Source organism: Paenibacillus sp. FSL H7-0331 (assembly GCF_001956045.1).
In genome coordinates this window covers 57672-142965 of sequence record NZ_MRTH01000021.1, presented here as the reverse complement: position 1 = coordinate 142965, position 85294 = coordinate 57672, and the positions used below count along the sequence as shown (strand labels likewise).

Annotated in this window: 70 protein-coding genes and 2 pseudogenes (1 of these 72 running past the window's edge); 52 read left to right on the top strand and 20 right to left on the bottom strand. The window is 44.6% G+C overall.

Annotated elements, in window-relative coordinates:
- The first annotated feature begins 349 nt into the window (after positions 1-349).
- Complete coding sequence (locus tag BK127_RS26665; RefSeq protein ID WP_076234664.1) at positions 350-703, top strand: hypothetical protein; 354 nt, start codon at positions 350-352, stop codon at positions 701-703.
- A 190-nt stretch (positions 704-893) separates the two neighbouring features.
- Here the strand turns inward: BK127_RS26665 and BK127_RS26660 are convergent, their stop codons facing one another.
- Positions 894-1250: a hypothetical protein gene (locus BK127_RS26660; protein ID WP_076234661.1), complete on the bottom strand. Its 357-nt coding sequence runs from the start codon at positions 1248-1250 to the stop codon at positions 894-896.
- Positions 1251-1655: 405 nt separating this feature from the next.
- Between BK127_RS26660 and BK127_RS26655 the strand changes: the two genes are divergently transcribed.
- The 8 genes and pseudogenes from BK127_RS26655 to BK127_RS26610 all read left to right on the top strand — a co-directional run bounded on the left by BK127_RS26655 (position 1656) and on the right by BK127_RS26610 (position 9114).
- Complete coding sequence (locus BK127_RS26655) at positions 1656-1967, top strand: helix-turn-helix domain-containing protein (protein ID WP_076234659.1); 312 nt, start codon at positions 1656-1658, stop codon at positions 1965-1967.
- Between the two features lie 577 nt (positions 1968-2544).
- The gene (locus BK127_RS26645; RefSeq protein ID WP_076234653.1) at positions 2545-4377 is read left to right on the top strand and encodes a hypothetical protein; all 1833 of its coding nucleotides are present in this window, start codon (positions 2545-2547) and stop codon (positions 4375-4377) included.
- 458 nt (positions 4378-4835) lie between these two features.
- Positions 4836-5528 carry a stalk domain-containing protein gene (locus BK127_RS26635; protein WP_076234648.1) on the top strand — a complete coding sequence of 231 codons (693 nt, stop codon included), beginning with the start codon at positions 4836-4838 and terminating at the stop codon, positions 5526-5528.
- A gap of 323 nt (positions 5529-5851) precedes the next feature.
- Positions 5852-6496 (top strand): restriction endonuclease, encoded by a 645-nt coding sequence (locus BK127_RS26630; RefSeq protein WP_256711459.1) that lies wholly within the window; start codon positions 5852-5854, stop codon positions 6494-6496.
- Positions 6497-7492 (top strand): HNH endonuclease, encoded by a 996-nt coding sequence (locus BK127_RS26625; protein WP_076234645.1) that lies wholly within the window; start codon positions 6497-6499, stop codon positions 7490-7492.
- A 14-nt stretch (positions 7493-7506) separates the two neighbouring features.
- Positions 7507-7779, top strand: a complete 273-nt coding sequence (locus tag BK127_RS26620) for a DUF4359 domain-containing protein (RefSeq protein ID WP_179097609.1) — start codon at positions 7507-7509, stop codon at positions 7777-7779.
- Between the two features lie 30 nt (positions 7780-7809).
- A pseudogene (locus BK127_RS44950) lies at positions 7810-8130 on the top strand (pyrophosphohydrolase domain-containing protein); the annotation flags it as partial.
- A 429-nt stretch (positions 8131-8559) separates the two neighbouring features.
- Positions 8560-9114: a hypothetical protein gene (locus BK127_RS26610; RefSeq protein WP_076234636.1), complete on the top strand. Its 555-nt coding sequence runs from the start codon at positions 8560-8562 to the stop codon at positions 9112-9114.
- Between the two features lie 133 nt (positions 9115-9247).
- Here BK127_RS26610 and BK127_RS26605 read toward each other — a convergent pair whose 3' ends face one another.
- Entirely contained in the window at positions 9248-9493 is a 246-nt protein-coding gene (locus tag BK127_RS26605) for a helix-turn-helix domain-containing protein (protein ID WP_076234633.1), read from the bottom strand.
- 177 nt (positions 9494-9670) lie between these two features.
- Here BK127_RS26605 and BK127_RS26600 point away from each other — a divergent pair, with 177 nt between their 5' ends.
- Positions 9671-10261 carry a hypothetical protein gene (locus BK127_RS26600; RefSeq protein WP_076234631.1) on the top strand — a complete coding sequence of 197 codons (591 nt, stop codon included), beginning with the start codon at positions 9671-9673 and terminating at the stop codon, positions 10259-10261.
- Between the two features lie 409 nt (positions 10262-10670).
- Positions 10671-10838 (top strand): annotated as a pseudogene (locus BK127_RS44945) (dehypoxanthine futalosine cyclase); the annotation flags it as partial.
- 683 nt (positions 10839-11521) lie between these two features.
- Here the strand turns inward: BK127_RS44945 and BK127_RS26595 are convergent.
- A complete protein-coding gene (locus BK127_RS26595; protein ID WP_076234628.1) occupies positions 11522-12628 on the bottom strand; it encodes a GGDEF domain-containing protein in 1107 nt (368 codons plus the stop codon).
- A 132-nt stretch (positions 12629-12760) separates the two neighbouring features.
- On the opposite strand from BK127_RS26595, the gene ytxC reads away from it, so the two are divergent.
- A complete protein-coding gene (ytxC, locus tag BK127_RS26590; protein WP_076234625.1) occupies positions 12761-13672 on the top strand; it encodes a putative sporulation protein YtxC in 912 nt (303 codons plus the stop codon).
- A 390-nt stretch (positions 13673-14062) separates the two neighbouring features.
- The gene (thrS, locus tag BK127_RS26585; RefSeq protein ID WP_076234622.1) at positions 14063-16003 is read left to right on the top strand and encodes a threonine--tRNA ligase; all 1941 of its coding nucleotides are present in this window, start codon (positions 14063-14065) and stop codon (positions 16001-16003) included.
- A 69-nt stretch (positions 16004-16072) separates the two neighbouring features.
- Here thrS and BK127_RS26580 read toward each other — a convergent pair whose 3' ends face one another.
- Positions 16073-16825, bottom strand: a complete 753-nt coding sequence (locus BK127_RS26580) for an MBL fold metallo-hydrolase (RefSeq protein WP_076234619.1) — start codon at positions 16823-16825, stop codon at positions 16073-16075.
- A gap of 35 nt (positions 16826-16860) precedes the next feature.
- Positions 16861-17520 carry an Imm50 family immunity protein gene (locus BK127_RS26575; RefSeq protein WP_076234616.1) on the bottom strand — a complete coding sequence of 220 codons (660 nt, stop codon included), beginning with the start codon at positions 17518-17520 and terminating at the stop codon, positions 16861-16863.
- A gap of 315 nt (positions 17521-17835) precedes the next feature.
- Between BK127_RS26575 and BK127_RS26570 the strand changes: the two genes are divergently transcribed.
- The 3 genes from BK127_RS26570 to BK127_RS26565 all read left to right on the top strand — a co-directional run bounded on the left by BK127_RS26570 (position 17836) and on the right by BK127_RS26565 (position 19200).
- Complete coding sequence (locus tag BK127_RS26570; RefSeq protein WP_256711458.1) at positions 17836-18423, top strand: 3D domain-containing protein; 588 nt, start codon at positions 17836-17838, stop codon at positions 18421-18423.
- A gap of 71 nt (positions 18424-18494) precedes the next feature.
- A complete protein-coding gene (locus BK127_RS43900; protein ID WP_179097608.1) occupies positions 18495-18635 on the top strand; it encodes a hypothetical protein in 141 nt (46 codons plus the stop codon).
- Positions 18636-18858: 223 nt separating this feature from the next.
- Complete coding sequence (locus tag BK127_RS26565) at positions 18859-19200, top strand: hypothetical protein (RefSeq protein ID WP_076234698.1); 342 nt, start codon at positions 18859-18861, stop codon at positions 19198-19200.
- Positions 19201-19291: 91 nt separating this feature from the next.
- Here BK127_RS26565 and BK127_RS26560 read toward each other — a convergent pair whose 3' ends face one another.
- Positions 19292-20590, bottom strand: coding sequence for an ammonium transporter (locus BK127_RS26560; RefSeq protein WP_076234610.1), 1299 nt, complete (start codon positions 20588-20590; stop codon positions 19292-19294).
- A gap of 227 nt (positions 20591-20817) precedes the next feature.
- Here BK127_RS26560 and BK127_RS26555 point away from each other — a divergent pair, with 227 nt between their 5' ends.
- The 12 genes from BK127_RS26555 to serC all read left to right on the top strand — a co-directional run bounded on the left by BK127_RS26555 (position 20818) and on the right by serC (position 35017).
- A complete protein-coding gene (locus tag BK127_RS26555) occupies positions 20818-21234 on the top strand; it encodes a YugN family protein (protein ID WP_076234607.1) in 417 nt (138 codons plus the stop codon).
- Between the two features lie 240 nt (positions 21235-21474).
- Positions 21475-23046 (top strand): S1C family serine protease, encoded by a 1572-nt coding sequence (locus BK127_RS26550; protein WP_076234605.1) that lies wholly within the window; start codon positions 21475-21477, stop codon positions 23044-23046.
- 147 nt (positions 23047-23193) lie between these two features.
- On the top strand, positions 23194-23886 hold the full coding sequence (locus BK127_RS26545) for a response regulator transcription factor (protein ID WP_076234602.1): 693 nt from the start codon (positions 23194-23196) through the stop codon (positions 23884-23886).
- A gap of 1 nt (position 23887) precedes the next feature.
- Positions 23888-25414 carry a sensor histidine kinase gene (locus BK127_RS26540; RefSeq protein WP_076234599.1) on the top strand — a complete coding sequence of 509 codons (1527 nt, stop codon included), beginning with the start codon at positions 23888-23890 and terminating at the stop codon, positions 25412-25414.
- A gap of 23 nt (positions 25415-25437) precedes the next feature.
- Positions 25438-26400, top strand: a complete 963-nt coding sequence (locus tag BK127_RS26535; RefSeq protein WP_076234596.1) for a 4-hydroxy-3-methylbut-2-enyl diphosphate reductase — start codon at positions 25438-25440, stop codon at positions 26398-26400.
- Positions 26401-26413: 13 nt separating this feature from the next.
- On the top strand, positions 26414-26941 hold the full coding sequence (locus tag BK127_RS26530) for a DUF2062 domain-containing protein (RefSeq protein WP_076234593.1): 528 nt from the start codon (positions 26414-26416) through the stop codon (positions 26939-26941).
- A 179-nt stretch (positions 26942-27120) separates the two neighbouring features.
- Positions 27121-28164, top strand: a complete 1044-nt coding sequence (gene aroF / locus BK127_RS26525) for a 3-deoxy-7-phosphoheptulonate synthase (RefSeq protein WP_076234590.1) — start codon at positions 27121-27123, stop codon at positions 28162-28164.
- Positions 28165-28414: 250 nt separating this feature from the next.
- A complete protein-coding gene (glnA, locus tag BK127_RS26520) occupies positions 28415-29839 on the top strand; it encodes a type I glutamate--ammonia ligase (RefSeq protein ID WP_076234587.1) in 1425 nt (474 codons plus the stop codon).
- Between the two features lie 236 nt (positions 29840-30075).
- Complete coding sequence (locus BK127_RS26515) at positions 30076-31392, top strand: DUF1800 domain-containing protein (protein WP_076234584.1); 1317 nt, start codon at positions 30076-30078, stop codon at positions 31390-31392.
- Between the two features lie 16 nt (positions 31393-31408).
- Positions 31409-32650, top strand: a complete 1242-nt coding sequence (locus tag BK127_RS26510) for a DUF1501 domain-containing protein (protein ID WP_076234581.1) — start codon at positions 31409-31411, stop codon at positions 32648-32650.
- A 141-nt stretch (positions 32651-32791) separates the two neighbouring features.
- A complete protein-coding gene (locus BK127_RS26505) occupies positions 32792-33715 on the top strand; it encodes an ABC transporter substrate-binding protein (protein WP_076234579.1) in 924 nt (307 codons plus the stop codon).
- Between the two features lie 213 nt (positions 33716-33928).
- Positions 33929-35017, top strand: coding sequence for a 3-phosphoserine/phosphohydroxythreonine transaminase (gene serC, locus BK127_RS26500; RefSeq protein WP_076234577.1), 1089 nt, complete (start codon positions 33929-33931; stop codon positions 35015-35017).
- A gap of 101 nt (positions 35018-35118) precedes the next feature.
- On the opposite strand, the gene BK127_RS26495 is transcribed toward serC, so the two are convergent.
- Positions 35119-35832, bottom strand: coding sequence for a response regulator transcription factor (locus tag BK127_RS26495; RefSeq protein ID WP_076234575.1), 714 nt, complete (start codon positions 35830-35832; stop codon positions 35119-35121).
- A 145-nt stretch (positions 35833-35977) separates the two neighbouring features.
- Here BK127_RS26495 and trmL point away from each other — a divergent pair, with 145 nt between their 5' ends.
- Together trmL and BK127_RS26485 are read left to right on the top strand one after the other, a co-directional pair.
- Positions 35978-36442 (top strand): tRNA (uridine(34)/cytosine(34)/5-carboxymethylaminomethyluridine(34)-2'-O)-methyltransferase TrmL, encoded by a 465-nt coding sequence (gene trmL / locus BK127_RS26490; RefSeq protein ID WP_076234572.1) that lies wholly within the window; start codon positions 35978-35980, stop codon positions 36440-36442.
- Positions 36443-36574: 132 nt separating this feature from the next.
- The gene (locus BK127_RS26485) at positions 36575-36829 is read left to right on the top strand and encodes an AbrB/MazE/SpoVT family DNA-binding domain-containing protein (RefSeq protein WP_091167444.1); all 255 of its coding nucleotides are present in this window, start codon (positions 36575-36577) and stop codon (positions 36827-36829) included.
- A 337-nt stretch (positions 36830-37166) separates the two neighbouring features.
- Here BK127_RS26485 and BK127_RS26480 read toward each other — a convergent pair whose 3' ends face one another.
- From BK127_RS26480 to BK127_RS26465, 4 genes are read right to left on the bottom strand one after another with little or no spacing between them, the layout of a single operon-like run.
- The gene (locus BK127_RS26480) at positions 37167-38237 is read right to left on the bottom strand and encodes a phosphodiester glycosidase family protein (protein WP_076234566.1); all 1071 of its coding nucleotides are present in this window, start codon (positions 38235-38237) and stop codon (positions 37167-37169) included.
- Positions 38238-38261: 24 nt separating this feature from the next.
- Entirely contained in the window at positions 38262-38729 is a 468-nt protein-coding gene (locus tag BK127_RS26475) for a hypothetical protein (protein ID WP_076234563.1), read from the bottom strand.
- Positions 38726-40342 (bottom strand): response regulator, encoded by a 1617-nt coding sequence (locus BK127_RS26470; RefSeq protein WP_076234561.1) that lies wholly within the window; start codon positions 40340-40342, stop codon positions 38726-38728. The genes BK127_RS26475 and BK127_RS26470 overlap by 4 nt, the downstream gene beginning before the upstream one ends.
- 14 nt (positions 40343-40356) lie before the next feature.
- Positions 40357-42147 carry a sensor histidine kinase gene (locus BK127_RS26465; protein ID WP_076234558.1) on the bottom strand — a complete coding sequence of 597 codons (1791 nt, stop codon included), beginning with the start codon at positions 42145-42147 and terminating at the stop codon, positions 40357-40359.
- 196 nt (positions 42148-42343) lie between these two features.
- Between BK127_RS26465 and BK127_RS26460 the strand changes: the two genes are divergently transcribed.
- From BK127_RS26460 to BK127_RS26445, 4 genes are all read left to right on the top strand, one after another.
- On the top strand, positions 42344-43228 hold the full coding sequence (locus BK127_RS26460; protein WP_076234556.1) for a carbohydrate ABC transporter permease: 885 nt from the start codon (positions 42344-42346) through the stop codon (positions 43226-43228).
- Positions 43228-44064, top strand: a complete 837-nt coding sequence (locus BK127_RS26455; RefSeq protein WP_076234554.1) for a carbohydrate ABC transporter permease — start codon at positions 43228-43230, stop codon at positions 44062-44064. Before BK127_RS26460 ends, BK127_RS26455 begins: the two co-directional genes overlap by 1 nt.
- Before the next feature lie 116 nt (positions 44065-44180).
- Positions 44181-45485, top strand: a complete 1305-nt coding sequence (locus BK127_RS26450; protein ID WP_372237379.1) for an ABC transporter substrate-binding protein — start codon at positions 44181-44183, stop codon at positions 45483-45485.
- A gap of 303 nt (positions 45486-45788) precedes the next feature.
- Positions 45789-47060: an MFS transporter gene (locus BK127_RS26445; protein WP_076234550.1), complete on the top strand. Its 1272-nt coding sequence runs from the start codon at positions 45789-45791 to the stop codon at positions 47058-47060.
- Between the two features lie 22 nt (positions 47061-47082).
- Here the strand turns inward: BK127_RS26445 and BK127_RS26440 are convergent, their stop codons facing one another.
- From BK127_RS26440 to BK127_RS44540, 5 genes are all read right to left on the bottom strand, one after another.
- Positions 47083-48174 carry a GerAB/ArcD/ProY family transporter gene (locus BK127_RS26440; protein WP_076234549.1) on the bottom strand — a complete coding sequence of 364 codons (1092 nt, stop codon included), beginning with the start codon at positions 48172-48174 and terminating at the stop codon, positions 47083-47085.
- Between the two features lie 294 nt (positions 48175-48468).
- The gene (locus BK127_RS26430) at positions 48469-49701 is read right to left on the bottom strand and encodes a Ger(x)C family spore germination protein (protein ID WP_083689599.1); all 1233 of its coding nucleotides are present in this window, start codon (positions 49699-49701) and stop codon (positions 48469-48471) included.
- A gap of 1 nt (position 49702) precedes the next feature.
- Positions 49703-51247 (bottom strand): spore germination protein, encoded by a 1545-nt coding sequence (locus BK127_RS26425; protein ID WP_076234544.1) that lies wholly within the window; start codon positions 51245-51247, stop codon positions 49703-49705.
- A gap of 86 nt (positions 51248-51333) precedes the next feature.
- Positions 51334-52362, bottom strand: a complete 1029-nt coding sequence (locus BK127_RS26420) for a polysaccharide deacetylase family protein (RefSeq protein WP_256711457.1) — start codon at positions 52360-52362, stop codon at positions 51334-51336.
- A 72-nt stretch (positions 52363-52434) separates the two neighbouring features.
- Positions 52435-53343, bottom strand: a complete 909-nt coding sequence (locus BK127_RS44540) for a DUF2161 family putative PD-(D/E)XK-type phosphodiesterase (RefSeq protein ID WP_256711456.1) — start codon at positions 53341-53343, stop codon at positions 52435-52437.
- A gap of 339 nt (positions 53344-53682) precedes the next feature.
- On the opposite strand from BK127_RS44540, the gene BK127_RS26405 reads away from it, so the two are divergent.
- Together BK127_RS26405 and BK127_RS26400 are read left to right on the top strand one after the other, a co-directional pair.
- Positions 53683-55578, top strand: a complete 1896-nt coding sequence (locus tag BK127_RS26405) for a PrkA family serine protein kinase (protein ID WP_076234541.1) — start codon at positions 53683-53685, stop codon at positions 55576-55578.
- A gap of 369 nt (positions 55579-55947) precedes the next feature.
- On the top strand, positions 55948-56352 hold the full coding sequence (locus BK127_RS26400; RefSeq protein WP_179097607.1) for a hypothetical protein: 405 nt from the start codon (positions 55948-55950) through the stop codon (positions 56350-56352).
- Positions 56353-56359: 7 nt separating this feature from the next.
- On the opposite strand, the gene BK127_RS26395 is transcribed toward BK127_RS26400, so the two are convergent.
- Positions 56360-57898, bottom strand: coding sequence for an ATP-binding protein (locus tag BK127_RS26395; protein ID WP_076234538.1), 1539 nt, complete (start codon positions 57896-57898; stop codon positions 56360-56362).
- A gap of 379 nt (positions 57899-58277) precedes the next feature.
- Here BK127_RS26395 and BK127_RS26390 point away from each other — a divergent pair, with 379 nt between their 5' ends.
- Positions 58278-59051 (top strand): class I SAM-dependent methyltransferase, encoded by a 774-nt coding sequence (locus tag BK127_RS26390; RefSeq protein WP_076234535.1) that lies wholly within the window; start codon positions 58278-58280, stop codon positions 59049-59051.
- A gap of 33 nt (positions 59052-59084) precedes the next feature.
- Here BK127_RS26390 and BK127_RS26385 read toward each other — a convergent pair whose 3' ends face one another.
- Positions 59085-60224: a LacI family DNA-binding transcriptional regulator gene (locus tag BK127_RS26385; protein WP_076234686.1), complete on the bottom strand. Its 1140-nt coding sequence runs from the start codon at positions 60222-60224 to the stop codon at positions 59085-59087.
- Between the two features lie 105 nt (positions 60225-60329).
- On the opposite strand from BK127_RS26385, the gene BK127_RS26380 reads away from it, so the two are divergent.
- The 7 genes from BK127_RS26380 to BK127_RS26350 all read left to right on the top strand — a co-directional run bounded on the left by BK127_RS26380 (position 60330) and on the right by BK127_RS26350 (position 73398).
- On the top strand, positions 60330-63539 hold the full coding sequence (locus tag BK127_RS26380; RefSeq protein WP_076234532.1) for a beta-galactosidase: 3210 nt from the start codon (positions 60330-60332) through the stop codon (positions 63537-63539).
- 240 nt (positions 63540-63779) lie between these two features.
- Positions 63780-65711 (top strand): DUF2334 domain-containing protein, encoded by a 1932-nt coding sequence (locus tag BK127_RS26375; protein ID WP_076234527.1) that lies wholly within the window; start codon positions 63780-63782, stop codon positions 65709-65711.
- A gap of 158 nt (positions 65712-65869) precedes the next feature.
- Positions 65870-67231 (top strand): MATE family efflux transporter, encoded by a 1362-nt coding sequence (locus BK127_RS26370; RefSeq protein WP_076234524.1) that lies wholly within the window; start codon positions 65870-65872, stop codon positions 67229-67231.
- Between the two features lie 44 nt (positions 67232-67275).
- Complete coding sequence (locus tag BK127_RS26365; RefSeq protein ID WP_083689597.1) at positions 67276-68190, top strand: N-acetylmuramoyl-L-alanine amidase family protein; 915 nt, start codon at positions 67276-67278, stop codon at positions 68188-68190.
- Between the two features lie 172 nt (positions 68191-68362).
- Entirely contained in the window at positions 68363-69058 is a 696-nt protein-coding gene (locus BK127_RS26360; RefSeq protein WP_076234521.1) for a response regulator transcription factor, read from the top strand.
- 90 nt (positions 69059-69148) lie between these two features.
- Complete coding sequence (locus tag BK127_RS26355; protein ID WP_076234518.1) at positions 69149-70309, top strand: exonuclease SbcCD subunit D; 1161 nt, start codon at positions 69149-69151, stop codon at positions 70307-70309.
- Complete coding sequence (locus BK127_RS26350; protein WP_076234515.1) at positions 70306-73398, top strand: SbcC/MukB-like Walker B domain-containing protein; 3093 nt, start codon at positions 70306-70308, stop codon at positions 73396-73398. The genes BK127_RS26355 and BK127_RS26350 overlap by 4 nt, the downstream gene beginning before the upstream one ends.
- Before the next feature lie 167 nt (positions 73399-73565).
- On the opposite strand, the gene BK127_RS26345 is transcribed toward BK127_RS26350, so the two are convergent.
- On the bottom strand, positions 73566-73916 hold the full coding sequence (locus tag BK127_RS26345) for a hypothetical protein (protein WP_076234512.1): 351 nt from the start codon (positions 73914-73916) through the stop codon (positions 73566-73568).
- A 35-nt stretch (positions 73917-73951) separates the two neighbouring features.
- Complete coding sequence (locus BK127_RS26340; protein ID WP_076234510.1) at positions 73952-74650, bottom strand: pirin family protein; 699 nt, start codon at positions 74648-74650, stop codon at positions 73952-73954.
- A gap of 385 nt (positions 74651-75035) precedes the next feature.
- On the opposite strand from BK127_RS26340, the gene BK127_RS26335 reads away from it, so the two are divergent.
- The 8 genes from BK127_RS26335 to BK127_RS26300 form a co-directional block, all read left to right on the top strand.
- Positions 75036-75614 carry a TetR/AcrR family transcriptional regulator gene (locus BK127_RS26335; RefSeq protein ID WP_076234508.1) on the top strand — a complete coding sequence of 193 codons (579 nt, stop codon included), beginning with the start codon at positions 75036-75038 and terminating at the stop codon, positions 75612-75614.
- Positions 75615-75662: 48 nt separating this feature from the next.
- Positions 75663-76316 (top strand): VC0807 family protein, encoded by a 654-nt coding sequence (locus BK127_RS26330; RefSeq protein WP_076234506.1) that lies wholly within the window; start codon positions 75663-75665, stop codon positions 76314-76316.
- A gap of 13 nt (positions 76317-76329) precedes the next feature.
- Positions 76330-76650: a GNAT family N-acetyltransferase gene (locus BK127_RS26325; protein WP_076234505.1), complete on the top strand. Its 321-nt coding sequence runs from the start codon at positions 76330-76332 to the stop codon at positions 76648-76650.
- Positions 76651-76767: 117 nt separating this feature from the next.
- On the top strand, positions 76768-79179 hold the full coding sequence (locus BK127_RS26320) for an alpha-glucuronidase family glycosyl hydrolase (protein WP_179097606.1): 2412 nt from the start codon (positions 76768-76770) through the stop codon (positions 79177-79179).
- Positions 79180-79495: 316 nt separating this feature from the next.
- Complete coding sequence (locus tag BK127_RS26315; RefSeq protein WP_144026562.1) at positions 79496-80446, top strand: ABC transporter permease; 951 nt, start codon at positions 79496-79498, stop codon at positions 80444-80446.
- 38 nt (positions 80447-80484) lie between these two features.
- Positions 80485-81354 carry a carbohydrate ABC transporter permease gene (locus BK127_RS26310; protein WP_083689595.1) on the top strand — a complete coding sequence of 290 codons (870 nt, stop codon included), beginning with the start codon at positions 80485-80487 and terminating at the stop codon, positions 81352-81354.
- Between the two features lie 30 nt (positions 81355-81384).
- On the top strand, positions 81385-82959 hold the full coding sequence (locus BK127_RS26305; RefSeq protein WP_076234502.1) for an extracellular solute-binding protein: 1575 nt from the start codon (positions 81385-81387) through the stop codon (positions 82957-82959).
- A 206-nt stretch (positions 82960-83165) separates the two neighbouring features.
- Positions 83166-85294, top strand: partial view of a helix-turn-helix domain-containing protein gene (locus BK127_RS26300; protein ID WP_076234501.1) — the 5' portion only. The gene runs 190 nt beyond the window's last position; 2129 of the gene's 2319 nt are visible here — the first part of the coding sequence; the start codon lies at positions 83166-83168; its stop codon lies off the right edge, out of view.

Genomic DNA, 85294 nt, shown 5'->3' with positions numbered 1-85294 from the left:
CTGTTATACAGGACAACGAAATCCTGCGAATGAGTGAGTATATGTGAGATAAACCCTTAAAACCGAGGGACGGGCAGTTAACGTTAAAAGGGGACCTTCGTGATACAATCCTTCAATCCCATTCATAGGATTTGATGGGATACCTGTTCGCCATGAAATTGAATTTGAAATAATGTTAGGTCAATAAAATTTGTGTATTGAACTAACGGCTACAATAGTTGAGGGACTTGCTTCACGGCAGCTCTTCTTTTGTTAATTTAAGTAACGGGCAGCTATCTTCAATTACAAAAGAAGGAAATTGTTATCTACTAGTTGAATAACTCTAAGGTGAAAAATAGGGGGTATTTATGTGGGGTATGAATTAAATATTACGAGGGCTAAGTACACGTTCGAAGCGAAAGAAAATCCAATAACTTTAGAAGAATGGAAAAACTATATTTCCAATGACGTTGATTTAAAGTTGCAGGTAGAGGATGACATATCACAAACACTTCCTAATGGGAATGTACTATCAATGAAAAGTGGTGAAGGAATGGCATCTTGGGATTACAATGGAGAAACAGTTTTTCTCCGTTATTCAAGGGGGCTTATTTTGGCTCCTTTTCATCCTTACGGCGATGAACCTCAATACATAGAAAAGTTAAAGTCTATATCAAATAAATTAAATGCTCGACTCCTTGGAGATGAGCAAGAGGAATACTGATTTTAATCGACACGTCCATTGAGCTAACGGAGAACGATAGTTAAATAAAAGATATGTTTTATTTAAAAGAGCGGGCTATCTTTTCGATAACCTGCTCTCTTTTTGATTTTTGATCCTGCACCTTAACTTAATGACATTGTTCCAAAGGATGCTCCGTTTTCTGCATGAAACTTGCTCGTATTTGATGAACTCAACTTGAATGCTTATCAAGAATAATTTTTGTAAATCCGCAAGAATAATCCTCAAATCCATCCTCATCGGTTGACCAAATTTCATTCCATAAATATAGACCATCAATACATTCAATAATTTCATTTTTGGGTACGTATTCTGATGTGTATGACCACCACATTAATTCATTACCTTTAGCCAAACGATATGTTGGTTGTTTTGAAGCCTCTGCTTCATCATATGTTATAGTCAATCGTATAGCATCAATCAATTCTCCCTTACGAATAATGTGACTTACATTGCCTGTGTAGTACGCATATGCTTTTCTTGTGTTATTAATTGGTTTTGAATTTAATACTAATCCGTTTGTAATCATGATCATTCTCCTTAAAATAATGTATTTTGGCAAAATAGATTAAGTTAGTATTATAATGTCGGAATTAGATATTGATTTAACTGAATAACGTAAATTTTACGATATATTAATTTCAGTAACAAATTGCAGTGAAGCATTGAGACATAAGCTAGTTAGTAACCGAGAAATTATTTCTTTTAATTCATTGTTCCCCCCTTGTAAAGTATTTATTTTGTAAATCGGCTTGTTAAATATATACCATAAAAACAAAAATGATGTCAACAATAATATTAAATATATTTAATAATAATTTAATATTTATTCAAAAATAGACATTTTAAAAGAAATTAATTAAATATAATATTCATTTGACATTTCGTTGTGTATATTTTATTTTATATTTATAACTTTGGGCGGAGTGATAGAATGGGTTACATTATTGGAGATAGAGTAAAACTTAAAAGAGAAGAGTTAGGGATTACAGCCAGAAGATTAGCGGAATTAGCTAATTGCACTCCTTCAGCAATTGGTCAATTAGAAAGTGGAAAGTCTGATAATCCAACAATGAAGTTATTATCAAAGCTAAGTGAAGTCTTTAATGTTTCAATTGACTGGCTAGTTAACGGAGAACAGGAAATTTTAAACAAGCAAGAATATTACAAACTTGATGAATTTGAAAGGAGATTTATCTTAGAGTACATCGACTTTTGCTTGAAGCGAAAAAATGAAGAGATTTAAATATGTACTAATATCCCTCATTAAGTGAACGGACCACGGTTGCATTGGAGATAAAGGACATTTCTATATTAATGCAATTTGAAGAAGATGGGCTCGTGGGTTGAACTGACACTCATAAATAAGGTTTAGGAACCGACTATGATGGATTAAGCCATAACTACAAATAATTTTCTCGGAGTGTTGGTAAATCAATATAATGAGGTAATAGTTTAAGACAAGAAAAGTCTTTAACTATATATAAAATGTAAATATTTGACAAAATGTAGTCGAAATGGTATACTAGTATAGTAGGTAAATGAACTGCAAATATAATTTATTAAGAGAAGGGTCAAATTGACTTTCTCTTATTTTTGCGTTCTAAAATTAATGGGGGTTGCTTTTACGTGGATAATATTAGAGAAATTTACAGAGCAAAAAGACTGAAAAGCAGGATCAAACTTATAGAAATAGCGAATATCCTTGGCTGTACGAAGGGTTTAATTAGTAATTGGGAAAATGCTAGAAGTAGTATGGTCGAAGAGAAGGTAATAGCATATATGGAATACATTGATTCGAAGGAAAGCGTTGGTGAAACAATATGTCATCATGTTTAATATTACAAACGCTTAGAACAATTCTGATTGGATCAGATACAGCGATTTCTACTAGTCTTAATGACCAGATATATAGATTGAGTGATGATGGGGAAAAACTATGGAGTATAGACGGAAGTGTCATATTCTGTTCTGGCGATATGGATACAGCATATAAGATTATGGGAGCATATTTGCAGTTGCAACACAGAAAAGTTAAAGATATTAGTCGTATAGCACGTATCCTATGTAAGGATATCATAAATAAGAAAATAGCTATAGTGGTGTGTTCAGTGCTATCAAATTGTTCCATAGTTTATGATATTTCATCAGAAACCAATTTTGAAATTATCGAAAAAAGAATGGGTATAAATCAATCTAATGATGTTGCAATTTGGGCAGCAGGTATTAAAACAAAAGAAGCTGGAGAACTAGCGGAGAAATTCCTTGGACAAGGAAATGATGCATTAACTACATATAAGAAGGTATTCAATGAAATTTCTTATGAAGGTGTTGGAGGTTCTTTGGTTCTTAAACAGGTCACACAAGAACAAGTCAAAGACTTAATGATAGAAACGATTACGGAGAAACCAGATATGAAGATTCTGACTGAGGAATTATATTGGAAACTGCAACTTCAATTAATCATAGCGGAAAGGGTATACGGAAAATTAATAGCAGGTGTAAATTTACAAATAGATGCATCTGATGAAACTGGAATGAAGACTTTTACCGTAGATGGTAATGGAGTAACCATATCAGGAACGCGTCTGACAATCACTGGTGGTCTTCCACCAAGCCAGCTAGACCCTACCTTTAAAGATAGTCTAGTTAATTTGGGAAGGGCTTATAATGGTGTTGTAATTGATGCAGCTAATGGTCTTGTAATCACTAAAAGCGATAACGCAATTAGAACTGTTCTTAATGCAACTGATGGATTTAAGTTCCAAAAGAATGTCAGTGGAACATGGACAGATAGACTTTCATATGATGCTATTACTGGAAATTTGGTTATCGATGGTTCAATTAATGCAAGAGAGCTTAAAATCAATGGAGTTAATGTACTAGTTGGAGCTAGTACAATTGGTGGACAATTTATTGACAAGATCAAGGTTGAACAATTGGATGCCACAACCGCTAAGATTGGATCAGCAATGATTGGTAGTATTTATGCTAATCAAATTGTTGTTGGGAATGGGACTATTCCAGATGATTTACTTTCTGGAAGCTCAAGATGGAATGGTAGAACTACATTGATCAATGATAGCGGTATATACACTGGTACATTAACGGCTAATCAAATCAATGTAATTCAAGGTATTAGCTTAGGTGCAAATGCTACTATTGATTGGAACACCATGAATAAGCCAACAGCGGCACAAGTAGGAGCATTGCCAAGTAATACATTCATACCTACAGTTCCAGCTTATATAACAGCAACAAAGATTACACAAACGTCTATTGAGAGTCCTAATATCACAGGTGGAACAATCGTAGGAACATCATTTAAAACAGCTTCGAGCGGTGCAAGGCTACAGATGGATACAAGTGGCATAAAATCATATAACTCTTCTGATCAATATCATGGTATCAATATTTCTAGTGGGAATTTTTCATATCTGGATTTTTTTTATCAAGGTGAAGATCGTGGAGGAATGTATCAAGCTGGTGGAGTTTTACATATTGAACCAAGAAATGGAGCGGATTTAGTTATTTCATCTAATTATGCATATGGAAACATAACTATTCAAGCAGGCTCTAGTGCATTAACTAAAGCAAAAGGAAATTGGGATTTTACTGAAGCCAGTGTTACTGGAAATTACGCTAGATTTGCGTAATTTGTTTGTTTAGAATTACATTTTGTTTTGAATAGGGTTGAGGAATCCAAATAAAAAGAGGATCATCTACTATGGATGATCCTCTTTTTGTCTGGATTTAATACGCCACTCTAAATTGACAATTTTCCTTGATGAAATATCCATCATTAACAACTACGCATTCATCTGTATGCTTACTTATCCTTCCATAATCAATTTTCTCTCCTTCCTGATACACGTGTACGGGAACTGCAAAGAACCTGGCATTGTCAAAATCGAATGGTGATAGTAATTCTTGATTTGCTTGGAACATAATCAGACCTTCTTTCTTGTTAATTTAGGGTGTTGTTTTGATACTACTTCGACAAAATATCCATAAATCCTTTTAATTAGGTAAATATAACCATGTAAAAAGAAGGATAAAATAGTAATTTATCGAATTGTATAGATTGTAGTTGAGAATGAGAGGGGAATTGTATATGCAAAAAAGATTATTGGCAGGGGTAATTGGAACTACGTTGTTGTTGGGATTAGGAACAGGGGCATTAGCAGCATCTTCTTTAGAAGAAATCAAAGCATATTTAAATGGAGAGATTAAATTCAAAGTGAATGGGGCTGACTGGCGTCCAAGTGATGAAAAGGGCAATGAAATGATGCCTATTACTTACAATGGAAATACATACGTACCACTACGTTCTGTTTCAACAGCGTTGAATACACCAATCGATTACGATGGTGAGAGCAAAACGGTTACATTAGGCGAGAAAGTAGATGGTGTAACTCTTTTTTCCAAAACAATTAAATTGCTCAACCCAACGGATTCGGATGTTGCTGATCTAATAGATAAAGAACAATTAGTGATTAGTGGAAAGCAGTATGAAGGGGCATTTAGATTAAGAACAATGTACCAAAACATTAGGGTAATGGACATTGATCTTGGTAAAGCATACACCAAAATGCATTTAGTTGTTGGCGCGAAGGGATCAGATGTGAATGTGAAGTTCTCCAATAAAGACCAAGTTGTTCTTAAAGAATTTACTTTAAAAAAGGATGAAGTTAAGGAAATAGATATTGAATTGAATAATTCGCAAAACTTAAAGATTTACTCAAAGGGTACTGAACAGGGAAAAGAAGGAAATGTCTTTATTTTGAAGGAATCAACTGTAAAATAAATGACGATTTAGATAAGTGTGGGGTAATATAAAAACAACAGAACAGACGTTTAAGATTTTTTTAAGCGTCTGTTCTGTTGTTTAAGGGGATACTGGGTTTCGTTTAAGCGGTAAGTTTAGAGGATCTGTGAACTTTCAAACGTGCAAGTTTATTCATAATAATGTATAGCATTGTCAGAATGGTTATCTTATAATTCAAATAATGTAATAAATATTTATAAAAAGTTTTGAATTATTGCATGGAAAGACCTGATAAATTTAATAATCAGGTATTTTGCTACGAACATCAAAGAGAATCTGGATTTCCTCTGGAGGGTAAGTTTGTGCTAGGTATTATCATTATTTCAGTAGTATTAATTATTATTGTAATTGGCATTGTTGGTTACAAAATCAACAGTAAAACGAAAGAACGAAATCAACCATTACCTTTCGATTATGATCTAAAGAAAATTAACATTACAGATATAGATAGAATGAGTGATGGCTCAGAATTTGAAATGTACTTGTACAGATTACTATTAGAACTTGGCTATTCTGGCGTGTATAAAACAGTAGGAAGTCGAGATTTTGGGGCAGATTTAATCTTTACAGATCGTGAAGGGGTAAGAAATGTAGTCCAGGCAAAGAGATATGGAATCGATAATTTAGTTGGTATTTATGCAGTTCAAGAGGTTTATACATCAATGAGGTACTACAAGGCTAAAAAATCCATTGTTATAGCAACATCCAAGTTCACAGAGCCATGTGAAAAATTGGCAGGATTCAATCATGTTAAACTACTAGATCGTGATGATCTAATAAGAATTATTGATGCTTTTAAGCAGGAGGATAATCTAAAAGCAATGGAGATTATTGAATCCGAACCAAGAGTTATTTTGGAGTCTTGGAATGAAATGAATAACGAGTTACCAGTGATAAAGAAAGATCATAAAGCTGAGAAGTTTGTGAAATCAATACAATCAAAATAAATGAAAGTTGATGGAGAAATGACATTCTTGAATAATTGGCTTTATATCATCCGTAATTGCTCATTTGATAATACTTATAAGGTGGCTTGGGCAAAGGCTATAACCGAAATTTCGCATGAATATAGTTATGGAAATCAGGAACAAGAAGTAATTGAGATTACATTAACAGTAATAGCTGAAAAGGTGGTTCGCTATTACTGGGATCAAACAGTATTTTTTGATCTTAAACAGAGTGGCAATCCAGTTAAACCTCCAGTTATAGTTTCTATTGTGAAAGGTCTTATTGCTTCGTATCAAGCAAAGTCAGGCTCATTAAAGCCTATTAAATGGTTTAAAGCGAATGTGGAGAATCTATGCAAACAAGAATATGACAAGGCAATAAAGGATATTGTGAAGGCTCTAAAAGCAGATGTGAGTTATCGTTTTCTACGAATTGAAGGCAAAGAAATAGTAGGTATCTACGAATATCAAATAAAAGCTGATAGTTTGTTTATCGCGGCAGAGAGCTTGAAGCTGCTAAAAGAAAATAGTTTAATAGTTTTCGATGCAATAAATTACCGCTGGACTCAAATGCTAGAGAACTTTAATCATTCGCCACGAATAAGCAAAAAGGTCAAGATCATAGATGAAGAAAACGTTAGGCGTAAACCGCTGACTAAGTTTTCATCGTACATCAACGTTGAGAATCCAAAACATGTTTGTTTCTTGTGTGGTTATGTGATTGTTGATGAAACACCTGCACTAGATCACGTTATCCCTTGGTCGTACTTGTATTCAGACGACTTGTGGAACTTAGTGTATGCTCACCAGACTTGCAATAGTAGTAAATCAAACGTAATACCAAGTGAAGATATGATTATGCGATTAGAAGAAAGAAATAGTAATTTATATAGTTTACTTCAAACGACTGGTATAAAAGACAAGCACGTTTCGGATTTAGATTTAGCAATCAATAATAATTATGTCAGGAAGTTTTGGATAACTTGTCAAGGATAATGAAAGGGGGGAAAATGAAGAAAATAATTATATTAGCGATTATAGTGTTTTTACTGGCAATAACAAACCCCAGTAAAAGCGAATTTACTGAATGGGCTTTAAGCAAATTACAAGATAAGGGGAACACTCTATCTAATTTTGGAGTATCTTTAATAGGTAAGCCAATTATTGAAAACTCTACAACAGTTCATAATTATATAATCTTTTCAACTTTCGAAACGATGGTACTTAATAAAAAGGTAACAACTTTAGGAGTTTTGAAGAATTTTATCTCATTAAAAGAATGAATTTTACTAATAATGTTGGAGGTATGTGGTGTGATTACATATAACAAGCTTGTACGTGATAAAATTCCTCAAATCATTGAAACGAAAGGCAAGAAAGCCAAAGTGAGGGTACTTGATGAACTAGAATATAAGAAAATGCTTGATGCAAAGCTTCAAGAGGAACTAGACGAATACATAGCTGCAGACGAGAAAGATCAAGTTGAGGAATTAGCAGATCTTGTAGAACTTGTGTACGCTACTTTGGAGCATAGAGGAATCACTGTTGAACAGTTTGAGAAGATACGGATTGCGAAGCAAGAAAAGCGCGGAAGATTTAAGGAAAGGTTATTTCTAATTAGCGTTGAAGAAAATGATAAAGAAATAATATTTAAGGAATTTAACTCAAAAGAAGAACAAGTAGCTAGGGAAATTGATAAATATATAACTGGGAATTTAGATGGGATAACTATTAAGTCATCAATAACGGATTGTATTGGTTATAAAATTGGCGAAAGTAAAAAATTTGCAAGTATTACGATTCAGGACAAACATAGTTTGATTTTGCATATAGGACTGAAAAGAGAGGGGTTAGGAATTAAGTTACAAGAAGATATCAATACATTAATTGGAACAAAATTCCAAAGAACCAAAACTGATAATCAGAAATACCCACATCAAGCTTATATTAAGTTGGAATGGGTGAAGGATATAGAACAAATCAAGCCTTTTATTATAATGGCATATGAGTGTAGAAGTGGGAAAAACAGTAGTAAAGGTCATTAAACGAAAAGAGGATATTGAATGAGTTCGGAGATAATGACACCACTTATTACAAACAAAACAAAAACTATTCTGAAAATAATTATTGTGGCTTTGATAACTATTGCTATTGCAACATGGGTTTACTACTCATTTTATCATCCCTATGGCATAACAAAGAAAGTAGTATCTAATTACATAGGAGCTATTCAAAAAATGGAAAGTACGTATTCATTTAAGGATTCAAATATTGAGGACTTTGAAAATGTTTTGGAATATAAATTTGTGAGCTACCATGACTTTACCTTAGAATATAAACGCATTACATATGACCGTAAAATGTATGATATTCTTGAAAAAAATTCAGGTAAATCATTCAGCGAATTTTTAACAGACGTTCAGAAAAAGAATCCTGGGAGAATCGAAAAAGTAAATACTAATGAGGTAGTAGTTTGGTTAGACCAGAGATTCGATGAGGTTAAGCTTGTTTATGATCTTGTTGTAACAAATAAGCTTGGTCAAAAAATTTACAAGAAAGTATTGTTTACGGTAAATAACTCTGAGGGGACATTTAAGATTAGGAACATTTATTATTAATCTATACCTACACGTTTTGGAGCGCTTTAGATAGAAGAAGTATTTATGTAAACGAAGTTAAATGAATATCAATCAAAACAAAAACAGACGCTACAGGTTTGCTCCTGAGGGTCTGTTTTTGTATGTCGAAGTGTTACTGGTTCTCATATTCTAACTCAACCAGACGAATGAACTGTGAAGGTTTGACGCTCAAGCCCGCACAAATTTCGAAAATTTTACTTATTGAAGGTTCATGTAGACCGCGCTCAACCATCGAAATGTAAGACCTATCAACATCACATGAGAAAGCTAAGTCCTCTTGACTCAAACTTTTCTTTATTCGTAGGGACTTTATTACTTTTCCGATGATACCTTTAATAGCTGCATTCTTATTGCTCATGTTTCTAATTCCTTTTAGAACCATTGTCAATTTGAACAATAATATTAAACAGATAAAGTATTCAACTAAATGGTTTTAATTAACAATTAAATATGTTAATATTATTTTGGATTATTCGACAATTGCTATAAGAGTTGAAAGTTCCAAAATAAATTTGAGGGTAGTGTGGTTGTCACAATGAAAATTAGAAAAAAATTAATAATAACGCTATCCGTATCGGTATCACTTTGTTTTGTTGTCGGATGTGGAAGCAATGTAAAGCCAAACCAACCGATCGCAGCTAGTACGCAAGTCAGTTTGCCAGAAACTAGTACATACAACATTGCATTAAACAAAATCAAAGAAAGCAAGCTTGATGAAGCAGATGCTTTGTTATGGAAAGAGATAGGTGGAGTATACTCAGTAAGGCTAGGTGACTTGCCGCAAGAGAAACAGGACTTAATAAACTTGTATTATTATGTGAAGGCTCAAAAGAAGATGATGGGGAACGATTACATTAATGTAATTAACTATTTAAATCAACTAAAACCGATTGACGATTTAATTTCAATAAATCAAAGAGATAGTTTGTTGAATAAGTATCAACCGTTGGCTGATCGTCAGTGGGAATTAACAAAGTCACAAGTAACCCTTGAAAAGGATTTGAAAGCGCCGTCTAAAAATCCAGCGGATTATGACGCAAACGGAAACTATAAACCAGTGGAGAAAATGACACAAGAGGAAAAGCGGAAAGAACTGGAGGAAATGCTTAAGAAGGCGATTAAGTGATCAAGTTGAAGCAGCGACATATTGATACTCTTATATATAGATGAATGTCGTTACTTGCAAGGGAAGCATTTTTGTATTTAAGGGGAAAGTGACGAGGGATAGCAAATTGCTATTCCTTTTTTATTTTGAAATGGGAAAGTATGGTGTATCACTTATAAATAGAAGGAGGGAGTGGCAATAAAGACGGAGTGAAAAATCGTGATTGAGATAGGAAAAAGGAGTCGGTTCGGATGTTGGTTGAAAAGGCAAAGTGAAAACTGGTCAACCGATATCTTGATATGTATAATTTAAGGTAGATAAGCGTGTAGTTACTACACTTTGAAGAATTTACCTTACATTCACGAATAGTGTTTCCCTAAAAACCCTTGCCCGTCATGACTTTCTCCAACTTGGCAAGAAATTATCTAAAGTAAGTGCCGCTGCAGGCACCACACACAAGGTTAATATCGGATCGACACTTGACCTTATTCGTCAGGCAGGCAAAATCCCTGCGCAGCGCAATACGAAATATGAGATTCTGCGTATGTTCGATGATGTCAACGAAAAGATCGATTTTGATTTTGTGATGCAGAACTAGAGGCTTGATAAGGGAAGTACGGACGCAATAGGGTAGAAACTTCATCACGTGAAATACGTGTTTAAATTAGAACGCTTATCTATATGAATCCACTGGAGGGATGGTATATGGATAAGCGTTCTTTGTCGTTTGGCCAGAGGTATACGCGGCGACAATCCAGATGATACAATAGGAAGAACTCAAGGAAAAGCTGTCTATAATATATAAGACGGACAAATTGGCATATGCGGATGCAAAATCAGGCTTCGTTCATTGTATGATGCAGAAACTTGGATTTGAAAGCTGAACAAGTGAATAATGTGTAACACTTGTTAAACTGGAATTTATTAACTAAAGTTATTTAAATTTACGTCAAATTGCAGGGATATCACTTATTGTGTAGAATCTTGTAAAAAATAGCATACATATATTGTAGACAGGATTCATGGTTGCTATTACAGGGTTAGTCAAGGAGATTAGTCAAGGAGACGAGATAAAAATGATTGTTCTGTATTTCATTTTTGCACTTATCTCATTCTACATATGTTATCGTTGCTACGAGACTATGCAAGTCGCGTTATTTTTATTTGGTTTTTATTCATGTGTCGCATGGCTGGTTGCTGTTACTAATGAGGTTGTTCAGTATTATAGATGATATAAGCTGGCCTGTAGTGAACAAAAAAGTAGGCAACGATCTCCAGCGATTACTGGACCGTTGCCTTTTTGTGACCTGTACAAATAATTGTTTGATTGCGACCGCTTCTTTTGGCTTCATACAGGGCTTCGTCCGTGCCCTTGAACAGCATTTCTTTCGTAATTCCCCTTTGAAAATCATAGACACCGATACTAATCGTTACAGCTTGTCCATTCAGCTCCTCATGAGGCTGCGCGGCGATTTGTTTGCGAATATTCTCTAAGTTTAGAGTAGCCTCCTGCAGATCCATATCGGTAAAAATAATAGCGAATTCCTCACCACCATAGCGGGCAGGAAAATCGTTTAGGGAAACCATCGTTTTTATGGTGAGTGCTACCTTTTTTAACACGGCATCTCCTGCCCGGTGACCAAAGGTATCATTTACTTTTTTAAAGTGATCAATATCTAACAAGGCTAGCTGAAAGGAAAAATTATACCGTTCTCCCTGTTCGATCAGTTTGTCCAGATATTCATGAAACGACATATGATTATACAAATCAGTCAGTGCATCGGTTTTGGCCAGCTTGTCCATAATCACGTTGCGAACTAGCAGGTCTTGGCCTGATTCCAATGATGATTGAAGATGCTTCAGTAGTTCCTTGCCGCGGCTCATAATCCCAAGTGCTACTACTAGGCCCCCCAATAATACTCCTGTAACCGCGATTATATCCGATATGATCCATGTGGTTTGTTTATCCAATACTCCATATAGCACATAAAAGCATGACAAACTGAGCAAATAAGAAAACACCACTTTGCTGGTTTGGAAATAAAAGATGGATACGAGAATGGGAAGAAACAAGGTAGTCAATAAGGTATTGACGTGGGGAAATGAGTAGATCAGTCCGCTGGAAATAAAGGCAGCTCCGATAATAACGATGTAGTCTTTACCTCTCTTTGCCCATTTGTGAATGGCTTCAATGACTAGCAAGCCAAGGCACAGCCATAAAGTATTCAAGGTTATTATGGGGACGATAGCGAGGGAGGTGGAAAACCAGGCAATAACATCATATACACATGTAGAGAAGATAGCTAAAGCGATAATTAGCCAAAATCCGGTTAATAATTTTCGATTCCATCGTGGTAGATCAATTAATTGGAATAAATCAAAACCCATGTTTTCCAGTCACTCCATTAATTACACTTTTCTGATTTCTTAACTATACCATGGGAAATTGTTGTTTGTATATATGCCTGCGAGGGACCATATACTTTAACATGAGAAGTGTGAAAGAAAGGAGTGGATGAGATGAAGCTATTCGCCTTTACTCTTATGCAAACCCCCGATTCATCCATAAATCAGATAGAAAATCGGTTAGCGGCGGCTTTGAGAAAAACATACAAGGAGGATGCTTCGGTTAAGCTTTCGAGCTATCGTGAGTATACAGTAATCGAAGCAGCTGGGAACAGGACTCGTTTTTCCACAAAGCAACAAATAGATGCGTTGTACCAATTAGCTGCGGAGACCGCGGCGGATTGGGTCATTCAGGATGTGGAAGAGAAACGGATTCGACAGCTTATTATCGATGAATTCCATTACGGAAAAGAAGAGGATATCAGGGATATTCTGAGTTATCTGAAGCCAGAGCTCAGTGAAGATAATCCGGAGCAGCAGGAAATGCGGACACGCCGTAAGCTTAAGGTTAGTCAGCAGCTATTCTCCTTGCTGAAGGATTGCAGCGATTTGAATCTGGATGGATTTATGCGATTTCGCTTCAATGACTATATGCAGGAGTTACGTGAAATTGTGGAATATGCCGTAGATGAGTTTTTGATGGATCGGCAGTACAAGGAGTTTATTTCACTGCTGCAATATTTTGTATACATCCAGGAAGCAAAAATTCCATTTGCACACCTGATACATAAAGGCGGCAATGAATTTGAACTGCTTAATGACCATATGGAAGCCATAGACACCAGTGATACGAATGCTACCTTGACAATGGAGTTGCTGGAGAAAGATGTTAATTTTGAAGATTTGATCGTAAGTACGCTCATTTCCGTATCACCGCAATTGATCTACATCCATACGAGAGAACCGGACCTGCAAATTATTCAAACGATTTCGCAGATTTTTGAAAATCGTGTTGAACTGTGCGAATATTGCGGATTATGTCATAATCTTGACCGTTTTGCGGTATCGGATTATAATAAGAGCTAAGACTAGAATCAAAGACAACGATGTATGGCGTGCTGTACAGAGATAGGAGACATTGGCTGCAAGCTCCTTCGGTTAACGACATTCATTTACCCCTTTGTAGTTGCTATATGGAACACGGATTGAACGATTAATGGACGATTCGTAAGTAAATATGGTCGGCTCATTCCCGTTATTGGATGCTTATGAGGATTCGTTCGGTTGGGTTTATACCTATGGACGAATTGAACTAGGGTGGAACCACGAGACCAAGCGCTCTCGTCCCTTACGGGATATGATGCGCTTTTTTTGTTGTCTAAAAACGGTAGATGCTTACGAAGTAAGTTTTCTACGAAAACAGAGCAGATGCTTACGAAGTGAGTTTTCTGCGAAAACTTTTAGGAGGTCAAATCAATGGCGGTAAAGGTTACATTTCCTGACGGAGCGGTTAGAGAGTATGAGCAAGGGACTACGATTGAAGAGGTAGCCGGCTCGATCAGCTCGGGTTTGAAGAAAAATGCAGTGATTGGTAAGATTGATGGCAAATCGGTTGACTTGAACACACCAATTACGCAGGATGCTGCATTGGAAATTATCGTATTGGACAGCGAGAGCGGTCTAGAGGTATACCGGCATAGTACAGCGCATCTGATGGCGCAGGCGATCAAACGTATTTATGGAGAAAAGGCTGTTAAACTGGGTATTGGTCCTGTAATTGAGGATGGCTTTTACTATGATATTGATTTGGAAACGCCACTTACCCCAGAGGATCTGACTAAGATCGAAAAGGAAATGGAAAAGGTAGCTCAGGAGAACTTCCCGATTCGTCGTCGCGAAGTCAGTCGTGAGGAAGCCATTCGTATATTTACTGAAATGGAAGATCCTTTAAAGCTGGAATTGATCCGTGATTTGCCTGAGGACTCTGTGCTGACTATTTATGATCAAGGTGAGTTTTTTGACTTGTGCCGCGGCCCACATTTGCCTTCAACTGGACGTATTAAAGCGTTCAAGCTGCTTAGCGTTGCTGGTGCTTACTGGCGTGGTGATGCAAAGAATAAAATGCTGCAACGTATTTACGGAACAGCCTTTTTGAAAAAATCCGATCTGGACGAGCATTTGCATTTGCTGGAGGAAGCCAAGAAACGTGATCATCGTAAGCTGGGCAAAGAGCTGAAAATGTTTACCTTCTCCCGTGAGGTTGGACAAGGCTTGCCATTATGGCTGCCTCATGGAGCCAAACTGCGTCGCACTATGGAACGCTATATCGTCGATCTGGAAGAGCGTCTTGGCTACCAGCACGTATACACGCCAGTACTAGCCAATGTAGAGCTGTACAAAACCTCCGGACACTGGGAGCATTACCAGGAAGACATGTTCCCCAAAATGATTATGGACAATGAAGAGCTGGTTCTTCGTCCGATGAACTGTCCGCATCATATGATGATCTATAAGAGCGATATGCGCAGCTATCGCGACCTGCCGGTTCGTGTGGCCGAGCTTGGGATGATGCATCGTTATGAGATGTCGGGGGCTCTGACAGGCTTGCACCGTGTGCGTGCAATGAATTTGAATGATGCTCACATTTTCTGTCGTCCCGACCAGATCAAGGAAGAGTTCAGCAGGGTTATTACTTTGATCCGTCAGGTGTATGAGGATTTTGGTATTAAGGAATATCGTTTCCGCTTGTCCTATCGTGATCCTAAAGATACCGAAAAATATTTTAACGATGATGCCATGTGGGAAATGTCTCAGCGTATGCTGAAAGAGGTTGTTGAGGAGTTGAATATTCCTTATTTTGAAGCAGAAGGCGAAGCGGCTTTCTACGGACCGAAAGTGGATGTGCAGATCAAGACTGCATTGAAAAAAGAAGAAACGCTCGGAACCGTTCAGCTTGACTTCCTGCTGCCTGAGCGCTTCCAGCTCGAATATGTAGGTGAGGATGGTCAAAAGCATCGTCCAGTCGTTATCCACCGTGGCGTAATTTCCACTATGGAGCGGATGACAGCATTCCTGCTTGAGAACTTTGCAGGTGCACTGCCGACTTGGCTTTCTCCGGTTCAGGCTAAGGTTATTCCTGTTTCAACTGCATTTGAAGATTATGCCAAGAAAGTCGAAGAAAAGCTTCAACTGGCTGGTGTTCGGGTTGAATCTGATTTGCGTAATGAAAAGCTGGGTTATAAGATCCGCGAGGCGCAGCTGGAGAAAATCCCTTATATGCTCGTTGTAGGTGAAAATGAAATGAACAACTCCAGTGTATCTGTCCGTAAACGCGGCGAAGGTGATCTGGGTGTTCAGAGCTTGGATAGTGTAGTAGCGATGATCGAGGAAGCTATTCGTAACAAGGTGATTGATTAATAAAGCTAAACGGACCAATCCTTCAGGGAACTGGTCCGTTTTGTATTTCTGTTGGTGCTTGTATATGCTTTAGGCGTTTGCTAATTGCTTTATTCGCTGATTGATATGGTTTCCTTGATGTAGCCCGCCGTGGTAGCAAATGATGTTCTGAATATCAAATGATTCCAGCTTCTGCAGCGATTGTATGGCTAGCCTGATATCCAGAGCATGCTCAGGAGTCGGTCCCTGCAATTGTCCATCAATAACGACCAGCGCATCGGCTGCAATTAAGGTTTTACTTGCTTTGTGATACAGGCTAATATGTCCCGGGGTGTGGCCGGGAGTATCGATAACGATAATACCCTCACAGTAAGGCAGCTCCTGCTCATTTTGAATGATGTTATCGACCTGAGCTTTTGGTGGATTTTCAAGAGCTGATCTGAATGCTTTGCGCCATTCCAAGGGTACCTCCGCTGGTAAGGATGCGACAGCAAGCTCGATAGCTTCCGGTGTAATCTTTAATAATTGCTTTTCGCCTTGGATGTACGGCTGTTCCAGCTTGTTGGCTGAGACTGTAATGGTTTGAGGGCTGTCTGCTAATATATTGGCTAAACTGCCGATATGATCTATGTCCTGATGCGTAATAATAATGTGATTGAGCCGATCCCAGGACACATCCTCTTGTTCCAAAGCTTCACGAAATTTGGGCAGCTGTCCCGGATAACCTGTATCAACCAATATGGCTGATTGATGGTCCCATAATAGTGTCGGATATATGGTGTCGAGCTTCCCCATTACAACTGCTGAAATTTCGAGCATCGCTATTCCTGCTGCTATTTTCATAGTATCCCTCCAACCATTTAATGAAGAACTAAGAACTATGTGTCTTGTAATTGTACAGCAATTTTGTGGCATAGAAACGATGCTGCGAACCCGGACACGGAATCCAGTTGGACGCGAATATGTTCGCCCTCGTATGCGAAGCTCAGCTGCAAACAAATATTGCATTCCACGGCGGGGGATATGTTCTCCTGCTGGATGTCTTCGAAATAAAGATCGATATGCTGTTCCAGCCCGCCTGTGGATGTATGCCTGATCGTCACGGACAGATTCTTCGGTATGTTACGCCGTTCCTCGGCTTCCATACATACCTTCGTAATTTCAGCGTAATGAAACGAGGGGAATAAGCCAAACCTATCGATAACATTCTGAGCTCCTTTTATGGACATGAGCGGTGAGAACGTGCGTTCAAACCGACGTGCGCTCAATAGATGGGACTCATATTGGGGGCTCGTATACAGCAGGATGGAATCAGGACCGCACGCTACTGCCGTTCCGATAAAAGCTGCCCAGTTGGGCTTATCCCATTCACCAACGGTTATCATAATCTGATCTTGAGCACGTAGATTTGGCAGATCCGTGTTGAAATGTAGACGGAAGCCTTGTGCCTGCACCTGCCAATCGGTGTTTGGGGCAAAACAGATTTCTTCCCGTTCCACGGATCGAACGCTAACGTTCCACACCCATTCATTTCTCATTCGTTCACCTCCAAGTTGTGTCGCAAAGACCATGAACTCTATTTATCATAATAGTGAACTGAATGAGAGTAGTCAACAATAAAATATTAAATTATAACATAAAAATAATTATTTGTCAATAAGTAAAAATGCTTATTTGTGGAAGTTTTGAGTCGATTTGACGAAATGGTATATTTTTTTTCCATTTTGGAGAACCTCCTGTAGTAAGGGGTGGTATATCCAAGTATGTTACCTAAAGCGGTAAATCATGCAAAATGGATCTGCGTAGCAACGATTATGATGCTACTAATCATGATTTTTGAGAAGGAAGAACAAATGACAGTTTCAAGTTGGAGTGTTATGGAGTCTGCTGTCATGCAACAGCCGCATTCGGAGCCTGCCAGTGTTGCAGCTGTTGAGGTAAAAGATTCGGGGCCTGTGAAGGCGAAGCCGGAACCAGCCGAGATTCAAACGTCTGAGATTAATTACTCACGTACGAACAACTATAGCAAATTGCCTAACTTGAATCAGGATTTGTCCAAATACACAGCGACAGAGGTTATTGCTACAGGCTATTTTGCGGGGAAGGAATCGACCGGGAAAAATCCGGGACATCCCGAATACGGGGTCACGTTCTCTGGCCTAAAGGTGCAGCGCAACAAAAATTCACTCTCAACCATCGCGGCCGATCCGACCGTATTCCCGATAGGTTCTGTGCTCTACATACCTGGTTACGGATATGGAGTTGTTGCGGATACGGGGAGTGCGATCAAAGGAAACCGGATCGATCTTTATTTTGAAACAAAGGATCAGGTTTATAAAGAATGGGGTAAAAAAACGCTGCATGTATTTGTTGTGAAAAAAGGTGAGGGCAAAATAACGACAGTGATGTGGAATCAATTAGAGGACGAATTATTGCTATGAGTTACCAAAAAATGATAACATAAAAAATTACCTCGCTACCCATACTATGTTTGTACGGGAGGTGATCATCCATGGCAAAAAACAAAAATAAGAAGCAACAAAATGATACCGAGTTTTCTCAAGAAATTCTAGCCAAAAACGGCAATAGTACAGCTGCAGGTTCTCAGAACGGAACCACTAATACGAAGCCAAATATGAATAGTAGTAAGTAAAGTTTACAGGAATAGCGGAATAACAAGGAGTCGGCAGGGAAAGCTTGCCGGCTTTTTTGTTGTTTTTAGATGATAAGGGCTATTTTCCGAGGATGGATTTCAAAAAAAGAGGTTTTCAAAGCTGAAAATTTAGTGTAAAATAACAATATTGTAATGAAAGTTCACATGGAAAGATAGGTGATGTTCCATGATTAATGCTATATTAACAGGGAGTTCGATTCCAGTGATTCAACGAAAAGCAGCCGAAGTATACCCCTTTTTAGAGTCATATATCGCTCGTAAGGAAACTCAAATTGCCGAGATCGAACAAATCATTGATCGATATGAGAAAAAAAGGCTAATGGAAGAAAGGAGCTATCAGTCTATGTCATCTTTACGCCGGATGTTTACGGGGAAAAAGCCTGATCATCATGCGGCGGTAGAGTATATCCATTACGTAAAAAGACCGATGGCTCAGATCCGACAGCTGCGTGTAGAGTTAGAACAAGCAAAAGCGATTATGACAGGCAGTAATCCGGGTGACTTGATTGCGATCAGTTATGATCTGGACAAGGAATTGCAATAGGTTATTATACTTGCATTCATATCGTTTGTTATAGTTAAGGGGATTTCCCAAAGTCACTTGGGAAATCCCCTTTTTATGATGATAGATTCTGTTATCCGCGGCTGTTTTTCAGCTTGGTTAGCTCGATGAAGTCGTCATCCTGGCTGTAGGCGGGAACGCCATGAATACCGACATCCAAACCTACTAGCTCTTCATCGCGGCTGACGCGCACCGGAACAATCTTTTTGATCAGTTTGAAAGCAAGCCAGGTGAGGCCGAAGCCCCATACGGAGACCGTAATAAGGCCGAGAGTCTGGACACCGAGCAGGCTCCATCCGCCTCCGTAAAATAAACCACTATAGCCTTGTCCGTATCCTGCTGTTAGCTCAGGCTTGGCGAAGAGTCCGATTGCAAGTGTTCCAATGCTGCCACTGACTCCGTGGACGGCAAAAGCGCCAACAGGATCATCGATTCGCTTGGACTCCAAGAATTCGGTTGCGAATACCATGGCAATGCCGCATACAGCACCAATCAGAATTGCAACGATGTCGCTGACGAACGCACAGCCAGCCGTGATTCCGACGAGACCTGCTAACGAACCGTTAATGACCATAGGTGGATCTGCTTTGCGATAACGGAACATAGTGAACAGAATGCAGGTTGCGCCACCGGCTGCAGCCGATAACATGGTTGTCACAGCGATGTGACCTATCGTTGCGTTTGTGGCGCTTAGTGTGCTCCCTGAGTTGAAGCCGAACCAACCGAACCAAAGAATGAATGCGCCAACGGAGGCCAACGGTAAGTTGGAGGGTGGAACAATATTGGGAGTTCCATTATCGGCAAACTTGCCAATACGCGGTCCTATGAACAATGCCGCAGCTAAAGCAGCGAAGCCGCCGAGCGCATGAATGACGGCCGAGCCGGCAAAATCGATCATTCCGAGCTTCCCGAGCCATCCGCCAGTGCTCCATATCCAGTGTCCGGCGATTGGATAAATCAGTCCGGTCATCGCAATCGTGTATAATATATAGGCGTGGAAGTTGATACGTTCCGCTACAGCTCCAGATACAATAGAGATAACTGCGATAACGAAAGCGCATTGGAATAACCAAAACGTATCATGTGAGATTGTGAGATCAATGTGAGAAAGATCACCGCCTAGCATAAAACCGCTAGTTCCGATAAGTCCGGATATATCCTTGCCGTGCATGAAAGCGAAGCCAATAAAGAAAAATACAAGGGCGCCAAAAGCGATGTCGACAAATACCTTCATGATGATGCTGACTGCATTTTTTTGTCTGACAAATCCGGCTTCCAGCAAGGCGAAACCGCCTTCCATCAGCAAAATCATTGCAGCGGTAAGAACAACCCAAATGGTGTCCAATCCACTGGCTAAAGTGGATAAATCCATATCGTTTCATCTCCTTATTACGTACATTCTAACCGTTCATCGCCCATAATTATACGTTTCTAATGATAGTTATGTCAACGGATTACGTAAGATAAAATGACATGTATAAGTGATTATTCGATGTTATGTAAGAAGGCTGCAGAGCGTACATATTTTGTCGGATTATTGCGTACTCTAACATAAAATGCGTCTGGACTATAATTACGACTACTACTAGGAGTGAGTAGATGATACCGATAAAATCCGTTCTGACCAATTATGAGGAACCCTTTGATGAAGTAAGCCGACAATTACACCAATTTGAGTTCACGCTTGGTGGAAACTGGGATTATGATCATGGTTATTTTGACCGTTATTTGGATGACGCACATCAAGTATGGCTTCGAATCCCTTTTGAAGTCACCCACGGTACTCTAGATGGTGACACAGGTGCAACAGATGCGATCATTTGCATGGGTACACCTTTCGTATTGAAGCATATCTATAATGATGGTTTGGATAAGGAAGCGCATCTGAATGTATCCGGAGCATTAATTGATCAATTTCAGGAGCCAATCGATAAGGATGCTCCTGTCGAGGATAAGTGGGTAGCGGCAGCCAAGGATATGCTGGGTAAGGTGGAACGGGTCTGGAAGGTACATTAGAACAACTAGACTGGTAAGCTACTGAGAACTTGAAAGTAGACTTTCAGAGTGCTTGCAATCATTTGTAAAGAAGATTGGCTGTGCCTCCTATCCGAAATCACGGATCAGGAGGTTTTTTTGCGATTTCATTTAGGCTCTTTTTATTTTTCCTTAAGGTTTCTTTAAGGTTTCGGGTCCAATATAAGAGCAAGAGAAGCAAACACATAACAATCTTAGAACCTTACCAAGGAGGGTTTTACAATGGAAGATAACAACAACAATAATGAATTTTTGCGCCGCCCCAGTGGCGAGTCCACGAATGCTTCATCCAATGATGGAGTTGAAGCGGACCAAGCAGGTTCAAACAAAATAAAGCAAGACCGTCCTTCCCACTACTATTCTTACGGGCCTTATAAATCAACTATGGGACATGACGAAATAGCTGCATCTGATACAACTGCCAATTCGAACGAAGGAACGACGCCAGTCGAAGTGACACCACCGCGTCCGGTTCGCCCTTTTTCCTACAATGGCTTCGAACCAAGCCAGGAGCATCCGAGTAACAATTGGCAGCATGATAACAGAAAGAAAGGTTCTTCTGTTAAAGCCGTCTTTTCCGCTTTTATGGCGGGTGCCGTATTGGTGGGCGGATTAATGTTCGCTTCCGATAAAATGAATTGGTTTACAAGTGGTCCAAGCGCATCGAGTAGTGCTTCCGCTCCAGTGGCAAGCAAAGCTGCCGCGGCTCCCGCAACTGGTAATGGGGGTGTTAAGGAAGCAGCCATCGATCTGGGCAGACCCACCAACATCGCTCAAATTGCTGAGCAATCGGGACCGGCAGTCGTTAAGATAGAAACGAAGGTAAAGGCCAAGAGCTCCCGTGGTGGCAGCTCCCTGATGGATGATCCGTTCTTCCGTCAATTCTTTGGCAATAATGGCGGGGGTTCACAATCACAGCCGAAAAGTGGTGCGGACCAGCTTCAGCCTGCGGGGATGGGAACCGGATTTATTTTTGAAAAATCAGGCTACATCTTGACCAATGAGCACGTTATCGACGGTGCCGATGAAATTTGGGTAACGGTTGAAGGCTACGAAAAGCCATTTAAGGCGACGCTGTTGGGTAACAGCTACGATCTGGATTTGGCAGCTCTGAAAATTGAAGGCACCAAAGATTTCTCATCGCTGACACTGGGCAAAGCAGAAAATACCGCTGTAGGTGATTGGGTAGTTGCCATTGGTAATCCATATGGCTTCGATCATACCGTAACGGTGGGTGTGCTGAGTGCCAAAGAACGCCCGATTTCGATTCCGGATTCACAAGGTACTCGCAACTACCAGCATTTGCTGCAAACTGATGCTTCGATCAATCCGGGTAACTCGGGTGGTCCCTTGTTGAATTTGAATGGTGAAGTCATTGGGATTAACACTGCTGTTAGTGCGCAAGCCCAAGGTATTGGTTTTGCAATTCCGACAAGTACAATCTCTTCTGTACTCGATAACCTGAAAAATAATGTGAAAATCCCGAAAGAGCCAGCACCTTATATTGGTGTGAAGCTGTCGGATATCGATAAAGATTGGCTGACTGAGCTGAAGCTTTCCAACAATGAAGGTGCCATCGTATCCGAAGTGGAGCGTAAGAGCCCTGGGTTTGTAGCAGGTCTAAGACCTTATGATGTCATTACCGAGGTTAATGGAGCCAAAGTTAAAACATCACAGGAACTGGTTGACGCGATCAAGAAGCTTAAAGTAAAGGATCAGGCTACGTTAACGGTAATGCGTGACGGCAAGAAAGAAGCTATCACAGTGACCATTGGCGACCGTAACGCGGAGTAAGGTTAGCAATTAGGTAAGATCGTAATAAGGTTTGCGGTAGATAGTGGTACAAGAAGCAGAGCGGAGCATACTTGCGGGTTGCTCCGCTTCTTTTTGTATCGAGTACATTTCTGCTACAATGTTAAGCATGGGGGGGACTGTTATTGCATGAGGGAAAAAATACTAATTATTGATGATGACGAAAAAATCACTTCCATGCTGAAGCGTTCACTGGCATTTGAAGGTTATACAGTGTTTACCGCTCATCATGGGATGGACGGGCTCAAACAAATATTGGAGAACGACCCGGATACGGTTATTTTGGATGTTATGATGCCCCAATTGGATGGGTGGGAAGTCGTCCGCCGTATACGTGAGGGTGGGGCCTCTGTGCCCGTTCTGATGTTAACAGCGAAGGACGAGATCGGCGACCGTGTAAAAGGGTTGGATATGGGTGCTGATGATTATTTGGTCAAGCCGTTTGCGTTAGAGGAACTGCTGGCGCGGGTAAGGGTTCTACTGCGAAGAAGAAGCGCGGAGAAATCCGAACAGCCAACCAACAGGCTGCAGTATCAGGATGTATTTATGGATATGGACACACGCGAGGTATTTCGTGGAAGCCAGTTAATCGAGCTGACCACCAAGGAGTTTGACCTGCTGCACCTGTTTTTGCAAAACCCGAAGCGGGTATTATCTCGTGATGTCATTATGGAAAAAATATGGGGCTACGATTATAGTGGTGAATCTAACGTGCTGGAAGTGTATATTGCACTCTTACGTCAAAAAACGGAGGAGTACGGTCACAAACGGATGATTCAAACCGTTCGTGGAGCCGGGTACGTGTTGAGAGGAGAGAGCTGACGTGTCAATTCGTCTGCGACTGACATTATGGTACTCAGGCATTTTGTCTGTTGTGTTACTTATATTTGGTTTAGGCTTATATGGCTTGGTCTACCATTACTATTTTCAAACGGTGGAAGATGATCTTCAGGAGCAAGCCGAGAAGGTATTCTCTCGCATAGAACCCCGGATGACGATGACCCTGCGTGGTGGAATTACCCCTGATTTTGTTTTACAGGGGCGAGACATTATTAATAATACAGGGAAATATTACCAGGTTGCCAACTTTGAAAATGGGAATATAAGCCGGTCTGAAAATTTGAGCCAGCTTAATCTGTCCTTGCCTGAATTGACGAGCGCCAAGAAACAGCGGTTAGTGAATGAAGGCTATTTTATTGAGCACACACGAATCGAAAATCTGAATGTGTTCATCTACAACAGAGCGGTTCCGCTTGTACTGAATGGTCAGCCACAGCTGGCAGGTGTTTTTCAAGCTGCAGTATTTTTGACGGCAGATGAGAAGCTATTTACCTTGCTTCGGAATATACTGCTCATAACGGCACTCGTAACGGTGATGCTGGCTGCCTCACTGGGATGGTACCTGGCACGAAAAGCTCTGAGGCCTATTGAGCAGGTTATAGCTGCGACCAATTCGATTGAAAAAGGTACAGATCTGCACAATCGAATCAATTATTACGGTCCCAACGATGAAATTGGACGGTTAACGGCTACGATTAATGGCATGCTGGGTCGGTTGCAGCATACGTATTCGGAGTTGGAGGAAGTGAACCATACACAACGCCGATTTGTATCCGATGCTTCGCATGAGCTTCGAACTCCATTAACGACGATTCGCGGCAATGTTGATTTATTGGAAAAAATGTGGAAGCGAATGGCAGATAGCGGTATGCAGCAGGATTCGGAACAGATCGAGATGTCTTTGGAAGCTATGCATGATATTGCAAGTGAGGCGGCGCGAATGTCTCGGCTTGTTAACGACTTGCTGTCGCTAGCCCGTGCAGATGCAGGCTTTCAAATCGCCAAAATCGAACAGGATATTTTACCGATTGTCGAGGATGTTGTCCGCAAGGCGCAGCTGCTTCCGAGGACGGTGGAATGGTCATCAGGTGATTTAAGTGCGCTGAATGGTGTTCAGGTTTATGGAAGCCGGGATTACTTGCAGCAGCTGCTGTTTATTTTTATCGAAAATGCCTTCAAATACACGGAAGTTGGTTTTGTTAAGCTCGATTCCCTGCGCACGGATAACCAAATCGGGATTCGGATTGAAGATAGCGGATTAGGTATGGATAAAGAGGAAGTACCTTTGATTTTTGAGAGGTTCTACCGAGCTGATCTGTCACGCGGCAAAACGGCTGGAACCGGACTGGGCTTATCGATTGCCAAATGGATTATTGATGAGCACCAAGGCTCTATTGAGGTCAAGACAACACAGGGTGAGGGTAGTATCTTTATCATTTGGCTTCCTATTACAGTCCCTTCGGATTCATCTGATTTGGGCATTTCCATCCCAACGGATAATCAAGTATAATATAGGGGAAGGTGGGTGCCAATATGGACGTTATTAAAATTACGCCCCGCGGATATTGCTATGGAGTTGTAGACGCAATGGGGCTTGCTATGCAGACAGCCAAAAATTTGAATTTACCAAGACCGGTGTATATATTGGGGATGATTGTGCATAATGCACATGTCACCGAATTTTTTGATAATGAAGGTGTCATTACACTTGATGGGCCGAACAGGCTGGAGATTCTGGAAACCATTGAAAAGGGTACAGTCATTTTTACGGCTCATGGTGTTTCACCAGAGGTTCGTAAACGGGCCCGAGACAAAGGATTGACAGTAGTCGACGCGACTTGTCCAGACGTAACCAAGACCCATGATTTGATAAAAGAAAAAACTGCTGAAGGCTATCATATAATTTATATCGGCAAGAAGGATCATCCAGAGCCTGAGGGGGCTTTGGGCGTTGCTCCTGAATATGTGCATCTGATTGAACGGATCGAGGAGATCGAGCATTTGGAGCTGCCTACGGATCGGATCACGATTACGAATCAAACGACAATGAGCCAATGGGATATTAAACACATTATGAATCGATTATTGGAAAAGTTCCCGACCGCTGAAATTCATAATGAGATTTGTCTGGCTACCCAAGTGCGTCAAGAGGCAGTATCCGAACAGGCGATGGATGCCGATCTGGTTATTGTGGTGGGAGATCCGCGCAGTAACAATTCGAATCGACTGGCACAGGTATCCGAAGAGATCGCAGGTGTCAAAGCTTATCGGATCTCCGATGTTTCCGAGATTCAGACGGAATGGCTGAAATCGGTTCGTCGTGTTGGTTTGACCTCGGGAGCCTCTACACCGACACCGATCACCAAGGAAGTATTGACCTTTCTGGAAAATTACGATCCACAGGATGCAGCTACGTGGGAGATCAAGCGTACTGTGAATATGAGCAAATTAATACCGTACACCAAAGAACGAGTGGTTGCCAAATCGAGTACGTAAGGGATGAAGGCATATGCAGCGAAAATTAGCTACTACCAAGAAGCCTTTTCAATTGCGGAATGTGAAGCGATGGTTTAAGTACAAATACTTGATGCTGACACGTGCTGAAGGAGGCCCTGGCCTTGTTGCCATGGGATATTCAATTGGGTTGGCGGTTGAAATGTTTACACTTCCCACTGCAGGTCTTGCTTTCTTTCTGATTTTTCCTTTGATCTATATATTCCGTGCGAGTATGGCGGCTGCTCTAATCGGGTTTGTTTTTGGCAAAATCATCTATCTACCTATGACCTACTTCCATTTAAAGGTAGGTAACTGGTTATTGCCTCACGGGACTCGAAAGCAGTTGTGGGCTTTTTTACCGGATTGGATGGATTTCTTTGTGAAATCAAATTTGAAGCTGCTGGTTGGCGGGGTTGTCGATGGGATTATACTCGGTATTCTGTTCTATTTCCCGATCAAATGGCTGCTGATGCTCTATACGGCCAAGCGTAAGCAAAGACGTGAAGCGAAAAGAGCAAACCTTGTTAATGATAGTAACTAAGTTGACTTCAAGGGCTTCTTTATTTCGATAGATGTTTCTATTGACGAGAAGCCCCTCTCGTTGTACAATTGCTTTAGTGATTAAAAGCTTTGAAGCGTATAAGCGTTGAAGCGTGTTAGTGCTTGGACTTCATTAATTAAATTATTCAGGTTTATAATATATAATAGGAGTGATTAGTCATGATCGTAATTATATCCAACAAAACCTCGGAAGAGCGTATTCATGAAATTGTCGCACAAATTGAGAAAAATGATGTTCAGGCTCATGTGTCCAAAGGTGTAGATCGCACAGTGATTGGAATTATCGGCAAAGCTCATCCCAAGCTGAGCGAACAAATTCAACAAATGTCAGGTGTTGAGCAGGTAGTAAAAATCTCGAAGTCTTACAAACTGGCCAGCCGCGACTTTCATCCGGCAGATACCATTATCAAGATCAAGGACGTGGAAATCGGTGGTGAGCAGCTGGTTATAATGGGCGGCCCCTGTGCGGTCGAAAATGCAGAGCAAATTGATGAAATTGCCCGTTTGGTCAAAGCGGCAGGAGCTCAAGTGCTGCGTGGCGGAGCATTCAAACCAAGAACCGGTCCGTACAGCTTTCAGGGCGTAGGTGTTGAAGGTCTGGTGATGATGGCTGAAGCCGGCAGGAAACACGGACTACTGACGATTACGGAAGTTATGACTCCCGAATATGTAGATGTATGTGCTGAACATGCCGATATTCTACAGGTAGGTACCCGGAATATGCAAAATTTTGATTTGCTTCGAAAGCTGGGGACGATCAAGACCCCTGTACTGCTCAAGCGCGGATTCAGCTCTACCTATGATGAGTTCCTGAATGCAGCTGAATACATACTGGCTGGCGGCAATCCGAACGTCATGCTGTGTGAGCGGGGCATTCGGACCTTTGAAACCTACACACGGAATACGCTTGACCTGGCTGCGATTCCTGCTCTTCAAACGCTTAGCCATTTACCGGTTATTTCCGACCCAAGCCATGGAACTGGACGCCGTGAACTGGTGGAGCCAATGTGCAAAGCATCTGTAGCTGCCGGGGCTAATGGATTAATCGTTGAAATGCATACCGATCCGGACAACTCGATGACGGGTGATGGGGTGCAGTCCCTCTTCCCTGAACAGTTTGCCAAGCTAATGGTTGATTTGGAGAAGCTGGCACCTTTATGTGGTAGACGGTTCGATACCGTTAAAGAACCTTTTCAAGCTTAAGTTCATAGTCACTGTGACAACATTCGACTTGGTCTCCCGATTCTTGGGGGACCAAGTTTGTTTTTGTCGAAAATGTGAACAGAAGACAGGTCGGGTGTAAGCATACCTTACACCTAAACAAAAATACCTGACATAAGTATTGACGATTAGCGAGGGAAAGTTTTATAATATGAAAATGAATTAATAAAAAACTTGAACAATGTTCGAACAAACGATGTGAAATGTTCGGATTTTAGGAGGTCAATAGTCAATGTCAGCTCAAAATGTATTGAACATCATCGCAGAAAAAGGCATCGAGTGGGTGGATTTTCGTTTTGTGGATCTTTCCGGTAGAGCGCATCACATTTCCTTACCAGCTTCTGAAGTAGAAGAGGAAACGTTTGTAAATGGGGTAGCATTCGACGGTTCTTCCATCCCGGGCTTCAAAGGTATTGAAGAGTCCGACATGGTTATGCTTCCTGAAACAGATTCCGTGTACGTGGACCCTTTTACCGCACATCCTACTTTGATTGTAATCTGTAACATCGTTAATCCTGATGGCACATCTTATGATCGCGATCCTCGTGGAATTGCTGTAAGAGCAGAGGAATACCTGAAAACTGCAGGCGTTGGCACAACGGCTTACTTCGCTCCTGAATCCGAATTTTTCATTTTTGATGAAGTTCGTTTCAAAAGCGGACAAAATGAATCTTCTTACTTTGTAGATTCCGAAGAAGCACACTGGAATTCCAACCGTAAAGACGAAGGTGGCAATCTTGGCTTTAAAGTGGGTCACAAAGGCGGCTATGTTCCTGTAGGTCCAACGGATTCCCAACAAGATATTCGTAGCGAAATGTGTCGTTTGTTAATGGAAGCGGGACTTCGTATCGAGCGTCATCATCATGAAGTTGCAACTGCCGGACAAGGCGAAATCAACTTCCGTTTTGACACTTTAACTAAAACAGCTGATAACTTGATGAAATATAAATATATCGTGCAAAATACAGCTAGACAATATGGTAAAGTAGCAACTTTCATGCCAAAACCATTGTTCGGCGATAACGGCAGCGGTATGCACGTTCACCAATCCATTTTTGATGGTGGCAATCCCCTTTTCTACGAAAAAGGCGGCTATGGTAACTTAAGTGAAATGGCTTTGAACTATATCGGTGGTATCCTGTACCATGCACCAGCTTTGATCGCTTTGACCAATCCTTCAACCAACTCGTTTAAACGTCTGGTTCCTGGATACGAAGCACCGGTTAATCTGGTATTCTCCAAAGGTAACCGTTCGGCTGCAGTTCGTATTCCGATTGCTGCTGTTACACCTAAGGGCTGTCGTATCGAATTCCGTACACCTGACTCCACGGCTAACCCGTACCTGGCATTCTCCGCAATGCTGATGGCTGGTCTGGATGGAATCAAGAAGAAAATCGATCCTCGTGCTCTGGGCTATGGTCCACTGGACAAGAACATCTACGATCTGACAGATGCTGAAAAAGGCGAGATTCGCAGCGTACCAGGTACGTTGGATGAAGCTCTGAATGCTCTTGAAGCTGACTATGAGTTCCTTGTAGAAGGCGGCGTATTCACAAAAGACTTTATCGACAACTACATCGGCTTGAAACGTGAAGAAGCAAAAGCAGTATCCATTCGCATTCATCCGCATGAATATTCCTTATACTTTGATCTGTAAGATTTCGCAATTATATGATGTTGAAAACCCCGGAGTTTCTCCGGGGTTTTTTGTGTTAGCTTTTCTTCCTAAATAGCCCTGATACATATGCTATTAGCCCTATTTCAGCGAATTTGCTAAAACCGAAGGAATTCTTTACCGATATTATATATCAATAGCCGGACTCGTCACTTTTTTGTAATAAATCACCAGTATAATGAAGACTAACAAACATCAGCGGGATGGTGGTACGGAGTATGGGAGCAGCCTGGACAGAAAAAGAAGTGGTCCATCTATTAAACCGCACTGGATTTTATACGAGTAAAACGGATATAGAAGCTTGCTTGTCTCTGGGGCAGGCAGAAACCGTAAGACGGCTTGTAGCCGGGGAATCGTTGACAGGCAAGACGGTTTCACTACAATCCATCACTGAATTAACGGCTGATGGCAAAGAAATGAAGGCGGACTCCATTGGTGATCAGCAAACCTATTGGCTGTACCGAATCTTGAATACAGAGGCGCCGTTGATCGAGAAGATGACGCTCTTCTGGCATGGGCATTTTTCCACCTCCTTTTCCAAGGTTAACGATATTCCACTTATGTTAAGGCAAAATGAGCTGTTCCGTAATTATGCATTGGGTAATTTTCATGAGCTTGTCCTTCAGATCGGCAAAGATCCTGCGATGATGATCTATCTCGATGTGAACAGCAACCGCAAAGGTAAACCGAATGAAAACTATGCGCGAGAAGTTATGGAGCTATTTACGCTCGGCATTGGCAATTACACGGAGCAGGATATTAAAGAAACCGCACGTTCGCTGACAGGCTGGTCCTATGACCGTAAGGAAGGTCAAATTAAATTTAACAAGGGTCAATACGATGCCGCCAACAAAACGGTTCTAGGAGAAACCGGTGCTTTTAACGAGACCACTGTAGTCGATGTTTTTTTCAAGCAGGAGGCATTGCCGCAATTTATAGCCAAAAAGCTGTTGAAGTGGTTTGCAACGGATGAGCCATCACAGGAATGGGTAGATCTGGTTGCGGGTGATGTGTCCAAGGATCGGACCATCGGAGAGGTACTGACGAAGCTGTTTATGTCAGACGCCTTTTATAATCCGGATATACAGGGTGCCCTGATCAAGACACCGATCGAATATGTTGCCGGAATTTTGAAGGCTTTTAATATTCCATTATCGAAGGGCTTTACACAATCGGCGCGCAAGATGGGGATGGAGCTGTTTCTTCCTCCTGATGTAGCGGGGTGGAGAGGGGGGACGACCTGGCTCATGACGACCAATCTGCTCTCTCGCTTCCAATTTGCCGAATCGATAGCGAAGCGTTTGAACAACAATCTGCTGACGAGTAAGGAATATGCGTTGGACCCATTGTCCAAGCCGGAGGATTATGTACGCCAGTATGCGCAAAATGCGGGTGTGTGGAATATGGGAGAGCTCTCCGCGAAGACGCTGGCCAAATATGCGAACGATACCTTTGTATATGCCAAGCAAAAGAACAACGGAATGAAGGGGCTGCTGCAGCTTATTATGATCAGTCCTGAAGCCCAAATGAAATAAGAGGGAGTGAAATCGCTTGAAGCTAACGAGAAGAGATTTTTTGATCAAAGGGACTGCGCTTCTGGCTTCATTGGGTTTACGGGGGCCGATGATTTTTGCTGAAGATGGCTCTGCTCTGCCAAGCACTTCTATCGATGATGCGAACGTAGAGTCTCCTGTTCTTGTCGTCATCCAGCTGTCCGGAGGTAATGACGGGATTAATACATTGATTCCTTATGGAATGGGCGGATATTTTGACGCTCGTCCAACATTGAAAATTACCCAGAATGAAGTGCTGGCCATCAACAATGAAGTTGGCTTCCATCCGAGTCTCCTTCAGCTCAATGAGCTGTATAAAAGCGGCAAGGTGGCAGTCGTCCAGGGCGTAGGTTATCCAAACCCGGATCACTCCCATTTTCGTTCCATGGAAATATGGCAAACGGCTGAACCGGAGAAAATGATCCGTTCCGGCTGGCTGGCGCGATATGTCGAGTCCTCCCTTTCCCAATCAGTCAATCCTCTAAAGGTGCTGAAAATCGGCAACAACGCCAACAAAGCCTTTATCTCAGATACGGTCAATGTGCCTGTTATTCAATCCATTGAGAGCTTTAATATATTTGATCCCAAAACACCGAAGCCGGACCAAAATCGCTTGGCAGCGGCCTTTCTCGATATGTATGACCCGTTTCGTCAAGGGACTCAGGTAAAGGTTACCTGTGAGCAGGGAAAGGATGCGTTTCAAAGTGTGGAGGCGCTGCACAATTTATCGAACACGTATCAAAATAAAGTCGAATACCCCAAAACGAATATTTCCAGGGACTTACAGCTGGCTTCCAAGATGCTGGCCGGAAAATCGGGTACCCGCGTATTTTATTTGGAAATCGGCGGCTTTGACGACCATGCGAATGAGAAAGAACAGCAAGCCCGTGTGCTTAAGCAGCTGGATGAGGGACTGAGTGCGTTCTATAAGGATTTGGAGGCACAAGGTCTGCAGGATCGAGTTATCACGATGGCATTCTCTGAATTCGGACGCAGGGTCAAGGAGAACAGCAGCGGAGGTACGGATCATGGAACCGCGGCTCCTATGTTCATCATCGGGGGTAAAGTAAAGGGCGGTCTATACGGGATACAACCGAGTCTGACCAATCTGGATAAAGGCGGTGACCTGAAATATGAGGTTGATTTTCGTTCCGTCTACTACACGGTTGTAGACAGCTGGCTGCAAGGCGATGCCAAGTCAGTATTAGGGAAAACATACGAGAAGATCAATTTCATATAAATCGTTGTGTCGGCGTTTTTGCATAGGCCTTTCTTAATTAGGAAAGGTCTTTTCTTGCGGTTTATAGTATATAATGCTATATTTAAAAACATAAATGATTATGATTCTCATTATCAATAGAGAGAGGTTTAAGGAGAGATTATGAAAACCAAATTGATTATGACTGTGGGTATGGTTTCCTTGCTCGTATTATCAGCTTGTGGGCAAGCGACCCCAAGCGCAGCAACGACAATACCGTCCGCTTCACCAACACCAGCGAAACCAGCAATGAATACGGCAAACAATGATCCAAGATTAGCTTCGATTTCTATATTTCTGACAAGTGACCTGCTTGCACTGGGTATTTCTCCGGCGGGCTCAGCTACAAGTGATTATTTGCCTACTGTGCCTGAGCGATTTAAGGACACAAAGTTTCTCGGATTTACTAAAGATCCGGATATGGAAGCTTTATTAGCCTTAAAACCAGATGCTATTTTTATTGATGCAGAATTTGCCGGCAAGCAAGGCCTGGCCAAATTCGAGAAAATTGCCAAAACACATGTCATTAACCTCGATGAAGGGACATGGAGAGACCATTTGAAGGTGATCGGCAAGCTTGTTAATCGCGAACAAAAAGCGGAAGATTTTATTAAAGATTATCAAGCACAGACGGAGCGTGTAAAAATACTTATACATAACAAAATTGGTGACGGTACTGTCATGGCTGTTCGGATTTCTGCGAAAAACTTGCGAGTATACGGAATGGGACGTCCTTTGGGACCTATCCTGTTTAATGATCTGGGCTTGAAGCCAGCAAAGGGTGTCGAGAAAATCACCAAAAACTTTGAAGTGATTTCTCAAGAAGTGTTTCCGGATTATGATGCAGATGCAATCTTTGTCCTTGTTGGTTTTGAAGATGGTAGTGATAAAATATTTGAACAACTGAAAAACAACCCGATTTGGCAAGGGTTGAAAGCCGTGAAAGCGAATAAAGTTTATATGATCACGGAACAACCATGGCTTGATTATTCAGCCCTTGGCAATAAATTGGCACTTGACTCTTTAGAGAAACTTTTTGCGAAATAAGCAGACTCAAAGTAAATTGTTGATGATCTATTCATGAAGCGGGGAATCACTCCCGGTTCTTTTTTTGAGTTCAGAATTAACGTATTTAACGACAAAATGTATCAAGGGTGTGAAGATTGTACATAGCTACTTGCTGTACAGGGATAAACTTTGCTATCATAGCGATATCATTAAAAGATACTGATCCCAAATACAAGTTGAAGGTGTGAAACTATGACGAATCGAGCTTATAATTTTAATGCGGGTCCAGCGGCGCTCCCGTTAGAAGTATTGCAGCAAGCGCAGGAGGAATTTGTAGAGTACAACGGTATTGGTATGTCATTGATGGAGATTTCCCATCGCAGTAAGGAGTATGAGGCGATTAACGCAGAAACGCAGCAGCTCTTATTGGAGTTATTGGGTTTGGAATCCGGCTATCAGGCTTTATTCCTCGGTGGCGGCGCGAGTACGCAATTCGCAACGATTCCGTTGAACTTCCTGAAGCCTGGCAAGGTGGGCAGCTACATCATCACAGGCAGCTTTTCCGAAAAAGCTTATCAAGAAGGACAGGTTGTCGGTGAAGCGGCAATAGCGGCTTCCAACAAAGCAGGCAAATGGAGAAGCTTGCCAAAGGCTTCCGATATCCAGCTCGATCCGAATTCCGCCTATTTACATATGACGACGAATAACACGATTGAAGGTTCGCAATTCTCGTACATCCCTGAGACTGGCGATATTCCTTTGATCGGTGATATGACAAGCGGGATACTGAGCCGTCCTATTGATAGCAAGAAATTTGCGATGATTTATGCTGGTGCACAGAAGAATCTCGGGCCGTCCGGAGTTACCGTTGCCGTCATTCGCGATGATCTGCTGCAGGAAGAGCCTAAGCATATTCCTTCAATCCTGCGCTATACAACACACGCGAGCAATGGCTCCTTGTATAACACCCCTCCGGTTCATTCTATTTATATGGTGAATCTGGTTCTGAAATGGGTGAAAGCACAAGGTGGAGTTGTACAGCTTGAGAAGCAAAATGTTGCCAAAAGCAATCTGATTTATGATGTGATCGATGCCAGCGGCGGTTATTACACCGGCAATATCGATCCGGATAGCCGTTCGATTATGAATGTGACATTCCGGTTGCCAAGTGAAGAATTGGAAAAGAAATTCGTCAAAGAATCCCAGCAGCACAATTTTGTTGGTCTTGCAGGACACCGCAGCGTTGGAGGCATCCGTGCTTCCGCTTATAATGCCGTTCCTTACGAAGCTTGTAAAGCGCTGGCTGACTTTATGATCGATTTCCAAAAAAATAACGGTTAACATTTACAAGGGCAGCCCTGTTGTCTATGGCAGGGCTGTTTTTATATGAAAAAAAGCCGTATGCGGCAAAGATCTGCAGCACTCGGCTTGATAGTTGGGGCTTAGGCGAAGGATTCTTTCATAGCCGGTTCTGTCAGCTTATAGCCAACGTTACGGATGGTAACAATATATTCAGGGTTACGGGCATTGCTTTCGATTTTATCACGCAAATGACTGATATGGACATCGACGATACGGGTATCACCAAGGAAATGATAGTCCCAAACGCCGTGCAGCAGCTGTTGTCGGCTGAGTACCTTGCCGCGGTGCTTGCAAAGGAACAACAGGAGATCAAATTCCTTGGGAGTCAGTTCAATGAGCTCGCCTTTGATATGCACCTCGCGTTGATCGGGTTGAATCGAGATCTGTCCAATCGTGACCGGAGCGTTGTCATTGGTAGAAGGCAAGGTTTGTATGCGACGAATAATGGCTTGTATCCGTGAAATCAGCTCCTGCGGTGAAAAAGGCTTCGTCATATAATCGTCGGCACCGTTATCCAGACCGGCGATTTTATCAGACAAATCCTGCATGGCGGTCAGCATGATAATCGGCACGAGATTGTTTTGACTGCGCAGCTTACGGCATACCTGAATGCCATCCATTTTGGGAAGCATAAGATCAAGTACAATCAGATCAGGGCGAAAATGCTGGATTGCCGTAAATACGGCTTCGCCATCATATACACAGTGTACTTCATATCCAACAAGCTTAAGATTGAACTCTATCAACATTGAAATGGAAGGTTCGTCGTCAACGACAAGAATTTTCTTCTTCATCCATCGAATCTCCTTTGTATAAACACATGATAACCCTATTATCGCAGGGGACTATCATCCTCATATTAAGAATAAGTAAAATGTATGTAAAATCTGCCCGAATCCGACAAGGTGATGGCTTATATAATCGAGGTGGCTGCTTACTATGGCATTTCATATTGTTTTGGTTGAACCGGAAATTCCTGCAAATACGGGCAATATATCGAGAACCTGCGCGGCTACTGGAGCTTGGCTACATTTGGTGCGCCCATTGGGCTTTAATACGGATGATAAAACCTTAAAACGAGCTGGTCTGGATTATTGGCATGCCGTTCATATTGAATATCATGATTCATTTCAGGAAGTTAAGGATAAATACAAGAGCGGGCGTTTCTTTTTTGCAACTACTAAAGCGCAGCAGCTTTACACTGAGTTTACATTTCAGGATGGCGATTTTTTTGTCTTCGGCAAGGAAACCAAAGGGCTGCCACCCGAGATACTGGCTGAGCACCCCGAGCACTTGATCAAGCTGCCAATGACTAAGGATGTGCGTTCGCTGAATTTGTCGAATTCGGCTGCGATTGTTTTATTTGAAGCGCTAAGACAAACGGGATTTGAGGGTCTTGACTAACAAATCTAGGTTTTTAGCAGGATTTTGAGCAAACATAGCGAATAATAATAAAAGACAAGATTCGACATTTTGTGGAGTGGTTCAGGGCTTGTCTATAGGTTCCATTTTTGGTGAAGGTGAGGTGAATTTATAGTGAAGCCAGCAGGTGTTGTGAGAAAAGTAGATCAATTAGGTAGAATCGTGCTTCCGAAATCGCTGCGCAAGCGATATCAAATGAACGAGGGCGATCCTGTTGAAATATTAGTAAGCGGCGATCATATTATTCTGGAAAGATTTCGACCACGCTGCGTATTTTGCAGTTCGATGGAGCAGGTGACCGAATTTAAAGGGCGCCAGGTTTGTGCGGAATGTATGGGCGAGATCGTTGAAATGAGAGATAAGGAGTAGGCTTCGGCATACTTCGCCCCCATAGGGATACTAATTTTCATGCGGACTTATAAATCAGTTATAACAAGCCAGTTATCCTATAAACAAAGAAAGCATCACGTATTCCCCATGAGGGAACGTGATGCTTTTTCATTTAACTATTAATTATCATAGATGCGGGATTATCGGCGCTTAAAGGCCTTTAGTCTTGTCATCATTATAACTTGACGTGCACATAGCTACGATAAAGATTAAGAATACCAGATTAATGATCCAAAATGTTGCTGACATCGGCTGCACCCCCTATTGTCTAGTATAACCATGTACTGGGCAAAAGAAAACGGATAAAAGTGAACAATTATTTAAAAAACAAGAAATGTGTCGGCAAAGGACGCAGCTTTCCATCTGAGGGCCGATTAATGACTTGTCCCTCATAGATCAGGCTGGAAGATCCGCCGCCGTCCAGATTATAAGCATCCTTGACTCCCAGCTGCAACAGCTTGTCCTGAAGCTCCGCCAGTGTGGCGCCGGAACCGCCACGCTCGTCGTATCCGTCTGTGACGAGGAAAAGCAATTGATCGTTTTTGAAATTGCCGATGACGGTGCGCGGCGCTCTTGCCGGCGAATTTTGCCATTGCGCAGGAATGGCTTGTTTTTTACCATTTTGCAGTAGGACAGGTACGAAGGTAGCCCCGAAAGACGGCTTGAGCTTGTCCAAATCTTCCTGCCTAGAGAATCTGCCGCCAATGAGCTTACGATCGGTGTTCATACCGATGAAGGCCAGGTCCTCAAAGGTCGGTTCAAAGCCATATACGTATTTGCCGTTTAGCATGGTCGTGCTGAGCGGGTATCTTTTGCCTGAACGATCATCCGCGAAGCCGCCGGCATTAATACCGGCTACAGCGCCGTAACGCCGTGCTGCTTCCAGAGTCGTTTCACTGCTGCCCACCTTGTCCTTGCCGAGTACCATTTTCAAAGCTTTATCTGATTTAACATCGACCTTGAGGGCATAGGCCTTATAATTCGGTTCATTCAAATAAAACAGCTTCATATCCAGATTGGCGCTGATAGTCTGCTTGGCAGGCTGGGCACCCAGCTTGGTGCTGATTCGACTGTCGAATATGGCCGCCGGACGGTTGGATACGGTATCTGCGGATTGTGCCATGGCGGCCACATCAGCGGTGCTTTGCGCATAAAGCTGATAAAAACGTTCAATAGTGGTCCGGGTTTGAACCGCTGCCGTCTTGGCGAGCTCCAGCTTCTGCTCGGACTTTAGCAGCTCATTTTGAATAGAAAATTCTGTTTTTACGTAACTTTGCAAATCAGGAAGCTCAACAGATAGGTGGCTGACCATCAGAAAACAAAAAATGCCTATAAATGGAGCAGCGGCCAAAATAAAGGTGCGGTTAATCAGCTGAATCGGGTTCAAAAGGGAACACTTCCTTCTGTGCGCCTATTGCAAGGTATCGAGGTTCTTCTTCAATTCATCCAGCTTTTTCTTCACTTCCGCAAGCTGTGTGTACAATTGGTTACTATTGTCGGTTTTACTATTAGCGCTGTCTTTGGTAAAGGCCAGCAATTCATTCAACGAATCGATTTTCGTCTGCATTTTATTTAGATCACCACTGACGCTTTCTTTGAGCTGGCCAAGCTGCTTCTGATAATCCTGTTGAACTACAAGCAGCTGCTGCTCGGTCTGCTGGGCGATTTGTGTGGTGATCTGCTGGCGTATGTAGTCGGTATACAGCTTGGCACCATACAGTCCACCAGTAATGAGTAGCGACCATGCCATAAATAGAAAAAGATACGTTCTTCCTCTGACTTTACTTTTGCTCTTAACTTGTTTCTCTGCTATTGTGCTTGGTTTGCTTGTCCGCACCAAGGGCTGCTGGGTTACCGCAGGGTCAAGGGGCGTATTCATAGTTGACTCACCTTCCTATATTCATTCGGCGAAAGACCGATCCATTTCTTAAACACTTTACTGAAATATTTCTCATCATCATAACCAACCATACCTGCGATCTGGGCAATTTTCAAATGAGGATTCAGCAGCAGCAGCTTCGCCTTGTCCACCCGCAGTTGGGTAATGTAATCCGACACATTGATTTGAAATTGCTGCTTGAATTTACGGGAAATATATTCACGGCTTAAGTAAAAATGCTGGGCAATCTCGATAAGCGTAATATCCTGATGATAATGGTTTTGGATATACTTTGCAATCTCAAAAATGGCATTGTTATCCTGCTGTTGGTGCTCGAGCATCTGATTGGACAACTGGATCAGGCTATCGGCTAATTGCTCCTGCCACAAGGACAGGGAAAGCTTGCCTTCATCATCTAGCGGAAGGACAAAATCGGAGCGGGAAGCATCGATCATGAATTCCGGCTGCCGATCACCGAACCATTCGATCAGCCAGCGGCTGCGCAGAACGGTATATTCATGGCGCCAATGCTCAAGCTCCTCTATGCTGATAGTACTCAGCTTGCCAAGAGCCTGTATCCAGCCTTGAACTGCTTTACCGATCTCGACGGCACTTCCACTGCGTACGGATAAACGAATAGGCTCTGCATAATCGGTAAATACAAGGGCAGGGTGCTGAACGGCGGTCTGCTCCTGATATACATGCAGTTGATTATCCTTGCGCAGCAGATTACGGTGACGCAGAGCGGCCTTCGCTTGCTTGTAAGCAAATGGCAGGCCCGCTGGAAAGGGATGTACCGGACTCATTCCAATATCCAGATTTCCTTTAATAGCTGTCCAGATCCCATTCGCGATATCGTTAAGCAGCTCTTCACCTGCATGGGCTCCATATAACAGTACAATGATTTCATCCTCACTGTTCCAGTAACGATAGGCAATGCCTTGTGGCGGCTTCTGCTGCAGAAATTCATTACAAATGTTCGTAAGCGAAAAAAATAATAGGTCCAGATTGGACTGAAATTTACGCTTCAGACTGCCGCTCATGGTTTCAAGACTAATAATAGCCAGTCTGCATTCCTTCATGTCGCGATCGAGACCAAATTCCTGGGAAAGTGCTTCAGCGGCAGCTTCAAAGCCGTGCGGCTCCATAATGAAGTTGGACAACACTTTATCCCAATATACCGGTCGAATCTGGTTCATCTCGATATTGCGCTGCTGCTGTCGCAGGCGTTCAGCTTCTTCAAGCTGCCAGCATTGAGCGGCTTTACGAACCGCTGCCTCCAGCTGATCGGCGTCGATCGGCTTTAAAATATAATCCATACCCCCATACTGAACCGTATGACGTACCAGCTGAAAATCATCGAACCCGCTGATTACAATCGTTTTTCCTGATGGATGATGGGTTTGGAGCCATTCCAGCAGCTTAAGACCGTCCATCAAGGGCATCATCATATCGGTAAAAATAATTTGTGGTTTGTGCAAAGTGATTAGTTCCGTTGCTTCCTGTCCATCGTGTGCTTCATATATGTGATCAATGCCAAGCTCTTCCCAAGGGACCAGCAGCTTAATGGCTTGTCGTACATGTTTTTCATCATCAATGATGATGGCTTTCATAATCCATCCTCTTTTCATGGTAAAACTTGCTTCGGTACAGGGAATAACAATGTAATTCGAAAACCGCCCTGCTCAGGCTGATCCAAACGCATATCCGCTTCACCGTTAAAGTAGAGCAGCAGCCTGCTCTTGACATTATAAAGCCCAATGTGACTGGCTTGCTCATTATCAAAGGGATCCAGGTTCTGCTTCAGCTGCTCCAGCAAGGCATCGAACTGTTCTTGTGGCATTCCTCTTCCGTTATCTTCAATGACAAGCTTGACATGTTTGCCATCCCCTGTCCACGTACTGGAAACAATGAGCTGGCTGTGCGGATTTCGATGATCAAAACCGTGTTTAAAATAGTTTTCGACAAGTGGCTGCAGCAGCATTTTGGGGATTTGCAAGGACTGAGTCGATTCCTCTATATCATACCTTACTGTAAGCTCATTCTCAAAGCGCTGAAGCTGCAGCTGCAAATAAGCTTTTACATGGTTCAGCTCCTGCTGCATCGTCACAATGCTCTCATTCGTGTTCATGCTGTAACGCATCATTTTGGCTAGCGCAGACAGCAGCTGATAAATTTTTGGGGCCCCGTGCTGAAGCGCGAGTGTTCCGATCGATTGCAGTGCATTATATAGAAAGTGAGGATTGATTTGTGCCTGCAACGCTTTGAGCTGGTTGGTTTTATTGGCAATATCAAGCTTGTATTCGCTCATGATCAGATTGTTGATCGTCTGCATCATCAAGCGGAAGCGCCGAGCGAGAATACCAATCTCATCATTGCTGGTCGCTTGAATGTCAACGTCCATATTGCCCGTCTGGATTTTACTGATATACCCTAGCAAATTGCGGATAGGAGCCGTAAACCGGAAGGATATATAGAGTGTTGCCGAAATGACGACAATCAGAAACAGGCTGAATATCATCGCATTGATAATCGTAAGCTCTCTGGCATTTTTGTAGAGACTTTCATATGGAATGCGTTTAACCAAGGTCCAGTTCATATAAGGTGCGGTCATACGCTCATAAATGTGGACACCGGAAAACTGCTTGCTTTTGAATTCAAAGCTGCCGCTGTTTGCATTCTGCGAAATCAGATGTTGAACCCACTGCTCATTCAGGACATGCCCCAAGGAGGCTGTATCCGCGGAATAAATAATGGTTCCCTTTTCATCGAGGATGTAGAGCTCCTCCTGCTCCTGTGAATACAGCTCTTCACAGATGGAGCTAATGACTTCCAGATCAAAATCAATGGAAAGAGTACCGAGCTCCTTTTGGGTAATGGCGTTGCGTATGGAACGATGTAGCGTGATGACTGTGGAAGGTGGCGCGTAAAACAATCTGCCGGTTCCATAATCATGACTGACATGGGTGGGTTCCATAAAAACCTCCGCATTGTTTGCTTGCGTGTATTTGGGAGGCGGGCCTTCACTGGGAACCGGATTTCGTTCTGAGATCAAGAGGGAACGTTCGCTTTTGGCCATATATAAATATACTTGTCTGATTTCCTTGACGGAGTTGGCAATGCCAAGAACACCTCGGGTGATTTCGCTTCTGCTCAGGTAATCGGTATCGCCATTTTCGATAATGCTATATAAAGTACTGTTATTGTAGATGGATAATGAGCTTTGCTCGATGACATTCAAATAATTCATCATGTTTTTGTTGGCTTGGTGAATCAGATTTGAATTACTTATAACGGATTCATTAGAAACCGTTTGTTTGGTAAAGAAATAGGTGATAATAATGGAGGTCGAAATGGGTACGATAGTGGCGACTAGCAGAAAAACAATAAGCTTATTGCGGATACTGCTGCGGATCATACGCGTCCTCCTTAGGGTTTCGCTTTAGCAAAACCGGCCTCGTAAGCATCTGCTTAGGTGTAACTCGACAAGTGCACAACCATTGTATCAAGGGGTATCAATAAATTCCACCTGTTGCGTCACCATTGTCAGTGTTCTAGTGTGTCAAATCTTTCTATACTGAGAACATAACTCGCATCGAAAGGAGAAGGATGCCATGAAAGCAAAACAAAAAGGCACGGGTTGGCTCCCTCAATTGGTCTTTGTTGGTCCGGCCGTATTTTTCTTCATAATCATCGTTGTCATACCGTTCCTGATGAGTATTTACTACTCTTTTACTGAATGGAATGGGGTCTCAACAACAATAAAATGGGTAGGATTCGATAATTTTAAGCAAATTATAGTGGGGGATCAAGATTTTCACAAGTCATTCTGGTTCACAACCCGCTTTAGTGTCGTTATGGTTATTTTAACCAATGTCGTTGGATTTGCACTGGCTTTACTACTGACACAGGCGCTCAAGACCCGTAACGTATTGCGTACCGTGTTTTTTATGCCCAATGTTATTGGGGGTCTGCTGTTAGGCTTTATCTGGCAGTTCATCTTCGTAAAAGGCTTTGCAACGATCGGCGAGATTACGAATATCGGGTTTTTCCAGCTTCCATGGCTCGGCGATGCGCCAACAGCGTTCTGGGGTCTCATTATCGTCAGCGTATGGCAGACTGCCGGGTATTTGATGATCATCTATATCGCGGGATTAGCAAATGTACCCAAGGATATATTAGAAGCTGCTTATCTCGATGGTGCGACTCGCTGGCAAGTATTGCGTTCCATTACAGTCCCATTGATTATGCCATCGGTTACCGTCTGTCTGTTCCTGGCGATCTCCTGGGCATTCAAAATGTACGATCTTAACGTTTCCCTCACGAAGGGTGGCCCATTCAACTCGACGGAATCGGTCGCGCTCAATATATACAATGAGGCGTTTTCGAATAACAGATATGGTCTGGGGACAGCCAAATCACTGATTTTCTTTGTAGTGGTTGCCGTGATTACGGTCATTCAGGTGTGGGTAACGAAGAAAAGGGAGGTTGAAGTGTAATGGAAGCGAAAAACACCTACAATCTTCGGATATTCGGCCTTGAGATTCTCGGTATTCTGCTGGCTGTGCTGTTTCTGGTTCCTTTTTACTTTGTTATTGTGAATTCGATGAAATCCTTTGGTGAGATACTGATCAACTCGGCTAATTTGCCAACGTCGCTTAATTTTATGAATTACACCAAGGTATGGAGTATTATGAAGTTTCCGCAGGTGTTCTTGAATTCTTTGTTGGTTACGGTTTTCAGTAATATCGGGTTGGTTATTATCAGTTCCATGGCAGCATATCGATTGGTGCGCTCTCCGAGCAAGTTTAATAACCTGATTTTCCTCGCTTTTGTAGCGGCAATGGTTATTCCCTTTCAATCGATCATGATCCCGCTGGTTCGTGTAGGCAGCCAAATTGGTATTATGGACAGTATTCCGGGTCTGGTGATCTGCTATTTCGGATTTGGAGTTTCATTGAATGTGTTCCTGTACCATGGGTTCATTAAATCAATCCCAATTGAAGTGGAAGAATCGGCAAGAGTGGATGGCTGTTCACCGTATGGTGTATTCTGGAAAATTGTGTTCCCACTGTTAAAGCCGATGACTGTAACCGTTGTACTGCTGAACAGCTTATGGATATGGAACGATTTCCTGCTGCCGATGCTGGTGTTAAGCAGTCCGGATCTTAGAACGATTCCGCTTGCAACGTTCTCCTTCTTCGGCCAATATACGAAGCAATGGGATTTGGCTTTGGCTGCATTGGTGCTGGGTGTGCTGCCGATCGTAATCTTTTTTCTGGCGATGCAAAAGCACATTATTGAGGGGATTACGGCGGGCTCTGTGAAGGGCTAAGCTTGTGTGTGATGTGTGAATGAACTTGCTTTTGGGGGTCATACCTGGGTGGCGCTGTATCATTTGTCACCCGTTAAATAAATTAAATTCTAGGGAGGCTAATTAAGATGAAAAGAATGAAAAAAATGACTGCAATCAGCTTAACCGCTTTGTTATTCGGATCTGTACTAGCTGGGTGTGCGAAAAGCGAACCTGCACCAGGCGCGACAGGTGGTACCAACACAGGGGCTGCAGGCGGGGCGAAAAATATTACGCTTAAAATGTTCCAATTCAAAGTGGAAATTGCTGAACCATTGGGTAAGCTTGTTGCTGAGTACGAGAAGGCTAATCCAGGCGTGAAGATTCAAATCGACACTGTAGGCGGTGGCACGGATTATGGTGCGGCGCTGCTGGCCAAGTTCAACTCAGGCGACAAGCCGGATATTTTCAACAATGGTGGTTTCTCCGATCTGGACAAGTATATTGAGCATCTGGAAGATTTGTCCGATCAGCCTTGGGTAAAGGATCTGGTTACTGTGGCTAAGGAGCCCATGACGAAAAACGGCAAGCTGTACGGTCAACCGTTAAACCTTGAGGGCTATGGATTTATTTACAATAAAGACTTGTTTAAACAGGCTGGTATCACGGAAACACCGAAGACGTTATCTCAGCTTGAAGCCGCGGCTCAAAAGCTGCAGGATAAAGGCATCACGCCTTTCGTGAATGGCTATGGCGAGTGGTGGGTACTGGGTAACCATTTTGTTAACCTTCCGTTTGCTTATCAATCCGATCCAAACGCATTTATCGATGGCTTGAACAAAAAAACAGCCAAAATTACCGGCAATGCTGCTTTTGATAACTGGGTTAAGCTGTTTGATCTGCAATTAAAATACGGCAACAAAAACCCGCTGCAAACCGACTACAAAACTCAAGTAACTGAATTCGCAACAGGTAAAGCGGCTATGACGCAGCAAGGTAACTGGACACAGCTGCAAATTACACAAACGAATCCGAATATCAACGTCGGACTTATGCCAATGCCGATCAGCGAAGATGCTGCAGCCAATGACAAGCTGCCAGTAGGTGTGCCGAATAACTGGGCTATCAATAAAAATTCGCCGAACAAGGAAGAGGCCAAGAAGTTCCTTAACTGGATGGTTTCCTCCGATATCGGTAAAAAGTATATCACTGATGAATTCAAGTTCATCCCTGCCTTCACGAACATTACTGCCGATGAGAAGATTCTTGGACCTCTAGCTGCAGATATTATGAAGTACAGCAAAGAAAACAAAACATTAAGCTGGAACTGGTTCAAATTCCCAGGCGGAGAAGCATCCAGCAAGAAATTCGCTGCCACCATGCAGGCTTATGTAGCCAAGCAAAAAACGAAGGATCAAATGTTCGACGAATTCCAAAAAACTTGGGATAGCCTGGGCAAGTAATGCAATATCGTAATATTCAGCAGATTGTGTAAGTAAACTAGTATTGAATGGCCTCAGCGCTTGCGCTGGGGTTTATTTTTTTGCAAGGGGGTTAGCATCTGGGAGGAAAGAGGGAGAAAGTGTCCGTATTCTATGCATGTTGAAAACAAATGCCTGTATATCCCTATATACGTGGCTATAGGCGGTTTATTGGCGATTTGTTCATTTAACATAGAGAGGTGCACGCTGGTACAATAACAAATGAACAAGCGCAGATGACATATACATAAAGAAATCAGGTAAACCTGCTGACGGGGGACATGCATGATAACAAGGCTGGGATCAGGTGTTAAAAATTGGGTGGATTCAAGGCGATTGCATATTCCCGCGGAAAAGCGGCTGTCCAAGGATGCAACTACGTCCTTGTTCATTCATTTTTGCTTTCAATTCGGAGCTTCGATGTCCGGAGTGTTTCTCACCTTGTATTTGTGGAGGCTTACACATAGTCTGTGGATTAACGGTATGTATAACATCATCAACTATGCGGTTGCCCCATTTGCCTTTATGCTGGGTGGCCTGCTTATCAAAAAAAAGGACCGTATGGTCACCTATCGCTTCGGAATCGCGCTAATCGCTTTATTTTATCTGGTTGTCGTTCTGGCCCAGGAGCGGGTTGTTGATTATTATGTGTTATTTGCTATTTTTGGCGGCATGGCAGGGGCCTTTTACTGGGCAGGATATTTAACCTTGATGTATGATGTGTCAACGGAACAGAACCGTATCCGATATTTGGCTATGAATATGATTGTGTTTACGTTGGCGGGTCTGATTGGTCCTGCTTTGGCTGGGTATATCATTCGTCAAAACAACGGTTTGCAAGGATATACGATTGTATTTTCTATCGCTTTCCTGATGTTCCTGATGGCCGCAGTCGGGAGTCTGCGGATCAAAACAAAGGCAACGCATCACAAGGCCTATTATTTGAAATACGTCGGTCTGCTGATGAACAAAAACAGGCTGTGGTTCAAATCGCTATTTTGCTTCAGCATTCTTGGTATTCTCCAGGGGATGATGATGTTTTTGCCAAGCATTTTACTGTTTAAAATTGTAGAGCGAGAGGATCTGGTCGGTTATCTGGGGATGCTGTACGCAAGTCTTGGTATAGCAACAGGCATGTATATTTCACGTTACGGCAGAGATGGTTGGGCAGGGCGATTTATTATTATTTCGACGATTGGTTGTGTAGCAGGGAGCTTGTTGTTAGTATGGAAGCTAAACTTGTATACGGTAATTTTGTTCATGATCCTGTACTCGATCTGTGCACCGCTGCAGGGGAATACCATCACCTCCTATTATTTTCGAATCATGGGCACACTTCCATTAAAGGGACAGCTGCGTGTGGAGTCCGTTGTGATGAGGGAAACATTTGTGAATGTGGGACGGATTGTTGCGATATTTGTGCTGATTATTTTGAACCGTTATACAGGTGATTGGACCTTGCCCTGGGTACTGCTGGGTGCCTCAATTGTCCAAATCGGAATTTATTGGTTGATAGAGCCGCTGCGGCAAACTGCGGCGGACTCGGCAGCTGATTAAAGCTTGATCATGAATATAACGATTAAGGCTGACTCACACGGCGACGAACGCTGGCAATTGCCCATAACAAAATAGGAAACACGACAAAACCTGTTAAAATATAAAAGGTGCCACTGGTTGAAATAAAATGAGCGAGCTCCTGCAGGTTGTTCGATACCCAAATCGACATCACGGTAATGAGAACCCCGAGTGGCAGTACAATCGAGCGATAGCTGGTGAGCTTCAGCCAGTCGGCAGCACCTACTGCAAACGTGTAATAAAATAGTGACAACTTGGAAAAGGTCCCAAGTACCCATATCATCATGATCATGGCCTCGACATGCTCGAAGAAGTCGGCCAGCATAATATACCGGGAAGCAAACAAAACAGGATATAAAATACGGCCTGCCAGTGTTCCCATCAACAGAAGAATCGCAAGATTCATAATAACCATTGTGAAGGCGGCCGCGGCTACGGAGATATGGGCCCACTTTAAGGCTTTGTGAGGGTCTTTTAGTGTTGGGTACAAGTACGAAATCAACACAAATTGACAGAACCAGCCCTGTACGATAAGGGAGCCTTTGATCGGAGGGACCAGACCGTGCTCCAGAAATGGCAGTAAATTCGTCAGCTTCATATCTGGGATAATAAAAAAAATCGTAAGCAGCAGCAGCAGGAGCACGATCGGTATAAACAGCTGGACACATCTTGCAATGACCTCGATCCCTGCGCGGACTGCAAATGCACATACCAGTACCATGCTTGCAGCAACGACTATAAGGGGTGTTTTTTTGAAAAAGTTACCGACGATGAACTCGGAGTAGTCCCTAACGGTTGCCCCGAGGATATGCAGATTAAATAATAAAAACACGAATCCGACGATTTTGCTTATGTATTTACCAAGAATCGACTCCATATACCCAAAAACGCTCTGATCGGGATAATATTGATGCAGCCGATAGGCCACCCATACCATCACAAATCCGCAGACACTGCCGATTATCGGTGTGAGCCACATATCGCGACCCGCTAAAGCGGTTGTAGCAGAGGGCAATAAAAGAATAGCCGTTCCCAAAACGGTTTGATACATCAAAATAGCCATCTGGGCGGATGAGATCTGTTCCTTTGCATTCATAAGCTTAAAATTCTCCTCCTTCTGCCCACCGTTTCCATCTTGATGCATACAGATCAGGCAAAGGTCAACTTGGAGGAGGCTTCAACAGCTCTCCAAGAGGCTTGTAGACGGACTCAATAAACTGAGTAGGTCCAGGTAAACCTGTCTTAACAATCAAAAGTATAGCTAATATCCATCCTATAGCTATAATCCACAGAAATGCCCACTTATCCTTCGTCTGCTGCTGAAGTTTCCCCCACTCAGCTCCTACAATCAACGCTATGGCCACAGTTACATAAATAATATTTGTCCATATTATTGGGAATCCACTCCTTTTTCTGGTGAGGTTGCATCGGGATTAGAGATTCCGGGTCTGACAATATGAGAACGGGAAACGATCCTGACCTCCATCTTGGAGAATATATCACTCCAATTCGCCTTCGCTGTTTTCCAGGCTTGAGGATGCTTTCTGTGAAAGGCATCGGCAAATCCAAAAATATCGCTGTGGAATCGCTCCTGTGCGGGCTGCAGAGCTCTTTTTGCCCGATTTTCAATCAATTTATCTACACTGATCTCAATTGTTTTGACCCATTCCGGCTCCATAAGGCTGATTCCGGTCGTATTCTGCTGTACATCTTCCTCGGTCTCGATATGTACGTCCATATGCCAAACACCATTCACAATGCTTGGAAGCAGTTGGGTGTAGCTGCGGATCATACGCAAAGACACGGAGCCTTTGGAATGGCTTGGAGCTACGGTAATGACGGAGGTTTTGAGCTCGTCTCTTAGCCATAAGATACCACGTGCCGCCTGGCTGTCTAATTTCCCGACCATTTTTCCATCCTTGAGAATGGCACTTCCCTGAATATAAGCAATAGTCTGGTTAGGTGGCTTATCCGGTTCGGGAGGCAGTATGACGATATAAGGAAGCGCTGCGGCATTGGCGTCTCCGGTCAACATTTCTGCCAATTCTTTGATAGTTACCTGCAGACCGGTATGGAATGTGGATATTTCCCGCAGTACCTCTGACGAATTTCGCTCCAGAGGCGGTATCAGTTTTAAGGTATCCTTGCCCAAACCCTTGCTAATAAATACGTTGGCCCGTTCCCGTGGCTCCGGTGACCGCAGCATGTAATCGACATCTTCGCGAATTCCCTGCTGAGCCCGCGCTTGTCCAAAAATGTACACCTCGTTATGTCCCCAAAACACTTCCCGCGGCAGCCTTTCCTGAAGATGTGACATTGCATCAGCAATAGATACGCCTTCTGCGGATCTGACCATCGTTTGCTCCTGCCCTTTGGATGAAGAGGTTCCTCCAAGGGAAGAACTTCCCCCGCCATTTACTTTTGGTATGTATACCTGAACGGACAGCTCCAGCAGCCCTTCGCCTTTTTTATCGATGGCGGCTCCCATAACAAAAGCGAGATCATTAATTTCTTTTCGGTCCCAACAGCCTGCGGTAACGATCAAAACCAGAATGTAAAGGAGCAGTATCATGACGATTCGGATAAACCGATTACGGTTAGTGGCATCAGGTTTGCTGCACATACTAAGATGCCCCGCCTTTGTCAGATCCTGGTTTGTTGTCAGCTGATTGTCGAATACTGTCAGAATTACCTGTGAGATCAGGTCTGGTATTCAAGCTCCATAGGGGAGCACGGATGAGTACATCCTTCCATTCGCCTTTTTTCATGGGAGCCATTGCAGACAGATAAGGCACCCCGAAGGAACGAAGCGAGCTGAGATGAATCACGAGCATGATGACTCCCAGCATCAAACCAAGCAAGCCGAGCATGCCTGCCAGCAGCATGATGGGAAAGCGCAGCAGCCGAATCGCAATGCCAAAAGTGAAATGGGGAATCATAAAGGAAGCGATACCGGTCAAAGCAACAACCATAACCATGGGAGCCGATACCAGACCGGCCGAGGTTGCCGCTTGTCCAATAACGAGTGCGCCTACAATGCTCACGGCCGCACCCACCTGCTTAGGTAACCGGACGCCAGCCTCGCGTAAGCCCTCAAATGTAATTTCCATTAGCATAGCTTCGACCAGAGCCGGAAACGGAATATCCTCACGGGATTTGGAAATGCTCAACAGGAGCGTGGTAGGAAGCATTTCTTGATGATAGGTTAGTACAGCCACGTACATGGAAGGGCCAAGCAAGGCAAATACCAGAAATAAATATCGCGTCCAACGTATGAAAGAACCGAGCATATAGCTTTGGTAATAGTCTTCAGGCGATTGCAGCAGGGAGTAAAGGGTAGTCGGAGCGATTAATGTAATTGGAGTCCCATCCACCAGCACGGCAATACGGCCTTCCAGCAGACCGGCCGTCACGACATCGGGGCGTTCGGTGGATTGGACCTGTGGAAATGGAGATTTTCTGGAGTCACGGATGAGCTCCTCAATATATCCGCTTTCCAAAATTCCATCGATAACAATACGCTCCAGCCGTTCCGTCATTTCTTGTAACAAGACTTCGTCTGCCAAGGTATCGATATAGGCGATAGCAACCTGAGTCTGGGTGTAGCGCCCGATCTGAATCGTTCTCAGCTTGAACGAAGGACTGCGGAGCTTGCGGCGCAGCAAGGACATATTGGTGCTCAAGGTTTCGGTAAAACCTTCTCGGGGGCCGCGGATAACAGATTCAGACATCGGCTCTTCAATGTTCCGTTTCTCCCATTTGCTTAAGCCAAAAGCTAACCCAAAGTTCTCTCCATCTAAAAGAATGACGGGCATACCTTTCGAAATACAGGCTACGACCTCTTCAAAGGTAGTCACGTTTTCAGATTGAGAGACTGGCAGAATCTCCTTAAGCGCGGATAAAAGCTGACCGTCCTCCAGCTTTTGCTCTTTCATAAGGGAAGTTAGCACTTGTCGGTCCAGCGCTATCGCATCCGTCAAACCCTCGATATAAAACAAAACCGCATCAATTTGGCTGCCAAATGAGAATGGATGAACGACCAGATCCGGGCAATCGACATAAATCGTTTGCAGGTGATCGGTATTCGCCTTCAGTATAGCCGATAACGGCGTACTGGATTGAGGCGTGAATTCAAATACAGGATTTTTGTTCGGGTGTATTGGGCTCATGGGACTCTTATCCTATTCATGAATGATATGGAGGTTATTATCTCCTGCATCGCCCATTTCTATTACTATCCAGATTATCAAGCAAGTCATGATTTGACTTTGACTGATCCCTGCTCAAGTCGGGCTATCCAGGGTTCAATAGATTCCTCGCCATTCACAAATAAGCGCTTTAACAGCAGGCGGTTCTGGTCACGTGTGGTTAAGCCTTGATCAATGGTGAAGGCATAACGGAAGCCGTGCTCTTGAAGCAGCTTCAGTGTAGTCTCATTTTTTTCACCAAAGGGATAGCAAAATACAGTCGTATTGATCTTCAACTGTTCATCAATTTGACGTTTGGCTTCACTGATTTCAAAGGCTTGGCTTTTTGCAGATAGCTTGGGCAGGTGAGGATGCGTCATGCCATGAGGTTGTATATCCCAGCCTGCTTCATGCATTTCCTTGATTTGATCCCAATTGAGGAAATACCCGTCCTCAGTTGTGCCGGGGGATACAAAGAGCGTAGCGTGAAATTTCAGTTGTTTTAACAGCGGCAGGGCATGCTCGTAATTATCCGCGTATCCGTCATCAAAGGTGAGCAGAACAGGTTTCTTCGGAAGCGAGGTTGTTGTCCCATCCATATAATCGATAAATTGCTGCAGCGTAAGCGTATGGTAGCCGTTTTTGGATAAATAGAGCATTTGCTCCTCGAATTTAGCTGGTGTAATGACAGCGCGATTGCCGGGATCAATAGTAATGCTGTGATAGTTTAATACGGGAATGTGCTGGGGCTGGGTAGTTGCCTGAGCAACTACTGTTTGGGCAGCTTCTGATGCAACCGAAGCCGAAGTCTCAGTTGTAGATATAGGGTCATTTGCTGGAGCAGCAGGTACTGTTGAGGCATCAGGAAACATAGACATATAAACGGAGGGCTTCAAGGGTTCAGACATTTGGCTGTCAAAAGGCGTTTGTATTTGCAGCGGTACATCGGATTCAGCAGAACGTACAGACGGTGAGATGAGCCGTGACCAAGATAGACTGATCAACAGCACTAGACAGCATAGTAGTAAAGCATACCATTTATAGGAAATGAAAGCGCTCTTCAAAGGTCCTTCAGTTGGTTTTAGCAGACGATTCATAGCCCTTGGACAACTCCCTTCGGGAAAATCTACTACTATGCATATGGATTGTGTACACTTTTATACCTGTATCTAATTGCCTGATGTGCTTGAAAGTACAGGCAAAGGCGGAAGTTCAGCCACCACGTGCCCATAAGTAACAAGCGCTTCTTCTCCAAGCGGGCTCAGACGATAAACACCTCGTTCGACTCGCTGGAACCATCGATAATAATTTTTTTGTAATAAGCCGGCGGCCTTGGAGTTACCCGTTAATTGACGCAGGCGAAGGGGACTTAAGGTGCCGTGGTGATGAAGCAATTGTGCCAAATGGAGTGCCTTCTCACGGTACGAAGTCATCAGCTTTCGCTTGCTGCTGCCGCCTACATTGTAATCTGCCCGACGCTCTTTGAATTCCTTCACAATGCCTTCTGCCGCCCTTTTATTGAGACGAGGCAGCTTGGCTGGCGTGTACAGCGTAGCGTCAGACATACAACCAGTCACACTGATGGTCTCATCTATTTCATCCAATGCAGCTATTGCAGCTATGTAGGACAACGAGGGTGAGGTCAGGCTTAAATCCGGTGAAGAAGCTGCTGCTGTTAAAGGAAGCGAGGCTGTTAACATGTCCTCAGGAGCCTTGGATGGATGGCATTCGATATGCACAGCCGGCTGCTTTCGTTTAAAAAACTGTACGGTTATCATGCCAATTCCGAGCATTTGGCACAGCTTCCGCAGCTCCGGCCAACTGGCTCCATGAGGAGCGCGTCCCTTATTCGGAAGCTCAAAAGCGACGTATACACAACGGCTTAGACGAAGCCGATCAATGCCCTGTAGGAGCAGCGGGATCGAAAAGTATCTTTTTAATTCAACAATAACTGGCTGCTCTTCACCACGGATAGCGACGAGATCACAATGGCGAACTTCACCTCTGACTGAATAGCCTTGCTGCTCGAAGAAGGATTTAACCGGTGCATAGAGCTCGGTCTCGGTTTTGATCGGCACGGTTGTCGCTCTCCTTTGTATAGGGTTATTTACCCAAATTACAACTATTATAGCACAGATCGAATCGTTGAATTCTTATACGGCTGCTTTTTCAATATTGAAATTTTTGTCTAAAATTTTAGGTCAACTTATCCTCCTTCATTGCATACTTATTTATTACACTTCAATTTTGATGGTACCGCATAGGCGACGTCCCTAACGTAAGAAGTCAGCTCTCTTTTCAAAAAACGGTTTATGCTTGCGAAGTCAGTTTTCCTTCGGAAAACTTGGCACATGCTTACGAACGGCACATGCTTACGAAGTCAGTTTTCCTTCGGAAAACTCTTAGGAGGTTAACCCATGGACATATTCAAAAAAATTTCGGACCATCGCACGGAAATCGACCGATTGGCATGGACGGGAACGTTTGCCGAATATATTGAGATGGTTCGTCAAAGGCCCTACCTCGCAATGACCGCCCATAGCAGGGTATATCGCATGCTGGCTGCACAGGGAATCGGGGACGAGGCTAATAAACGGCGGTATCGCTTTTTTGATCAGGACATTTTTGGTCTTGACCATGCGATAGAAAAGCTTGTGGAAGAGTATTTCCATTCTGCAGCAAGGCGTCTGGATGTCAGGAAGCGGATTCTGCTGCTGATGGGTCCGGTGAGTGGAGGCAAGTCCACTATTGTGACGCTGCTCAAGCGGGGCCTGGAGCAATTTTCACGAACTGACGAGGGAGCCGTCTATGCCATTAAAGGCTGCCCGATGCATGAAGAGCCTTTGCATTTGATTCCACAGCAGCTGCGCTTTGATGTGGAGCAGGAGCTCGGTGTGAAGATCGAAGGGAGTCTCTGTCCTTCCTGCCAAATGAGGCTGCGTACAGAATATCAAGGCCGGATCGAGGATGTGATGGTCGAGCGGGTGTTCATTTCCGAGGAAAGCCGCACAGGCATAGGCACGTTCAGCCCATCGGATCCCAAGTCGCAGGATATTGCTGATTTGACGGGCAGCATTGACTTTTCAACCATAACGGAGTACGGCTCTGAATCCGACCCGCGTGCCTATCGGTTCGATGGAGAGCTGAACAAAGCGAATCGGGGCATTATGGAGTTCCAGGAGATGCTGAAGTGCGATGAGAAATTTTTGTGGAATTTGCTGTCACTGACACAGGAGGGGAATTTCAAGGCAGGACGTTTTGCGTTAATTTCTGCTGATGAGCTGATTATTGCCCATACGAATGAATCGGAGTACAAATCATTTATTGCCAACAAAAAGAATGAAGCTTTGCAGTCGCGGATGATCGTTATGCCGATTCCATACAATTTGAAGGTATCGGATGAAGTGAAAATTTATGAAAAGCTGATCGGGCAAAGCGATATGGCCCATATTCATATTGCGCCTCACTCTTTGCGCGCAGCGGCGATCTTTTCCATACTGACACGGCTTAAGGAATCGAAAAAGCAAGGTATGGATTTAGTGAAAAAAATGCGGATGTATGATGGTGAGGAGGTTGAGGGCTACAAGGAAGCTGACCTTAAGGAAATGCAGAACGAGTATCTGGAGGAAGGGATGTCAGGCATTGATCCGCGTTATGTCATCAATCGGATTTCCAGTGCTTTGATTCGTCAGGGCCTGCAATTTATTAATGCGCTTGATGTTCTACGTGCTCTAAAGGACGGATTGGATCAGCATCCTTCCATTACGAAGGAAGAAAGAGAACGTTATTTGAATTTCATTTCGGTAGCCCGCAAGGAATACGACGATCTGGCCAAAAAAGAAGTCCAAAAGGCCTTTGTGTATTCGTTCGAGGAATCTGCCAAAACCTTGTTCAACAATTACCTCGATAATATTGAATCGTACTGCAATTGGGGGAAAGTGAAGGACCCGATGACAGGCGAGGAAATGGATCCGGACGAAAGGCTGATGCGTTCGATCGAAGAGCAAATCGGTATTTCCGAGAATGCCAAAAAAGCGTTCCGCGAAGAGATCCTGATCCGTATGTCCTCCTATTCACGTAAAGGTCACCGCTTTGACTACAGCAGTCATGAGCGGCTTCGTGAAGCGATCGAAAAGAAGCTGTTCACCGACCTGAAGGATATTGTGAAAATTACGACTTCGACCAAAACACCGGATGAAACGCAGCTGAAACGAATTAACGAGGTGATCAGCAGACTGGTGGAAGAGCATGGGTATACCGCCTCGTCAGCCAATGAGCTGCTGCGTTATGTGGGCAGCTTGTTAAATCGATAAAAGTTAAGCTTTGAACCAGCCCCGCCGTTGTTCCCAGGAGGACACGGACGGTGCTGGTTATTTGCGATTACGGGATACTTGAGTTTCCGGTATGATATGGATGACCTGGGAATTTGAATTAAGCGAAGAGCTCGATGGGCGGAAAACATGTTATGAAGGCACATCGCGGCGAAATTGGTAGAATCCCTATGGGGAAAAGGCAGTGTATTCACGATCAAGCTTCACAAACAGGAGCTGTCTAATCAAGGGTAAATGTAAATTCAAGTTGCCATGCAGCGCCCATTTTCCTTCACAAACTCACCTAGTAGGCGAATGTACATATGATGTACGGTGAGAATCGCCATTCCAGATGGATAAGGGAGAGTTAAAATGACTAAACAAAATGGAACACAGGAGCAGGCCCAGCTTCAAAATGAAATGCTGCCGATATCTTTTTCACGTGAACCCGTAGGTGGTGGCTTTCATGGAGGTGGACATGGAGACGGACATGGAGACGGACATGGTGGCGGACATGGTGGCGGCGGACATCATGGGGGTGGGTTTCATGGCGGCGGTGAATTTCACGGTAATGATTTCCATGGTAATGGCTTTCATGGAGGATTCAACAACTCGCTGTTGCTCCCGCTTGCATTGACGCAGGCTTATAATTATCCATCCTATTATCCGGTACCCTATCCGTATCCGTACCCCTATCAGGCGTATCCAAATCCATATCCCTATCCGTATCCGACGCAACAGCCTTATTATCCGCCTTACCCTGGTAATGTGTATTAATCGATGTTTATGACATGGCAGGCATCGTGATTTCAACAGTGGTGCCTGCGCCGATCTCGCTTGTTATTCGCAGTTTGCCACCATGATTTTCGATGATTTTGAATGTGACCATCAGTCCAAGACCTGTGCCTCTTTCCTTCGTGGTGTAGAACGGCTCTCCGAGCCTCGGAATTCGCTCCTCCGGGATGCCACAGCCTTGGTCAGTAAAGCGGATCATAATTTGGTTCGCTTCTTTCATTTGCAGCTCGATCAGGATCAGGCCGCCTTCGTTCATCGATTCGATGGAGTTGTTCAGTACATTAATAAATACTTGTTTGATCTGATTTTCATCACAATTAATTAATGCCAGATTAGCCGAGGCCTCCGTGATCAGCTCAACATTGTGAAGTGCTGCCTGTGAGCCTACGAGAACTATCGTATTTTGCAAAATAACTCTCAAATCCCTCGGCTGATAAACAACCGACTGCGGTTTCGCAATCACAAGAAATTCACTGACGATAAAGTTGATTCGCTCCAGCTCGTCCTGCATAATCTCGAAATAGGATTCGTATCCTGATATTTTGGACTTCATCAATTGAACGAAGCCCTTTAAGGAGGTTAACGGATTGCGGATTTCATGCGCAACTCCAGCGGCCAGTTGACCAACAATCGACAGTTTCTCGGAGCGGATCAGCATTTCCTCGGCACGCTTGCGCTCACTGATATCTTTGCCGATCATGTATACGCCGCTCATCTGACCGTTGACTACTATGGGGACGTTCAGTATGCTCAATTCGACAATCCCACCATCTTTATGTAGAAAGCTGATCTCATACTGATGGGTTTCTCCGCTCATCGTTCCGGTAAATTGCTTATGCCAACGGTCCAGATGCTCAGGAATAATCAGATGATGAATCGATTTATTTAATAGCTCGATTTCGGAATAACCGGTTATGGAGAAGATAGCAGGATTTGCGCTGGTACAATGCCCATGGCTATCAAAAGAACAGATAGGATCGGGGTTATTCTGGAATAAAGATTTGTATCGAAGCTCGCTTTGCTCCAACTGCTTCTCCGCTTTTTTTCGCTCATAGATTGCCTGAATCATCGCATAAGAGCGGGCAAAACGGTTGTCCTCCTCCTGCGCGAGAATAGTTTCAAATATATCATCCTGAAATTCATCCGGGTTATTGCTTTTGTCGAGCTTTTTCAACTCACCGAGCATGCTCTTCACGTTGATAATATGATCTTTATGAATCCATGCGGCAGATGCAGTTTTCGAGAAGGTCTCATTCTCGGGCTTCAAATATACTACCGCTTTTTTGATGTCATATTCGGTAACATGGTTCATATTGACCACATTCATTTGATCGATTAGCCGGAAGCCTTCCTCATACATAGCTTCTTCAAAAGCTTCAAGCGAAGCAGCCCAATAATATTTATCGGTAGCCGTATGAATAACGAATTCCTTGTCCTTGATTTGCTCCAGCTTGACCACCTCATCAGATTGGACGATTAAAATATCGGAGCCTCGTTTTCCATCACGTGTGACTGGGATTTTCTGCATATGTTTTTTCACCTGCCTGCATCGTTTCACAAAAGGTTTAGCACTTTCGATATTGTAGATGGTATGAAGGAATTTGAGGTGTAATCGAAGAGTTAGTCATAAATCTACTGTGGTTTGAATCTCAACGAATAATGAATCCATTATATAGCTACTCGTTTTCATAAGTAAATGGAATCTTTTAAAAAAATGAACAGAACACGCTGCTGTAGCACTTAATGTCGATAATACGTCGCAAATTGGCTGCAGCGTATAATCAATAATAGGAAGCAAGTCAATAGCGTGTATCTTTAATAGGAAATAACTATAATCGTGATTAATTTAATATATTTCACTTATTAAGTTGTGGGTTGCATAATGGAATAAAAGGAGCTGATGGAATATGAATAAACAGGTTAATGGTAAATGGGATGCCGATCATTATGACAGCAATATTAGCTATGTGTCACGGTTAGGAAAAGGTGTTGTCGGGCTGCTGGCGCCGAAGCGGAATGAGCGGATTCTGGACCTTGGCTGCGGGACTGGTGATCTGGTTCAGGAAATTGTGCAGCTCGGCGCAGATTGTATGGGAATTGACGGTTCGGAGGAGATGATTGCTCAAGCGAGAAGCAAATATCCGTCATTAAGGTTCGCAGTAGCTGACGGTCACACCTTTCGTATGGAGGAGTCCTTCGACGCTGTGTTCTCCAACGCCGCGCTGCATTGGATGACAGAGCCCGAGCGTGTGATTCAGTCGGTCAGACTGACGCTGCGTGAACATGGACGGTTTGTGGCCGAGTTTGGAGGCAAAGGTAATATAGGTGCGATAGCTCAGGCTATATCGGAGATTCTTAGCACATGGGGTATAGATGCTGATAAGCTCAATCCATGGTACTTCCCGGCAATCGGTACATACAGTGCCCTGCTGGAGAAGCATGGCTTCGAAGTGTGCTCCATGGAGCATTACGACAGGCCGACACCGCTTGATGGAGGCGTGAACGGGCTTAGATATTGGTTGGACGCGTTCGCGGGCATGTTCTTTGTCAATCTGGACCCGGAACAACGGGAGGAAGCTTATGTGCGCTGTGAACAGCTGCTGCATACGCAGTTGTTTGACGGTGAACGATGGATCGCGGATTATCGTAGACTGCGGTTTGCAGCAACTGTGATTTATTAGCAGCAGAAACCAGTCATTACGTACAGCAGCCCATTACCCCGATCCCCGTGTTATCAGTCGAGCGGACAAAATTACTTTTTCCGAATGTACACTCGGATGACTCAGATTACGTTCCAAGGCCTCCACGGCTCTGGTGCCGAGCAATTCCTTGGCCAGCTCCACTGTAGTTAGTGGAGGTGTGGAGCTGGCACTGGCATCGATATTATCGATACCAATGACCTTGCACCTTGAAGGGACAGGTATCAATTGCTCCTGCAGCAGCTTCAACAGCTTGAGCGCAATTTCATCGTTGGCGCAAACAAAGCCATCCGGCAGTTCTTCAGTTGGAGATGCGCCCACACGTTTGGCCAACTGCTGCTCCCATGTGGGCTGACCATAGGAGATTGTCCATTTTCTCAGTGAATAGCCCTCCAATTGGCGCGAGTATTCATCCAATGCTTGGCGGCAGCCCCACCATCTTTCCTGAAAGCTAACAGAGTAAGTATCCTTTCCCACAAATACAATTCGCTTACAGCCCTGCGATATGATCCGGCGGCAAGCCAACCGGGCAGCCTCCAGATTGGCATTCAATATACAATCGGCACGAATGAGCGGCTCCTCATGATCAACAAGAATAATCGGGGCATTAGCTTGATGCAGCTGAGCGAGCTTATGGAGTGAGCGGATCGGAAGCGTACCCAACACAACAGAGCCAAGGCAAGCTGGACTGGTTATGTCCGTGAGCGGAGGAGAAATCAGATTGTCCATCATCAGCTTGTCGGACGAAAGCACCTGCGTCTGCCACCCATTGTTGCTGCACCCAAGCATCACCCCGTCCAGTACGCGTGACCAGAAGCTGGGCTCTTTTCGTTGTGCATCATGGACCCAAATGGCTGCATAAGCAGGAACAGCTTCAGTGTGGGGCACATCATTATCGCCGATTAGATCAGCAGCATAGGGCAAGTCCGAGGCAGCATCCGAGACTGTCTTAGGTGGTTTTGGATAGGCACTTCTTTTGTCCGATTTGATTCGATAGCCAAGCGCCCTTGCCATAGCTTCCACTTCAGCTCTTGTGGCTTCACTGACCCCGATCTTGCCTGATAATGCTTGTGACACCGTATATTTGGAAACACCCAATCGGTCAGCAATGAGCTGCATCGTTATTTTGGTATGCTGGCTGGATAAAGGAATCATCCTCTCGTACAAATTCAATTGACTTAACCTCATCATACCATTAAAGTGATTCACGGAAAACCGTCTGTGAACCTAACAAACCTAACAAAAATGGAGGTTGATTGAATGAGTAAATCGGTTGTATTTTACGATCAAAGCTTTCCTTATGCAGGAGCACGTCCTGATGCAGAGGCTTTGAAGCAGCTGGGTGAGCATGCGATTATTGCCAATGCCCACGAGCTTGCAGAGCAGCTGCCGTATGCCGATACTTTGATTCATTTGCATGGACCCTATGTACCCAAGGCAGCATGGACGGCAATTATTGAGCATCTGCGTCAGGGAAAGGGTCTTGTGCATTTGGGGGGAGCCCCCTTCAAGGTACCGGTATTCGATGACAGGGAGGTGGGCTTAGACACCTCATCCTGGATAAAAGAACCCGAACAAACCGGCTATCATCAGCAGTTGAACATCCATGAAGCGATTGCAATCGATCCTTCGCCCATTGCCAGACTTACAGCGAACATGGATATTCCTTTATTCGCAGGCTCGATCGACTTGTTCACAATTGAACCTACATACGGCCTGGTGCTCCATGTGACCAAGGTGGATGATCAGCCTGGACAGCTCGGATCAAGCGGACCTATGGATGCGCATATTGTACCCTTGATGTTTGGTGTAACCGCAGGCAAGGTGAGTCGGGAAGCAGCAGCCCCTGCCGTCCTGATTGAAAATACGAAGGGCGCCTATACCGGTGGACGCTGGATTATGATTAATCAGCAGTTGAGTACAGCGTTCTGGCATGAGGGCGCAGGGGTAAATGCGCTGCTGGAATGGAGTCGTTATACATCGCTTGGTGTTACCGAGATGTGGCTGAAAACCAATTATGCCTCTTACGAGCAAGGCGATAAAGTAACGACCAGCTTACAGCTTCAACGACTTGGCAGCAGTGGTAGCGGTACGGATGCAGAATGGACATTTACCTTAAAGCTGAAGAAGGCAAACGATAGTACGGCGATGATTGCGGACCCAAGCTTTTCTTACAAGGACGATCAGTTTACGACTCTGTGGCAGGGCGAAACGAAGCTGCTGGCTTCACCTGAGCTTGGATTTGTCCGCAACAGCCTGCCAATCCCGGTGGAGGCCGGCTTTTATATTGTGGAATGTGAGGCGGTATCCACGGATGGAGAAACCCGCCGGCTGCGTCAAGGCTTCTGGGGCATGGATAGCCAGTGGCTGCAGCAGGGTGAAATGATTAGCGTCGACCGTGATTATTTTTGGAAAAATGGCCGTCCGCTGCCTGTGGTCGGTATGACCTATATGACCAGTGACGTGGCCAGAAAGTTCCTGTTTATGCCGAATGTGGCCGTATGGGATCGGGATATGGCACAGATGAAACGGGCTGGCATCAATATGCTGCGTACCGGTATCTGGACAGCCTGGCGCAGTGTGATGTTTGTCGATGGACATCCATATGAGGAAGTGCTGCGGGCTATTGATGCTTTTGTACTGACGGCCAAACGTTATGAGTTGGAAATCACCTTCAACTTTTTCGCCTTTACTCCGGAAGCATGGGATGGTGTGAACCCCTATCTGGACCCACGAAGTGTGGAAGCACAGAAACGATTTATTGCAGCAATTGTATCGCGCCATAAGGAATCAACCAATGTACATTGGGACCTGATTAATGAGCCTACCATGTTCGATCCGCGCCGCTTGTTCACTGGCCCACGTTCATGCCAGGACCCCTTCGAGCGTAAAGCTTTTATTCATTGGTTAAAGGAACGTCATGGCTCCGTCCGCTTACTGCAGGAACGTTGGAATATGACGCCTGATGAGCTGCCAACTTTTGAAGCGGCTCAGCTGCCTGAACCGAATGACATTAATTTTAGAACGACCGAAAATTTGGCAAAAAAAGGTGGACCTTGGCTCGATTACACCTTGTTTACGATGGAGATGCACAATCAATGGGCTGCCAAATTAATCCAAACGATCAGGGCTATTCAACCAAAGCAGCTGGTTACGGTTGGGCAGGATGAGGGTCTCGGAGCGCAGCGTCCATCTCCGTTTTTCTACGCAGAGGCGGTTGATTATACGACGGTTCATTCCTGGTGGAAAATGGATGATCTCGTATGGGATGGTGTCTTTACAAAGGCTGCTGACAAGCCGAACCTGATTCAGGAAACGGGTATTATGTACGTGGAAACGCCGGATGGTCGGGCCAAACGGAATGAAGCGGAGCTGCGCAATATCCTGGAGCGTAAGTATGCTTATGCGTTCTCGACAGGCGGAGCGGGCGCAGTGCAGTGGATCTGGAATACGAACTTTTATATGAATAATATCAATGAATCGAATATTGGAGCGCTGCGGGCAGACGGAACAGAGAAGCCGGAAGCAGGCGTATCGTATGATTTTGGACAGTTTATGGAATCGATTCGTGACCTGTTTGTCGAGCGTCAGCTTGAGGAAACAGCTGTAGTATTTCCGTATTCGAACGATTTCTCGAATCGAAAGCTGGCTTATGAGGCCACAACGAAGCTGGTGCGTACGCTCTCCTACAGCATGAATGTGCATGCACGTGGTTTAAGCGAATATCATTTGGATTCTTTATCGGATTGGTCACCGAAGCTGATTATCGTACCAAGCGCGCACAACTTCAGTACGGAGGCGTTGGATAGGCTTGTTGCTCATATTAGTGAGCAAGGAGGCGTGCTGCTCATTACCGGTCCTGTAGGTCTGGATGAATATTGGCGTCCTCAATCGAGACTTACGGCCGAGGTCGGCCCGACAGTCGTGACTAACCTGCTGCGTGAAGAGCTGCTCGAAATCAGCGGACGAAAGCTGCCGGTTTCATTCGGCGGTGCGCGGATTGCCGATGCCAATAAGCAAAAGCCGGTACCGACGCAAGCAGGGTCTGCCAGCGAAGGCGCGGGCTCGATGGGATACACAGGCAGCACTAAGCTAACAGATATACAGCTGGGGCAAGGTCGGTTAATCTGGTGCCCATTGCCGGTAGAGTTGAACGAACGAATCGAGCCACTAGAGGAGCTGTATAAGCTGGCGTTAGCGGCATCAGGGGTTTCAGAGGAGCTGGAATGGCATCAGGGAGGCGATTGCCCGGGCTTGTATGGTCGAAAGCTAAGCTTTCGTGATGGCGCATTGTACATCTTTGTCTCAGAGTATGCGATCGATACGGATATCAGAATCAAGGACCCTGTTACAGGGGTAGGTTATGCTTTTGTCGTGGAAAGCGAACGGACGGTTATGTTTGCAGCTGATCTTCAAGGTGATATCACGGCTGTATACAGGCCGGAAGAAGTTACGATTATGAGCTTGTAACAGCTATATTTGTCCATAAGCAGAGACCCATTCAACAGAAATTCCAGATCTTTTATACAACAAACGGGGCAGGGTTCTTTTCCGGGACCTTGTCCCTATTTTTAAAAAAGAAAATGATGTTCGCAGCACTAAAAATCTGCTACAATCATCGTAGTAAACCCATCATCATAGAGAAACCTAATCAAAATGTAAGCGTTTTAATTATTTGGGTATAGCAGCTAGAGGGGAGCTTGAATTACAATGACCATGCTACTTAAATACAGATGGTTGAAATATACCTTAAGTGCCGTTGTGATAAGTATGTTGTTCATGGCTTATGAAATTATTACGGTTGAAGGGGAAGCCAGCACCCCGCGTTTTGTGCTTATGAGGCTTGAAGATATTGGCCCGGGCGGACAGTATGAAACTATGGAACAGCTGGGTAAGCTTCGAACGGTGCTTGAATATTTACGTGATCAGCAGGTCGTGTACCATCTGGCCGTCATTCCACGGTGGATCAGCATGCCAGCGGATGGAAGTTCTTATGACGTTTCACTTGATCAAGCGGATAGTCCTTACATAGCGGCCTATCAGAAGGTATTGAAGGATGCGGTCGCCGATGGAGCAACACTGGGTATGCATGGATACACACACCAGGTGGGCAGTGTTCGCCGTGATGACGGACATCAGGATTCAGGAATCGGAAATGAGTTCAATAATCCGGGCTCCGAGGAAACGATGTCTGCGGCTTTTGCGGAACCGAGACTGCAGGCCGGACTTAACATTTTTAAAAATGCGGGACTCAAGCCGCGTTTCTGGGAATCACCACATTATCGGTCAACGCCTGAGCAGGATAAAATGTTTCGTAATTATTTTGGCTTGAATTACCAGGCCGATGTGCAGACAAACCGGAATACGCCGGTTGCCCAATATGTGATAGAGCGTAACAGCGGGTACGGGCAATCCTCTCTGGGGGCTGCATATGTACCTACTCCGTTCGATTATATTCCTTCAAATAAGGATGAAAAGCTGATTTTGGATCGTGTGGGCAAATCGAATATTGTAGCCTCTTTCTTTTTTCATCCTTTTCTGGAATTCAAGTATCTGGCTCCGGTTGTGGACGAAACGGGAGAGACGATCATTCGTGATGGATTGCCCGAGTATCATTATTTAAGCCAGGACAAAAGCTTGCTTCAAAAACTTGTTCTTGGCTTGAAAGCGAAGCACTACTCGTTCTTTTCTATCCAGGACTACGTTCCGTTTACCCCTGCACACAGTGTGAAATTAAGCCCTTCCGCACAGCAGGATAAAGAAAAAATGATGCTTGGGGATGTAACCGGCAACGGCCAGGCGGATCTGATCCGATGGGATACAAATAACGGATCCATTTCTGTAACCCCGGGCTCCTTTGATGGCATGCGCAATGAACCGCAGGGAGTTTCCTCTCTTTGGGCCAATGTTGCTTATAAAGCTGGAGCCGCAGCGGCGCTTGGCAGAAGTACCAAAGATAAAACGAACAGTCTGTGGATCATGCAACCAACGGGGACCCTTGAGCGATTTACTTCAGACGGACATCGTTTCTCGATGACTAACAGCTGGAAGACGGAACCACGCAAGTGTGCAAATTTATTTGTTTTGCCTCAGGCTGATGGTGATGTAGTCGTAGCTGGCCTGACAACGGATCGTTTGCAGCTTTTTGGTTACGTAGTCAGTAAAGGTTTAGTCAAACCGATCAAATCGTATAAATTCAATAATGAGCTAACAGCCGAGCTGCAGCCTCGTAAGCTGGACACAGGCAATTTTGCTCTATTCTCTTCAAGGCCGGGTGCCGCCAAAGGCGGTCAGTGGAATGCGGACCTCACTTCGATGGAATGGAAGCAATCCAAGCAAGAGCTGGGCATACCCAATGAGGATGGCATCCTGCGTTTTGGTGATTACAATGGGGATGGACGCGAGGATGTATTGCGCTGGAATGCGGAAGCCGGACGTTTTACCGTATATTTGAATAACAAGGAGGGCGGCTATTCGCTGCTGTCTACCTTTGGCCCATGGGGTAAGCCAGGTTCCAAGCTGGTTGTCCACGATCTGGATGGGAATGGTAAAAGTGACTTGTCCCTGTTCAATCGTGAGGAAGGGTATATTGATACAGCACTTTCCTTCGAGAGCAGAGATCTACAGCTGCAGCATCCGTAAGTATTATCATAATATTGTGCACGACTTACGTACGGCTCTTGGATGTGATGCCAAGGGCTGTTTTCTTTTATTAATAAGTCTCTTGAATAGCAATCCGATATGGGGCACAATGAGGAGGGCCTGATTAACATAACTTTTTACCAAGGAGAACGGGAAATATGGGTTTTACACAAAACTGGAAAATGATTTTGACGCTTGCGCTCCCTTCCATTATTTCGTTTGCTTCAGGTACCGTCACGGGCACGATTAACCTGATTATGGTCGGTTCCATGGGGGCGCTCGTGATTGCTGCTGTAGGCGTATCGAATATTATTGCCTATAATGCCTGGGCGATTTGCTCTGGATTTGGACATTCAGTAAATTACCTGGTGGCCCAAAACTATGGGGCAGGTCAAATCCAGCAGGCCGTCGAGCGAACATATATTGCGCTTTATGTAGCGCTTCTGGCAGCCATCGGGATTGTAACACTTGGTATTGTCGCGCCTCAGGCGATTCTACAGTTGATGGGCAGCTCTCAGGAGCTGGTGGATACGGGTTCAATTTATTTGCGCTACAGGTTATTTGCGGTAGCTTGTTTTATGATCAGCTTTGTCTTTCATGGTTTTTTTCGTGGTGTCGGGGATACGCGTACGCCTATGGTGATGACCATTCTATCCAATGTCACCATGATTTTTTTCACTTATACACTGACTTATGGCCAACTGGGGTTCCCCAAGCTGGGACTAGAAGGAGCGGGGATGGCTGTTTTTTTGGGTGAAGCCTTATGTCTGGCTGGCAGTATGTATGTCTATCTGATACGGATGCATGCGCGCTTCCATACACGCCGTCGCGTGAGGATGAGTGGTACGGAGGCCCGGCTTATAATAGGGGAGAGCGGTAAGCTGGGTACGCAGGAGCTGGCGATGAGTGCGGCGATGTTCGTATTTACAATGTACGTTACCAGACTCGGCACGGACGCACTGGCAGCCAATGAGATTGCATTAAATGTAATGGGTCTTGGCTTTATGCCTGCTTTTGGCTTTGGAGCGACAGCGACCATATTGGTCGGTCAGGAAATCGGGCGCGGTGCCCCGTTTAAAGCAAGACGTATGGCGACAGATGTGGCTATATTGGGTAGTATTTTCCTGTTTGTGCTCGGTCTTGCCGAATTTGTGTTTGCCGAACCGATAGCTCTGCTGTATACAGATGAGCTTAATGTCTATAAACTGGCTGCCCAATTGATCACGGTATCTGCTTTTTTACAGCTATTTGATGGTCTGCTCAATTATTATGCGGGAGGACTTCGGGGGATCGGGGATACCACGTTCCTGCTGCGGATTTCGCTCATTCTGAATTGGGTGATTTTTATACCGGGCGCCTATGTATTGATTTTTGTACTGAATTGGGGAAGCATGGGGGCGTGGATTTCGCTTTATGTATTCCTGTTCCTGTTCGCGCTTGGTTGTATGCTTCGTTTCTATCGAACGGACTGGCACGGTGTAACCATGAAGCAAGCTGAAGCCGGGAAGACAACGCATTAAAATAAGCAAGTATGTTTGTATGAATTAGAGGGAGTTGAATGTCTATGAGTAAGCTTCAAACGAGTGTAATTGCCGCCTTATTGGCGTTTGGTGCTGTATCCCTGGTTATTGCTTATGCTCAGGTGCCAGAAGGTTCTTCAAGAGAATCGGCGCTTTTACCTGCTGCCCAGACAGAGACAGTGCCTTCGGTCGTACCCTCATCTACGGGGGCTAACCTGACACCCAGTGAATCAGCCATAGTTCCACAGTCGTCACAATCCCAGCCTGCTCAGGCAAATACGCCGGATGAATCAGCAGCAGCAGCAGTGCCTGCTTCCGTTTCACGTGGGCTCATTTACCTCGATCCCGGCCACCAGCGTAAAGGAAATGCTCAGCAGGAGCCGGTGTCACCTGGTTCCAGGGAAACGAAAGCGAAGGTTACCGGAGGTACAAGAGGTGTAGCCACAGGAAAGCCAGAGTATGTGCTGAACCTGGAAGTCGCTGTGCTGTTAAAGGAGGCGCTGATTGCTCGTGGATTCGAGGTACAAATGACCCGTGAGGATCATGATGTAGATATTAGCAATGCCGAAAGAGCGGAGATGGCGAATGCAGCCGACGCACAGCTGGCGGTCCGTATTCATGCCGATGGGAATGATTCGCCCAAAGCCAAAGGCTTTTCGGTCCTTTACCCTGATGCAGGAGTAAGATCTACACAGAGCATTCAGCCGGCAAGCCAAATGGCGGCGGCAGCGATTCTTGAAGCGCTGAAAGCAGGCACAGATGCTGCATCCAGAGGGATGGTGGCCCGCAGCGATTTATCCGGATTTAATTGGTCGAAGGTGCCTGTAGTATTGATTGAACTGGGATTTATGACGAATCCGACAGAGGATAAGCAGCTGTCCGAACCTGAATATCAGCAGCAGCTGGCAGATGCAATAGCCGATGGAATTGATAGCTATATGAAGAACAAGGAAGATTAGGTGTTTGTCCAACAGATAGTTATGGTCAATATGCTATCATGCAGGTGTATGTGGGGAGTAAGCAATTCTATATTTCCAATACATACTGCTTGACCTTGGAACGCCATTTGACTATCTTTGTATGAGAGAATGCCAAGTGTTGGGTATGATTTGTTGGATGGAGCGGTGAGTCGTGGCAGAGCAGACAATTTTGATTATTGAAGATGACCCGGAGATTCGCAATATTATTCAATTGTATTTACAAAAAAATCAATACGTAGTTGCATTGGCAGAGCATGGCGATGAAGGGATTGCCAAGATGCTGGCAGTTCAGCCAGACTTGATCATTTTGGATGTTCTCCTTCCAGGCATGAATGGGTTCGAGGTGTGTAAGGAGATTCGCAAGCTGTCTTCGGTGCCGATTCTTTTTGTGAGCTGCATGATGGAGGAGCATGACAAAATCGTCGGCCTTGGTGTTGGCGGTGATGACTATATTACGAAGCCGTTCAGCCCGAATGAGCTGGTTGCACGGGTAAAAGCGCATCTTCGTCGCCCGTATTTGTCAGGAAACGCCCCAAACCGATTGGAAAAAATTCAATATAAAGGCTTAATTATGGACGTACTGAACCGCCATGTATCTGTGGATGGAATCGCTGTAAATCTCGCCAAAAAAGAGTTCGAGCTGTTGAAGTATTTAGGCAGCCATCCCGGCAAAATATTCACTCATGAGGAGCTGTTCCGTGAAATATGGGGGCAGGAAAGCTACAATGATACCCGTACGATCATCGTGCATATCAGCAATCTCCGCAAAAAGATTGAGCCGGATCCTACAAATCCGCAGTATATTATTAATGTCCACGGAGTGGGTTATAAATTTAATGCATCCTAAACAAAATCAGCTTGTATTGACATATCCATTTAACGGTTTCAGACTGAAGGTAACGAAATATCCTTGCATCTGAAAAGGAGGGAATCACCCTTGAAATTCATACATACAGCGGATTGGCATCTCGGCAAGCTGGTCCAAGGCATTTACATGACTGATGATCAAAAATATGTGCTGCAGCAATTGCTGGATACGGTAGAGGCTGAGCGGCCGGATGCGGTCATTATCGCAGGGGACCTGTATGATCGTGCGGTTCCTCCTACGGAGGCTGTAGAGCTGCTGGATGAGCTGCTGGAACGTATCGTGATCGGATTGAACACACCGGTTCTGGCAATTTCGGGAAATCACGATAGCCCGGATCGGCTTAATTTTGCAACGACGATGATGGAAGGGCAGGGCCTGCATCTGTCTGGCCAGCTCAAGGGAAAGCCGGTCATATTGTGTGATGAGCATGGAGAGGTACACTTCCATCTTGTTCCTTATGCAGATCCTGCACAGATTCGCTATCAGCTTGCCGATGAAACGATAAAATCGCATGATGACGCGGCAAAAGCGATCGTTGCCAAAATTACTGCCAAGATGGACCCTGCTGCCCGTCATGTGTTCGTAGGTCATGCCTTTGTAACCCCATATGGAGAAAAACAGGAAAATACGAGTGAGTCGGAAAGGCCTTTATCCATTGGGGGGGCTGAATATGTACATGCCGAATATTTTGCACCCTTTCATTACACAGCGCTTGGCCATCTTCATCAAGCTCATTATGTAGGGCATGAGAAGATTCGTTATGCGGGCTCTCCGCTGAAATATTCCATATCCGAGGAGCATCATCAGAAGGGTTATTATATGGTGGAGCTCGACGGACAGGGACAGGTAACCATAGACAAAAGAAGCTTTCTTCCCAAACGTGATCTGCGGCGGGTAGAAGCAAGCATAGAGGAAATCGAGCATCATCCAGTAAATGAGGATTATGTGTTCGTCACACTGTTGAATGAAAATCCGGTACTGTTTCCAATGGAAAAGGTACGTGCAGTCTACCCGAATGCTATGCATGTGGAACGCAAATGGACTCGGGGGCCGCGTAACCATGAAGTCAACGAAGAGCAAGAGCAGCAAGAACGTAAACAGCGTGATCCAGCTGTCTTGTTCGCGGCTTTCTATGATCAGGTCAGGGGCAACTCACTTTCGGCTGAGAAGCGTCTGCTATTCGAGCGTGTATACGCGGACGTTGCTGCCGGGGAGGAGGAGTCGGAATGAGACCACTGCGATTAACGATGACGGCACTCGGGCCTTATAAAGAAAAAGAAACCATCGATTTCAGTCGGATGGAGCACCATCGCTTGTTTGTGATCTCGGGTAATACCGGAGCCGGGAAAACGACGATTTTTGATGCGATTTGTTATGCGCTGTATGATACGGCGAGCGGTGAGGACCGGTATGAAACCCGCATGCTGCGCAGCCATTTTGCCGACGATCAGACACCGACCACGGTGGAGTTTGACTTCGCCATCGGTTCACGCTCATATCGGGTTGTCCGCCAGCTCGCCTATCGCAAAGGCAGCAACAAGAACGAAACGCCCCCGACTGCAGAGTTGTATGAAATCGGGAGTGGACAAGCAGTTCCCTGCGTAGACCGATTTACCATAAAAGATATCAATACGAAGCTGCAGCAAATTATCGGACTGACCAAGGATCAATTCAGCCAGATTGTGATGCTTCCGCAGGGCGAATTTCGTAAGCTGCTAACCTCGGACACAGAAAATAAAGAGGAAATTCTCCGTCGTATCTTCCGCACGGAGCTGTACCAAAAGGTGGAGGACCGCTTCAGGCAGCTGGTACGGGAGAACAAGGAGGCTGCTGATCGACTGCGGGCCGAGCTGGAGTTCACGGTCCGCCAAATGTCCGTTTCACTGCCTGTTCGCGAGGAAAGCTTACTCTCGCTGACATTGCAGCAGGACAAGCATAATGTTGTGCAGCTGCTGCAGGGGCTGGATGCGGAAATCAGCCACTATACGTTAATTGTTGAACAGGCGGCAGCGAACAAAGCTGCACTCGAACAGCAGGTGCAGTTGGATACGGAAGCTTATCATAAGGCAGCTTCGTTGAATGATCGTTTCACAGAGCTTGCGAACAGGCACAAATCACGCGAGCAGCTGGAAGGACGTCTCTCCGATATTGAGCGTGATCAGCAGCGACTCAGGATGGCAGAGAAGGCGGCTGCACTTACGCCCTACGAGGAGCAGAGCGTGAGAGCCAGCGAGCAGCTGCTCATGCTGACAAGCAAGCTTAAGCACAAATCAACCGATGTCGAGAGTGCGGCGCTCGCCCTACGGGAATCAGAGCAGAAGCTGCAAGCCGAGCAAGCACGTGATGGCGAGCGTAGAGCTGCGGAGCAGGCGCTGCAGCGGCTCCAGGAGATGGAGCCTGTTGTGAAATCGCTGCATGAACGGCAGGCGGCGATTGTCCAGGTGGAGGCTGAGGAGAAAGCTGCTGGGTCCAGGCAGGCAGCCATCGATACTGCTTGGGTTCAAGCCACTGCAGAGAAGCAGCAGCTCACCGGACAGATCAAGGAACTGGATCATGCAATCGATACTCTTCCTATGAAGCTGACCCGCTTGAACGAGCTTCGCGATCATGCAGGCAAGATGAAGGAAATGCTTAGGCTGCGCATACAATTGGAGGAATGCTTCAAGCTGCAGCAGGAAGGTCAGGTGAAGCTGGCCAGCGAGCTGGCCCAGCATGACCGTCTGGAAGCGTTATGGATTGAAGGTCAGGCAGGGCTGTTGGCCGAGCACCTGCACGATGGTAAGCCGTGTCCGGTATGCGGGAGCACGGTGCACCCGGATAAAGCGCAGCCAGAGACAGCGATTCCTACCCGAGCCCAGCTGGATGCGGCCAAAAAGCAGCTTCATGCAGCCAGAGAGGAATACAGCAAAGCAGAAGCTCAGGTCGCTGCCGCGAATGCAGGTCTTTCGGATAAGCAGGCAGATCTGACGCAAATGGGCGTTTATTTTGACAATATTAACGAAGCTTATCAGCAGCTTGTCGCTGAAGGAAAAAACCTGAAGGAAGAAACCGATCGCTTGGGAAAGCAGGCGGAGCAGCTTAAGCAGCTTAAAGCAGCCCTGGAGTCGATCGATACCCGACTGGATCAACTGAGTAAGGACAAGCATCTTATTAATGATCAGCTGAGCAAAATCACCTTGGACCGTTCCTTAAAGCAGGCAGCATTAGTCAGGGATCTGGACAATATTGAGCCTGACCTTCGTTCTTATCCAAGTCTGAGAGCGAAGCTGCAGGAGCAGTCCAGGCTGGTTGAAGCGATGACAGCAGCCTGGAAGCAGGTGCAGGAGCGCCACAGTCAGCTGCAAATGAAATGGGCGCAGGAGCAGGCGACGCTCGCACAGATGGAGCTGCAATTGCAAGAGGCGGCTCAGCATAATGAGGCGATGACCAGCCGATTCAGGGAAGAGCTGGCGAAGAGCGGTTTCGAGGATGAGGCCGCCTACAGATCTGCCAAGCTGTCAGAAAGCAGCCGTCTGATGATCAAGGAGCAGCTTCAGCAGTTCCAAACCGCGATGTCTTCGCTGCAGCAGGCGATCTTTGATCTGGAGCGGGAGCTGAATGGTAAGGAACGTGCTGATCTGGAACTGTTATTTGAACGGTTGGCGGGGTTAAAGCAGCAGCTTGAGCAAGCAGCAGCACTTTATCAGGAGGCACAGGCCTGCTGGCAAGCTGCGAGTAATCTCAAGCTGACAATCGAGCAGACAAGCGGGAAGCTGATTGAGGCGGAGCGCAGCTATGGCGAGGTCGTCGATATTCATCAGGTATTAAAGGGCGATAATGCACTGCGCATGTCGTTTGAACGATACATACTGATCGAGTTTTTTGAGCAAATTCTTCATGCAGCCAACCAGCGATTGCACAGCTTGTCCAATGGACAATTCGAGCTGATGCGCAGCGAACGGGTGGAGAAGCATAACAAAGCGAGCGGTCTGGGGCTGGATGTGTTCGACTCCTACACGGGGCAGAACCGTGATGTCAAGTCTTTATCCGGCGGCGAGAAGTTCAATGCTTCGCTCTGTCTGGCGCTTGGCATGACGGACGTGATTCAAGCAAACCAAGGCGGGATATCGATAGAAATGATGTTTATTGACGAAGGCTTTGGTACGCTGGACGAGGAATCACTGAATAAAGCTATTGAAACGCTTATTGATTTGCAGCGCATGGGGCGGATGATCGGTGTCATTTCCCATGTTGCCGAGATCAAGGCTTCGTTTCCTGCCATATTAGAGGTCACGAAGTCACGAGAAGGCTACAGCCGCGTTGAGTTGGTTTTGAAATAATGCAGAACAAACATGTGCACGATCCGCAATAAAAAATAGCCTTCAGGTTTCACCTATGTACTGAGCTCAGAACGAAATGCAAGTTGACCATAAGTCAGCTTCATTCTGTATACAGCTCCGATTGGTGAACACCTGGAGGTTTATTTTTTTTCGTAAGATTAAGATTACTACTGCTTGCTCACATGCTCGTTGCTGTAACCCGTACGGGTATTCACGACAAGTGTGAGCCGACGAGCGGCCTCATCCGTGACAAGCTCGGGGAGCACTGTATCATAGAGCCACCATTTACGAATGGAACGGTCCTGCTCCTCCTCGGCTTCCTCGAAATAGAACAGATTCAGTTCGGCCAGCTCGGTTTGAATGGTCTGCATGACATCGGCATTGACATCCTCAACGACAAGCTGCCAGCCCTTATCGCAGGCGCTCAGGCTAAATGCGTTGCCTCGCACTCTTGAATCCAACAGCATACGGCTGGTCACATGCTTGATCAACAGTGTTTTGTGTATCAATTCAGACATACTTCTATTCACTCCCTTCTATTTTAAAAGCACTTCTAAGGCAAATCGATTAGTAACAGCGTAGCACCGCTATTCGTGCGCAGTGTTAGCTCAGGGGTTTGCTCAATACGGGCAGCATCACGCTTGACAAGTGTGGCCTCATCATTCAGGCTCAGGTCTCCCTCGATCACCATCACATAAATACGTCGGCCCGGCTGCTGCTTAAATTCAAGTGCGTGCCCCGGCTCCAATTCCGACATATACATAGTCAAATCCTGGTGTATATGGGCAATGCCTTCACCGGATTGATGGGAAACGATTGGCAGCAATTCATTGCGTAAGGCGTTAATATCATAGCTGCTCGTTTCATAGGAAGGCTCCAGTCCGCTCACGTTAGGTGTGAACCAGATTTGTAAAATATGAACGTCCTCAACACCGGGATTTACCTCGGAATGAATAATACCAGTGCCCGCAGACATTCTCTGAACTTCTCCAAAGGTAGTCACAGCCGATTGTCCGGTACTGTCTTCATGTTTGAGCTGCCCCTTCAAAACGACAGAGACGATCTCCATTTCCCGATGAGGATGTGCTCCAAAGCCGCGTCCACCTTGGACGATATCATCATTAAATACACGGAGTGGGCCGAACTGGGTATTAAGCGGGTCGTAGAAATCGCCAAAGGAAAAGCTGAAATTACTTTGTAACCAACCATGATCGGCCGAATAACGAGAGGCGGCGGGGTATACTTTTATCATAACTATGGGCTCCTTTGAACTATCAAAGTGATGGCGCTTATTAACTATAATTAATATACCACATTACTTTTTACAAGTAAATGACGATGAACTTGAGCAAGCTTACATTGAATTTGACCTTTTTCAACAAATATCAAGGAAATTTTACAGGTTGTATACTGCAGCATCTCAAATAATGCAATAAATTGATCGATTCTTTAAAGACGGGTGCAAACGATTTTATAGTATAGCCTGTAAACACTATACGTTTATTCGAAGCCGTAGATCGAGCGATGCATTCCTGGCTATTTTTCCTTTTTTTGTTCTAAAAGCATTTACAGACCGACGGTCGGTATGATAACATGTTTTTAACAGCAAGATACTCTGATATTTAAAGGAGCTTATTATGGAACAGAAACTGGACCAACAAACTTTATCACATATTTTATCCGTGACCGAACAGTTGATTAAAGAAACGGGCTGCCAGCAAACGACGCTTCAGATGATTATGGATCGTACAGGATTGTCCAAGGGCGCGATCTACCACTATGTAAAAAGCAAGGATGAGCTATTCGGGAAAATACTTGAAAGCTATATGACGACTGTGAATCATCAGTTTCATGAAGCGGTTAAGCTATCGAAAGACAACGACATTCGACCTGCGATTCAAGCTATTGTATCGTCGATGGCGGAAAGAGGAACCAGCAATACTATATTCATTTACTTGTTAAGCCAGCAGCACAAGCCGAATATCGCGACGATGTTAAAGGAGCTACGCCGAAGTTTGATGGAGCTCTCAGAAGCATGGATTACCATCGGAAAAGAGCATGGTGCGATTCCGGCTCATGTGGATGTGAAGGCTTTTGCCTCGATGTTTGTGACATTATCTTATGGTTTACGCGTCAATCAAATGATCGCAGATGATCAGCAAGTGCCTCAAATGCAGGATGTATTCCTTTTTATGATCAACGCATTTCAGAAGTAAACACGCTTAAGAGGTAAGGCACTTATTTTATTAAGGAGGTCTAACGCGATGAATCGCAAAAAAATAATTCGGAATATCTTAGTTTCTCTACTGATCAATGGGGGATTACCTTTACTCGTATACACAATTCTGGAAGGACATATGACCGATGTGATGGCGTTATCGATTGCTGCGATTATTCCATTGCTGGATACGTTTTATCATATTTTGAAGCACAAAAAGCTGGATGTATTTGCCGTCTTTATGGCAACAGGGTTTATTCTCAGTGCGGGAGCGGTACTGCTGGGTGGAAGCCAACAATTGATTTTGCTAAGAGAGTCTTTTGTTACCGGTATTATGGGTTTGATTTTTCTCGTATCGCTGTTGTTTCCAAAGCCGATTATTTATTACTTTGCATTTCGCTTCATCGCTTCCAATGATGAGAATCAGAAGCAGGCATTTGCGGATAACTGGAAATTTGCCTATGCACGTAAAGTGATGAGAATCATGACTGCTGGCTGGGGCGCTGTACTATTGGGTGAGGCCGTAATTAAAGTGATAATGGTGTACTCCTTGTCGGTTACAGCATTTTTGGCACTGTCGCATCTGGTTATGTACGTCATCCTAGGTATAGCCATTGGGTGGACTTATTTGTATAGAAAGCAGTCAGGACGGCGGTTGGCGGAGATCAAGCGAGAGTCAGCTTTTCCTATTTTGAAGTGAGGAGGTGAATCCGGTGGGAATAGCAGAAATTACAGCCCTTCAAGTCGAGGATCTAAAAGCGGTTAAAAGCCTGTATACGTCAGTTACACGAAATCTTCGCAAATCAGGCAATTATCAATGGGATTGGATCTACGGATTAGGCAGTAAGCTGCTGCGATTCGCCGAAGTTTACATAGCCTCGTATGGATATACCAGCATCCGGCTGGATGTGTATGCAGAGAATGCTGCAGCCCTTGGCATGTATCAGCGCGGAGGCTACAGTGAACGGGGGAATGTCCGATATCCATTTCGCAAGGTGCCCTACTTTTGTTTTGAAAAGGTATTGAATAAGTAAATTAAAACGTTTACATCCTGATTTGAGTTGAGTATACTGAGCGTAATTAACTTAATGAATAAGTTAGTTCGATCGAAATTAAAAGAGCACGCTCAAAAAGAAATGGAGGCATACGAAATGGCATTTTTGAATTTGGTCGCGGCCACAGTGGTTTCGTCCAAGGAAGCCAAGGGAGCAGAAGCAAAAGCGGTTGATGTCCTGATTGAGGAGCTGGAGAAACGCACAGGAGTCCGGTTAAGCCGCGCAAATAGCTTCCCAGATGGAAATACTCCAGTTATAGCGGTCGGTACGATGGACTCATATCCTTCAATCGAAGGATTCGATGGCGAACGTCTGCCTAAGGACCTTCCGATCCTTAAGCCGGAAGGTTACGCGCTTCGCACGGTGTCGACTACCGACAACCCTACGGTGTCTATTATTGGCGCGGATGCACGGGGCGTATTATACGGAGTAGGCAAGCTGCTGCGCTCATTAAGGTGGGGAGATCACCTTATACAGCTGGAACGCGAGCTCAACCTGAATGAAGCTCCGAGCTTTCCTCTACGCGGGCATCAGCTTGGCTACAGGCCAAAGAACAATGCTTATGATGCTTGGAGTATAGAGCAATACGACCAGTATATTCGGGATTTGGCTATTTTCGGTGCGAACAGCATTGAAATCTTGCCGCCAAGAACGGATGATGATCCGATAGGTCCGGTGATGAAGGTTGAACCGATGGAAATGATGATTCGATTGTCTGAAATCATTGCTTCCTACGGAATGGATACGTGGATCTGGTATCCGAATCTCGGAAAAGACTTCTCTAATCCGGCTACGATTGAGGCGGAGCTGGCCGAGCGTGAGCATATATTCAGCAGTCTTCCGCATATTCAACATATTTTCATCCCTGGCAGCGATCCGGGAGATATGGAGCCAGAGCCGTTATTTAAATGGTGCGAACAAGTAGCTGGATTGCTGAACCGTTACCATCCTGAAGCTAAGCTATGGTTGTCGCCTCAGGTCATGAATGGTGATCCAACTGCCTGGAAGAACGGCTTCTATGAGCAGCTGAGCAAGGAGCCGGATTGGCTGGGCGGCATTGTATTCGGTCCTCATGTGGACGAAGCTTTGCCTGAGCTTAGACGAATTGTTCCGCAGAAATACCCGATTCGACGCTATGAGGACATCACGCACAATTTCCATTGCCAATATCCGGTAGCCGACTGGGACCTCTCCTTCGCGCTTACGTTAGGCAGAGAAAGCAGCAATCCTCGTCCGTTGGCGCAAAAGCATATTCATAACGAGCTGGCCTCGTATACGGTGGGCAATTTATCTTATTCCGAAGGCATTAACGACGATGTAAATAAATTTATTTGGAACGATCAGGATTGGAACCCACTGACACCAGCTGTGGAAACGTTAAGGGATTTTGCCGGATGGTTTATCAGCTGCGAGCTAGCCGACGGAGTGGCTCAAGGCTTGCTGGCGTTGGAGGACAACTGGGTCGGGCCTCTGGCGGCCAACGAAGGCGTGGAAATAACCCTGCTGCAGTGGCAACAGATGGAAAGGGAAGCGTCTGAGCGCGTAATCAACAATTACCGCTTTCAGATGGGGTTGCTGCGTGCTTACTTTGACGCCTATACGAAGCGGCGGCTTTTCTACGAAACCGATCTGGAATACAGGGCCAAGGAAGCACTGCGGGAAGCAAAACAAACAGGAGCATTGGCTGCTGTGCAGCAGGTTGAACAGATTTTATCGAGGGCTGTGACAGAGCCGGTGGCTCAGGATTACCGCAGACGGTGCGAGGAGCTGGCCGATCAGTTGTTTGCCAATATTGGATACCAGCTGACCGTGACAAGGCATTATGCGATAGCTCAGGATCGTGGAGCGTTCATGGATGCGATCAATGCTCCCTTGAACGATGCCCGTTGGCTGCGCATCAGGTGCGCCTTGATCCAGGAGGAGCAGGATGAGACGAAACGGCTGACGATGATCGATGAAGCTCTGAATCGGATCAATCCGGGACCCGGTGGTTTTTACGATAATTTGGGCTCGTACCGCAGCAATCGTCGTATTGACCCAGGACAAGGGTTGGAAAAGGATCCGGGTTACCTGTATTCGCCGAGAACGGCCCATGCCGTTTATTTGCTGTCAGGCGCTATTACAGAAGCAAAGGAGAAGGAACGAGGCGGCATTCCACTAGCCTGGATTAATCATATTAATGTTATGCTCGATACCCCGATCATCGTTCGTTATGATCATCTGGACCCATCGACAGATTACATAGTAAAGGTGGCTTACGTCGGTGAGATTGGAGTTGAAGCGCATAAGGCGGTTCAGGTGAAGCTAACGGCTAACGATACCTATGTGGTCGAAGAAAGCCTTCTGGTGAACGGGTCAGCGGTAACGATTCGTGAGGCTCATATTCCACGTGAAGTGGTGAGCACTGGCGAGCTGAAGCTGACCTTCCTGCGTACCCAAGGCACCAAGCGATTAAATATAGGGGAAATATGGCTGATCAGAAGTGAGTCGCAGCAAGTCCAGGCATAACTCTGGGCATCAGCTCCAAATGAAGCAGAATAAGCATAACAACCAAGCTATTCCGTAGTGCTGAGAGGCGCTACCGAATAGCTTTTTGCATGCAAGCTTTGTTTTCGAAATGAAACAAGATAGAAAAATGAAACAAAGCGGGCTGCGGAGAAAAAATGGAACCTCACCTGCCATAATGGATGTTATCACACTTTGGTATGGATGCTATACTGATAATCGTTACAGCAGCAATCGAATAACCACGTATTGCAACCGCTTTCTGAGTTGAATGGAATAGAATCTAAGGGTGACTAACAGGCTGGGAAGGAGTATGACCATGGCAGTAAGGAGCATAGCGGGGACAAGGAAAGTAGTCGCTACGATTAAAACGGAACGAAGAAAAAGAATTGCTGAGAGCAAGTACCTATACGTTATGCTATCGTTGCCGATCCTTTACTTTATTTTGTTTAAGTACGGCCCGATGTTCGGGCTGCTGATCGGCTTTCAGGACTATAATTTTGTAAAAGGTGTTTTTCACAGTGAATGGGTAGGGCTTAGACATTTTCGGGAATTTCTGAGCGATCCGTACTTTTGGAGATTAGTAAAGAACACGGTGCTTCTTAATGTGTATATGCTCCTATTTTATTTCCCCACCCCGATTATTTTGGCACTGATACTGAATGAGGTTAAATTAAAATGGTTCAAAAAGCTGTCGCAAACCGTGAGTTACTTGCCGCATTTTCTTTCAACCGTCGTCATATGCGGCATGGTGGTTAATTTTTTCTCCAACGATGGGCTGGTCAACCGCGTGTTGCTTGAATTTGGCATCGAACCGAAGCCTTTTCTGATGCTGGCTGATTGGTTTCGAACGATCTATATCACCTCTGATATATGGCAGGGCGTCGGATGGGGATCGATCATTTATTTGGCAGCCTTATCCTCGATTGATCCGCAGCAATACGAAGCGGCCCGGATGGATGGTGCCAATCGATGGGAGCAGATTCGTCATGTAACACTGCCTGGAATTGCGCCAGTCGTGACCATTATGTTCCTGCTTACGCTCGGCAATATGATGTCCATTGGCTACGAGAAAATATTGCTGCTGTATACGGGTCCCACCTATGAAACAGCTGATGTCATATCGACCTTCGCTTATCGGCGTGGTTTACTGGGGAACGATTTCAGCTATGCTACAGCCGTCGAGCTTTTTCAAGCAGTGATTTCACTTTGCCTGATTACGGCTGCAAATCAAGTGTCGCGGAAAGTGAGCGAAACGAGCTTATGGTAATAGTTCTCCGTTACAGCACATTATGAAAGGAGAATCACATGAAAAAACAAATGACCGTGGGCTCCATTTGCTTTGATGCCGTCATCTATCTGAGTTTGATTGCGGCTATCTTTGCCTTTGTATATCCGCTTTATTACATGTTTATTGTTTCAGTCAGCAATGGGATGAACGTGATGCGGGGAGAAATCAAATGGTTTCCTATAGGGTTTAATTTCGATGCGTATTACACCATTCTTACAGATCCCAAAGTGATTAGGGCGTACGGCAATACTTTGCTGTACACTAGTGTAGGCACCTTCATTAATGTAGCAGCGACCGCACTGTGTGCTTATCCCTTATCTCGAAGCAGGCTTTATGGCCGGTCATTTTTTACCATTTTCATTGTCATTACGATGCTGTTCCACGGTGGGATGATCCCGACTTATCTTGTTGTTGACAGCTTGGGGCTGATGAACAGCATGTGGGCCATCGTCATTCCACCCGCGATCAACGTATGGTATATGATCATCATGAGGACGTTTTTCCAGAACATTCCGAATGAAATACAGGAATCGGCTGTCATTGATGGTGCCCATGAGATCACGATATTTTGGAGGATCATTATTCCACTATCAGCTCCTGTGTTTGCTACTATGATCATGTTCTATGCAGTGTGGCATTGGAATAGCTTTTTTCCTGCTACGATCTATTTACGTAATAACGAAATGGTGCCCGTCCAAATCATCATGCGCAGTATGATTGTCGATGGCAATGTAGGCGAGGTCAACTCAACGAGGGATCTGACCACCATTCTCCTAAGCATGAAGTATGCCGTTGTGATCGTAACCATTTTACCGATTCTCGCAGTGTATCCGTTTATTCAAAAATATTTTGTTAAAGGCGCAATGGTCGGTTCGTTGAAAGGTTAACGTTGACTATTCATTTGAGGAGGGGAAAGTATGAACAAACAAGGAAAAGTACTTCTTTCATCTATGGCACTGATGCTGACCGTTACGGCATGCTCGGATTCTTCGTCTAAGCAAACGGTGAAGGAGGTTCCAAGCACAAGCACCCCGAAGCCTGCTGCAGCGGGAAGTAAGGCGTCTGATGTGCCATTAACCGTGAAAATACTGAAAGGCTCTTCAAATATTAACCTGCAGGCACCGCTATTCGATTATATATTTGAGAAAACGAATGTAAAAATTCAATTGGAGCTCGTCACAACAAACTTTGAGCAAAAAGCGCAGACGATTATTGCCACCAACAGCCTGCCAGATATTATGGAGGTCGCCTATGGCAAACAAATGTATGTCGACGGGGCCAAGAACGGACTCTTTCTGCCGATCAGCGACTATATGAGCGATGCGCCCAATCTGGCCAAAATCATGAAGGAAAATAAAGAAATTGCTAAAAATAATATTGACGGCAAAATCTATTCGTTTCCGAAATTGGGAGCTTGGAAGCTTCAGCTGGCTCAGGGTGCGATGATACGATACGATTTGCTGGAGGAATTAGGGCTGGAGGCTCCGAAAACCTTTGACGACTTGTATAAGGTGCTCAAAAAGTTTAAAGAGAAGTATCCCAATTCCATTCCGTATACGGGAAGAGAAAATGCATTTAATTTATTAAAGCCGCTTGCCTTCGCAATGGGTTCAGGAAACCGGATTTATTATGATCCGAACATAGAGGGTGGCAAATATGTATACGGTCAGGCTCATCCCGAATTTAAACCCGTTCTTGAATTCATGAGCAAGCTGTTTAAGGAAAAGCTGCTGGACCCGGACTACGCGGTCAATACAGCCGATGCCATGAAAGAGAAGCTGGCTTCAGGCAGGTCGTTGTTCTACTACGATAATAACAGCTTTGGTGTCAATTTTAATGAAGCCTTGAAGCCGATTAATCCCAAAGCTCGTTTCGAGCTGCTTCCGTTGATGAAAAACGATCGAGGTCAAACACGGGGCTGGATGTATAAAAAAGACTGGATGCACAATATCGTAATTAGCTCCAAAACGAAAAATCCGCATGAGCTGGTTCGATTCCTGGATTGGTTTTATGGTGAGGAAGGGACACGGGCCACGGCATATGGTGTAGAAGGGGTTAATTACAAAATGGAGAACGGCAAGCCTGTTATTTTGGACAGTGTGCTTCAGAAATATGCCCAAATGAAGGACCCCTTCCGCAATATGCAAACTGATCTGGCGACCGGTTTTGAGCAGCTTGCTCTTAATGTCGACGAACACCCGATGGTTGAGACCTCGGCCCCTGAGCTGGTGAAATGGAAAGATATGATTACTACCGAGAAGGGTTATGTCTACGAGGTGGTCGCTCCGCCATTTACGAATGACGAGCTTTCACGATTAAAAACATTGCAGTCCAAGGTGGACACGCTGGTCGATCAGGAGATGGACAAATTTATTATTGGAGTTCGCCCTGTTAGTGATTTCGATAAGTTTTCCCAGCAGCTTATCGACAGCGGAGCTTTGGAAATTGAAAAGATATATAATGAAGCCAATCAACGTTATCTCAAACAATGAGTGTGCTATCAAAGGATTTCTGATAGGAAGGCCTGCCAGAAGCCGCGTTTCAACGGCCCTGGCGGGTTTTTGCATATTTCTGATGAGGTTATTGGAAGCCCCTGATATCGCAAGGTTGGGCATTTCTTTTTACAGGTTTGGCAGTATAATAAGAAGATAAGGAAGCGCCTTCATTCAATGGGACCAAGAGAGAGGGTGGTTGAGCAATGAAAACAATGAATTCCAAAGTTTCCGTTCCATTAAACAGACTTTTTTTACGTATACTGCTGTTCTTCCTCTCTTTTTTGATCCCTATTGTATTGATAGGGGCGATTTATTACGTAACCACGACGAATCGACTCCAGGAAGAGTTCACACAGAAGTTTGAAACGAACCTGCAATCGTCTGTTCATACCATCGATATTTATTTGAATACGGCGCAATCCAGCTCCGGGCCCAGCTTTTTTTATGAGGTTAGAGCCATTCTAAAACCTTATGCCGAGTATCGCGATGATGAACGTTTGGAGCTAACCAAAGTTACGCAAACATTAGCGAGAATTTCTAACAATCTAAGTGAATTAATTGATAATATATTTGTTTACACAGATGATGAAAAGGTATTTAAGCAGGATGGATTAGAGGATTATCGGCAGTTTTTTGAGAATTACAAGTTTAGCGGATACGATCAGAACTTGTGGAGAGACAAGCTTGAGAACGGCAGGCCCTTAGAGATTCTGGAGCCAACTGAGGTTCGAGTAAACAGGACAGTGAGTAAAACGGTTATTCCATTCTTGTTCACCAGTCTGGTTAATGGCCATAAAGCGGTTATGGTATATACGATTCCCATTGACATTATCGATAAGACGTTACGTAATCATACTTTGGTGGACTCTACCCAATTCATTGTAATCGACAACAATCACAACAAGGTGATATGGAGCAGTGCGAACCAGTTGACCGAGTCATCGGTTATTTCACAAATTCAGGCTTTCTTCAAATCGGGGAGCTTTCAGCATGGAGAATTGAAGATCAACCAAGAGGCATTCATTGTAACTCAGGTCACGTCGGAAACGTACGGCTGGAGCTATTATTCGGTGACGCCTGTAGCCGAATTTCGTAATCAAACGAGCTATTACCTCTTTTCTTTACTAACGACCTGCTTTGTGCTGGTTGTGGTCGGGATCCTGTTCTCGTTTATATTTACCTTCAATCTGTATAATCCCATTAAACGCATACGGGATATTCTTGACCATCCTGAAGAGAGCGATGGGCGTGCTGACAGTACTAACCGGCATACGGCGTTTGATTTTATCGGTACTCGTATTCATCGGCTAATCGAGCATAATCACCAATTCAAGCATGAACTGGAAACGGTATCCGTCGGATATTTGGAGCAATCACTGTTGAATCTGATTCACGGAAGAACTGCAGTTAACAAACAGGAAGTTGGAACCATGCTAAGCAAGTACAGCTCCTTTCACAAGCCTTCGTATGTGTGCTGCATCATCCGCTTCGACTTTAAGGAGGCATTTTATCAGGACATTCAGGATGTCGAGCGGTTACACATCGTTAGCAAAATGAAAAAGATTATATGGGGGCTGCTGCTGCCTTACGCCAATATATACTTGCTGGAGGAACACGATCATCTGTATATCGGGATCGTAAATGTGGAGGATGCCGAGGACACGGAGCAGCTGCGGAAGGGCCTGCAAACGATGGTCGACACGTTCCATTACGATTCAAGGTATTGCTTCATTTATATGGGGCTTGGAGACATGCATGAAGGGATTGAAGGCATTACGAGGTCTTACGCGGATGCGTTGAAGGCGCTGGAATCGGCGGATGGAAAGATGGATTTTCAAATTATTGATGCCACTGCTGTTTCTCATGGCTCTATGCATTATTCCTATTCGTTCATGGATGAGAATGGCATTATTAACTGCTTGAAGGCAGGCGATATGTCTAATCTTCGGCTGAAGGTGGATAGTATTATCGGGAAAAACAAAGAGAAGGGCGTCCCCCGTCACTTGATCTCGGCTCTCGTATCTGAAATCTACAACACAGGCTGCCGTTTCCTGGCTGAACGGGGGATCAATCCGAGTGAACTGATGGAACCAGGTAAGCTGGTTTCATTAACGAACCACGAAGAACAGCTGAATGTGGTGCTTGCTTTTTTTGAGCTGATCATGGATCGGTTTTCCTCACAGGAGCAGGACGGCTTCAGCGAGATCAGCTCGCTCATTATCGAATACATAGAAGGAAACTACCATCATGATCTGGGTCTGGAGAAAATCTCCGGTGAGATGGGCGTCTCCTCCAAATATATTTCGCATGTATTTAAAGAAAAAACAGGTGA

What these genes read in the sequence shown, in the direction of transcription:
- BK127_RS26660 (WP_076234661.1), bottom strand. Translation starts at nt 1,250, where the DNA reads ATGATTACAAACGGATTAGTATTAAATTCAAAACCAATTAATAACACA.
- BK127_RS26655 (WP_076234659.1), top strand. Translation starts at nt 1,656, where the DNA reads ATGGGTTACATTATTGGAGATAGAGTAAAACTTAAAAGAGAAGAGTTA.
- BK127_RS26645 (WP_076234653.1), top strand. Translation starts at nt 2,545, where the DNA reads ATGTCATCATGTTTAATATTACAAACGCTTAGAACAATTCTGATTGGA.
- BK127_RS26635 (WP_076234648.1), top strand. Translation starts at nt 4,836, where the DNA reads ATGCAAAAAAGATTATTGGCAGGGGTAATTGGAACTACGTTGTTGTTG.
- BK127_RS26625 (WP_076234645.1), top strand. Translation starts at nt 6,497, where the DNA reads ATGAAAGTTGATGGAGAAATGACATTCTTGAATAATTGGCTTTATATC.
- BK127_RS26620 (WP_179097609.1), top strand. Translation starts at nt 7,507, where the DNA reads ATGAAGAAAATAATTATATTAGCGATTATAGTGTTTTTACTGGCAATA.
- BK127_RS26610 (WP_076234636.1), top strand. Translation starts at nt 8,560, where the DNA reads ATGAGTTCGGAGATAATGACACCACTTATTACAAACAAAACAAAAACT.
- BK127_RS26605 (WP_076234633.1), bottom strand. Translation starts at nt 9,493, where the DNA reads ATGAGCAATAAGAATGCAGCTATTAAAGGTATCATCGGAAAAGTAATA.
- BK127_RS26600 (WP_076234631.1), top strand. Translation starts at nt 9,671, where the DNA reads ATGAAAATTAGAAAAAAATTAATAATAACGCTATCCGTATCGGTATCA.
- BK127_RS26595 (WP_076234628.1), bottom strand. Translation starts at nt 12,628, where the DNA reads ATGGGTTTTGATTTATTCCAATTAATTGATCTACCACGATGGAATCGA.
- ytxC (WP_076234625.1), top strand. Translation starts at nt 12,761, where the DNA reads ATGAAGCTATTCGCCTTTACTCTTATGCAAACCCCCGATTCATCCATA.
- thrS (WP_076234622.1), top strand. Translation starts at nt 14,063, where the DNA reads ATGGCGGTAAAGGTTACATTTCCTGACGGAGCGGTTAGAGAGTATGAG.
- BK127_RS26580 (WP_076234619.1), bottom strand. Translation starts at nt 16,825, where the DNA reads ATGAAAATAGCAGCAGGAATAGCGATGCTCGAAATTTCAGCAGTTGTA.
- BK127_RS26575 (WP_076234616.1), bottom strand. Translation starts at nt 17,520, where the DNA reads ATGAGAAATGAATGGGTGTGGAACGTTAGCGTTCGATCCGTGGAACGG.
- BK127_RS26570 (WP_256711458.1), top strand. Translation starts at nt 17,836, where the DNA reads ATGACAGTTTCAAGTTGGAGTGTTATGGAGTCTGCTGTCATGCAACAG.
- BK127_RS43900 (WP_179097608.1), top strand. Translation starts at nt 18,495, where the DNA reads ATGGCAAAAAACAAAAATAAGAAGCAACAAAATGATACCGAGTTTTCT.
- BK127_RS26560 (WP_076234610.1), bottom strand. Translation starts at nt 20,590, where the DNA reads ATGGATTTATCCACTTTAGCCAGTGGATTGGACACCATTTGGGTTGTT.
- BK127_RS26555 (WP_076234607.1), top strand. Translation starts at nt 20,818, where the DNA reads ATGATACCGATAAAATCCGTTCTGACCAATTATGAGGAACCCTTTGAT.
- BK127_RS26550 (WP_076234605.1), top strand. Translation starts at nt 21,475, where the DNA reads ATGGAAGATAACAACAACAATAATGAATTTTTGCGCCGCCCCAGTGGC.
- BK127_RS26545 (WP_076234602.1), top strand. Translation starts at nt 23,194, where the DNA reads ATGAGGGAAAAAATACTAATTATTGATGATGACGAAAAAATCACTTCC.
- BK127_RS26535 (WP_076234596.1), top strand. Translation starts at nt 25,438, where the DNA reads ATGGACGTTATTAAAATTACGCCCCGCGGATATTGCTATGGAGTTGTA.
- BK127_RS26530 (WP_076234593.1), top strand. Translation starts at nt 26,414, where the DNA reads ATGCAGCGAAAATTAGCTACTACCAAGAAGCCTTTTCAATTGCGGAAT.
- aroF (WP_076234590.1), top strand. Translation starts at nt 27,121, where the DNA reads ATGATCGTAATTATATCCAACAAAACCTCGGAAGAGCGTATTCATGAA.
- glnA (WP_076234587.1), top strand. Translation starts at nt 28,415, where the DNA reads ATGTCAGCTCAAAATGTATTGAACATCATCGCAGAAAAAGGCATCGAG.
- BK127_RS26515 (WP_076234584.1), top strand. Translation starts at nt 30,076, where the DNA reads ATGGGAGCAGCCTGGACAGAAAAAGAAGTGGTCCATCTATTAAACCGC.
- BK127_RS26505 (WP_076234579.1), top strand. Translation starts at nt 32,792, where the DNA reads ATGAAAACCAAATTGATTATGACTGTGGGTATGGTTTCCTTGCTCGTA.
- serC (WP_076234577.1), top strand. Translation starts at nt 33,929, where the DNA reads ATGACGAATCGAGCTTATAATTTTAATGCGGGTCCAGCGGCGCTCCCG.
- BK127_RS26495 (WP_076234575.1), bottom strand. Translation starts at nt 35,832, where the DNA reads ATGAAGAAGAAAATTCTTGTCGTTGACGACGAACCTTCCATTTCAATG.
- trmL (WP_076234572.1), top strand. Translation starts at nt 35,978, where the DNA reads ATGGCATTTCATATTGTTTTGGTTGAACCGGAAATTCCTGCAAATACG.
- BK127_RS26475 (WP_076234563.1), bottom strand. Translation starts at nt 38,729, where the DNA reads ATGAATACGCCCCTTGACCCTGCGGTAACCCAGCAGCCCTTGGTGCGG.
- BK127_RS26470 (WP_076234561.1), bottom strand. Translation starts at nt 40,342, where the DNA reads ATGAAAGCCATCATCATTGATGATGAAAAACATGTACGACAAGCCATT.
- BK127_RS26465 (WP_076234558.1), bottom strand. Translation starts at nt 42,147, where the DNA reads ATGATCCGCAGCAGTATCCGCAATAAGCTTATTGTTTTTCTGCTAGTC.
- BK127_RS26460 (WP_076234556.1), top strand. Translation starts at nt 42,344, where the DNA reads ATGAAAGCAAAACAAAAAGGCACGGGTTGGCTCCCTCAATTGGTCTTT.
- BK127_RS26455 (WP_076234554.1), top strand. Translation starts at nt 43,228, where the DNA reads ATGGAAGCGAAAAACACCTACAATCTTCGGATATTCGGCCTTGAGATT.
- BK127_RS26450 (WP_372237379.1), top strand. Translation starts at nt 44,181, where the DNA reads ATGAAAAAAATGACTGCAATCAGCTTAACCGCTTTGTTATTCGGATCT.
- BK127_RS26445 (WP_076234550.1), top strand. Translation starts at nt 45,789, where the DNA reads ATGATAACAAGGCTGGGATCAGGTGTTAAAAATTGGGTGGATTCAAGG.
- BK127_RS26440 (WP_076234549.1), bottom strand. Translation starts at nt 48,174, where the DNA reads ATGAATGCAAAGGAACAGATCTCATCCGCCCAGATGGCTATTTTGATG.
- BK127_RS26430 (WP_083689599.1), bottom strand. Translation starts at nt 49,701, where the DNA reads ATGTGCAGCAAACCTGATGCCACTAACCGTAATCGGTTTATCCGAATC.
- BK127_RS26425 (WP_076234544.1), bottom strand. Translation starts at nt 51,247, where the DNA reads ATGAGCCCAATACACCCGAACAAAAATCCTGTATTTGAATTCACGCCT.
- BK127_RS26420 (WP_256711457.1), bottom strand. Translation starts at nt 52,362, where the DNA reads ATGAATCGTCTGCTAAAACCAACTGAAGGACCTTTGAAGAGCGCTTTC.
- BK127_RS26405 (WP_076234541.1), top strand. Translation starts at nt 53,683, where the DNA reads ATGGACATATTCAAAAAAATTTCGGACCATCGCACGGAAATCGACCGA.
- BK127_RS26400 (WP_179097607.1), top strand. Translation starts at nt 55,948, where the DNA reads ATGACTAAACAAAATGGAACACAGGAGCAGGCCCAGCTTCAAAATGAA.
- BK127_RS26395 (WP_076234538.1), bottom strand. Translation starts at nt 57,898, where the DNA reads ATGCAGAAAATCCCAGTCACACGTGATGGAAAACGAGGCTCCGATATT.
- BK127_RS26390 (WP_076234535.1), top strand. Translation starts at nt 58,278, where the DNA reads ATGAATAAACAGGTTAATGGTAAATGGGATGCCGATCATTATGACAGC.
- BK127_RS26385 (WP_076234686.1), bottom strand. Translation starts at nt 60,224, where the DNA reads ATGATTCCTTTATCCAGCCAGCATACCAAAATAACGATGCAGCTCATT.
- BK127_RS26380 (WP_076234532.1), top strand. Translation starts at nt 60,330, where the DNA reads ATGAGTAAATCGGTTGTATTTTACGATCAAAGCTTTCCTTATGCAGGA.
- BK127_RS26375 (WP_076234527.1), top strand. Translation starts at nt 63,780, where the DNA reads ATGACCATGCTACTTAAATACAGATGGTTGAAATATACCTTAAGTGCC.
- BK127_RS26370 (WP_076234524.1), top strand. Translation starts at nt 65,870, where the DNA reads ATGGGTTTTACACAAAACTGGAAAATGATTTTGACGCTTGCGCTCCCT.
- BK127_RS26365 (WP_083689597.1), top strand. Translation starts at nt 67,276, where the DNA reads ATGAGTAAGCTTCAAACGAGTGTAATTGCCGCCTTATTGGCGTTTGGT.
- BK127_RS26350 (WP_076234515.1), top strand. Translation starts at nt 70,306, where the DNA reads ATGAGACCACTGCGATTAACGATGACGGCACTCGGGCCTTATAAAGAA.
- BK127_RS26345 (WP_076234512.1), bottom strand. Translation starts at nt 73,916, where the DNA reads ATGTCTGAATTGATACACAAAACACTGTTGATCAAGCATGTGACCAGC.
- BK127_RS26340 (WP_076234510.1), bottom strand. Translation starts at nt 74,650, where the DNA reads ATGATAAAAGTATACCCCGCCGCCTCTCGTTATTCGGCCGATCATGGT.
- BK127_RS26335 (WP_076234508.1), top strand. Translation starts at nt 75,036, where the DNA reads ATGGAACAGAAACTGGACCAACAAACTTTATCACATATTTTATCCGTG.
- BK127_RS26330 (WP_076234506.1), top strand. Translation starts at nt 75,663, where the DNA reads ATGAATCGCAAAAAAATAATTCGGAATATCTTAGTTTCTCTACTGATC.
- BK127_RS26320 (WP_179097606.1), top strand. Translation starts at nt 76,768, where the DNA reads ATGGCATTTTTGAATTTGGTCGCGGCCACAGTGGTTTCGTCCAAGGAA.
- BK127_RS26315 (WP_144026562.1), top strand. Translation starts at nt 79,496, where the DNA reads ATGGCAGTAAGGAGCATAGCGGGGACAAGGAAAGTAGTCGCTACGATT.
- BK127_RS26310 (WP_083689595.1), top strand. Translation starts at nt 80,485, where the DNA reads ATGAAAAAACAAATGACCGTGGGCTCCATTTGCTTTGATGCCGTCATC.
- BK127_RS26305 (WP_076234502.1), top strand. Translation starts at nt 81,385, where the DNA reads ATGAACAAACAAGGAAAAGTACTTCTTTCATCTATGGCACTGATGCTG.